Raw genomic sequence first — 115,343 nt, 5'->3', positions numbered from 1 at the left:
GACCTTAGTAGAATTTAAGGCTAATGCTGCCGATGCAGCTTCTCTTATCTCTACGAGTACCCAGTCTACCGCATTGGCTGGGATAGTAGCACTTGTTGTTTGGCTATGACTATTTACACCATTGTATGGTTGTTGTGCTGGTATGCTGCTATTGATTGCTGTGTTTAGGTTGGTACCGTTATAAGCGCCTTCTAGAAATACTGTGGCTGCTACTGTGAGGGTTGAAGGTGCGGTTACTGGGTCTGGTAATGCTGTACCCGATATAGTAGCACTGTAACTGGTTAGACTCGCAATAGTCTTAAAGGTAATATCGAATGTGTAGAACTTGGATGCATCTAATGTTGCCCCCACACCACTAGCCAATGAAATTGGAGTAGGTGCGGTATTCCTTGCTGATGTGTTGTATTCTCTCACATTTATGACTACATCGTCGCTCCAAGTAACAATAAAAGACCCACTTGAACCGTCAGTTATAATCCAATGATCAACAGGATCTGTACTAGGACATCCAGCACCCAAACAGACTTGTCCAGTTATTACGCCATTGGTACTTACTGTCTGGGTGCCACTCTGACTAATGGTACCATTAGGTTCCGTCTCCGCTGTTTGTGCTAAACCAAATTGGATTGAAAAAATGAATAGTAGGCTGAGAAGTATTGGCTTTAATTTCATAGATAGTTATTTCCTACCTAGTTAATCAAGCGCTATTGTCCCCCAAAACTTTCTGTGTGGCCTTGGTGTGGACAGGCTCAATACTTCATTAAAAACGACGATATTTTCTCTGGGGAATCTGTAAGCCTAAGCTTCTTTCTTATCCTATATCTTGCCTTTTTCACCCCTTCTTGAGAAATACCCAAGACATTAGACATTTCCTTAATTGACAAGTCTAGTTTAAGCAAAGCACAAAGCTTCAGTTCATGTGGTGTTAGCTCACCAAAATCTGCTTTCAATGAACCAAAGAAGCTCTCATAAACACCTTCAAAAGATGACCGAAATGCCTTCCAATCTTTGTCAAGATTTACTTTGCCATCTAGTGATTGTATCGTCCTTCTTAGCGTATCATTAGGTCGTTCTTGTACCTCCTCTATTAGCTTGTCTTTGAGGTCAAGGATAGCCTCGTTTTTCTGCGCTAACTGGAGTGCTTGACTCAAAACTTCCTTATGTTTAAGCTCTAACTCGCTCTTCAGTTCTTGGCTTTTCAGCCTTTCATTTTCGCTTATTAGGCTCAGTCTTTCTGTTTCTTTTGTTAAGGCGAGTCTTTTACTCTTTGCTATTTGAAAGCGCCAAATGAGTATGATTAAAAACAAAAATCCTATACCAATTAAACTAGAAATAAGCGTTCTTCTATTTGCTTGGAGTGTATGCACCTGAGCTTCAGCCAATGCTGTTCTTTCTTGGCTTAATTCTAATTCAAGTTCCTTTCTTTCCGTGTCAAACTCAATTGCGCTTCGGATTATGGCATTTGCTTTTTCTTTGTTTATGAGTGTATCTCTAAATGAATCATGAAACTGTTGATATTCGAAAGCTTTTCGATAATCGTTTCTAGCGCTAGTCAGTTTGGCCAAATAACCATAAGCGTAAGTTAGTACATCTGGAAAAACAGCTATTTTTTGAATCTCCAAATTGCGCCGAAACAGTTTTTCAGCCTGGTCAAAGTCCATCTTCTCAAAATATATGGTTCCTAAAACATTATTGATGATTGACTCGGTTTGTAATTGATCTTCTTGCAAAACCGAAAGGCCTTTATTCAATAGATTGATAGATTTCTCCACATCACCCAGCTTTTTAGAAGATTGCCCCGCGATATAGTACGATTTGGCTATGTTATATTTTATTTCTGCACTTTCCTTGAGTTCTATAGCCTGAAATGCGTAATCATAGGCCTTATCGTATTGTTCGCTATCTAAATAAGCAGCAGATAGGTTGGACATCAAAGAAACTTTGCTCAGCTGGTTATCAATTGTCTTGTTTTCCTCTAGAAGCTTCAAATACCATTCGATGGCTTTTTCATGCAAACCAATGGTGGAATAAACGATAGCTATATTCTCTGATGACATCGATCTGGTTCTGGCATTACCTGAACTTAGTGCTAATTGATAGGAGGCTTTGAAGTGCCTAAGAGCTTTCTGGTGTTGGGAACGTCGAAAATATATAGTGCCGATATTATTCTCTACCAGTGACATTTCTGATTTGTTATTGATTTCTCTATTGATTTCTAAAGACCTTTGATTGAAATACAATGCAGAGTCAAACCTATTTATTCGACTATAATAAATGGCAATATTGTTGTTGATTTCAGCCTGACGACCCTTAATATCATTCTCTTTGGCCACTTCTAGCGCTGCAAACAACATATCTTTAGATTTCTCATACTCCGCAAGGTTCTGATAGAAGACAGCTTTGTTATTCATTACCAATAGCTCCCCTGTAACATCACCAATCTTTTTTCTATAGATAAGTGAGCTATCCAACCAAATTATACCATTCCTTAAATTTCCACGTATGTATTGAACAACTCCTTTTTGATTATATGTAATGGCTAAACCTCTTTCGTAATTAATTTCCTTAGCCAAGGCTAGACCTTTGTCCACAAAATATTCCGAAGAATCAGCATTAATGAAGTTGTAGGCTGTAGAAAGATCATTCAATGCATTTACATGAAGTCGAGGAGTACTTACAGTATCCAAAACGCTTCTAATACTATCTATTCGCTTATTTTGAGCATAAACTTGGTGGACGAGCAACCCCAAGAATAAAGAAGCGATAATTCTTAGCGTGTAAGAGAGTTTTGGCCTATTCATGGGGACAATATTACCCCAAATACGTTAGATAATAATCGGCCTACTTGTGGACTGGTTGTGGACTTTAAGTTTAATTCAAAAGTATAATCTCATTCAAAGCCTTTTTCGGACGATATTTTTTCCATCATCTATCTTTAAAAACTTGAGACCATATAGTATTTGGGGCAACGGATAACTTTTTCCGGAGTCTATGTTTTGCCTTCTTTGCGCTGTCCGGTGTGATATTGAGCAGCGTTGCAATTTCTTTAGTCGATAAATTAGCTTTCAAGTAAGTACAAAGTCGGAGGTCGTAGGGTGTTAATCTCGGGTGCCTTGCCCGAAGCTCTTTTATGAAACTAGACGATGAGTTTTGTAATTCCTTAATAAGGTGATGCATTATACGCTGTTCTAGTACTGTCACGATTCTAGTTTGAAGGGACTTGTCTGCTCTTACTCGTGTTTTTCTGTTGGAAGTCATTGCGATCTACCGCATTGATCTCTCCATCTAAGTTGAAGTCTGCACTGCCATTGCCTGAGTAGTTGTAGACTGCTCCATTGTTGGTGCGTCATGTGCTTAGGTCTGTGCTGTTGATACTGCCATCTTGATTCACATCTCCTGATGGCATCCCAAACTTGTTGTTGGTTAGGCTTGCTAGGGCGGTCGTCGTCTGGTAGGTGTTTGCTGAGTTGCTTGTGAAGTCTATCGTCAGTGTGCCTCCTGATCCATCTATAGCAGCGGCTGACATGATTGGTAGGTGGTTTCGGTGGTAGATCACCACATAGTAGTCGGTCCCTGTGTTTCCGGTCAGGTTGATCGTTAGGTTGCTCGTACCATCTGTCGCCTTGATTGTCCCATCATTCATCAGAAAGCCTGCCGTCGAGCCTTTTCTGGTTGCGTTGGTTGCCGTAGCTGCTGACCCTGCTTCTCTTAGTTCTACTAATACCCAGTCTACTGCATTGGCTGGGATACTAGCACTCGTTGTTTGGCTATGACTGTTTACTCCATTGTATGGTTGTTGGGCTGGTATACTGCTATTGATTGCTGTGTTTAGGTTGGTGCCGTTATAAGCCCCTTCTAGGAATACTGTGGCTGCTACTGTGACTGATGATGGGGCAGTAACTGGAACTTGAGGTCCATCAAATTTTTGAATTCTATGGTTATTTCGATCTACTACCCAAACGTCTCCTGCTGCATCAAAAGCAATATCGACAGCTCCTGCATTACTTGAAAACTGACCATTTCCCGTACCGAGGGACCCAAAGGTTGATTGAAATGAAAAAGAGTTATCAAAAACCTGAACCCTTTCATTATTTCTATCTGCTATCCATATCGACCCGTCTGGATGTATTTCAATGGCGTCAGGTGTATCAAACTGACCATTTCCAGTACCAAGGCCTCCAAACTGATCTAGATAATTGCCGTTGCCATCGAATTTTTGAATTCGATCATTATTTCTATCAACGATGTATGCATTTCCCGTTTTGTCAAATGCAATATCAACAGGGCCTGAATTCGCGGCAAACTGACTATTACCAGTACCCACGGAACCAAACTTTGATTTAAATACAAAACTTGATGAGAAGATTTGTACACGTTCATTATTCCTGTCTCCAACCCATATATCTCCATTGACTGGATTTATACCTATTCCTTCAGGGTTATCGAATTGACCATCAGCTGTTCCCTCTGAACCATATGCTTGAATAAACGTTCCGTCATCACTAAATTTTTGAATTCTGTCATTACCACGGTCGACAACCCAAAGGTCATTATTAGAATCAAATACGAAGTTTTCAACAGCATTTGAAGCAAATTGACCATTTCCTGAACCAATACTTCCAAATTGAGAGACATAGACACCACTACTATTGAAAATCTGTATTCTCTCGTTGGTCCTATCAATTACATACAGATTTCCATTGACTGGGTGAACCGCGACGGCAGTCGGATTGGCTATTTCACCATCCCCAGACCCATTTGAACCAAATTGGGTGATATAAGTAGGTGTTTGTGCTAATAAGTAGGTACTACAACTAACGAGAATTAAGAAATAACAAGCTTTTAACATTGAGTTTGATCATGTGTTGATATTGATCAAAACTCATTAAAACAGCCGAATGAGCGGTATAATTCTACCAGACTTACATTGGACTAAGTCGGACTTAGCATGGACTAGATCTTTGAAATATAGTTTTCCAGCGCTGCAAAATGGTCAAAACCCATTTTTTGCCTTAATCTATACTTTGCTTTTGCCACGCTATCTGATGAAATATTGAGCACTTGGGCTATTTCCTTATTCGATAAATTGACTTTAATCAAGGTTGCTAACCTTTGATCATTTGCGCTTAATGCTTCACTTCTGTCGAGAAGTTTATCTAGGAACTTTGGGTATGCTTTCTCAAACTGGATTTTAAAACTTATCCAATTCTTTTCTTCAAATAGGTTTGACACAATACTTTCCGCCATTCGATCAACATCAGCCCTTTCCGTCCCAGTTTTAGTATCTGCTTTTTCATTTAAACGCCCCCTCAACTCCTCCAACAATTCAGTCTTATGGGAGAGTTGGCTCGTATAATTGGCCATTTCATCTTGCTTGAGCGAAAGTTCTTTCATGGTTAGCGCAGACTGTTTTTCGGCAAGGAGTTTTTCTTTTTCAGATAGGGCTATGTTTCGTTTGTATCTAAGTCTAAGTAGATAAAATACGATTATTGCAAGCAGTAAAAAGCCTCCAAAACTTAAAAGCAACACATTGCGCTGAGCTGTTTTCAACTCAATTTCCTTTTCGGCCAATTGTGCATCCTTCTCTAATTGTGCCGTTTGAAATTCTTTTTCTAGCGCTAATATTTCTTTTTTCTTGTTGATTTCTAGTAACGAATCGTTCATAATTCGCCACTCCGACAGATACTTATAAGCAGAATCAATTTGCTTTGTTCGTTCAAAGGCATCTGCAAGTTCAAAAAGTAAATCGCGCTCGGTAATCAATGAGCCTATTCCTTTGATCTCATTTAGTCCATTTCGGTAACTGTTAATGGCTTTGTCGTACCTCCCCTGACCAGCATACAATAACCCTATGTTATAATAGCCATCCGAGATATTTCTTTTGTTGCCAAGTTGTAACCTCACCTCTAAAGCCGATTCAAAACCTACGATTGCCTCCTCGACATTCCCTTGTTGATAAGCAACAATGGCTAGGTTGTTAAACCCATGAGCAACTCCGCGAAGATCTCCATTCTCTTTATGCTTTTTCATGCCCTTGCGATAGTAAAAGGCCGCAGAATCAAGTTGAGTCAGTTGGGAATAGTAGGTGCCAAAAGCGGCCCAAAGCCTAGCCTGTGCCGATGGTAAAAGCTCCTTATATTGCCCCCTAGCTTTTGTCAAATATTCATAGGCTAGATCGAACTCTTTCATCAACAAATGCAATAATCCTATATTATAATCAACACTATATGTCGTTTCCTCTCGGCCAACCCTATCCGTCTCCTTTTTAACCTGTTGGTAATAATAGAGTGCATTTTTGTAATCGCTCTTTTGATAATAAGAGTTTCCAAGAATTAGCATTACGCGAGAATAAAGTAAAGAAGAATCCCTTTCCTCTTTAGAAATGTCATCTAAAACTCTAGTCAATACATTAACAGATGAATCTGTGAGTTCCATTTGCAATAGTGCTACTCCGCGAAAAAATCTGGAATAAAGAAGGCCTCTTGTATTTGACTGTTCTTTAGATAATTTTTCTAATTGATCAGTAAGAACACTGATAGAGTCTGGGCTAGAAAGCTCTTTTTTAACTAGCTCATTAAGCTTTTTAATAGTTTGTTCAGCTCCAGAAAATTCCTGCCCTTTGACACTGATAGACACTTGAAACAACAGCGCAAATAGGATAAAGAGAGCTCTTAAAGACATCATGGTCAAATGCCTCTCAAGATAGAAAGTTCAATTTTTATTTCCCAAAAGCTGTCCCCCAAGTAGTAGTTGCGTCAATAGACAACTTCTTCCTCAATCTGTGTTTAGCTTTCTTTACGCTATCTGGAGTAATGTTAAGCAATGTGGCAATTTCCTTTGTAGAAAGATTGGCCTTGAGGTAGGTACACAGTCGAAGATCGTAAGCCGTAAGACAGGGATATGTCTTCTTTAGCTGCTGTTGAAAAGTCAAAGTCGGTGCTTGCAACTCACTCATCAGCCTATCCATGATTTGCCTTTCTAAAATAGTCATGGCCTAGTTACTTGGTACTTGTCTGGTCTTACTTGTGTTTTTCTGTTGGAAGTCATTGCGATCTACCGCATTGATCTCTCCATCCAGATTAAAATCAACGACCCCATTACTGCTATAGTTAAAGGTGACCCCATTGTTTGATTGCCAAGTAGCCAGATCATCGGTGTCTATGTCACCATCACCATCGGTGTCTCCTGCCACCATTCCAAACTTACTGCCTGAAAGACTCACAAGGGCTGTTGTGTTCTGGTAGGTGTTGGCTGCACTACTTGTAAAGTCAATACTATAACTACCACTGCTTTCAGATATGCTTGCGGAAGACATGATCGGCAAATGATTTCGATGATAAATCACTATGAAAAATTCAGAACCCGTATTCCCTGTTAGTGAGACCGTGAGATTACTCGTGCCATCTGTGGATTTGATACTACCATCGGTCATTAAAAAACCTGCAGCAGAGCCAATCTTTGTCGAGTTCAAAGCTGCTGAAGCTGAAGCTGCTTCTCGTAGTTCCACTAAAACCCAGTCTACAGCATCCGAAGGAACACTACCTGTACTTCCACCGGTATGACCATTAATGGTGTAAGGCTGATTTGTAGGTATATCGGCATTGATTCCTTTACTGAGGTTGGTACCATTATAAGCTCCTTCAAGGAAGACAGTTGCGGCGATGGTTGCTGTATTAGGTAAGGTGCTAAAACTGATGTTACTACCATAAGCTGTTCCTTGTGAATTTATCGCATATGCCCGGTAAAAAATGGTAGTTGCTGGAGGCAACGAACCTATTGTTGCACTGAAAGGACCACTTCCCGAGCCATTTGTAATTTGGTTATCCGCAGTGGTGGGGTTAGTACTCGTGCTCCAAACAATACCTCTTTCTGTCACAAAAGCGCCACCATTATCAGTTATATTTCCTCCAAGCACTGCAGTCGTGGCGGTAATAGAAGTTGCGTTCGCTGAGGTTAATGTGGGTGCGCTTGCTGATGTAATCATAGTAGCTGCTATACCAGTAAAGGCACCATTAGCAATCACGGCTGTATAAGGACCAGCATTGAAAGTTTGAGCTGCACCATAATTTCCAGGGCTTGCTTGAATAACTGTGCCGACCGGAATGGTTAGTGTCTCACCACTATTAATCGTAGTATTCGCAGCGAGTGAGAAGACAACGACCTCGTCAGTCGTGTGAATGAAAGGGCCAAATGTAATACCATAGGTGCCCATGCTTGTACCGTTTCCAGATTTTCCTCCTGATGTAGTATAGCCAAGTCCAGAAGCGGTGGCGAACCCTCCCGGAGAAGGTGTGGCGTTATACACGTTCTTAATGATTACGCTAAAAGCATTCTGAGTAGACGCATATGATTCTGAAAATTGGAAGGTCGCCGACTGATTTAAAACCATCTTTAGCCTATAATTACCCGATGCTCCAGGCTCCACACTAAAGGTGGCATCCAATTGCTGGGCTTGGAGTGAGTCGTTTATAAAACTAATAAGCACTAATAAGACTAGCCCGATGATTTTTCGAAAAAAAGATAACTCCCTCATGATCTGAAAACATTAAAGATTACCGAGCTACCAAGAAATTTTGTGCTCGTTAAACATTAGTGCTAAGAACATAAACAAGTAGAGTTTCGCCCTAATCTAGCAGGCGGACAATTTACGGATCAAACAACCGGACAATTTACGGACTACGCCAATTCAGACAGGAATACCAACATTTCTTTGGTTTCAACAAACCCTAGTTTTTGTTTTAACCGATACTTTGCTCTGATCACGCTATCACTTGAAATGTTGAGTAATGCGGCAATTTCTTTATTGGACAAGTTAATCTTCAAAAGGGCAAGTAGTCTTTGTTCACTATTCGTTAGTTGCACCTGTTTGTTGCTTTCAATCAATGAGAAAAATTGTGGATAAACTGCTTCGAAGTAAAGTACAAATGCCGCCCAGTCTTTATCTCCATTGACCGCAAAATGTATCTTGGCTAACAGTCCATCTAAATCCGCATTGATGCCTTTATCAAGCTCTAGTTTTTCTTCCAATTCTAGCGCTTTCTTTTCCAGCGATTCATTACTCGACAAAAGACCTTTGGCATAAGCCACTAACCCTTCTTTTTCCGTTTCAAACTGATGCTGTTGAAGGACTACTTTCTGATTGGCTATAAGTCTGTCCTTTTCTTTTATGATTAGTTTGGTTTTGAGTTTGTTCCGGTTCCAAACTGCCCAAAAAGTAATCATTAACAAGACCGCTGCCACAATCAGAATTACCTGTCTGCTCTTCACAATCTTAAGGTTCTCTATTTCAATTTGTTGCAACTCTAACTCTTTTTCGGCTTTCATTTTTTGAAATTCGAAACGCTCCGTCATTCCGGTAATATTCTTCTGGTTAGTCCTACTGGTGATAGAGTCTTTCAAACTAACATATTGCTTGTGATAGGTCAAGGCTTTTTTATGGTTGGATATGGACTCATTCGCTTCTGACAGCAGTGAGTAAACTTCGCTGAGGACTTGGTCGTCTAAAAACGCTTCTTTTTTTAATGCTTGCTCTAAAAAATCAATTGCGGGTCGAAATTCACTTATACTCATCATCAATTCACCTCTGTTTTTTTGAATAATCCCAAGACTCCTCTCATTTCTGAGTGCAATCCAAATATCTTCAGCTTGGTCATAGTGCTCATTGGCATTATTCACATCTCCAAGTTGGGCGTAAGAGTACCCCATATTCAACAACAAGTTGGCCGTATGTGCTTGTGAATCTAGTTCTTCAAAAACCTGCAAGGCTTCCTGAAAATAAGTCAACGCACTTCCATAGTCCTTATTGACAGCGCTAAGAATTCCAAGGCTTCCGTTGATTTGACCCCATCTGATTGCGCCAATATTGGCATTCGACTCAGCCAATGCTCTGGCTTCAAGCAAATACTGCTCCGCACTGGCATAGTCTTTCAAAGTCTGTTTGATAGAACCAATATTGATCAGGTTAGATACCTCAAGATCGGCATTTGCAATTTTCTTGGCAGCATCAATACCTGAAAATGAAAGCTCTAGTGCCCTTGCATAGTCATTCCTTCTCATACTGATGGTGACTAAACTCAGGTTTGAATAAGCCAAGCCACGCTGAAAATCAGCCGTCTCAGAAATATCCTTTGCACGGATTAATACTTCTTCAGCTTCATTATAAAGCGATTTACCATTGAAGATCACACCCTGATTGATCAAAGCCATGGCTATACCCTCCTTGTAATTCGTATTTTCAGACAGATCAATCGCTTCGTTTGACAAGGCCATAGCCTCTTCAGGCGTGGAGTACATTAAACCCCTCGTCAGACTATTTAATGCGTCTACTTTTTCTTTTCCTGACAGCAAAGGGATTTGTTTTCTGACGCTATCTATACGCGATTGCTGAGCAATGAGATTTACTGAGAAAAGTAGGAAGGCAAAAAACCAATTTTTAGCTGCTCGCGACATATTGTGACCATGTCGAAAGTAGGCATAAGTCAATTATTGTCCAAAAGAGAGTTTATAGAAGTATCAGGACGTAATTTCAATTTCTTTCTTAATCGATGCTTTGCTTTTTTGACACTATCTGGCGTGATGTTCAATATGACAGCAATCTCCTTAGTAGAAAAATTGGCCTTTAGGTAAGTACACAATCGAATATCATAGGCTGTCAAATTCGGGTATCTACGCTTAAGCAGTTCTTGAAGTCTAAAATTAGTTCCTTCTAATCCTTTCATTAAATGATCAATAATTTGTTCTTCCAGTACAGTCATAACACTCAATTACTCGGTACCCGACGAGTCTTACTCGTGTTCTTCTGTTGGAAGTCATTCCTGTCTACCGCATTGATCTCTCCGTCTAGGTTGAAGTCTGAACTGCCATTGCCTGAGTAGCTGTAGGCTGCTCCGTTGTTGGTGCGCCATGTGCTCAGGTCGGTGCTGTTGATGCTGCCATCTTGATTCACATCTCCTGATGGCATCCCAAACTTGTTGTTGGTTAGGCTTGCTAAGGCTGTCGTTGTCTGGTAGGTGTTCGCTGAGTTGCTGGTGAAGTCTATGGTCAGTGTGCCTCCTGATCCATCTATAGCTATGGCTGACATGATTGGTAGGTGGTTTCTATGGTAAATCACCACATAGTAATCTGTCCCAGTGTTGCCTGTCAGATTGATCGTTAGGTTACTGGTACCATCTGTCGCTTTGATTGTCCCATCATTCATCAGAAAGCCTGCCGTCGAGCCTTTTCTTGTTGCGTTGGTTGCCGTGGCTGCTGTACTTGCTTCTCTTAGTTCTACTAATACCCAGTCTACTGCACTTGCTGGTATACTCACACTCGTTGTTTGGCTATGGCTATTTACGCCATTGTAGGGTTGTTGGGCTGGTATGCTGCTATTGATTGCTGTGTTTAGGTTGGTACCGTTATATGCTCCTTCTAGGAATACTGTGGCTGCTACTGTGACTGAAGCAGGCACACTGGAACCGCCCACCGCCTGTATACTGAATATATATTCAGGCTCGTGAATGTCATCGCTGTTGATGTGGATTTCTGCAGTTCGGATTGAGGCTATAGTTGAACTAAAATCAATAATGAAAGTAGTGCTGCTATTACCTGAAACAGAAGTTGCAGGTTGTGTATTGACACTAAAGTCAGCAGCGTTAGTTCCGGTAATGGTCACCGAGCTGCTACCAAGCGTCAGAATACCTGAACCCTGATTTTGGATAGTGAAAGTTCTTGACAACGAGCCTCCTGTTCCAAAATCAGTGTGATCAGTAACGGAGGGGCTTCCATCTCCAGAAATAATGTCAACACTGTTCCCCAGAACATTAATTTCTGGATTAGTCGTAGCTGTGAGCGTAAGCACCATTGCATCACCTCTATCCACAGTCGGCGTACCCACGGCGTTGTCATTTGTAAATGCCAGCACTACTCTATCCGAAGTCAACGCAGAAACAGTAATGTCATCGGCTTGCCCCACATAAATATTAGAAGGACTGGTAAGAGTTATGTTATTTGAGACTACTACTCCCGTATAAAAAGGCGAGGCATCACCACTCCCTCCATCTATGGCCACTATAAATTCGGTAGCTGAGATAGCATCGACGTCCAAATCATCTACTCCCTCAGCCGTGTAAAAGGTGACCACGTTCCCCGGAAAAGTGGGGGTAGTTCCACTAATAGTTCCGTAGGTCACTCCTGCATAGTCATTGGTTACATTGTATTCCCACGCTACAATTATTTCCGTTTCGCTCAGGGCAGTGACTTGTACGACGTCAACAACTTCATCAGAAGCAAAAGATACTTCCGTACCCAGATTAATTGTAGTTCCTGAAAGTTCCCCGATACGAATCAAACCTTCATTTAGGTTAACAGTTCCTTCGTTACCTTCGTAGACTAGAGCAAATTTGGTATCACTGAGTCTGGTCATATCAAAATAGCTTACGCTAAAAGCGGCTCTCACTGTGGCTCCCCAATTAATAGTTGTGCCATTCAGTGTACCAGCTACAATACTCAATTCTTTGTCGTTACCAGAACCAGTATCTTTTTCATACGCTACCACTACTTTATCGTTAGTCAACGTTGTCGCGCGCATCATCCTAAATGAAACTTGATCACCATCACCAAGCGTTTGTTCAGAACCGGCTGTTATGGCATCCCCATTTATGTCTAGTAGCACATATCTGTTCTGATCGGTTGACAACCGAGACTCAAAAATGACAATGGCTTTTGATGAAGAAAAAGCTGCTACGTCAGTTCTTGTGTAGATCATACTAGTCACTTCCACCGATGCGCCATAGCTAATATCCGAACCTGAAATGGTGCCGACGACGGCCATAATTTTAGAAGTAGCAGAAGAAACAGTTGTGCTGTAAATGATCAATACTTTATCATCGCTCAATCGAGTAGACCTTACCTGAGAAGAAAATCCATCTACAAATGGGTCAATACTTCCTGCTGAAGCTGATCTTTGGGCATAACTTTTCACTCCTAAATTTGATAAAATCAGCAACAGGGTAATTCTAAAAATGATACTTCTGGTCATTTAAATTTTAAGGAGTCTTTTAGATTCCTTTTTTTGGTTCAGACCAAAAATTCAAAATCAGGCACCAACGGATGGGTATTTAGGGTGCCGATTTTAATTTGAAATGAAAATATAGTAGCTCTTTAGGGACATAGAGTGCTTTGGAATGTCAAGATCATATCTTTAGTATATAAACTCGCAATTCTTCAGGAGAATTCAGGTTTATCTTCTTGTACATTCTTTGAATTGATTTTTTCACTGCATCATAACTAATATTCAGAATCTGGGCTATTTCCTTATTAGCCAAATTAATCTTGATAAGCATGCTAATGTCAATCTCATTCGGAGTTAATGATGGAACCAGTTCTATAAGCGTTGAAGTAAAACGAGGGAAACTCTCTTCAAATTTGAGCCTAAATTGCTGCCAAGTCATGTAATCTTCGGAGCGTCTTTCTAGATAGTTAACGATCTCTTCTATTCGCTTTGAAGGTATCAGATTTTCTCTTCTTTCTCCTAATTCTGCTAACTGCTCTTTGAAGCTCATAATAAGGCTACTTTGGTTTACGAGCAGATCGGCGTGTGACTTGAGCTCTTCATTCTTTAATGCCAACTCATGACCCAGTTGTTTTTTATACATTGCCTCATCCAGTCTTGCCCGTTTAACCTTACCTCTTTGATAAAGCCAAAGCAAAGTCATCATTAGAATCAATACCACTACAACGGTTGCTAACAGAAACTGTCTTGTAGTCAAAAGCTCCTCTTTCTGCTCTAAAAGGGCTACTTCCTGTCTAGTTGTACTTAGCTCATTTTCTTTCCTTTCTAAGTCAAATTGTGCTGAAAGCTCGGCTACCTTTTGTTGATTGGCTTTTTTGTCAACAACCTCTTTTAATTGGTTGTAAGTCCGAAGGGCATCCAATGCTTCCTCCAATTTCCCTTCCTTTTCATAAATGGTGACCATAAAATGGAGTACTTCCATCTCTCTTTTGGTGTCTTTGATCTCACGGGCAATGGTAAGGGCTCGTTTGTTAAGACGCCAGGCTGTAGAAAAATCCCCCTGTTCAAAACTAATTCGAGCTTTGTTTAACCAAATTCTTGAAACGCCTAGGAGGTCATTGAGCTGAGTTCTGTTTTTTAGCGATTTGTCATAGAAGTCATTAGCCCTAGAAAAGTCTTTTTTCAAGTAATAAGCGTATCCCAAGTTATTCAAAACTGTTCCTGCCGATCTTAGATCTTCTTCTGCTATAAATACAGGCAAGGCCTTTTCATAATTGAGAATACAACTTTCTAGGTCGCCTCGCTGATAGGCAGAAACCCCAAGGGCTAGGTATACTTGCCCTATCCTCAGTTTCAGATCAAAATTCTGAGCTATTTTCAACGATTCTAAAAAATAGCGATCGGCCTCCTCTGGTAAGCCTAAGCGGCTTTTTATATGGCCAATATTCATAGTATGAGTTTGCATGAGATCACCATCCCCTATTAATTCCGCAATCGCCAACCCCTCAATATGATTTTGAATAGCTTCGTCATATTTACCCTTTCTAATATTCAGGACTCCCTTTGCCAATAAAGCGGAAGTCAACCCATGGCGATCATCTTCTTCATTAGCCAAACTCATAGAGAGGTTTATCAAACTATCTGTTTTTGTAAAATTATTCTGCCTACTGGCAATAGTTGCTAGTATGAGCCAAGACTTTACTTTTCCTTGGTTATAGTGGAGTGAATCCGATAGTTTTAATGACTGCCGTATCAAAGACTCGGCCTCTTTAATATCGACATCCTTTCTAAAACCCGCTAGGGTGATTATCGCATCTATCCGACTGCTTCCATTACCTTCTTTCACCACATTTCTTAGACTGTCAACGGGTCTTTGAGCGCGTATTGGGAATGAAATTAGCTGAAGCAAGCTTAGAGTGTAGATGAAAAAAATGAATATTCTGATTTGACTAGCGCGCATTCTTGGGACGTTCGGGACATTGAATTTAAACAATGTCCCAAGACCGTCTCCCAATTAGCAAAATACTAATGAATAGCGTGGGTATATAGAGTGCCGACTGTTCTTAAATCATCGTATTTTGGTATGAAAGATTGACTTAGTTAAGATTTGTAGGTTTTTGAAAGCTACCTTAAAAACTGATCCCATTTCGTCAACGGCCCTAGCTCTACTTTTCGCCGAAGTCTGTGTTTGGCTTTCTTTACGCTGTCTGGTGTAATATTCAGTATCGATGCTATCTCCTTTGTAGAAAGATTTGCCTTTAAGTAGGTGCATAGCCTCAAGTCATAAGCTGTCAGGTGAGGATAGTGTTGTTTAAGATCTTCCTGAAATTTAAAGCTCGCCCCCTGTAATTCTTCAATCAGATGATCAAGTATTCTTTGCTCTAAAACGGTCATGTTCGTATCAGTTACTTGGTACTTGTCTAGTCTTACTCGTGTTCTTCTGTTGGAAGTCATTGCGGTCTACTGCATTGATCTCTCCATCTAGATTGAAGTCTGCACTGCCATTGCCTGAATAGTTGTAAGCTGCTCCGTTGTTGGTGCGCCATGTGCTCAGGTCGGTGCTGTTGATACTGCCATCTTGATTCAAATCTCCTGATGGCATCCCAAACTTGTTGTTGGTTAGGCTTGCTAAGGCGGTCGTCGTCTGGTAGGTGTTCGCTGAGTTGCTGGTGAAGTCTATGGTCAGTGTGCCTCCTGAGCCATCTATCGATGCGGCTGACATGATCGGTAGGTGGTTTCGGTGGTAGATCACCACATAGTAGTCTGTCCCTGTGTTTCCTGTCAGGTTGATCGTTAGGTTGCTGGTACCATCTGTCGCTTTGATCGTCCCATCATTCATCAGAAAGCCTGCTGCTGAGCCTTTCCGTGTTGCGTTGGTTGCCGTAGCTGCTGTACTTGCTTCTCTTAGTTCTACTAATACCCAGTCTACTGCACTTGCTGGTATACTCACGCTCGTTGTTTGGCTATGGCTATTTACGCCATTGTAGGGTTGTTGGGCTGGTATGCTACTATTAATTGCTGTGTTTAGGTTGGTACCGTTATAAGCTCCTTCTAAGAATACTGTAGCTGCTATTTGTAGTGAACTCGGGGCTAGGGTTGTCACATCTACTTTAGTGACTGTTGCTTGGACATTTGGGGTGCTTTCATCATCTCTGGCGATAAAGTATACATCATAGGCTGTGCCTGCCGTAAGGCTTGTTACTGCTGAGCTAAGGGTGAAAGGGTCTGTTAGGTTAGTGCCACTGCCTGAAGCGATTGGAGAGCCTCCTCCATTAGCCTGGCCTGCAATCACATTAGTTGGGGTTGGGGATGTAGCGCCATCGGCTACTACTACATAGTAAATGTCTCCTCCTTCATCGATGCTAGCCCCTGCTGTAAAACCTGTAGTGGAGACTGAACTAGCTGAAGGAGTTACATCGAAGGCTGGCGGGTCAGTGTCGGAGGCAGCAACATCTCCTGTCAATCTCATATTATCGATTATAAACGTTTCATCACCTCCGTTAGACTTCATCACTACACGAATGGAAACATTGGTGCCTGTACCAGCTATGTCAAAACTCATGTCAGCAAGCGTAATATCATTTCCTGAAAGAGTACCAAAGGGTAAGATCGTAGTGCCATCTCCTAAACCATTATTATCGGCATCCAAGGATGCATTAGTACCGCTTCCAGAACCCCGAAAAGAGGCTAGTAAAGTATAACTGCCTTGAGTAAAATTAGTGTTGACGTCGGGGTGATTGTCAATATCACTATCAAGCGCATAATATATTTGTAAATAGTCATCAGCCTCAAACCTATTGGCCCTGTCTACGCCTAATAGGAACTTGACCTTTAAGTCTGTCGCACCAGAAACATTGACATTATTGAATGTAATAATACTAAGGTCATCCACTCTTGGGTTTTCACTATCGTCCAAGTCATCTACAGCATAAAAATGTCTGTTCCCTGTCCCGTCATCATGAATGTTATCAGGGTAACCGGAAGAAATATGATAAGTAACAGTAGAACCTGTACCTGCATTAGCCTCATTCATCACACTCGAATAGTCGCTAAATCCACGTCTCCAGTCGTCACTCGTATACCCTAACTCTTGGGCTGTACCTTCAAAGCTCTCATAAGCGATGACTGTTTCAACTCGTCTGCCATCCAAATTTGAGTCATAATTAGGAAGGGTGAACATGCCTAATAAAAAAAATAATAGACTGGAATATCTGATCATGCTTGTCTTGGTCTTAAGGAAACCTAAATACCACCACAGGCATACACCGGGTAGTACTTTTCTCGCATGAATTAATAGTATGACCTGTTAGCTTTAAAAATTATCGCTTAAGCTGTCATACATCTGATATGAAATGCTATTCTGATTTATTTAACGGCGTTTTAAGGGATTGAAGCTGTAAGCTGTTCTAGCAAGTTCTTCTTTTTGCGTCGGCTAACTTCGAGTCGTTTACCATCAATCATTTTAACAAAGCCCCCATTACCGTGTTCATAATTGACTATGCAATTCAAGTTGACCAGATGAGACTTATGAATTCTTGAAAATCGAGTGTCGGGAAGTTGTTTTTCGAAGTACCCAAGGTTCTTGGATGAAAAAATGGACTGGTTCCCGTCAATGAAAATTCGGGCATAATTCTCATCAGCCAGCACATATTTGATCTCTGAATGGTCGATAAATTCAAACCCTTCTTTCGTTGGTATTACCAGCTTCTTTACAGTTATGGCTTCCTCAAAAGCCTCTTTAATTTGATTGAGTTGACCTGATGAAGTGAAGTTTGCCCTGTGCCTAAACCGTTCAATGGCATGGTTTAAGTCCTCCATATCCACTGGTTTTAACAAATAATCAACCGCCGCACTTTTTATAGCTTTTAAAGCATACTGACTATAGGCAGTGACAAAAATGACATGATAATCTTGAAACACAGTCTTTTCTAATACATCAAAGCCTGTTGACTTTCCAAGACGAATATCTAGGAATATCAGATCAGGTTTCTCCACATCAATCCGATGAATGGCTTCATCCAAATCAAAAGCTGATGGCACTAGACTAATTTCCGGGTGTTTTAACTTAATAAGCTTGGAAAGTAATTGCTCTCCAGACTCTTCATCATCAATTATTAGTGCCTTGATCATATGCTCAGTTTTGGTATGAGTTGTACAATTACTTTGGTACCGATACTTTGGCCTTTTTCATAAAGATCTAAAATTTCAACCTCTCCTGAATGGTCCCCTTTGTGTTTCCTTACAAGTTCATTCACAATTCGAGTGCCCAAACCTTCCCTCTTATTATTTTCTGATGGCCGTCCAACACCATTATCTATTACTTCAAAACCAAGGCCCTGCGCCGTTCTACTAACTTGAATAGTTACTAGCCCTCTTCTTCTATTTTTTAGCGGTGTAATACCATGCCAAATGGCATTTTCAACATAAGGCTGAATAACCATACTAGGCACTTTAATCTCTCGATCCACATCATCTGCCACCTTTACTTCGAAATCAAATTTATTGTTCAACCTCAAGTTTTCGAGCTCCATATATAGTCTGAGCGTTTCTAGTTCTTCTGTCAGAGAAATCATTGAAATATCAGAGAATTCAAGGACTCTTCTAATCAATTTTCCAAATTTTGCTAAGTACTGATAAACGCCTTCTGTGTCATTATCCAACACCATATTTTGAATTGAATTGAGGGAGTTGAATATAAAATGTGGATTTAGTTGAGATTGTAAGGCTTTGCGTTCAGCAGCTGCAATTTTCAACTGAATATCGAACTTACGTTTCTCTTTGATTCTATTACGCCTAACTACGAATTGAATCAATAGAAAGACAATGATGGAGAAAACTAATATTGAAACTGCTATGAACCACCATGTAGCCCAGAATGGTGTGGCAATAGTAAATGGTCGATTCGAAATTTCACTTTCGTCTCCAAATGCACTAATTGCTTTTACTTGAAAGTTGTAGATTCCGGACCTTAAGCCATTAAAATCGACCGTATTCTGGCTCGTCGTTCTCCATGTACTATCGAATCCCTCAAGCCTATATTCGTAAGTCAATCGATTTAGACTTTGAAAATGAAGCCCGTCAAATTCGAACTTAATATTCTTAATATTCGGTGCTAAGGGTGCCATTGACATAACAGGAAGATCATCAACAATCATTGACCGCATGTTGAGCTTCGGGATAAGCTTTGGCGATTCCCAATCTGCTAGACTAATTTTTGAAATCCCTTTGCTTGTGGCTGCCCAAAGTTCTCCTTCTTTAATCATAAGGTCGTTCACATCCTCACTTATTAGCCCATCCATCAACTTGATCGAAGACACTTTGTGACTTGAATTTAAAATCTCAAACTTGTCAATACCAGAATTTGTAGCAAGCCAATAAACAGAACGGTCGTCTATAAAAACTCTTCTTATGATGTTAGAAGATAAACCATCTTCAGTCGTAATATTTGTTAAACTATCACCGGAAGCTAGCAATAAACCATACCCGCCGGAAGCTAGTATGTAGGTTGAATCATTTATGCTAATGATATCATTGATGACAGAGTTCATGGCAGGATGAGCATCCATTTTTGAGACTTCTAAATCATCATTCAAAAAATAGAGCCCTCTTGCACTTGCGATTAGCATTCCTTTTCCATGTGGTTCTATATCAAGTACAGAACCAAACTTGAATGACTTTATCGCGAATGACCTATCGCTATACCTCCAATTTTTAAAAATTGTATTAGGCCCGATCTCATCAAACTCCTTATATAGCTTATCAATATCAACTACTACCAGTCCCCAAGTTATACCAATAGCATATAGTCGGTTTGTCCATTTGTTGATTGTCTTGATTGAACCTGGCATTCTAGAAAAGGAACCATTAGATCGTTTCAAAAGAAGTCCTTCCTCGAGCACTATCAGAAGATCGCCTTCATCACGGCCTTTCATAATTTTTTTTGTACGAGACCTTCCGTTGGACAAGTAAAGTGAATTGATATCTAGTTTTTCCTCCTTTATTTGACCAAACCTTGCCAAATTAGCTCCAACCCATATTTTGTCGTCCAAATCAGCAACTGTCAACACGTTCCCTATTGGCGCATTTTTAATTTTTGAGATTGATTTATTCTCAAGTGAGGGCACAAAGTATACTCCATTTCCCAACGTTGTAAACCAATAACCATCCTCTCGATCCTTTAACACATGAGTGATCTGCTTATTGGGGAAAAACAGCCTGGAATTGCCAGTTTTTTTGCTTATCCTTAGTCCACCTCCGAAAGTACAAACCCAGACATTTCCATCTTTGTAGTCATGCATTTTCGAAAAATCTTTGAGCATTGAGATATCTCTATTGCTCAGTCTCTTTATATATTCTTTATCTCCATTCTTACTAGAGACCATTAAATAGGAGCTGTTACTTGATATATATTCATCATTATCTACTGTTCCTTTTACAGAGATTAAATGTGCTTTTGTTTGTGCAGCTAGGCTTAAGTTATAGGTAGTATTATTAGCGATCGCCTTACCCCAGACCTCGCCATTTTTTTCAATAAAAGAGCCAATACGTACTTTTTGGTTTAAAGGATTTTCGCTGAAATTTGTGACCACTCCTTCACGGTCGATCATCACTAAATGTATTTTACTCGCTAGCCAAATATTTTGCCTAGAGTCTTCAAAAAGAGAGACATAATAGTTATCCATGGTGACTTTCGCCAGAGTGGTGTCATTTGTAGCATTGTAGAAAGTGCCGTCTTTGAAATAGCTTAACTTTCCATTAAACGCCGAAAACCATATTCTACCCTGACTATCTTGGTCGATTCGAAAAATTTCATTGTCGCCGAGTCCGTCAGTCATATAAAAATTTTCGAAAGACTTCCCGTTATATCGACTTACTCCTGTTTCCGTTCCAAACCAAATATATCCCTTGTCATCCTGTAGCGCACAATATACATTATCACCTACAAGCCCATTTTCGACTGTCAAATTGATAGAGGTCAACTCAAAGTCTTGGGCAATAAGTCCATTGAAAAAGAAACACACGACTAACGAATAAAGAATCCTCATCTCTACCAATTACGGTTGATTATGCTTTTTAAACAAGCTTAGAAATTACCTTTAAAATTTTAGACAATGACTTTTTTTACGTTATCTCGATCGAAAAATCAAAGATTGACTTCAAATTAAATCCTATCAAATACCCTTCTCAACTTTAAAATTCGAATTCAAATCGAAGTTCTGAATAGCTTTCTTACTGAAGGGAAGCAACCTTTTCAATCAGTATTAAGTCTTCTAATCGATTTTAATCTTTACAAGGGATAATAACGACTATATTAAAACTTCAATTAGTATAATATATAATTCATCTTTATATTTACTTCAATTAGTATAAAATCAAAATGAAGAAAAATAAACTCGGCGAATTCCAAGAGCTGGTCTTGATGAGTGTGGTCATCTTACAAGAGAATGCCTATGGAAACGAAATTGAACGGTACCTAGAAAAATGTCTTCAGGAACGGCAAAGTATGGGCGCTATTCAAACTGCACTTAAAAGGATGGAAGAGAAAGGATATCTCACTTCTAAATGGGGTGAGGTTACCCAAAAACGAGGGGGAAAACGAAAGAGAATTTACACGGCGACTCCTATGGGTGTTAAGGTACTTCGAGATATGAGGGACCTTAGAACTCAAATGTGGAGTGCTATGCCTGATATGGCTATTGGAGGGGAATGGTAAACGTTAAAAACGATCTCCCTCCAAGGTGGCCAATTTGGCTACTTCGTAAGTTTCTTCGGCCGCAATATGTCGAAGAAATTGAAGGTGACTTAGAGGAAAGGTTTGTAGACGATACTGAACGCTATTCACTAAATAAGGCCAAAAGACAATTTATTTGGCAGTCGCTCAAATTGATGCGACCCGCCTTGATAAGGATGATTGGCGGAACTCAAAATCTAAACAACATAGGCATGTTCAAAAATAACTTTAAAACGATCTTAAGAATTATTGGCCGTGAAAAAATGTACACCGCCATCAATGTCATCGGGCTAACTGCTGGAATTTCAGTAGCACTCTTAATGCTATCATACGTTCACTTTGAGCTGAGCTACGAAAGTTCTAATCCAAAATCCGATCGTATGACCCGAATCACGATCGACTATATGGACGGAAGCTCCCTAATCGATCAGGATGCGGAATCTTATCATTTATTGGGGCCTATGATGAAGGCTGAGTTTCCTGAAGTAGAAGAATTTACTCGGGCCTACCGTATGTCAGAAGCTGTCTTAAAAGTCGATGAGTCTAGCTTCAGAGCGGCAAGGGTTTTCGCAGTAGACCACAGCTTTTTATCCCTCTTTAGTTACTCCTTAATGCAGGGAAATGAAAAAACGGCTTTGACTAATCCGAATGAAATGATTCTAACGGAATCTGCTGCTCAAAGATACTTTGGGACAACGGATATCGTAGGAAAAACCATTTGGACATCCGTAACTAACAGTGAATTGAAAGTAGTGGGTGTAACGACCGATAGCCCTGCCAATTCACACTTAAAGTTTGATATACTGTTTTCTTACAGTACCATGAAGCAAAAACTCGAAGAACGCGAAAGCCCATGGAACAGCAATGATACTTTCACTTATGTACTACTCACAGAAGCCGATAAATACGATACGTTTTCAGCATCGATTGACAAGCTCAGTAAACGTTTAGAAGCCGAAGAAAAGATTGAGAATGAACGCGTTATCGGTCAAAAAATGCAAGACATTCATCTTTATTCTCATAAATCATATGAAGCAGAGGCTGGTGGAAATGCCACCATCGTTTATTTCTTGTTTTTAGTGGCACTTCTAGTCATTATCATCGCGATAGTAAATTATATCAATCTGGCCACAGCCAAGTCAATGGATAGGGCAAAAGAAGTCGGAATTCGAAAGGTCATAGGTTCCACAAACAATCAATTAAAGGTTCGATTTTTCATTGAATCACTGGTGATCAACGGAATGGCCTCATCTTTTTCACTCATTACGATTTATCTATTATTACCTGGCTTCAAAGCAATGGCAGGCCTACCAAAAGACTTCACACTTTTCGACAAAGGGCTGTTTTGGCTGGTTTTTAGTGGGGCAATCGTTATTAGTACATTGGTAGGTGGTAGCTTCCCAGCATTTATTCTAAGCTCTTTTAAGCCCGTCGCTGTTCTGAAAGGAAAGTTCGCGCATTCAAGTGGCGGCATCCTTTTAAGAAAGTCACTGGTCGTATTTCAATTCTCCATTGCTATTTTCTTATTGATTCAAACCTTCACCTCGTCAAAACAATTGGAGTATATGCAAGCTAAAGACCTCGGGCTCAATTCTGAACAAGTAGTGGTAGTCCATGCCCCACCGACTAGATCGGAGATGGTGAATTTTAAGTTGTTTAGAGACGAGTTACTCAATAATAGTTCGTTTAAATCAGTAGCCTTGTCCACTACAGTTCCTGGTCAACCGACGAGCATGATGGGAAGTACAACGGGTATTAATCTTATCAATGCTGTGGAAGAACATAATTTTAACTTCTTCATTTACTTTACGGACGATCGCTACATACCAGCGATGCAATTGGAACTTTTAGCAGGTCAGAACTTTGGAAAAGGTGTCTACGAACAGGATGTTATTGTAAACGAAGAAGCGATCAAACTTTGGGGTTTTACAGACCCAAGCGAGGCGATTAATCAAAAAATAAACTTCTGGGGAGACGATCGCACGATCATTGGGGTATTAAAGAACTTCCACCAAACCGGTGTCAAAGAAGGCTATATACCGATGATCTTCCGCTACGGCAATTTTGGAGATTATGTGAGTATTAGAACTGGTGCTGGTGATATCATAAGTCAACTCAGCCAAATAGAATCACTTTACAATGAGCATTTCGATAGTCCATTCGAGTTTTTCTTTCTAGATCAAAAATTTGATGAGCATTTCAAATCAGACCAACAATTTCAAACGGTTTTCAGTGCTTTGAGCATTTTTGCTTTACTGATCACCTGTTTAGGGTTACTTGGATTATCTTCTTACACGGTAGCCAAGCGTAAAAAGGAAATAGGTGTCCGTAAAGTTCTTGGTGCGAGTGTGAGCCAAGTCATAGCGCTCATCTCTAAAGATTTTCTCTGGCTCATTGGTATAGCTACACTTATCGCTTTACCGATAACCTACTATATCGTGGGCAATTGGTTGAACAGCTATAGTTATAGAATTGATATTAGTTTTTGGCTTTTCGCTGGGCCAGCAATTGTGGTGTTTCTAGTGGCACTTACCACTATTTCTTCACGAACATTAAGTATATCGAAAATGAATCCAGTCAATTCTCTGAGGGATGAATAACCAGAGTTTTAGAAACAAAAAAAGCCCCTTTTTCAAGGGGCTTTTATGTACCAGAGATGGGACTTGAACCCATACGCTCAGAAGAGCACAAGATTTTAAGTCTTGCGTGTCTACCAATTCCACCACTCCGGCATTGACTACTAGGTAGTCATGAAATTGTGAATGACTCTAAATTAAAAAAGCGTGATTAAATCGCGCTTCTTTAATTATTGAGCGGGAGACGGGATTCGAACCCGCGACCCCGACCTTGGCAAGGTCGTGCTCTACCAGCTGAGCTACTCTCGCTTATTTCAATACAAAAATTTCGCACTTGCTGCAAAACGGAATGCAAATTTAGTGAAGGGGTTTTAATATGCAACGACTACATTAAAAAAATTGCAGTAACTAAATCTAAAGCCAGAACATTAGTCCTTCAGCTTCCCTTTAATCTCATTCAGCTTTAATAAAGCCTCCACGGGCGAAATCGTATTAATGTCGATCTTTTCAAGCAACTCCTTAATCTCATTAAATGTGGGGTCAGCCTCGAACATACTCAATTGATAGTTGTTCTTCGGAATGCTTTTCACTTTATCATCAGTCTGATTTCGGATTTTGTCCTGTTCTAAATGCCCCATAATCTCGGCCGCACGAATCACAACCGGATTGGGCATCCCCGCCATTTGTGCCACATGAATACCAAAGCTATGCTCACTACCGCCTTCTTTTAGCTTTCGCATGAAGATGACCTTGTTTTCAACCTCTTTCACCGAAACATTGAAGTTTTTGATCGCAGGGAAATCTTCTTCCAATTGATTCAATTCATGATAATGTGTCGCGAAGAGTGTTTTAGCCTTAAACTTATCATGGTTATGCAAGTACTCCACTATCGACCAAGCAATAGAAATACCGTCATAAGTACTCGTACCACGACCAATTTCATCCATCAAGACCAAACTACGTTCCGAAAGGTTATTAAGGATACTAGCCGTTTCAGTCATTTCGACCATAAAGGTAGATTCGCCTTTCGAAAGGTTATCGGAGGCCCCTACACGCGTAAATACTTTGTCTGTAATGCCCAAGGAAGCGCTAGACGCGGGTACATAACTACCCATTTGTGCCATCAACACGATTAATGCCGTTTGACGAAGCAAAGCTGACTTACCCGCCATATTTGGCCCGGTAATAATTAAGATTTGATGCGTATGATCGTCTAGTAACACATCATTCGGTACATAAGATTCACCAACTGGCAGTTGCTGCTCGATTACAGGGTGCCTACCATCTTGAATATCGATGAGCATCTTATCATCTAAGTCAGGTCGGCAATAATTGTTAGCTTTTGCAATTACTGAAAATGAGATAAGGCAGTCCAAGGTGGCAATCACCTTGGCATTCTTTTGAATTTTAGACGTATAATCAGCAGCAAAAGCGACGAGCTCTTGGAAAAGTCGCTGCTCAATGACCTTATATAGGTCTTCCGCATTAATAATTTTTTCCTCGTAGGTCTTAAGCTCTTCCGTGATGTATCGCTCTGCATTGACTAAGGTTTGCTTGCGAATCCACTCCTCTGGCACTTTGTCCTTGTGGGCGTTGCTTACTTCAAGGTAGTATCCGAAAACCTTGTTATAGGCAATTTTTAAAGAAGTAATACCCGTTCGCTCACTCTCCCGCTGCTGTATTTGTACCAAATAGTCCTTTCCGCTAAAGGCTATGCCGCGCAATTCATCCAACTCTTCGTCAACACCTTTTGCAATGATACCCCCTTGATGCACAAGCATAGGTGCATCTGGCTGAAGCTCACTTTGTATTTTTTCTAACAGCGGCCCACAGGTATCAAGTTGTGCAGCAAGTGCTTGAAGCGACTTATTTTTAGCTGCGGTCAAAGATTCCTTCATCGGCCCAATACTCAGCAGCGCCTTTTTTAATTGGTTTAACTCGCGTGGATTAATCCTGCCGACAGCGACTTTAGAAATTAATCTTTCCAAGTCGCCGATATCTTTCATGGCCTCGGCCATCTCCTCACTTAATGCCCCGTTTTCGTGAAAAGCATCAACGATCGAAAGCCTTTCTTGAATCTTATCTAGTTCTTTTAACGGCAATACCATCCAGCGCTTGAGCATTCTAGCACCCATAGGGGTCTGTGTTTTATCTAGAATTTGGATCAATGGAATACCACCTTCGTGCTGTGGGTAAACCAATTCAAGATTTCGGATAGTGAATTTGTCTAACCAGACGTATTTATCTTCCTCTATCCTACTGATTGCAGCGATATGACCGATCTCTTTGTGTTCTGTATGCTCCAGATAGTAAAGTACCGCCCCGGCTGCGGTAATCGCCAGATTCATTTCTTCTATCCCGAAGCCTTTTAAAGAACTCGTAGAAAAGTGGTTAGTGAGCTTTTCATACGCATAATCGAAGGCATAAACCCAATCATCAATCTGATAAGTATTGAAATCGTCGCTGTAATGAGTTTCAAATGCTTCTCTTTGTGTTCTTGAGTAAATGAATTCGGATGGATTCAACCCTTGGATGAGCTTATCGATATAGCTTGGTTTTCCTTGCGCCGTGAGAAATTCCCCGGTCGATAGGTCCAAAAATGCTGCGCCAATTTCGTCCTTCCCAAAACTTAAAGAGGCTAAGTAGTTATTCCTTTTCTGGTCTAATACATTATCGTTAAACGACAAGCCTGGCGTCACCAATTCCGTTACCCCGCGCTTTACAATTCCCTTTACACTTTTAGGATCTTCTAACTGATCGCAAATAGCGACTCTATTTCCGGCTCTTACCAGTTTAGGCAAATAAGTATCTAAAGAATGGTGTGGAAAACCGGCCAACTCAATATGGCTTGCGGCACCGTTGGCACGTTTTGTCAAGACAATATTTAGCACTTTGCTAGCAGTGATGGCATCTTCTCCGAAGGTTTCATAGAAATCTCCAACTCGGAAAAGTAGAAGTGCCCCCGGATGACTGGCCTTGATGGCATTGTACTGCTTCATCAATGGGGTTTCCTTCGCCTCTTTCTTCTTAGCCATACTAAATATTGATCGGTATTAGATTGATAATAAAGGTCAAAAATAAAGATTATTGGTTCGAAAAATATGGTGCCGATATAAGTTTTAGAAATCAACGATCTAGGGGCCATTATTCCGCTAAACCTTTCCCTCATTTGGCAAGTTTTATGAGCTGAGTCAAATTAATGATGACCTTTTCGATAAGAGTATTAATTTTGCCTTAATTTTAATCAGTCTAAATAAGAATAGTTGTGAAAAAGGCAGCCATTTATGACCCACAGTTTCTCTCCAGTACTGGAATAAAGATTATTCTAGAAAACTATCGTGGCATAAATGAGGTGGTCGTCTTTAATACCGATCGCAACCTATCCGATCAAGTCCAAAGACACACGCCTGAACTTCTGATTCTTGAATATTTGGGTGACTATATTCTACAAGATACGGTGACCAAACAACTAAAAGAGTCTTACCCTAACTTAAAAGTTCTGGTTATTTCTGAAGACGATGATGCCGTTTCAATTAACAAACAATTGAGAGCCGGCGTTGAAGGCTTTTTGACTAAAAACTGCTCAGTAGAAGAAATCAACTCGGCACTAGATGTAATTGATAAAGGTGGAAGTTTCTACTGTCAAGAAGTAATGAATTTGGTCAACAACTCAGACATTGCCATTGATGGTGATTTATCTGAGCGAGAGATGCAAATCATTAAATCGATCGGTAGAGGTTTACCTTCGTCAGAAATCGCCAATAACCTTGGTATAAGTATTCATACAGTCAATTCACACCGTAAAAACATCCTCAAAAAATTGGGGCTCAAATCTCCAACGGAACTTATTATCTACGCCGTTGATCGTGGTTGGTTAAAGCCAAAAAAGGCGGGGCTTTAATCCTCCGAAAAATTTTATAACTATTTTTTTCGTTACATCACACAATTTCAACTAATTCTTTCGTTATACTAGCGAGAATCATCACAAACCTATTCTCAAAACCCACCAACCCAAACCCAACAGTGCATCACAGCCAACAGGCTAGACGAGTCTGAATTAGTGCTTCTTCTGAAGCATTCGCAGAATTATTTAATCTATCATTTAACAATTAAAACCTAAGAAGATGAAACAAACGATGAAAATCGGCATGGTATTGCTGGGTGCACTTACCATCGCTATGTGGTTTACTGTATCCGCTACCTCCAAAAAAAAAGAAGTACTAGAAGAGAGGTATGTCAACCTGGAAAAGGAGATTGTCAAAAAAGAATCGGCCTTTGAAGAAGTGATGTCATTGATTATTGAAGTCGAGGAGCAAATCACGAGTATCGTTGAAAAGGAAAACCTTGTATTCGGGCAACGCCAAGAGCCTTTCAATGAAGGAAAAAAAGAGAGCATTATGCGCGAAATAGCGATGATTGATGACTTGATCGTTCGCTCTAACGAAAACGTAAAAACACTCACCGACAAAATTAAAAGTGCCGAAATCAAGCAGGGAGTCTTCCAAAAGCGACTTCAGACTTTACAAGCAGATTTGAAAGCGCGTCAAACCACAATTATTGATCTGAAATCAGAGCTTGTTGCCCGCGAGGCGGTAATTACTGGACTAAATTCGCAAAAAGACTCGCTAAATGTGACCGTCTTGGCCCAAGCCGATGCCATAGAACAAAAGGACTTAGAGGTATCTCAACTTACTGCTTTAAATGACGAATTGAATAAAGGCTACTTGGCCATTGGCACCTTCCAAGATTTGAAGGCCAAAGGCGTTGTTGACAAAGAAGGCGGTTTTCTAGGTCTTATTGGGCGAAAAGTAATGTTACAAGAAGATGCCGACAAAGCTGAATTCTTGGAGCTAGATAAAAGAAGTGTCAATCAATTGAAGATTGAGGCTGCTTCCTTATCGCTTGTCAGCGACCATCCAAGTAGTTCATACGCTATTCTACCAGGTGAGTCAGATGGGATAAAAATTCTAGAGATTACAGATCCTGAATCTTTCTGGCAAATTTCTAAGTACTTGGTAATTTCTAAAAACAGCAGAGCCTCTCGTTAGGCAGAAATCGGCCTAAACGCGAATAAAGATAGTTTTTGATTGGTGTTGTTAAAGTGTCTACCCAGATGGGGCAGGCACTTTCTTTTTATGGGCCTTGTAAAATCCACCCAAGCTGGTAAAATTGCAGCGATGCGAAAATTAAAAAACGAGGAGCTCAACCGGCCAGATATTGAAGCATTTAAGGCTACTGATAAATTACCTGTCGTGGTAGTGATGGACAATGTTAGGAGTATGCATAATGTAGGTTCTGCCTTCAGATCTGCTGATGCTTTTGGAATTACAAGCATCGCACTTTGTGGAATTACCGCCCAGCCACCGCATCGTGAAATTCATAAAACTGCCCTTGGCGCAACCGAATCTGTAGACTGGAAATATTATGAAAATACACGATCGGCATGCGAAGTTTTAAAGGCTGAGGGATATACAATTATGGCCGTGGAACAAGCTGAGGGCTCTATTCCGCTTCAAGATTTCAAGCCTATCGAAAATCAAAAAGTAGCCATCGTTTTGGGCAACGAAGTTTTCGGTGTCGAGGATGAAATTGTTGAGCTAGCCGATGGTTGTCTGGAAATCCCTCAATTCGGTACCAAGCATTCGCTCAATGTATCTGTCACAGCGGGCATTGTGCTTTGGGATTTGGTCTCTAAAATGAAGCTCGCTTAATTCCCTCAAATCCATTAAATTCAACCCCCAAAGCTGGTCAAATGAAAGATATAAACAACAAAGGCAAAGTCAATCGGTTTAAGTTCTTGCTCTTTTTTTATGGGATATTCGTGGTATTTATCTTCGTTTATAAATACATCATTTCCCCAGAGTTGCCGAGCATAATCTTGTTAGCTGCATTTGCCCCTCTTTTCGGTTTTATGTCTTCTTTTATCAATTGGCCAATTTACATCCATGCATCAGAGGCTGAGGGTGGCATGGTAATCAATTCTCAAAAGTTATTTTCTAAAAAACAGAGCTCACTCCTCATCACTAAGTATAATTTCGACAGTTATTTTGAAACGGATCATTTGCACATAGGCCTCAACATTCTGGATGCCGATGATAAAATGCAACAGCATAAAATAAAAGTGAGCTGGATGCGCCTAAAAGATTTAAGGGCACTAGAGGAAAAATTGAGGGAAATAAACCCTTATGCCCCTGTAAAATAGGTGCCATAAAGCTGGCTTTCTGATCAATGGATTGAACCGTAAGTAGGAACTCCCTAACTTCACACAAAATTTGATCCTATGAAAACCAAGTATCTAGCTATTCTTTTCTCGGCAATCATTATCGGTTTTGCCGCTTGTAATCCTCAAGCCGAAAACACGAATGAACCTTACGGAAACCCACCTGCAGAAGGCTTCAATTTAGCTGGCTCAGATGCTAAAGCTATGGCCATTGCCGATGAGGTTATGGAAGCCATGGGCGGCCGAGAAGCCTGGGATAATACACGTCATATTTGCTGGAACTTCTTTGGACGGCGTGAACTCATTTGGGATAAATGGACTGGCGATGTGAGAATTGATATGGGCACAAGCACTTACCTGCTGAACATCAATGACGACACAGGAAAAATATTTCAAGATGGCACCGAGTTAACCCTCCAAGGCGATTCGCTACAGACCATGGTGAATAGAGGTAAGAGTATTTGGATTAATGACTCCTACTGGCTGGTGATGCCTTACAAACTGAAGGATTCTGGCGTGACGCTAACTTATGCTGGTGAAGAGGCGACGGAGGATGGCAGAATGGCCGACAAACTGAACTTGACCTTTGAAGGCGTGGGACGAACACCTCAAAATATGTATTACGTATGGGTTGATAAGGAATCAAGATTGGTGACTCAATGGGCGTACTATCCGACCACCGATGCCGAAGAGCCACGCTTTACGAACCCGTGGAAAGACTATCAGAAAATGGGGAATATTATGCTTTCGGGCGAAAGAGAAATGGCCCAACTTTCTAATATCATGGTCTTCGACGAACTTCCGGAAAGTGTCTATAATTCTGCTGACAAACCTTCCTTGAAACCAGCTGCCGATTCAGAATGAGACAGTTTCTAGGCTTAGCATTAGTAGTCCTTTTATTTGGCTGTGGATCTCCGAAGGAGACGGAAGAAGCCAAAACAAGCCTTCCTGAACCTATTTGGGTACCTCAAACCACGGGCAGCACAGCAAGTTTGCGCGGTGTTTCTGCCGTCTCCGATCAGGTAGCTTGGGCAAGTGGAAGCGGTGGTACAGTTTTAAAAACAATTGACGGTGGTACTACTTGGGAAAATGTAAGCATTCCAGATAATGAAAAAATTGACTTTCGAGACGTAGAGGGTTTTGATGAGAATACTGCCATCGTTTTAAGCGCTGGTTTACCTGCCCTGATCTATAAAACCGTTGATGGGGGTACCACTTGGGAAAGAAAATATTTCAGTGATGCTGAAGGCACTTTTTATGATGCCATGGATTTCTGGAATGACCAAGAAGGGATTGCTTTTGGTGATGCGATTGATGGTAGATTGTTGATTCTAAAAACATCCGATGGCGGAGAAACTTGGAATGAATTACCCTTTACGCAAAGGCCTCAGGCAAAAGATGGTCAGGGTGGTTTTGCCGCCAGCGGTACCTGTCTTCGGGTAAATGGCGATAGCCATGTTTACATTGGCCTCGGTGGAGAGGAAGCGAGTCTTTTCTATTCTTCTGATAAAGGTGAAACTTGGAATAAAACGATCACGCCACTTCAGTCTGGCGAATCTACACAAGGCATTTTCTCGATTGACTTTAAGAACGACCTAGAAGGTTTAATGGTCGGTGGAGATTATCGTGGTGATTCACTGACGAGAATTAACGCAGCGTATACCACCGATGGAGGGGCCAGCTGGTTTCCAATGATGGCCGGGATGAACCCGGGTGGTTATCGGTCGGGCGTTGCTATTTTCGATAAAGATTTAGTGCTGGCAGTGGGTCGTGAAAGCTGTGACTTTTACCGCACCGGCGATAATGCTTATACACCGATGGAAGGTCAATATTATGCTGTTTCTGTTTCAAAAACAGGAAAATCCGCTTGGGCTTCTGGCTCAGGAGGTAGAGTAGCTACCCTCGCCTTTAAAAAAGAAAGTTCTCAATAATTAAAGGCGCTTATAATCCAGCGCCTTTAATTATATCATCTACCACTTCTGGATTCAATAGCGTAGATGTGTCTCCTAAATTGGAGATATCTTTACTTGCCACTTTTCTAAGAATCCTTCTCATAATTTTTCCAGATCTAGTTTTAGGCAACCCTGGTACAATTTGCACCATATCTGGCTTAGCGATCGGCCCGATAATCTTTCTCACTGTGTCTTTGATTTCGGCTTTTAGACTGTCTTCGGTTCTTCCCGTCATATCGCAAATCACATAGGCGTAAATACCTTGGCCTTTCACATCGTGAGGGTAACCGACAACAGCAGATTCTACCACTTTAGGATGCTCGTTGATGGCATTTTCAACCTCCGCTGTTCCCATTCTATGTCCAGAAACATTAATTACATCATCTACCCGCCCTAAAATTCTCAAATATCCATCGTGATCTCTTTTGGCACCGTCACCGGTAAAATACATGTTTTTGTAGGCGGAGAAATAAACGTTTTTACACTTTTCATGATCGCCATAAGTAGTTCTGATCATAGAAGGCCAAGGGAATTTTATGCAGAGATTCCCTTCCACATTATTGCCTTTTAATTCGTTGCCTTCAGCATCGACTATTATGGGTTGAATACCCGGTAATGGTAGTGACGCATGCGCTGGTTTGTTCGGAGTAATTCCCGCCAACGCAGAAATCATAATACCTCCTGTTTCAGTTTGCCACCAAGTATCGACCAAAGGACAATTTCCCTTCCCAATATGATCGTGGTACCAGTGCCAAGCCTCCTCGTTAATTGGTTCACCTACCGAACCGATCACCTTCAGGGAATTCAATGAATAAGGCTGAATTGGTTCCAAGCCGTGTACTTGAAGGGCGCGAATAGCCGTAGGGGCGGTGTAGAATTGATTGACTTTATACTTGTCGACAATTTCCCAAAATCTTCCCGCATGCGGGAAAGTAGGCACGCCTTCGAACATTAGCGTGGTGCCCCCGGCTAATAAAGGCCCATAAACTATATAGGAGTGGCCGGTAATCCAGCCGATATCTGCCGTACACCAATAAATATCGCCTGGTGTGTACTGGAAAACATTTGAAAAGGAGTATTCTGCATACACCATATAGCCTCCTGTGGTATGTACCACGCCTTTTGGTTTTCCGGTAGATCCTGAGGTGTAAAGAATAAAAAGCAAGTCTTCAGAATCCATTTCAGTGGCGGCAAAATCGGTGGATTGATTAGCAATCGCATCATGCCACCAAATGTCTCGCCCTTCCTTCATGGTCACTTCTTCACCTGTTCTATTCAGCACGATCACTTTTTCGATACTCGGCGTACTTTCAACGGCTTCATCTACCACTGCTTTTACAGGAATTTGCTTTGCGCCTCGGTAATTACCGTCTGATGTCAAGACCATTTTTGCTTCGCAGTCATTTATTCTGTCCGCTAAGGCAGAAGATGAAAATCCTGCAAACACCACAGAGTGAATAGCGCCTAAACGTGCACACGCCAGCATGGCCACCGCTGCTTCTGGTACCATTGGCATGTAGATAATCACACGATCGCCCTTCTCTATGCCCTGTGCTTTAAGCGCATTGCAGAATTGGTTGGTCATTTCGAACAACTCACGATATGTGACTATTCTATTGGCTTCATTTGGGTCATTCGGTTCCCAAATAATGGCCGGTGTATCGCCTTTTGTGTGTAAATATCTTTCAAAGATGTTTTCGGTGATATTCAGTTTTCCATTGACAAACCATTTAACATCTGGTTTTTCAAAATCCCAAGAGACAGTTTCATCCCATTGCTTTCTCCAATAAAAGGATTCGCCTATTCTAGCCCAAAAGGTTTCTGGGTCAAGTACACTTTTTTGGTATTCATGAAAATATCCTGACAGGGTTTGAATCTTGTTGCTCATGGCGGAATGTTTATAATAAAAATCTTTTGTCTACTGTATTGCTTCTATTTGCTTCACCAATGTTCTGGTAGAAAACGGTTTTGTTAGGTATAAATCTGCCCCTAAATCGTACCCTTTTTGAATATCCTCCTCTTTCGATTTAGCACTTAAAAAAACGACCTTAATGTGTTTAAAAGCTGGACTGTTTTTAATAAACTGACACACCTCGTATCCGTCCACATTGGGCATCATTACATCCAGAATAGTAAAATCAGGTTTTTGTAGTTGAAGAATTTCTATAGCCTCAGCTCCATCTCTGGCTACGAATACCTCATAGTTCGATTTTCGAAGCAGGAACTCCAACGAAATCAAAATATTCGGTTCATCATCTACTATTAAGACCTTCTTCATAACACCGGCTCTTTTTTACTTTTTGTACCTGATATTGGGAATTTGACGGTAAAAATGGATCCTTCTTGCCAGGTACTTTCTACGAAAATATCCCCGTCATGTAATTCTACAATTTTTTTCGTTATCGATAATCCAAGACCCGAGCCTTTAGGCTTTTTGCTCGTCTGATCTCTTGCTTGAAAGAACTTTTCGAAAATTCGATCTATATTTTCTGGATGAATTCCTTTGCCATTATCCTTGATAGCAATGACTAATTCATTCCCATTGAATTCACTCTTGACTTCTATTTTTGCCCCTTCTTCTTTCGAATATTTCACAGCGTTCGAAAAGAGGTTTATAAACACCTGCTTTAACCGATCGGTATCACCATTTATGATCGTTTCTCTGGTGGTTTGTGGAAAGTCTTTTAAGAGTTCAATATTCTTTGTCTTCAGCAGGTGTTGCATACTGGCTAACGAATCTTCTACAATCTGATGCGGTATTACCTGCTTTTTCACGATCGTGGTAGCACCAGAATCGAGTTTTTCCATGTCCAGCACTTGATTGATCAGTCGGGTCATTCTTTCTATCTCATCATCGATGGTTTGGAAGAACCGGTGTTTATCATTTGAATCTAAATCGGGGTTGTCCTGAAGGATTTCTACAAAGGCTTTGATTGAAGTCAGTGGGGTTCTTAACTCGTGAGTAACCGTACTGATGAAGTCATCCTTTTCCTTATCCATATTCAGCAAGCGACTATTGGCTTTTTGTAGGGCGAAGGTTTTGCGTTCTAATTCTTGAGATTTTAGACGCAGCTCTTTGTTCAGTCTGACTGTTTCTGTGGTTTCTTTGAGCATACCCATGACATCTTTCAAGACGATTTCCTCTTCTCTTGAAATAGATGCTATAAGCAGTCTGGCAGAAGCAGCACCTACCGCCCCGGTGAGTAAACGTTCGTTATATGCCACAAATTCAGATGTAACTTGGCCCGACTCATTGACATTTGGCCCGTAAACGGTCTTGTAGTCGGCCAACGCCTGATCCATTCGATGTTTGCCCAAAAGGTTTTCGCAAACGCGCATTAAATCATGGAGCTCCAGTTCGCCCTTCCAAACTATATCTTGTCTGCCTTTGGCCCCCTTCTTGAAAATATTCACATATAATTCGGCCAAATTGCGTTCACTCGCTGCCTGCTTGCCTACTAGCGTACCTATGAAAAAGAAGATGACGTTAAACAGTAAACTCCAAAATGTACCATGCGCAATAGATGACATGGACAAACCAAAAAGGGCCTCTGGCTTAAGCCAATTAATACCTAAAGGACCTTCGGTCAACAAGCTTTCTGGCATTAAGCCCACTTGAACGGCTGTGGGGATAACTAAGGTATACGCCCAAAGGATAAAGCCTGCCGAAAGACCCCAAATGACACCCTTCTTATTCGCGTCTTTCCAGTAAAGGGCGCTAAGCACTGTAGGCGCGAATTGGATCATAGCGGCAAATGATATTAAGCCGATGGATACCAGTGGAAATGCATCTGCGATGTAACGGTAATAGAGATAGGCGAGCAGAAAGATAATAAATACCGCTCCCCGCCTTGCCAAGATCGGTAACCTAGAAGAGATGTCGCTTCTTACTCTTTTGACCAGAATAGGCACTATCACATTATTACTCAGCATTAAGCTGAGAGAGATCGTCGATACGATGATCATGCCAGTAGCCGCAGAAAATCCACCCACAAAAGTGAGCAGGGCCAAGCCTTCTTGGCCTGTTAAAAGTGGTAAGGCTAAAACGAAAGTATCGGGGTTGGTTCCCGCGGGCAGTAGGTTTAATCCACCGATGGCAATCGGCACTACAAAAATATTGATCAATAAAAGGTAAATGGGGAAAAGCCACATGGCTGATTTCAAATGCCCTTCTTTCTGGTTTTCAGCCACCATCACCTGAAACTGTCTTGGTAGCAAAAGGATGGCCGACATGGAGAGCAATAGCAAAAAGAACCACTCATATCCGGAATTATTATCTATTGTAGATAAGGTCGATAAATAGTCAGCATCAGCTTTTGAAAATACATCTCTAAAGCCATCAAAAAGATAAAAGGTTACAAAGATGCCTACGGCCATAAATGCCACAAGCTTTACAATTGAATCCAGCGCAATGGCTGTCATCATTCCCTTGTGCTTATCGGTCGTTTCAATAGACTTAAAGACAAAAAAGACGATAAAAACACCCAGCAAGATGGACAAGTAAAGGGCAGCATCGTTCCAGATAAAGCCACGCGAAATTTCCGATACCTCTTGCTGCACCAAGAACTCGTAGGCATTTGAAATTGACTTAAGCTGAATGGAAATGTAAGGGATAATGCCCACGACAATCAACGAACTAGTCATGATACTGAGCGTCATGCTCTTGTCGAATCTTGTAGAAATGAAATCCGCAAGGGTTGATATTCTTTGGACTTCGCAAATCCGGATGATTTTGCGTACTACGAACCACCAAATTGGTAACGTCAAAATCGGGCCGAGATAGATAGTAAGGAATTCCCAACCATCATTAACCGCTTTTCCTACACTTCCATAGTAGGTCCAAGCAGTACAATAAACTGGAATAGCTAGGGCATAAATCCATCGGTTGCCAACTTTAAATCTAGCTGGAATTTTATCTCTGTCTACCCGATCGGCAACAAAGAAAAGTAAGGCCAAATACAAGGCCGAAATCAGTATGATTACCCATCCACTAATCATCTGTCTTACTGCTCTTTAGGGAAAAGATAATCATGGTGATAATGATCACTAACCAAACGATCAGCAAGTAAATCATCACATTGGGTAAGCCACCCTTAATCGCGTTGGGAATGGCGATTAAGGGCTTGTTTAAAAGCAACAAGAAGAGAACAAATGAGAGTACTAATCCGGTTTTTTGCTTTCTATTCATGATATCCAATTTAAAAATATCAGAGGCTATTTCAATGCTGAATCATCATTCAATTAATGCGAGGAAGCTTCTCCTGCCCCTCGTGGGAACCGAATATTCTCTACCAGTTCCTTGATGTGATTCGGGGTAGGTTTGGTAAATCTAGACACCGTAACCGCCACCACAAAGTTGATGAGCATGCCTAGCGTACCGATTCCTTCTGGAGAAATACCAAACCAATAACCATCTGGTGTACCCGGCCCTCCCAGTTGCGGTTTAAAGTAGAATATATAGATGGCCGTAAACAGGATGCCGACAACCATCCCAGCCACTGCTCCTTCTTTATTCATTTTCTTATCGAAAATACCGAGGATAATTGCTGGAAAAAATGATGATGCCGCCAATCCAAATGCCAATGCCACTACCTGTGCCACAAACCCTGGAGGGTTTAACCCTGCAAGCCCTGCCGCTACGACCGCCACAGCAATACTAATTCTGGCTGCTCTCAGCTCTCCTTTTTCAGAAATATTTGGTCGAAGTGATTTCTTCAATAAATCATGTGAAATAGACGAAGAAATAACCAATAACAGGCCTGCTGCTGTGGAAAGTGCTGCTGCTAAACCACCCGCAACGACTAGGCCAACAACCCAAGCTGGAAGTTTAGCAATTTCAGGGTTTGCCAATACAATGATATCATTATCGATTTTTAATTCATTGGCTTCCGCATCCGCCACATATTGGATTTTACCATCCGCATTTTTATCATCGAATACCAATAAACCTGTTTCTTCCCAGTTAGTGAACCACTCTGGCACATCACTGTATGGCTGTTCCGAAACGGTGTTAATCAGATTGATTTTAGCAAATGCAGCTACTGCTGGCGCTGTAGTGTACAGAATAGCGATAAAGGCCAAGGCCCAACCTGCTGAAATCCTAGCATCTCGAACTTTCGGTACTGTGAAAAAGCGAACAATTACGTGGGGCAGACCCGCTGTTCCGAACATGAGCGCCGCAGTAATGAAGAACATATTCGTCAGGTTGCCCTGATTGACTTTGGTATACTCTGCAAAGCCCAGATCGACCGATAGCTCGTTCAGTTTTTGTAGTAAATACGTGCCATCTTTTACCTGACCACCAAAACCAAGTTGCGGGATTGGGTTTCCTGTCATTTGGAATGAAATAAAGATGGCTGGAACTGTAAATGCGAAGATTAAGACGCAAAATTGTACCACCTGGGTATAGGTTATCCCTTTCATTCCTCCCAAAACAGCATAGAAAAATACGATCCCGATGCCTATGATTACACCAGTATCATAACTCACATTGAAAAATCGAGAGAAGGCTACGCCAACACCTTTCATTTGACCTACCACGTAAGTAAACGACACGAAAAGTGCACAAACAAGCGCCACAATTCTAGCACTTTTTGAATAGTAACGATCACCTATAAAATCAGGCACCGTAAACTTGCCAAACTTGCGTAGATAAGGTGCCAAAAGAAGGGCAAGCAATACATAACCACCAGTCCAACCCATTAAATACTGAGCGCCTCCATAGCCCATAAAGGATATAATTCCCGCCATGGAAAGAAATGAAGCGGCAGACATCCAATCGGCCGCGGTTGCCATGCCGTTGGCAATTGGATTAATACCTCCACCTGCTACATAAAATTCTTTTGTAGATCCGGCCTTAGCCCAAACGGCTACGCCTATATAGATGAGAAAAGTAACTCCCACCATAATGTATGTCCATACCTGTGCATCCATAATTTCTCTGTTTTAAATTATTTTTCGTCTACATCAAATTTGTGGTCGAGGCGGTTCATGAGGTAGACATACACAAAAATCAGAGCCACGAAAAAGTAAATTGAACCTTGCTGGGCAAACCAGAAACCAAGGGGGAAACCGCCAATGGAATAGGCGTTCAGGGCGTCTGCGAAAAGTATTCCCAGCCCGTAAGAAACCAAGAACCAGATGGACAATAGAATGGCCAAATAACTGAGGTTCTTCTTCCAATATTTTTTCAAATCTTTAGACATAATAGGTTGATTTAAAGGAAAATGTGAGTTTGAAATACAAGACCATTCACTCGATCAGGTTTTGCTCCAGTATAATTCGAAAGTGTAGAGATATACTCAACAGATATCTTAGCATTGTGGCCGTTGATAAACCAGTTCGCTCCAATCTGCAATCGATTGCCTGATTCGGCAAAAGCTTCAAAATCTCTGCTGCTGTAAGCTAAATAGGGCATCAATCTTTGGCCCTCTGCAAATTCAAAAGGCAGCACATAGCCTACTTGGCCGTAAATAGAACTACCCGTTCCATAAGTAGTACCCAGCGCATAATTATCGCCATAATCGAATTGATGAAAGGCACCATAAAAGTTTATTGCACCACTACCAGCCGATACAGGGGCGTCGTAGAATACATCTGCTGAAAAATGCTGAACATCTTGACCCAACGGAGCACCATTTTCAATAAGAACTGTTCCGTTAGCGTGACTAAAGAAGCCCGCCCCGATGTTGAGGACAGTTTTCTTACCTAAGTAACTTCCTACGCGGTAAGGCAATTTATTAGACTCTTGATCCTTGAACTGATAATCGAAATAACCGGTAAAAACGGTACCAGCATCCTTACCCAGTACTCTTCGGCCCGAGTAAGTAATACTGCCTTCGGCCAGTTGATTCAGATCATTAGAACTTAGGGCATTTGAAATTGGGTTGTTCAAAGCCAACGTATACCTGAGTTTGCCAAGTCGGCCTTTGGCGTAAACTCCCAAATGACGTGCAAACTGATCGCTTAGCCCTAGTTGTGCCCAAGCTTGACGATAATTATCTAAGGTCATAAAGTTCAGTGTACTCCCGCTGGTTAAGCGTGAAAGGCCATTCCAGTAATGCAAACCCGCTCCAATGTAGAGTTTTTCATCCTTAGTCACACGAAATTCATTCCATGCCCCATGTAAAAATAATTGAGGGGCATCACTGGCTCTACCATCCCCTATGGGGTCCATATTGGCTCCGGTCAACGAGTTTAAACCGAAATGTGTGACAATTAGAAATCGAGGTGAAATTTGAGCATAAGCGAGAAAACGAGAACGTCTTACTCGAAAGGTAGCTCCTTGATCGCTTTGGCTACTTAGGTTCTGGTTTTCGAGCCAAATCTGATGCCAAGAGATAAATCTGATATACTTCTGACCGCTTTCGTCGAGGTGAAGTGTCAAAGGCTTATAACTATTGTCGAGTTGAGCATAAATAGTCTTCGACCCAAGCAGCAACAGTACAATAAGTACCAAAAAATTAGTGCGCTTCATGATTAAAAAAAATTGAATTAATAAAAGACTCTATTCAAAAAAATTACTTTTAGGCCTTTTGAAATTTCAATGATTTCTACGCGAACTACCCAAACAGGTGTATATTTTTGCTAAGACTATACTATTCTCTGAAGCGCTCCCATTTAATCATCATATACTTATCCCCCAGTTCTGTTAAGATCATACCTGCACCTTTCAAAAAATCTGGAGAAGTCACCATATTATTTAATTCATTGTGATTCAATACTTTATAAGTAGGGCGATAATCAGCGCTCAACGGTGGTTTTACGTTGTATTTTTTGACCCAGTTCATGACCGAAACATGGCTCACTCCTAAAATCCGCTCGATCTCTCGATAACTTACACCCTCTATATATAGCTGTAATGCCTTAACCACAAGATAGCTATCAATCTGTTTTCCAAGCTTGGCCACCGTAAAGTAATAGCTACATTGCTTACATTTAAAACGCTGTCTACCATTAATAACACCGCTTTTTGAAGCATTTTCTGATTTACAGCGTGGGCAGATCGGGTATTTCATGGTCTATTTTTGATTTAGCTATATTTATTTAGCATAAATATATCAATTTAGCAAATTTACATTCTTTATGATGAGATGACCGATGTAGAGATTACCTGACATTTTATCAATCGGGGCGTGGCTATCTGAATTTTGGTTTGCCGATTTTAGCGGTTCATTCCTAGAAAATTGTCGTTCACCAAAAGGCTACCTTTTTGCTAAAATTATTCATTAAGTTGATGCTGTATTTCGAGTATTTAACTAAACAGAATTGATATGACAGCGCTTAAAAAAACTGAATCAAGTCAGATCATCGGGGGTGATCGATGCAGCCGATTACACAGACGCCGAAGAAGGTTAAACCCATTATCGAAAAGGTATTACCGTATTCTTGTCAAGTGTAGAAACTTTTGCTAGTAGCCTCTACAACCGTTCAATAGCATCCATGAGAACGGTATAACATCGCGAGAATCCTCGCCATAGATACCCGGTCCTCGAGTATCGTTCTTTCGACCTACTTCTTTATCTATTACAAAATAGCGCCTGTGATTTTACAGTCATCGGCTTACTTGTTAGCGTCGAAAATTGAGAAAAGAAGTCCTTTTAAAGAAAGCTTTAGTGCGCCAGCACGATCAAAAAGATTGTGGTGTTGCGTGCTTGTATACTTTGGTAAGGTACTTAGGCTATAAGTCCTCGATGGAACAATTGAAGTTAATAAGCGGTACTACCAAAGAGGGCACCTCCCTTTTAGGGCTCGAACAAGCTGCAAATGAACTCGGCTTTCAGGCGGCTTCCATAAGACTCTCATATGCCGAACTCGCAAGTATGCGTGGGAGTTTTATACTTCATATCATAAAACACAGCAACCTAAATCATTTTGTTCTTTGCTTAGGTAAAATCGGTGAAACCTGGCTCATTGCAGACCCTGACGATGGCATTCAGCGATTAACGGATGTAGAGTTTCAATCACTATGGACTTCAGGAATAGCACTCAACATTAAGTATTCAGGGGATTTACAACTACCGCAAAAAAAAGCCTCCCATGGGCTCAGCTGGTTAATTCCTTTAATCAAACCCCATCAAAAAAGGCTCACTAACATCCTGGTTCTAGGTATTATCCATGCTATCCTACTTTTTGCAACGGCAGTTTTTACCGAAAAACTCGTTGATAACTTACTTCCTTCAGGCGATAGAAACCTTATCATTGCTGGCCTTGTTATTTGGTCGCTCATATTGGTACTTTCTACCTTTTTGACTTATGTAAGAAACCACCGTATGGCTAGTTTTAGTAGGGACTTTAATACCGACTTACTCAGCAATTTCTTTAGCCAACTGCTTTTTCAACCAAAACGCTTCTTCGATAGCAAAAAAATGGGAGACCTGATTACTCGATTGGAGGACACCGAGGGCATAGAAGAAAACACGACTAAATGGATCGAAGATGGGCTGATTAGCATATTTACTGTGGTGGTGGCTTTTGTGCTACTATTCAGTTATGAACCGTATTTAGGAGTTATTAACTTGATTTGCTCGATACTCATTTTTGGTCTCATTATCTATTTGAGGAAAGCCGTTATTGAAGCCCAAAAAGAGGCAATGGTCTATCATGCGGAAAACAATGCCAATTTTGTGGATACCATTTCAGGTGTAGACGAATTAAAACGCAAGCATTTAGAGTCCAAATTAAGTCTAAACGCCATGAATCTTTATCGTGCATTTCGCTCGAAGGTGTTTACAGCAGACAAAGCAACAATCCGATTTGGTTTATGGATACAGTTATTTACAGTTTTAACCACTGTCGCTATCATTGCGATTTCCTCACTCAAAGTGATGTCAGGCACCTTAGAAATTGGCAATATGCTGGCCATCGTATCGATAACTTCCATCACTTCCGGTCATATAGCAAGCTTGGCTTTTACTTATGTAGATTTTGAGGAGGGCAAAATAGCCTTTGAGCGAATGGACGAGTTGCTGACTCAAAAAACTGAGGAATCTACTCAAACCTCCTCGATAGAAATGGCAGAGAAAAACATACTGTCAATTCAGGATTTATCTTTTTCATTTCCAGGCCAAATCGAGTTATTAAACAATATCTCATTGCAAGTTGAACAAGGAAAAATCACGACTCTATTTGGGCCAAGTGGGAGCGGTAAATCGACCTTACTGCATGTCATTAGCACCCTTTATAAACCTCTTTCTGGTCGTGTACTCTTCAATGATCACAGTGTATTTAAAAACCCAGTAGACTGGCGGAAGCGAATTGGTGTAGTACCGCAAGAAATTAAGGTATTTAACGCGAGCCTATGGGAAAATATTGACCTGAATTCTCTAGGAACATCAAACAAACGGCATAGAGTAAAAGTCCAAAGCCTTATCAAAAATTACGGTCTGGAAAATTTTCTAAAAGACCTCCCCTTGGGGATCGATACGCAATTAGGTGAAAATGGCGTACAATTATCAGGTGGACAAAAAAAGATTCTCGGCTTATTGAGGGCTTTAATCGATGACCCTTTGGTTCTTCTATTAGATGAGGTGACCAGTTCTTTAGACCAGGAAAATGTCGAGCGCATCTTATCGATTTTAGACCAACTGAAGGAAAATATGCCTGTATTACAGATAACTCACAACACATTATGCGCGGGCCGCTCAGACATAGTCTACTTCATAGAAGGAGGTAAAATTGTGGCTTCTGGCAGCCCAGAAATGGTTGATATTAGCCAGAGACCAGTCGGTTTCAAAGAATATTTTGAGGTTGTGAATCAAGCTTAATAAAAAGGCCCCAAGCAATGAATACTTGAGGCCTTGATATCTATTTTATTTTCGTTTTACTCGTATTTAAGGCTGTTTACAGGATTAGCATGAACCGCCTTCAAAGAGTGATAGCTTACAGTTAACACCGTAATGATGAGAGATGCCAAGCCCGCTATGATGAAAACTGAAGGCCCTATATCCACTCTATATTCAAAAGCATTCAACCAGTTATCCATGAAATAGTATCCGATTGGCGCGGCAATGAGAAAACCCAAACCGACCAGCACCATAAAGCCTTTGGTCATGAGCATCAAAAGGTTTCCAATACTTGCACCGAGCACTTTTCTCACACCAATTTCTTTGATGCGCTGTTCAGCAGCAAAACTAGCCAAACCGAAAAGCCCCAATAGCGAAATGAATATGGCAATTAATGAGAAGTAATCGGCTAGGGTACCAATCGTGTTTTCGCTTCTGTATAATCGTTCGAAACTTTCGTCCAAAAAGCTATACTCAAACGGGTAATTTGGATTGATTTCTTTTACCGTCTTTTCCAAAAATGCTACGTTCTCTTTCACATTTTGGCCTGTCATTTTTACACTAAATACTTGGCTATCTTCAGGCCTTAGGCCTATAACAAGCGGTTCTATGCTTTGATGCAACGAACTAAAGTGAAAGTCTTTTACGATACCGACGACTCTACCCGTACGGTTCCAAAAAGTGATGGGTACGCCCAGTGGGTCTTCCACATTCATCAATTTTGCTGTTTGCTCATTGATCAGCACGTTCATAGTGTCGGTGGACAAGGCTTTGTCAAACGACCTGCCTTGGATAACATCTAGACCATAAGTTTCCACAAAATCGTGACCCGCTCGAATGATATAAAAATTGGTTTGGTTTTGATCGACCTTGCCTTCCCAAGAAAACCCACCTGATGTTGATGAACCAACACTTAATGGAGATCCATTTGAATAAGTTGCCGATAAAAAGTTCGGATTATCAAGAATTCTCTGTTTGAGCATTTCTCGTGTATTTAAATCCGAAAGCGCTCCCTCCACGCTAAAATAGACGACGTTTTCTTTATTATAACCCAGGTTCTTATTTCTAATAAAGGTCATTTGATTATGAATCACCAGGGTAGAAATAATCAGAATGGTAGAAATAACAAACTGAAAAACTACCAGCCCCTTTCTGAGTCCATTTGACCAACCAGAAGTTTTAAATGTGCCTTTTAACACACTTAGGGCATTAAATCCTGATAATACAAATGATGGATATAGACCTGATAAAAACCCGATACCGACTCCAATGCTTAGTAGCAGTCCAACATGATTTAGTTGGGTAAATGAGAAAGTCATCGATCTATCTACGAGCGTATTAAGCGGTGGTAAAACCAACATGATTAATAGGCCCGCAATAATCGTTGAAACCGTCGCCAGAAGTATGGATTCGGCCATAAACTGGAGCAATAGATAAAATTTAGATGAACCAACGACCTTTTTAATCCCAACTTCTTTCGCACGCTTTGTAGACCTGGCCGTGGCTAAATTCATGAAATTAATGGCTGCAATCATCAAGATAAAAAATGCAACTACTGTGAGTAACCGAACATAACTTATCCTCCCGCCTGCTAGCTTTCCATCTTCATAATTATTGTATAAATACCGATCGCCAAAGGGTTGTACAAAGAGTGTTACTACCGACTCCTCACCATCTTGTTTCTCTGACACATAGTTCTCGATTTTCTTATTGAAGGCCTCGAAATCAACGCCAGCCTGTAATTTGGCAATCCCTCTAATTCCATTGTTACTCCAGTCCAGGAGCCAATCATTACGGGCTTTCCATGGTTCATATGGCATTATAAAGTTAAAGTTGATGGTGGTTTCTTCCGGAACATCTTCGAAAACACCTGCCACTTGATACTCTCCCCATCCATCGACTTGTAGCGTTTTTGCCAAGGCTGGTTCGTCTCCAAAAATTCGTTCTTTGGTACTTCTAGAAAGGTAAAGCTTCGTTGGGTCTGTTAGCGAACCTTCTTTTACCCCTTCGATGAATTTGACATCAAAAATTTTGAAAAAGTCTTCGCTCGCCATGCGACCTCCCTCTTTATAACTTTGACCATTTATTCTAAACAGGCGCTCTTCTACCCAAGTAAACGCGGCCATGTATTCTACCTCGGCCATATCTTGTTTGAAATGGTCGCTTAAAGGGCCCGGGTTCGACTCGTAAGTGTAACTATAGCCAGAGTAAGTCTGGTGTTCCATCACTTGATAGATGTTATCTATATCGGTATGGAACTGATTTATGGATCTTTCCGATTGAACAAAAAGTAACAAAAGCATACTGGCTGTTATGCCAATAGTGAGCCCTAAAATGTTGAGTGCAGCATATCCCCTTTGTTTCCAGAATACACGAAATGCTGTTTTAAAAATGTTTTTGACCATGGGTATATTGATTAATTGTTGACTAAACCATTTATCTCTGAGAAGAGAGAGCCTGAAGAGTAATAGCGCATCCAAAAAGAACTTTCTATTGGCATAGCGAATTCCTCTCTCCTTACTATGGAGTTCATAGTATTCTTCTAAATCGCCGATGATATCTTCTTGATAATCTGGATGACAGTAGAAACCGATAAGCTTTTGACCAACTTTTTTTAGCATAGATCGATTTCTAGTGATTTCACCTGACTTATTATCTCTGACGCGATATGTTGAATCCCTTTCTGCACGCTACTCTATTCAGACCTTAAACTTTGAATTGGATTGGTGTAAGCTGCTTTGAGCGCATGGTAGCTAACCGCTAAAAGTGTTATAAACATTGAAATAAAGGCGGAAAGGATAAAAACAGTGACTCCAATTTGCGTCCTATACTCGAAAGTCTGGAGCCAATTATTCATGAAACCATAACCAAGTGGAGCAGCAAGCACAAAGCCGACACCCACCAAGACTAAAAAGCCTTTAGATATCTGAAAGGTAATATCAGATACTCTTGCGCCAAGGACCTTTCTAATCCCAATCTCTTTACTTCGCTGATCAGCTGAAAAACTGGACAGGCCGAACAGTCCAAGCAGGGAAATAAAAATAGCGATGGCTGAGAAGTAATTAGCCAAAGTGCCAATTGTAGCTTCGTTTTGATAGAGTTGCTCGTATTCTACATCGACAAAACTGTATTCAAACGGATAGCTTGGGTTAATGTCAGCCATTACTTTTTCTAAATAGGCTATACTCTCTACCACATTTTGGCCCGTCATTTTAATCGTAAGATCCGTTGGGTAGTTTGGTCGATAAGGCATTACCATAGGCCCTATTTTTTCATGTAAAGAACTATAATGAAAGTCTTTTACGACGCCTATAATGCGACCTGGGCTACCCCATAGGGAAACTGGCAGCAAAATAGGGTCTTCCACATTCATTGCTTCAGCCGCTTGCTCATTGATAATATAATTCAGAGTATCTGTGGCTAGTTCTGGGTCAAAACCCCTTCCTTTTACAATCTCAATTCCATAGGTATCGAAGAAGTCAACATCAGTATTGATGATGCGGAATTTATTACTAAGTTCTCCTACTTTTCCTTCCCAAGAAAAGCCTGCATCGGTCGAAGAGAAAAAGCTGAGGGGTGTTCCTCCAGAAAAGCTTACATTTTTGAAATTGCTATTTGAAAGCACTGTGGACTTGAATTGCGCTTGAACTACTTGATCGCGAAGTGCTCCTTCAACAGGAATCGTCACCAAGTGCTCTTTATTATAACCCAAATTCTTACTCTTAATGTAGTCCATCTGGTTTCGAACTACTAGCGTTGAAATAATCAGTAGCGTTGAAATAGTGAATTGAAATACGACTAAGCCTTTACGAATACCATTAGACCAACCGGAAGACTTAAAAGACCCTTTTACCACGCTTAGGGGCTTAAAGCTTGAAAGGATAAGAGCTGGGTATATGCCCGCCAATAGCCCAACACCCAGCCCAATAATCAAAAGCTTTGACATTTGATCTATGGATGAAACGGAGAAGCTCATACTCTTCCCGACTAGCATATTCAGCGGTGTAATCACACTCATGATAATCAGCCCTGCCAAAGCCGTGGAAATTAGGGCTAACAATAAAGACTCCGTCATAAATTGAGCCCGAAGTAACCCTCTTGTAGAACCAACTATCTTCTTTACGCCTACTTCCTTGGCCCGTTTAGTAGATCTAGCCGTGGCCAGATTTACAAAGTTGATGATGGCGATGAGTAAGATAAAATAGGCTACTGCCGTAAGTAGTTTAGCGTAAGTAATTCGGCCGCCTGAAATAAAGCCGTTTTCGAAATTGTTATAAAGATACCTGTCCTTGAGCGGTTGTAAGAATATGGTTACGTTGTGATCTCGGCCTGGAATCTTTTCATTTATATATCCAGCAATCTTTTGGTTAAAAGCATCGACGTCCGTTCCTGGAGAAAGTTTTGCAAGACCTTTTACGCCACTATTGTCCCATGACTCCACCCATGTAAATACTTCTCGCCAGACTTGGTATGGTAGAATAAAATCGAAATCGATAGTCGTAGCACTAGGGACATCTTCAAATACACCTGCAACTTGATAATCACCCCAGCCATCAAAATTTATCGTTTTTGTAAGGGCGGTTTCCGATCCAAAAATTCTTTCCTTGACACTTCTTGAAATATAAACCATCGATGGGTCGGTCAACGAGTTTTCCTTTTGACCTTCGATGAAATCAACATCGAATATTTCGAAGAAATCTTCACTCGCCCACATTCCGGTCTCCTTATAGCCTTTATCGTCTATGCTGAGCAGAATTTCCTGAGACCTTGTAAAAGCAGCCATATATTCTACCTCGGGCATTTCATCACTAAAAACTGTGACTAAAGGCCCTGGATTATCATCAAAAGTCCGCACACTGTTCGGGTAAGTTTGATGCTCCATGACTTGAAAAATATTATCAATATCTCGATGGAATTGGTTAACTGATTTTTCTGATTCGACATATAGTAATAAGAGCATACTGGCTGCTATGCCTACGGTAAGCCCAAAAATGTTCATCAGGGAATACCCCTTTTCTCTCCAGAATACTCGAAATGCTGTTTTAAATATGTTTTTGACCATTGGAATGTTGATTAGTTGTTGTGAAAACCACTTGTCCTTGAGTAGTGAGAGTCTGAAGAGCAATAGTGCGTCCCAAAAGAATTTTCGATTTGCATACTGAAACCCTCTTTCTTGGCTGTGAACCTCGAAATACTCTTCCAAATCCCCGATAATATCTTCTTGATAATCGGGGTGGCAGTAAAAGCGGATAAGTTTTTGACCAAACTTTTTTAGCATAATTTAAATTGAAAGGCTACATCTGGGATCTGATTCCATAATTCTAGCCTCGTCTGAATATTATGATCTAGCGCATTTTTACCGTGTGCCGTGATTTTGAAATAGCGTTTTCTTTTACCGCCACGTGCCTTAGTGGCTTCTCCAAATTCAGACTCTAGAAAACCCTTATCCTCCATTCGGCGCAAAGCAGATTGCAATGCTCCCACGGAGACTTTACGGTTATGGCGCTGCTCTATTTCTTCTTTTATGGCCACACCATAAGCCTCTCCGTAAAGTACACCCACCGTAAGAAGAACCAGTTCTTCAAACTCTCCTAGCTGATATTTCTTCATACAAATAAGATTTAATTCCTAAATGTAGTTTTTAATAATTGAAAGTCAAATTAAAAATTCCTAAATGTAGTTTTAATACATCGCAGTGTAGACGATCTCAAATTGAAATCATTACACTGCGATTAAAAATTTTAGAATAACACTAGAGCAGGGGATCTATGGCACCGATTTAACAGGGGATCAGCAAACCTTGGGGTTTGATATGTTTGAGATATTACCCTATTCGATTCTTAGCGCGTCAGCAGGATTGCTCCTTACTGTTCTTAGTGAGATTGCACTAATCGTTATAAATATCAATACCAATGCACACATGCCTGTAAGCAAGTATACCATTGGGTTTATGGCATGCTGATAAGTAAAATTTTCCATCCAGCTATTCATCGATAGATAAGATACTGGAAGTGCAAGTGCTAAGGCCATCAGTGTGATGATGACATATCGACCGTTGATCAACATGAGAATTTCCTTCACTGATGCCCCTAGGATTTTTCGTATGCCGATCTCCTTGACGCGTTGCTTAATCGCTATCGACACAATGCCAACTAATCCAGCGATTGCTAAAAAAATCGAAATACCGGAAAGAATTGAAGTGAGTAAGAGCGTTCTAGACTCTTCTTTATAGAGTTCGGCGATTTGCTCATCTAAGAAGGTCAGCCTGAAATCATCTTCTGGATAAATCTCTCCAAAAGTTTGCTCCATTTGTGGAATCAACGTTGATAAGGCTTTGGTATCGGCCTGAGCGATTAAGTAATTCAAACGACGAGGTTGAACCATCATGATGATCGGCCTGATCGGGACATGTAAAGATTTATAATGAAAGTCTTTCACTAGCCCAACAATTCGGCCCTTTACCAGATTCTCATTGTCTTCCCAGAAAAGGGTTTCTCCCACAGGATCCGATAAATTCAGTTGTTTCGCAGCGGTTTCGTTGATCAGAAAGGATGTTCCAGAGGAGTCTGAGGCAATAGTTTCGTCCAACATTCGACCTTCTAGAAGTTCTATGCCCAAAACCGAAAGTGCATCATCATCTATAAAAGCCTCCGCTGCATCAGTTCTTACAGAAGGGTCTTTTTCGGCATAAATACTGTGCTGATTGAACTGCCCTCCTGGAACGTTAGAAACGGTCGCTACTGACGCTATACCTGAAAGTTTACTGAATGCTTCTTTAATTAATTCGGACTTATTGACGTAGTTACTAAGTTCAACAACCATCAGATTATCTTGCTGAAATCCAAGATCTTTATTTTTCAAAAATGAGATCTGTCCATTGATGATAAGACTTCCTGTGACCATCAGAATGGCCGCAATCAGTTGTACGGATAGTAGTGTATTTCTCACAAAAGCACCACCAATTTTCTTCTGAGTAGTTCCTTTCAAAATTTGACCAGGATGCAATGCATTCAAATAGATGGCGGGGTAGGCTGCCGCAAAAATTGCCGTGATCACCGTAACGCCAAGCATGAATAATAGGGAATTGGTTTCCCAAATGTCTTGGGCTAAGATTTGGCCATTAACAAGTTGGTTAAAAGCATCTTGGAGCGCATACATGGCAAATATGCCCATGGCCAAAGCAAGTAATGATGAGAACAGTGATTCGAAAACAAACTGAGATAGCAATTGGCCTCGGTAAGCCCCTAATGTCTTTTTTACACCGACTTCCTTGAGCCTTTCTGCAGATCTGGCCGTACTGAGATTGACAAAATTTATAATTGAAATCAATAAGATAAATAGTCCAGATACGCCATAAATAATTAAGTAGGAGAAGCTCGAATTTGACTCCAATTCCCATCGAATATTGGAGTGCAGATGAATATCTTCAATAGGCTGTAATTCGAATTTATATTCTCCAGCGATTAGTGACTCGATACCTTCATCAGACCAATCTAAATAATTTTGAACCCATGTAGGAATCTTGTTTTCCAAGGCTTTTGGATCAGAACCTGCTTTAAGTTTTACATAGTTAAAGTGTCCAAAATCATCCCAAGACATCCAAGGATCGTTGAAATTGAGTGATTTTAATGTCACATATGAGATAAGGAAATTGTAATGAAAATGGGACGTCTTTGGCGCATCTTCTACCACACCGACAACTTCCAACATATCGGTATTGACGTCAAAAGATAGCCTGCTCCCCACAGCAGGTTTATCACCGAAATAGCGTTTGGCTGTGGACTTTGATAGCAGCACCCCGAACGGACTTTTCAAGGCAGTTTCAGGGTTTCCTTCTAGAAATTTAAAATCAAAAACATCGAAGAAGGTGCTGTCAACAAAGTAACCATTGGGCTCAGCAAAGCTGATATTCTCCTTTTCCAGTGTTAGTGTAACTGACTGTTTGGTGAGACCAGCACCATAGATCGGAGAAAGACTTACCGCGGATTCAACCTCTGGCAGGTCATTGACCATTGCCTGGGCCAAAGGATGCGGCGTTCGTGTTTGAGGATTATCATTCATCCATGCCACTCGATACATGTCTTCTGAGTTTGCATGAAACTTGTCAAAAGACAATTCTTGCTGTAAATGCAGGTAAATAAAACCGCAAACCATAAAGGCCAACACTAAGCCAATTAGGTTAAAGCTTGTACTTAATTTTTTACGCCACATGTGACGTAGGGTGAATTTAAAATAGCTTCTGTACATAATAATTGTTGATGAGTTTTGACCGATTTTTTTCAGCGCAAAGGGTCTCAGAAAATTGACCATATGAAACCAATAGGCTAAATCTGCCCGCCATTTTGGATGCATTTCCCGAATGACTTGATAGTGCTCAAATAAGTCCCCTTCAATTTCCTCAAGCAGGTTGCCTTTACAGACTTGCCTCAGAAACCAATCGGCGAATTTGGGCGGGTGATATAGTTGATTATATGCCACTAAGGTTCAGTCTATTCCGTTCTTAAATTATCTATTGGGTTAGTATTTGCTACTTTGAGCGATTGAAAGCTTACCGTTATCCAAGACAGCACTAGCATTATCAAGCAAGCCATGACATAGATCATTGGGCTTATTTCTATGCGATACGCATAATCACTTAACCATTGGCTACTTACCCAATTTGCCACAGGTATAGCGATTAAACAGGCTATGCCGACTAATACCGTAAAACCTGCAATCATTTTTCTAAAAAGCTGAATGGACTTAGCTCCGAGTACCTTTCTAATACCCATTTCTTTTTGGCGTTGCTCCGCCATGAAAGATGCCAAACCAACTAGTCCTAAAATGGCCACGAGAACTGCTAATGTAGAGAAGGCATTGACTAACCCTTTCAGTTGACCCTCTTTTTGATATAGCATTCTATAATCCTCGCTGGCTAGTCGTGCTATAAATGGTTGCCCTCCAGAGTGGTCGCTCCATATGCCTTCCAATGTTGACAAGGCTTCAGAAGGGCTTCCAGAAAATTTTACTGATAAGGTCCATGGATCATAACCTTTATAGAACATGAGTGGCTTGATGGTCTCTTTCATAGAACCGTAATGGAAATCCTTCACAACCCCCACCACACTCATATTATATACTTTACCGTTGACCTTCCATTGTAAGCTTTGACCAATTGGGTCTTCCATTTGTAAGGCCTGGGCCATACTTTGATTAATGATCACTGCGTTGCTATCCGAAGCCAGTTCATTTTCATAATTTCTTCCTCTGATGACTTCCATGCCCATGGTAGGAATGTAAGCTTCATTAATTGGCCAGCTTTGCGCATTCACCGTTTGTATTTCTCCTTGTTCGTCAATCTTGTCGACATAATATTCCCCTCTGGAACCATTAATTGGAATGTAGTCTGTTCGGCTATAGCTAATGATATTTGGACTTGATTCTAGCTCATTTATTATGGCAGTTTCTCCTCGGTCGTACCGATTTAAATCCATAACCTCTAAAATGATCAAATCATCCTGTTCAAAACCTAATGATTTGTCCAAAACGTAATCCAATTGATTGTTGATCACAATGGTACAGATGGCCAGAAACGTTGAAACGGAGAACTGTAAAATAACGAGCCCACTTCTTAACCAAGCTTTACCACCGCTTCTAACTTCTTGTCCTTTTAAACTCTTGACAGGATTAAATGAAGAAAGAACAATGGCTGGGTAAAAACCCGCGACTATGCCGATTACCAGGGCACCTATTAGCATGACAAGCCAGAGTGGTGTCGTACCTCCCAGGCTAAACGTCATATCGGTACCTGCTAAATGGTTAAAGTATGGTAATGTGACAAAGGCCAGCAGACCAGAAAGCACAAATGCAACAAAGCTGTAGAGACTTGATTCAAACAAGAATTGTGTAACAAGCTGTCGGCGTTCTGAGCCCATCACCTTTCTAACACCTACTTCTTTTGCTCTGAGCGCTGCACGCGCGGTACTAAGGTTAATAAAGTTGATGCTTGCGATAAGCAAAATGATGATGCCAATCAGTGAGATTGTTCTTACATTTTCGATACTTCCATTGGCCTGAAACTCTCGGGGCAGGTTAGATTTTAAGTGAATATCAACCAGAGGTTGAAGATAAAATCGTGCGTGGTTACCCTCAGAATTGATCTCATCGGCAGGTACCTGAAACCAACCTTCCATCAGGGGCTTCATATGCGTTTCGAGGGCTGCATTTAATTTTGACTCTATTTGCAGTGGGTCTGTTCCAGGCTTTAGCTTCAAATAGGTATAGGAATTAAGGTTGTTCCATCCATAATCATATCTACTTGTCTGGTAAGCATGAGACATAATGAGATCAAACTTGAAATGTGCGTTATCACTCATGTCTTTGTAAACCCCTTTTACGATAAAGTCAGCACTGTTATAAGTAACTATTTTCCCAAAGGCATCTTCTCCTGGGAAAAGGTGTTCAGACATAGTTTCAGACATGACCATTGTCTTGGGTTCGTCTAAAGCACCTTCTGGATTTCCTGACACAAAAGAGAAGGAAAATAGATCGAGTAATTCACTGGTAGCATAGGTCACATTAAAAACCCGCATCTGCTTTTCTTCTAGGTCGACCACCGTATTAAATTGACCAAGCATCAGACGAGCTGCATTTTCTACCTCAGGCACAGTTTTTATCATATGCTCCGCTAATACTACAGGAGCAGTAGGAGTGTGAATCTCTCTGTCTCCCAATTTCATGTCGGTAACGACTCTGTAGATATTTTCAGCATTAGGAAAATTCCTATCTACATTGTATTCCTGTCTGACATAAAGAAAAATAAGTAGGCAAGAAGTGATCCCCACCACTAGACCAGAAAGGTTGAGGAACGAATAGAGAGAATACTTTTTAAAGTTTCTCAGGGCGATTGTTAAATAGTTTTTGAACATCATTGTGTTGTTAGATATTTGAGCGACCCTTTTTAAAGCAAAGGGTCTTAAAAAATGTATTATATGGAACCAATAGAGGACATTGGACCTCCATTTTGGATAATCTTGTCGCAGCACTTGATAGTGCTCGAATAAGTCACCCTCAATTTCCTCAAGCAGGTTACCTTTACAGACTCGCCTCAGAATCCAATCAGCGAATTTTGGAGGGTGGTATAGTTTACTAGATGCCACCGAAGTTGAGTCCTTTTAATGCGATCTTTGGAATTTGATTAAATAGCTCATTGCGCAACTCATGGTTTCGTTCTAGCGCTCGTTTACCATTGGCGGTGATGGTAAAAAGACGTTTTCTTCGACCTCCTCTTTCATGGGTAGCTTCCGCGAGTTCTGATTTCAAAAAACCCTTTTCTTGAAGCCGACTTAGCGATGAATGTACCGCACCAATAGCTACTTTTCTTTTAGTCTGCGAGATAATCTCTTCACGAATACTTAGGCCATAGGCTTCGGGAAAGAGCACACCTACAATCAATAGGACTAGCTCTTCAAATTCTCCTAATTGTGTTCCTTTCATTATCTATCAATTTTCGTATTTGTAGAACAAACATATAAACAAAAACTACAAATATGAAATTTGTTTATAAAAAAACGTCGCTACAGGCCAAAAAGACCTTATAGCGACGTTTCAATACGTTCGATTAAAAGAGGCTACCTGTAAACTGGCGGCTTAATTCCCTTCATTCTTAGGTAAGTAACTAATTGTCCTCTATGATGCGAATTATGATCCAGATAGTACATAATACCTGCTGTTAGCTGGTCATTAGCGTCAGCTGCTAAGATGAATGTGTGCATTTCGTCAAATTTAGTTTCCGCCCACTTAATCAGTTCTTCTCTTGATTTTGAATTCTCATCTCCTGGCTGCCAAGCTGCATTTGGTTGTGAAAATGCTTTCTGAAAATATTCTACGCTATAGGCAATATGGTAAGCTTGTGCTGCAAAGGTTCTTTGCTCATCGTTTGGCTTGAAGTCATAATCATCTTCTGGCATTGCCTTCAATACCTCAATTGTGAAAGCCTTGGCAGCATCGAGCCGGCCTTTCATCCAATCATATCCGCCCTTATCCTCAACAGGCTTCATGGAGGTCAAAAAAGTTACGGAAGCTAGTAGTAGCACTGCTCCAGCCACCGAAAATTTCGTGCTAATTCTCATATAAGTAGTTTTGTTGGTTTAACAGAGTCTATTACGGGGTAAATCTTCTTTAGTTGTCGCCTATGACCAATTAAACATTCCAAAGAGGGTTAAAATTACTGGACCAATTATTGGTTAGCACTTCGTTTTCTAAGCAGATTAAAAACCTATTGACTAGTGGTCAATCAGACTTCCACCTGTTTATATTGTAGAACCTTTAATTAAAACATGATTTCAACCAAGCCAATTTTTCTTCTCATTATCGCCCTTTTCGTACCGATGATTGGCTGGGCTCAGGCTGAAAAGAATGATACTCTCTGGCAAGAAGTTTATCGTTTCGAAAAAGAAGGTTTGACGAAATCTGCTCAAGAAAAAGTCCTTGAAATACTGAATAATGCAGCGGAAGAATCCGACGCCGAAGAATTGCTGAAAGCGACAATTTATCAAAGTAAGTTTTGGTTATTGCTTGAAGAAAATGCCCGATTGAAGGTTATGGACAACCTGCAGAAGCGAATAAGTGCTGCAAGTGCTCCTGAAAAAAGTATTTATCAACTGGTTGCGGCTAAATCTCTTTTTGACTTCTACCTGAGGAACAGCTACGATATCAACCAAAGAGATGAAGCGAAAGTTGATACTGTTGATTTCAACTTTTGGAATAAAACTAGATTTCAAAGCGAAATCCATCGATACTATCAAAATGCCTTGGCCGACTATGATAAAGTCGATACGCTAAGACTCGATACCTACAGAGGATTTTTCCGAAGGGTCGGTGTGGAAGAGCCGAAAATTGAATTGGTTTCTGACTTTATCGCTGAACAGGCTTTTCGTTTTTACTTCTACAACTTACAACTCAGCGACTTTAAATCAAGATCATGGCTTCCGACTTTGGAAAATTATTGGAACTCGATCGCCTTTCTAAATCTAAAAATCGATCCCCCGGTAGGTCAGTCTTTCATTGACCACGGTTTTAAACAACTCCAAAAAATACTGTTGCGCCAAAAGGCAAATGGAAACACAAAAAGGTATGTCAATTGGGAGCTTTTTAGGCTTAAGCTCCTTAAAAATAGAGCTAATAATGATCTTTCGGCCTATTTAGAAGCTTTGGACAGGTTGATGGAGGACTTGGATGACGCCACCAAAGTCACAGTCCTATTCGAAAAAGCGCAAACGCTGAATATGCTTGGTTCTAGGTATAATTTCCAGCGCAAGGGTGATCAGTTTAGATGGGCAAAGAAATCTGCTCACGACATTTGCGATGATATCATTAGACTCAAGCCGAATTCATTTGAAGCAAAACAGGCAGATGTCTTAAAAGAATCAATTGAGCAGTCGAGTCTTATGCTAACCCATGAAGACTTCATTATACCTTCAAACTATTCAAGAGTACTGGTAGAATTTGCCAACCTAAAGTCCTTAGAACTTTCGATATATAAGGGCAATATGGACAAGCTGAAACAGCTTATTGTCCCCACTAAAACTCCGTTCTCTAAAAAGTTCGAAGCCTTAGAGCTTATCAGAAAGTGGGCTATTGACCTACCACAAGTCTCAGACTATCAAAGACATGCCACAGAAGTCTTAATAGACCCTTTGGCGGAAAATGGACAATACTTATTAGTTGTAAAACAGGAAGGTAGCGAAGAGCCACTACATTTTGGAATCTTTCAGGTAAGCAATCTTACATTCATCAGTTTACCGACAACTTCAACTAATGAATTTCTCATTTCAGATCGCGAAACAGGCCAACCTGAACCGAACGCAGACATAATTATTCAGTCGACCAATAATAGTTACCAAAAGCCATTCCATCGACGATTCAAATCCAACAACAATGGTAGAATCAGGTACAATTCTAATGATTATCGCTATGGCTTAACGGCCAAAGTAATGACGGCTTTGGATACCGCCTACTTCCAAAATATAAGGCTTTCAAGGGTTTCGAAACCGCAGAAAAGCGGTAGAATTACTGTTTCTGCTCATCTATTTACAGACCGGGCCATTTATAGGCCTGGGCAAATGATGTACTTTAAAGGCATCCTTTACAAAACCGAAAGTGAAAAGCAGGCGACAGTAACAAATGAGGAAGTCTTAGTTACTGTTTATGATGAAAATTATGACGAAATCTATGAAAAATACCTTCGATCGAATGAGTTTGGGTCCTTTACTGACTCATTGAGGATTCCAAAGTCCGTTTTAACTGGTGACTTTTCTATAGAGGTGGAAGAGCCAGATAATGAGAGTGAATTCTTCGACCAACCCAACGTTTATTTAAATGCCGCAGATAAATATTTCCGTGTTGAGAATTATAAAAGACCAAAGTTCGAATTACGAAGTGATCCTATAAAGGAGGCCTATGTGTTAGGTGATTCGGTAGAATTTACTGGAAGTGCAGTTGCCCTAGCGGGTAGCAATGTTTCTAACGCAACAGTAAAGTATACTATTACAAGGACCGGGTATAGACTTGGCCTTAATGAAGGTTTTTTCGGTTATTCTTATCCTAGTCAGGAAGAATATCTACTTGCCGAAGGCGAAACTAAAACTGATAACAAGGGCCAGTTCAAAATCAAATTTAAGGCTAGTGGCAATGCCTCAGAAGACCGCGAAAAGCTTCCTATTTTCTCGTATGATCTGCGTGCTAGTGTGACAGATATCAATGGTGAAACGCGAAACCTTGAGGAATCTCTGTACATAGGTTATCATGAGGGCCGTTCCAGCATATCGGCACCAGTCGAAGTGGAAGAGGGTAAAGAAATCTCTCTTAAGGTATCAGTAACCAACTTAAATGGTCAACAAATTTCGAGACCTGGAATTCTATCTGTCTATAAGTTGGATGACGAAGAGAAATACCTCAAAGAACGGCTCTGGAAAGCTCCAGATTTGCCAATAATCAGTAAAGAGGACTTTGCCAAACGCTTCCCATATGAGCCTTATGAACAAATAGATCCAGAGGTAAATCAGAAATTGATCTCAAAAATCATTTTGTCAAGTATAGACGACATTTATAAAATCGAAGAAAGTAAGCAATGGGGCAAAGGATCATATAAAATTATCTTCGAAACTACAGACCAAAGTATCCAAAAATCCTCTCTTAGCTTATTTATTAAATCTAAAGAGCCTGAAAAGGATCGTCATTCAGTTTTCGAAATCAATCAGAACAAAAATACTTATCAACATAAGGATAATTTGGTGATTAGCCTGTATTCAAGCCTCGATTTCCTAACAGTTACCCTGTTTTTAGACCAAGGAGGGGAGATTAACAAAGAGTATATTTTTAACCTTAGTAAAGGTGAACGATTACTTTCTTTACCCATAAAGCCAAGAGATGTTGGAGGTTATACAATCCACTATTTAGCACAAGCTGAAGGCATGGCCAAGTATGGAAAACTCGATATCAATGTCCCTGATGAAGAACATACTATCAAAATTGAAACGACATCTTTTCGAAGCAAACTAGAGCCCGGGCAAAAGGAAGAGTGGAGTTTTAAAATAAAGGGTGATGAAAGTGAGCGAATCGAAGCTGAACTCTTAGCCTCTATGTACGATGCCTCACTTGATCAATTTGTCACACATGATTGGTATTTGCCATCCAGCCCGACAAGGACTAACTATAGTAGCGCCAATATTGATTTGAATCAAAGTTATTCTAAAAACATACTTCAATCCTTATTATCTCGCCGTTACCAACCATACCGAATACCCAACAAATCATTCTATAAGCTTGAGCTTTTTGGATACAATTTTGTTAACCCTAGGGAAGGTCAAAATAACTACCAGAATATTTCATTTAGTCCACAAAACAAAGAAATAATAAGTGTTGCCGATGACGAAGAGTTTGAAACATTAATGGAGGTTCCTGTAACCAATCAAGCATTAGCCGGCAAGGTGGCAGGAGTACAAGTTCAACCAAGCAATCAAATTGGCTTTAGATCGCCAATTCAAATAAGAGGAGCATCAACGCTGGCTGGCTCGGATAGTCCACTCATTATTGTAGATGGTGTAATTGTAGAAGGCGGCTTAAGCCAAGTTAATCTTCAGGAGGCGGCAAGCTATGAAGTGCTTAAAGGAGCTTCAGCGGCCTCACTTTATGGTTCAAGAGCAGCCAATGGAGTCATTGTCATTAGCACCAAAGGGGGTATGGCCGCAGCACAACAAGATAATGAAGCCTTACTCGGCCAAGTAAAAAGTAGGACAAACTTCAAAGAAACCGCCTTTTTCTATCCACAGCTTAGAACTAGTAAAAATGGCGAACTCAGCTTTAGTTTTACTACGCCTGAGTCACTTACCAAATGGAATTTACAGTTACTGGCTCACACAAAATCAATGCTAACGGATAAATTGGTTAGCACTGTCCAAACGCAGAAAAAACTGATGGTTTTGCCTAATTTTCCTCGCTTTGTGAGAGAAAAAGACACACTAATAGTCTCTGTAAAAGTGGCTAGCCTTTTTTCAAAAAAAGCGAGTGGTGTATCAAGAATAGAATGGCTCAACCCTGAAAATAACGAACCAATTGACCTTCTGATCAAAGGTGATCGAATGGATAAGGCTTTCGAGATAGCACCTAATGGAAATGCTGCAATGGAATGGAAAATTAGCGTACCAGCGGGGCTTAGTGGTATAAAATATCGTGTTTTAGCTACTGCTGGCGGCTTCAGCGATGGCGAAGAAAACTACCTTCCTGTACTATCTAACAAAGTCATGATCACTGAAAGTTTGCCGATGTGGGTAAACGCTAACGAAGAAAAAGCATTCAAACTCGATGCTCTTGAAAAAGCCTCAGAAACTAAAGAGAATTACAGCTTAAGCCTAGGTTTCACCAATAACTCCTTATGGAATGTGGTGCAATCTCTGCCCTACATGATCGAATTTCCTTACGAATGCAGTGAACAGACTTTCTCTCGAATCTTTGCAAATGCAATAGGCAGAAAACTCGTAGAGCAGCATCCAACGCTATCGGAATTAATATCCAAGTGGTCGAAGGACGAAAAACAAGGGCCTTTGTTTGCTAATGAAAATCTTAAATCAATTGCATTAAAGGAAACACCATGGCTTTTAAACGCCAAAAACAAAGATGATCGGCTTAAAAACCTATCAAGACTTTTGAATAAAGCGTCCGTTGATGAGGGACTTAACATTGCCATAAATAAGCTATCCCAAATGCAAATGGTTAGTGGCGCTTTCCCTTGGTTTAGTGGAAGTAGTTACCCGAATAAAACCATAACCATGCATGTAGTGGCTGGATTTGGGCAGATGAAAAAACTAAGCGTTGACATCGACAATTATAAAGTTGAAGATATCATAGGTTCAGCACTAGGTTATTTAGACAGAGTATTGGTGAGTGACTACAAACAGCTGGCCAATGACACTAGTAGGCAAGCAGACCTACAAACAGCTCAAATTCACTTACTGTATGCAAAAAGTTTCTATGACAGCTTGAAGACAAACGTGGACATTAAAAACGCCGAGGCTTATTTCTTGAAGATGGGTGAAGATCAGTGGCTACAGCAAAACTTGCAATCTAAAGCCATGCTTGCACTCGTTTATTACCGCGCTGGAAATATTGTAATGGCTAAAAAGATCATGAACTCTTTAGAAGAGAATGCTACTAAAAATGATCGCGGCATGTACTGGCTCGAAAATGAATCGAGTTTTGACTGGTACCAAATGCCAATTGAAACACACGCCAGAATAATGGAAGCTTTTGCGGAAATCTTGCCTGATGAAAAAAGACATCAAAAATTAATGCAATGGTTGATTCAAAATAAAAGAGCCAATGCCTGGGCGAGCACAAAAGCTACAGCCGATGCGATCTACACACTGTTGAACTCGAAAGGCGCTGTAGTCAATGAGCAAAATGCCGTGTTTATCGAGGTAGGGAATGATAAAATAAGTACTGCCACAGATGAAAAAACCGATCTATTCACCCAGAAAGACTGGAAGGCTGAGGAGATTCAACCAGATTTAGCCCAAATTCAAGTAAAAAATGAAGGAGCAAACCCGTCTTGGGGTGCTATGCACTACCAATATTTCGAATCCTTAGAAAATGTAGCTCAGCGTGGTGGATCGCTTCAAGTTCGAAAAGAGGTATTTAAAATTGGTGCTAACGAACCTTATCAGGAACAAACAAATCACACCTATAAAGTAGGAGATCGTGTTAAAGTTAGATTATCGTTATCGGCAGATCAGGACATGGAATTTTTACATTTAAAAGACCTCCGTGCAGCTGGTTTCGAGCCAATGGATGTTTTATCTGGCTATAAACGCTTTGGAAATGCTTATGCCTATCAGGCGATTGACGATACGAGCATCCACTTCTTCTTTGATGAACTGAAGAAAGGAAAATACGTTGTGGAATACGAGCTTATCGTAAATAACGCCGGGAGCTTTTCGACGGGAATCGCGACAATAGAAAGTATGTATGCCCCTGAATTTAATGCTAAGGCAAAAGCAATTGCCGTTAAGTTAGAGAAGAATTAGAGGGTTCAGCCCATCTGCTCAACCTGCCCTGATTCTATTGCAAACATCTTCACTTCCTGATCCATTTTCTCGAAGATTCCCAAAGTTCGTTCTGGTCGGGCATCGGTGACAAAAATCTGCCCAAATGTTTCTGAAGCAACCATTTCGACGAGTTTCGTAATTCTAAAATCATCCAGCTTATCGAAAATATCGTCTAACAGCAGTAGTGGCTTAACCTCTTTTTCTTGATACAGATAATCAAAATTGGCAAGTTTCAGCGCGATCAAATATGACTTCTGCTGACCTTGCGATCCAAACTTTTTGATTGGTTTATCTTCCATTAAAAAAGGAAACTCATCTTTATGAATCCCGACATTTGTCCTTTTCAGAATCAGATCTTTCCGTTCACTTTCCTGGAAAGCCGATCGTATATCACCAGCAAATTGAGACTCATATTGCAAGTCTACCGCCTCACTTGCTTCCGAGAGGTTTTGGTAGTGATCATTGACCAACACTCGAAATGACTCCAAAAATTTTTGTCGCACTTGAAAAATTTGCTGTCCCAGATCAATCAGTTTATCTGTGAAAGCATCCAATAAATCTCTGTCAAAAAAGTCCCTTTCGGCAAATTGCTTTAAAAGGCTATTGCGCTGTTTTAAGGTATGATTGTACTGAATTAAATTTTGTAAGTAGATTTGATCCACTTGAGCAATAATTGCATCGAAGAACTTCCGCCGATCTTCACTTGACCCCCGTATAACATCCGTGTCGTTCGGGGCAATCATCACCACAGGAAATTTACCCACATGCTCGCTCGCTTTTTTGTACGGTTTGTCGTCGAGTTTCACCAACTTCTTCTTGCCTGTCTGCAAACCACAAAGCACCATTTTTTGCTTTTCTTCTTGCCTAAAAGCCCCTTTTATAGAGAAAAACTGCTCTTCGTGCCGAATGCATTGACCGTCGAGCGATGGACCAGCACTCTTTGTGAATGACAGGTAAAAAATCGCATCTAAGAGGTTGGTTTTACCCGAACCATTCTTCCCCAAAAAGCAATTGATTTCCTGAGAAAACTCAAGGTTTGCCTCAGGGTAATTTTTGAAATTGGCGAGCCGAATGGATTCGAGGTGCATTAATTTCAAAGTTGGGGGTTTTTGTCTTATTTTCGCAGTCCTGATTTAATAAATGAATATCGAGGGTTTACCCTTTCAAATTATAGGCTATGGCTGCAACAAAAACGACGCGCAAAACTAAGGCTACCAAGAAACCTAAATTCGGTAAAGACGATTACATGTTCTGGTTTGAGAATATGTTGTTACAGAGAAGGTTCGAAGAAAAAGCTGGACAACTTTATGGCCAGCAAAAAATCAAAGGCTTTTGCCACCTATACATCGGGCAAGAAGCTTGTTCAAGCGGATCGGTAAGTGCTTTGAAAGAAGGTGACAAATGGATCACCGCTTATCGTGATCACGGTCAGCCGCTGGCACTAGGAACCGACCCGAACGCTGTAATGGCTGAACTTATGGCTAAAGCCACTGGTGTTTCTAAAGGAAAAGGTGGTTCAATGCATATGTTCGACAAAGAAAAAGGCTTCTTTGGTGGACATGGTATCGTCGGTGGCCAAGTACCATTGGGAGCAGGAATTGCCTTTGCTGAAAAATTCAACAAAACCGATAACCTATGCATCTGTATGATGGGTGACGGTGCGGTAAGACAGGGTGCCTTCCACGAAGCACTAAACATGGCCATGACTTGGAAACTTCCAGTAATCTTTGTGATTGAAAACAATGGTTACGCCATGGGAACTTCGGTTGAAAGAACCTCTAACGTGAGAGAGCTTTATACCTTAGCTGAAGCTTTTGATATGCCTTCAGCACCAGTAGATGCCATGCATCCAGAAAATGTGCATGTTGCCGTTGAGGAAGCTGCTGAAAGAGCACGAAGAGGCGATGGCCCTACGCTTCTTGAGTTTAGAACTTATAGATTTAAAGGACATTCAATGTCTGACCCTGCGAAATATAGAAGTAAGGAAGAAGTTGCTGAATACAAAGGCAAAGACCCTATTGAGCAGGTAAGAGAAAAGATTTTGAGTAGCAAATGGGCTACTGAAGATGAGCTAAAAGCGATCGATACACGTATCAAATCTGAGGTAGAAGCTACGGTGAAATTTGCAGAGGAGTCTCCTTACCCAGACCCTTCTGAGGCTTTCAAAGATGTATACGTTCAAGAAGACTATCCTTATATAACAGAATAGGTTTTAACGCATTGTTTTTCAACATTTTCCTTATATTTGCGACCTAATTTTCAAGAGATGACGAAGAACACTTCTTCAGAGGAAACAAAATCAAGCAATTCTGAGCCGAATACCCTTCAAAGGTTCAAGAATGAGGCGGGGCCAGTTGGCTATATCGGCGCTATCATTGGTGTAGCTATTCTTTTAGGTACTAGTTTATACTTCTATTTAGATATTCAGAAACAAAAGAAGAACGCTACTGCCCAAAACGAGATTTTTCAGGCTCAATACTATTACGAAAAAGACAGTATTGATGCAGGTCTTTTAGGTGATGGCCGAAACCTAGGTTTTATCGATATCATCGATATTTATAGCGGTACTGAAGTGGCAAACTTAGCGCACTTTTACGCTGGTGCTTCTTACCTAAAGAAAAGAGAATATCAAAAAGCGGTCGATTACCTTCAAAAGTTCAGTACTTCTGAAGAGATCGTAATGGCAAGAGCTGAAAAACTGCTCGGTGATGCCTACATGGAGCTAGGTAACTTTACTGATGCTTCTAAAAACTACATGAAGGCAGCCAAAACAGTTAATGATCAGTTCTTTTCACCTGGTTATTTAATGAAAGCAGCACTTGCGTTTGAGCGAGCTTCTGATTTAACAGCTGCGATTGATGCAATCGATCAGGTGATCAATAAATATGAAGATTCAGCAGAGTACAATGATGCTCGAAAACATAAAGCAAGGCTAGAAGCCCTTGCCGGAAATTAAATTTTGAAAAAATTGAATTTAAAAGGTAAGGCGATCGTCTTACCTTTTTTTGTTTAAACCGAGACAGACCACTGGCTCATTTACTTAAGAAATCGAATAATAGAACTATGGCTTCAAGTATTAAAAACCTCAGCGATTATAGCAGCAAGAATGTAAAGGATATCAAAGACAGCACTTTTGCCATTGTTGTTTCCGAATGGAATGAGGAAGTAACCGAAGCTCTTTATGAGGGCGCAATGGAAACATTAATCAGCCATGGTGCAGATAAGAAAAACATTGTTCGAAAAAATGTACCCGGTAGCTTCGAGCTATCTCTAGCGGCCCAGTGGATGGCCCAAGAAGAAGCTATTGACGCTGTTATTTGTATCGGCTGTGTGGTTCAGGGTGAAACCAAGCACTTCGACTTTATCTGCGACGCTGTGGCGCATGGTATTACGAATGTATCGCTGAAGTATAATAAGCCGGTGATTTTTGGTGTACTTACCCCAAACACGCAAAAGCAGGCTTTAGACAGAGCAGGAGGAAAACACGGAAACAAAGGAGACGAAGCCGCCATTACGGCCATCAAAATGTTGGGCTTCTAATTATACAAAACCATGCAAGTATTAAAATTTGGAGGAACTTCGGTTGGTAAACCGGAGCGCATGAAAGCGGTTGCTGAAATCATTACGAGAAATGATGAACCGAAAATTGTGGTACTCTCCGCCCTTTCAGGTACCACCAACGCACTAGTGAGTATTGGAGAGGCATTAGCTAAGGATAAAAAGGAAGCAGCAAGCGAGCAAATTGCAGCATTGAAGGCCCATTATGAGGTGTTTATTGAGGCGCTTCTTGCTAGTGATGAAAAACGCTCGGAAGCTTTAGCGATTATCAAGGAACATTTCGAGTTCTTCAGTATCACTTTAAAAATCTCCTTTAATGAAGCCCTGAATAGAGATATTCTGGCCCAAGGAGAACTCATGTCTACCAAACTCTTTACGCTTTACTTGCAAGAAGCAGGAATCAACGCTGCGCTATTGCCTGCTTTAGATTTTATGCGAACCAATGAAGAGGGCGAGCCAGACCTTGAGCGCATATCAGCCGATATCACGGAAAAACTAAAACATTTTGAAAATGTACCCTTGCTGATAACGCAAGGCTTCATCTGTAAAAACCATAGGGGAGAAATTGACAATTTGCAGCGAGGAGGAAGCGACTATACCGCCTCACTTATTGGAGCCGCAATCAATGCCTCGGAAATCCAAATTTGGACGGATATTGATGGAATGCATAACAACGACCCGCGCGTAGTAGATAAAACCTTCCCAATCGCGGAGTTGTCGTTCGATGAAGCTGCCGAGTTAGCCTATTTCGGAGCGAAAATCCTTCACCCTGCTTCTATTTGGCCAGCGCAGAAATACAGCATCCCCGTAAAACTATTGAATACCATGCAACCCGAGGCAAAGGGCACAGTGATCAGCAAGTCGACAAATTCAGATGATGTGAAAGCCCTAGCGGCAAAAGATGGCATTATTGCCATCAAAGTGAAGTCTTCTCGAATGCTTTTAGCCTATGGTTTCCTAAGAAAGATTTTCGAGATTTTCGAGAAATATAAAACGCCAATTGATATGATTACCACTTCAGAGGTGGCGGTTTCGGTGACCATAGATGAAGCGGAGCATTTGGAGAAAATCGTATCCGAATTGAGCCAATTTGGTCAGGTAGAAGTGGACAATGGTCAGACGATTATCTGCGTTGTAGGTAATTTTGTAGCTGAACGAAAAGGTATCGTCAATAAGATATTTGAAGCCCTAGAAGAAGTGCCGATTCGTATGATATCTTACGGTGGAAGTCGCCATAATATTTCCTTATTGACGGATAGCGCCAATAAAGAACATTCTTTAAGACGGCTAAACGAGCACCTCTTCGGCTTATAAGAATTCCTGAACGGCATAAAAAAGGCGTATTGAATGGTTTTCACCTCAATACGCCTTTGATTTTTTATGAGAGCCTATTTCTCGTCAAAAAGCTCAGTCCAAGCCGCGTTTACAGGTCTTGTTTGTCTGCCTTTCCATTCTGGTGCACCAGGAATTTCTGTTGCCGCAGCCAGCTCTTCTTTTGTTTTACCAGCGGCTGCACCTTTCTTCACAAACTCCATCACCTTAGCCAAATAGTTCTGAAAAGCCCTTAAATCGTCTCGCGTACCAGTCACTTCGTATCCACTTCCTGAGTGACCAAAAACGAAGAGTGTATCCTTATCGAAAGCCTTATATCCTCTTTCCATTACACGTTGCCAATTTTCCATATTAGCCCCAGCGGACTTATCGACAAACGGCGCCCTTCTATTAAAAACTAAGTCGCCACAGTGAACAATATTTGCATTTTCAAAGTGCACAAAAGAGTCACCATCGGTGTGCGCTGCACCGAAATAGTGTAAGGAAACCTTCTCTTTACCGACCTTTTCACTGAATTTCCCCTTTTTGTAAGTGGTATCAGGAAATAGTTGTTTATCTACAGAATTAGCCCTTTCCGCATTAGCTTTTTGATTCTTCAAGGAGTTTTCATGCGCCATCACCTTTTCTACTATTCCTTTAAAGGCTATGTTTCCAGCGCTATGATCTCCATGGTGATGCGTATTCACCAACAAATCAATTTTTCGATCCGATTGTTTTCGAATTTCCTGCACCATATGCTCGGCTTGCGGTGGAAACTGCGAGTCGACAACCACTAATCCATCATCCGAAATCATCCAACCAATAGTTCCTCCTCTTTCACTAAAAATGCCCACATTGTTTCTCAACGCCTGCATTTTGTAGCCATTTTGGAAAAGGGATTCATAAAGAAAAGATGATGGTAAAAGTGAAAGCGCACTAAGTGCGGTGCTTTGTTTGATAAAGGATCTGCGGTTAGTCATAATGTATATTTTAATGAAAGTTAAGTGGCTTGCTAAAAAACTACTAACCAATCATGTAATTGAAAGTTCATTCTACCTCCTTTATATCGGCTTTTTGTAATTTGGTCGACAAAGTTTTATGTCATGAAAAGGTATACCTTCTTAGCAGTCTTCTGCATTTTATCCGCACAATTATTCGGTCAAGCTGTAGATCGAGAATTATTGATTACGCCGGAAAAAACCAATTACACCCAAACGTCTACTTATCAAGATGTGATCGACTTCACAACATTGGTTACTAAAAATAGCCCTTACGTGACTAAAATTAGCTTGGGCACCAGTTTGGAAGGGCGAGATATTCCTGTCTTTGTTCTGGCCAATCCAAAAATTGAGACTGCCGAAGAAGCAAAGGCGAGTGGTAAACCGATCATTTACGTGCAGGGTAATATTCACTCTGGTGAGGTAGAAGGAAAAGAAGCGGTACAAATTCTCATGCGCGATATTTTGACGGGCAATAAAAAACACCTCATAGACAACCAAATCATCTTGTTCGTTCCCATTTACAATACCGATAGTAATGATAAAATGGACGAAGAGGTAAGGCGATCGCAGGAGGGAAGCCCACTAAAAACAGGTAAAAGATCAAATAGCCAAGGCTGGGATCTAAATCGTGATGGTATGAAAATGGAAACCTTAGAAACTAATGGCCTTATTCAGAACATCATTGTGCCTTGGGACCCGACATTATTCGTTGACCTACACACTACAAATGGTACATGGCATGGTTATTCTCTGACTTGGGCACCGAGTTATCATACGGCAGGTGAAAAAGCGCCTTATGACTTTACTTGGGATAAACTTCTGCCAGAAGTAACCGAAAACGTGCTTGAAAAGAACGATGTACACCTTGGGCCATACGGTTATTACTATACCAGACAAGAAGGCTGGCCCATCAAGTCAATTTCCACTTATAATCACCATCCAAGATACCTTGTGAATCAATTTGGGCTTAGAAATAGAATGGCCATTTTAAGTGAAGCATTCGCGCACGAACGCCTTTACCAAAGGATTAATTCAACGCATTCATTTGTAGCCGAGATACTTGAGTTTACCAACAAGAATGGTCAGGAAATGCTAAAAATCAATGCGAAGGCAGAAGCAGACGCCATAGCTCTGGTAAAAAACGAAGGAGGAAAAGTTCAAAAAGGTGTGAGATTCAAAAAAGTGCCATTGGATAAACCTATCCCGTCTTATAGAACCTACAATCACATGGAAACTACCAATCAACGGGGACAAAAAACCTACCTCAGAAAACCAGAGATCGTAGAATTAAAGAACATTATCAACTACAGCGCCTTTGAAGCTACGCAAACAGCTACTTTACCCAAAGGATACATCATTCCGAAGGAGTTTGCGGACATTGCCCAACACTTAAAAAACCATGGAGTGGAAGTGGTAGAATTAACAAAGAATACCCGCGCGAAAGGCGAAGTATACACCGCTACTAAATTAAACCGAGCGGCGCGTCCATTTGAAAAACACAAGATGGCAACAATTGAAGGTTCTTTTCAGGCAGCGAACAAGAAATTTGGAAAAGGAGACTATTGGATTGACTTGGCCCAACCCCTGGCCAACCTAATCTTTTACCTCCTAGAACCAGAATCTGATGATGGTTTAGTAACTTGGAACTTCTTTGACCAATACTTCGACGATGCTGGCATTGCTAGCAAAGTCGTCGAGTATCCTATTTTTAAATACTTTGAAGTTAAGTAAGATGAAAAAATTTATTAAGTCATTAAGCCTTATCGGGCTCATCATTGTTTCTGCCTGCACAGAAAAGACTGACATGGAAAAAATGATGGATACGGTAAATCAGCAAACCATAAAAGATCATATCTACTTCATTGCCTCAGATGAGTTGAAAGGACGTAACACTGGTTCTCCAGAAATACTCGAAGCGGCAGATTATATTGCTACGCAACTGGAAACTTATGGTGCCAAACCTGTCGAAGGTGCCGATGGTTATTTCCAATCTGTACCCTTACGGAAGAAAAGCCCTGCAACATCGGGTAGCTTCTCATATGCAGGAAAAAACTTTAACCTAAACGATGATTTCCTAATCGTTGATGGTAAAAGCGGTACTTATGAAGGCGAAGTTGTCTACTTAGAGTATGGGCAAGCCGAAGATTATGAAGGAGCTGACGTAAAAGGTAAAATCGTTTTCGCTAAAGCTGGAGATGGCAATACTTCGGACCGAAGAGCAATCTTAAGGTTGAGTAGGGCGAAATACGAATTGGCCAGACAAAATGGCGCTGCAGGTTTAGTAGAATTCTATAATTCTCCTGCCACTCCTTGGGCACAATTAGGCTTTACTTTTAATAGAGTGAACATAACGCTTGACCCTGAAGGAGACGATAAAGAGATAATCCCACATTTATGGCTAAAAGACCTCAACAATGCCAATCAGAGGTTTATGATGACTAGAAGTCTAAAGCGTGCTAGCCTAACAATTGAAGGAATGGTAAACGAAATGACCAAAGACAAGAACATTTTGGCTATGGTTGAAGGTACAGATCCTGAATTGAAAAAAGAGGTCATAATGTTCTCGGCGCATTACGATCACATTGGTGTTGGAAGACCAAATGCCGAAGGTGATTCCATTTACAATGGTACCAGAGACAATGCTATTGGTACAGTAACCGTTTTATCAGCAGCAGAAAATATTGCCAAATATCCAATGAAAAGATCTGCACTATTTGTGCTTTTCACTGGCGAAGAAAAGGGCCTTTTGGGTAGTAGATATTTAGCCGATAACCCAATTGTCCCAAATGAAGAGATTGTTTTTTGCTGGAATAGCGACAATGGTGGCTATAACGACACGACCATTTCTACAATTGTCGGTTTAGAGCGTACAACCGCGTCACAATTCATCAAAGATGCGAATGAAGCCGTCGGTTTAGAGGCCATTGATGATCCAGCCGGAGAGCAAGGACTTTTTGATCGATCGGATAATGTGAGTTTTGCCAGAAAAGGAATCCCAGCGCCTACTTATAGTTTAGGTTTCAGGGCTTTCGACGCAGAAATCATGAAGTATTATCATCAGGCTGGAGATAATCCTGAAACTGTAGATTACGATTACTTGGAGAAATTCTTCAAAAGCTATGTTTTAGCTTCTAGAATGATCGGTAATGCTCCAGAAAGACCTTTCTGGGTTGAAGGAGACAAGTACTACGACACAGGTAAGAAACTTTATGGGATGAATTAAAAGCTAATAAAAAAGCCTGGAAAGTTCCCGGCTTTTTATTATTAGATGTAATTGACTTAAATTGTCAACGTTTTCCTAGTGTGAATTATCACTAGTACCAATACAAGAAAAAGTAATAGGCCTGATCCCGCAGGCCTTTTTTTATTGCTTTTTCACTCTACCAATCAGCGCTGCGAGTATTATTGCTCCAGCAGTTAAAAGGCTACCTACGATTGGCCAAGGCACCTCAATTACTAAACTTCCCTGCATGTCATCTTCACTTTAGTTATATGAAGATATGGAATAATTTCACGAAACAAAATTTTGCTTTCAGCAAACAAGGCAGTTGTTATTGTTGTTGTTGTTGTTGTTAAATAGACGAAACAAAATATTATTTTGAATTTTCTAGTTAGGTTCTTGATCCTTTAAGAACAATTTGAATCAAAATTCTAAATTGGCAGAATTAAATTTTGTTGGCCAAAAAATAAATTTTCTGAAAAAAATAAGCCTTGAGTAAACTGAGGTATTAATTGGTTAGTCATCCGAATCCTTTTTGCCCTTATTCATCCTTTTCGGAAGGACTTTAAAGCGATAATAGCCCCAAAGAATACCTGCAGGGAAGGCAAAAAGCAATTCCATTAAATGCTTTTCGGGTTCTACAACTTCGCCTTCACTAAAGCGAGGGAATACCACATACACCATTACCCACATTAGGAGACCAAAAATTAGGCCTTTAATTAACCATCCGTAGTTTTTCATACCTCTTTAGTTACTGCTTTATGAATAAAACGAAGGCCCTCTAAAGTGAGGTGCCTGTTGACTTGATCGAACCGCTCGTGCAAAGGGTGCAAAATAGCCGATAGCCCACCTGTTGCTACTACTTTGATATCCTTTTTCAGTTCAGTTTGAATACGATCGAGCATACCCTCCACCATCGCTACATACCCCCACAAAACTCCGTTTTGAATGGCGGTAGTGGTATTTGTGCCAATTACAGAGTCAGGAAGTTCTAAGGGTACTTCAGGTAACTGTGCCGTATTGCCAACTAGTGCTTTTATGGCAGTCTTTAAGCCAGGCGCAATGTTTACCCCTTTGATATTTCCTTCACTATCGACCACGGTAAAAGTAAGTGCCGTACCGAAATCTACTATCACTATATCTTGTTGATAAAGCGTGTAACCCGCCATGGCGTTCGCAATTAAATCCGTACCGATTTCATACGGGTTTTGCGTACTTATCGGCAGCTGGTTATAAATTTTGGGGCCTACAAAAACTGGCTTTTCGCTAATCAAACCTAGGGTAAACTGAGAGAGGATGTCGTTTAACTCAGGCACCACTGAAGAAATAACAACCCCTTTTACCTGTTGAACTTTAAGGTTTGCCTCTAGAAAGTTAAGCCTTAAAAACATCTCATATTCTATTTGGTTCTTGACAGGGAAGGTTTCAAACCGCCATTCATGAATCCATGAATTTCCATCATGAATACCAAAAACAATATTCGTATTCCCGGTATCGATCGCTAAGAGCATGAGCTAATTCATCAAGTTAATTGGATCAAAATTTCAAATTCAAGTACGTTTGAAAATCAGGTCCGTTAGTTTTTCATAGATTTGAAAATCGAAAAAACTTTTTCGTTAATCATATAGTCCGATAAGTTATGAATTCCCCCCAGACACCGCAAAACATATTTCCTAATTGGATACGTGGGTTGCTCTTAGCCGCGACTGCTTACAACATACTATGGGGTATTTTGATTGGGTGGTTTCCAGAGACTTTCTACCAATGGGTGACAGAAACAAAAAATGCCGCTCCTAGTATTATCGAATGGCAAGGCAAGGCGGTTTTAGCCATGGCGGCGGCCTATCTGGCCTGTGCAATACACCCTGGAAAATTCTGGTATCTGGCTTTCTTTGGAGCGCTCACCAAACTTGGTGGAGGCATCTGGTTCTATTATACTATTCTGGAACAAGAAGTAGGCAAAAAGGGCATTTTTCACTTATTAATGAATGATGCCATCTGGATTCCGTTCTTTGTATTCATCGGGTTCAGGGCTTTAGCGTATAAAAAAGCTAAGCGTGAAATGCCCCCTGAAGAGCCCGCTTAGAAGAAGAGAAATCTTTTCCTTTTATAAAGTGGCGTACGTTGTGTCCTTGTAAAACCACTGCCTGTGGTTGACCGACCAAAACAGTATGGCTTCTTAGAATTAGCTTTTAACTTATTTATGCTAACACTAAAATATACGCCACCAGACTTTTTCTGCTTGGAAACAAACGATCCAAAACTTGGTGTTCCCACGGTAAAAGCCCCATACCTGAGAGCCATTCCAAGATCCGTATCCCCAGAAAAGTTATAGAAGATCGGCATATAAAAGCCATAATTGCCTGTTTCATAACGAGGGTTTAAAGTGATGCTATTTGGATATGCCACTCTAAAATCTGCAGGTAACAAACCAGTCAAATCTATTCGCGCCGAAGCACCGAAGTATAAGTTGTTACCAACATTGTAATCATAGCTCAAATTTAGAGATGTGGGCAAACTAACAGAATAGGTTCCGTCTATACCCTCTATTTGTAGAAACGTATCCAGCGAATCCCTTAATTCTTGAAAGCTATTGATGTTATCAAGAATGTCGCCCGGGGTTGGTACTCCTGGGTTAACCCCTAATGTAGCAAAAGCGGCACTTCCTTGATCAAAATTCATTATACCCAAATCAGTAATGGAGGCGGCTAGCTTAAACTCATAAGTAATATCTCTTTCTAAAGCCGTTCTGTTTGCTGCCCTTGGGTCTCGTCGATAAGCAACACGTTCGTAAACTACCCCAAAATCTACAGCAGGCCGAAAACCTGTACCTTTCGGCAAGCCATTAAAGGCATCAGTGCCATCAAATTGTTGGTAGCGATCCAGATTGGCAGAATAACCAAAACGGCTTCTAAACTCGGTAAAATTCACGATACCCACATTGTCCACAGAATAGTCTATGTCTTGCATATCCAACCAAACGCTTCCCATGGGGTTGACAAATTTTAGAGTACCTCCCACTTTCCAACGGTGGAAACCGTCATCCTTTTGCACGAATGCATAGGTCAATGCTAGTTCTTGCCAAGCAGCGAAGGCAAATTCACCGGTTTGGTTGGTTACATTACTATCAATGAACCTTTGGTCGCTAAAACGATTAATTTGTGTGATAAAATCCGCCGTTAAATCTTGAGTAGAGCCCGCGGCACGCAGTTGAAATTGTATAGCGAGCCCTTGCTTTCGCGGCAGAGAGAAAAGAACTGACATCCCGCCCAAGCCAAGATTAGTTTGAAGGAACCGCGGATCTCGATCCAAAAAGCGGATCAACTCCGTTCCTTCTGCCCCCCTCTGAGTAAATCCAATATTATTGGTGAGGTAGTAATTGCCATTTACTAAGTTGAAATCAAACTTATAGGGAGAGTCCGCAATTGCTGCGGGCTGAACCCTACTACTTAGCACGCCTGAAAAGTCAGAATCTATAAAGCCATTGAACTGCTGACCTTGTGCGGCAAGGCTATAGGTAATGGCAAAAATGAGTATGAGATTGCGGCTATAAATGACTTAGTTCGATTAATTCTTATTAAAAATACGTCCATAAATCAAGAATATTTTAATATCCAACATGATTTCCCTAATACTACGACTCGCCCAGAAAAGCAGCCTCCCAATCGATTAAAGACAAAATATTAGATGGCAAAACCTGTATTTCTCAAAATTTCCCCTTATGCAAAGAGCCTAAAAATATGTGTGAGCCACACATTATTGTATGTCAAACGACAGTAAAATTGTGATAAACGACTTTTTTTTGTATGTTTGTGTCACTTTCCCACGAACACCAACAGTTTCTATTCTATTTATTACTCCACTCAGGTACTTTAACCAAACAACCTGTATCGAACTTAACTGATACGTTTTATAACGTACTCATAATTCCTATGCCCTGATTTCAGGGTGGAGATGAAGTGATTTGCCGATCGAACTACGCAAATTACCCAATTTCTGAACTAGGTATTGACCTGATATATCAGGCAAAACTTAGCTGGATCTTGTCACTATGTTCAATGAATATAGTGGAATGAGTCATCGCCCTGAATACCAATCAACAGGGTTATGACATCGGAATTAAAAAGTACAATCAACAGGATAGTTGTTTTCAGTGCCTTGGCACTGTCGATGACCGTCTCCCTTTTTGCTAACAACAGCAATCGAACTATTACCCGCCAAGAGGCGGCCAATGATCTGGAGGTATACTTTAAGATTATTGACCAACAACATGGCAACCCATACCAATACATTAGCCGGGAAGCGTTTCAAAACTTTGTAAATGATCAAATTGAAGCGCTTCCTGAAGCTATTTCCCTGAAACAGTTTGAAGTAATCCTTTCAGAACTTAACAATCAACTGCTTTGTGGCCATACCGTGGTTAAAATGGAGTCGAAACTCCTCAAATCCACAATCTCTCAAACACAATTCTTTCCTCTTCCCATCAAAATCATCAACGATCAGTTATTTGTTGATTTTGAAAAATCAATTATCCCCCACGGTGCCCAACTCCTTTCTATCAATAAGGTCAGTACAGAAAATTTAGTGGCTGAGCTATCCAAGATTACCGTGACCGATGGCTTTAGCCCTACCAAACCTTTGAGGGAAATCGAAAGTAAGTTCGGTTACTACTTCTTTCTTAAATACGGTGCTGCTAACCGTTTTGATGTACAATTCAAAACAGCAGAAGGCCAGATAAAAGATATTCAAATTGAAGCAACTGCTGGCAACAGCATGCTGGCCAACAACTACTACAGACCGATTAACCTCTCTCACGAGCGGTATAATCGATTTACACACCTTGATGCGATCGACTCTCTTCAGACTCTCATTTTGACTTTGAATACGTTCCGGGCAAACCCTGACTGGTTCCATGAAAAAGTTACGTCACGTTATGATGAGGAAACCAAAGAGTTCGACTTTGAAAATCTCGTTATCGATCTGAGAATCAATGAAGGGGGCGATCGCAGATTATTAAACATTCTCTATCAATTCTTGACTGGAGATAAGCTCAACGACCCTTCCAAAACCTACACTAGGGCACAGCAAATTCAGATGGAAGAATATGTATCTTCTATTAATGGTCGTCTAAAATCAGATGAAGCGTTTTCTCATGCAAATGACTATTTGCAGAAGTACTTTAAAACAGAAAAAGAAGACCACTTTGAAGCACCTGTATTGAACTGGTATGACGAATTCGAAGGTGGGGAAGCGAAAAATTGGAATGGCGCTAAATTCGGTGGGAAAATCTACGTGCTGATCTCTGGGAAAACATTTTCTGCTGCCGCCGACTTAGCCAGAATCCTAGGTCAGATGGCTAATGTAGTGCTTGTGGGAGAAGAAACGGGTGGAGCACACGTAGGCCGAGCTGCTAATATGATTGTGAACTACAGCCTACCGCACACACAAACGTCCCTTCAGGTACCTGTTATTTATGAAGAGTTTATCAATGTATCGGACGGAAATGTTGGCCGTGGGACTTTCCCAGACTATCTAGTTCAGCCAAATCTAGATGATTTAATGGCGAAGAAAGATGCCGTTTTAGAGTATACGCTAGACTTAATTAGTCAGAACTCTAATTACGGTTCTAATTAACAAAATTCCTCTTTTCGAATTTTCGGGAATACTTACCTTTATAGTATGAGTAAACCGGAAAAATCTCTTTTTCTTCTTGACGCAATGGCGCTGATTTATCGTGCGCATTTTGCCTTTAGTAAAAACCCAAGAATCAATTCAAAAGGACTTAATACTGGTGCCCCGTTTGGGTTTACCAATAGTCTTTATGAAATCATAGATAAGAAAAAGCCAACGCATATTGCCGTAGCCTTTGATACAAGTGCGCCAACATTTAGGCATGAGCAATACGAACCCTATAAAGCCAATCGAGAAGAGACGCCGGAAGACATTAAAATTGGGACACCGATCATCAAAGACATTGTTCGCGCCTTTAACATTCCTGTTTTAGAACTCGACGGCTACGAAGCCGATGACGTGATCGGTACGTTTGCTAAAAAAGCAGCAAGACAAGGGTTTGAGGTTTTTATGATGACCCCAGATAAGGATTATGGTCAATTAGTAGAAGAGAACATCTACCTATACAAACCAGCGTTTATGGGTAATTCTGTAGATGTAATGGGCGTACCGGAAATTCTGGCCAAATGGGACATCGAACGAATAGACCAAGTGGTTGATATGCTTGGATTACAAGGCGATTCCGTCGATAATATCCCCGGCATACCGAGCGTAGGGCCAAAAACCGCTTCCAAGTTGCTAAAGCAATATGGAACAGTTGAAAATATAGTGGCCCACGCGCACGAACTAAAAGGTAAAATGGGCGAGAAAGTGGCCGAATTCGGTGCTCAAGGCATTTTATCGAAAGAATTAGCGCGAATAGAAATCAACGTACCGCTCGAATTTGTCGAAGAAGACATGAAATATACAGGTCCGGATGTAGAAAAACTGACCGCTATCTTCGAGGAGCTAGAATTTAGAACCACCTTAAAAAGAATTCTAGGCCAAGCGAGTGCTCCAGCAACGACTCCTAAGCCCAAAGCCGTGGCCTCAGAGCAAATGGGTCTTTTTGGAGATAACCCCGCAACGATCGCCCCGAGCGATACTCAAGAAAACGCAGTAGAAGAGAGAAAAACGATCACTAATACGGAGCACAGTTACCATTTAACAGATTCACCTGCACTAAGAAAACGACTTATAAAGTTCCTTTTAAGGCAAGATGAAATCTGCTTTGATACAGAAACGGATAGCTTAGAACCTATTGAGGCAAATCTTGTCGGTCTCTCTTTTTCCTACCAAAGCGGTGAAGCTTATTACGTGCCAACACCACCCGATGATAAGGAAGAGACCTTAAGAATAGTAGAGGAATTTAGGCCGGTTTTTGAAAGTGAAACCATTACAAAAATTGCTCAGAACGCGAAATACGATGTCCAGATTCTTAAGAACTATCAGGTAGAAGTCCGCGGCCCAATTTTCGATACCATGCTCGCCCATTATCTGATTGATCCAGATACAAGGCATAATATGGACGTTCTGGCCGAAAACTATCTGAATTATACTCCCGTCTCGATTACTGAACTCATCGGTAAAAAAGGAAGCAAACAGGGAAATATGAGAGATGTGCCCGTACATCAAGTTGTGGAATATGCAGGAGAGGATGCCGACATCACGCTACAACTCAAGAAGAGTTTAGCGCCGCTTTTAACAGAAGGGGACTTAAAGAAACTTTTCAATGAGGTGGAGATTCCTTTGATGCATGTGCTCGCCGATGTAGAATATAATGGTGTAAAAATAGATACCGAAGTGCTTGCCGCTATGTCGAAGGAGCTAGAGGAGGAAAGCCGAGTGGCACGAGACGAAATATTCTCAATGGCTGGTGAAGAATTTAATGTAGCCTCACCAAAGCAGCTTGGGGTGATACTTTTTGAAAAGTTGAAGCTGGTTGATAAACCTAAAAAGACAAAAACGGGTCAGTACGCAACAGGAGAAGAAATTCTTTCAAAACTGGCCTTAGAACACGATATCGCTAAGAGAATACTGGAGTTTAGAGAATACCAGAAGCTCAAGTCTACTTATGTAGATGCTCTGCCAACTATGATCAGCCCTATAGACGGCCTAGTGCATACAGATTACAGACAGGCAGTAGCTGCTACAGGTCGTTTAAGCTCCAATAATCCCAACTTGCAAAACATTCCGATTAGAACGAGCAAGGGAAGGGAAATCCGAAAAGCATTCATACCCCGAACGGAAGATCATGTTTTAATGGCCGCGGATTACTCTCAAATAGAATTGAGGATCGTAGCCGCACTGGCAGAAGATGAAAGTATGATGGATGCCTTCCGATCCGGTCGAGATATTCACTCCACTACTGCTTCAAAAGTCTTTGGCGTGCCTTTAGAAGAAGTCGATCGAGATATGAGGAGAAAGGCTAAAGAGGTAAACTTTGGTTTAATCTATGGTATTTCGGCATTTGGACTTGCTCAAAACATCGGTATCTCAAGAACTGAAGCGCAGCAAATGATAACGGCTTACTTCAACGAATTCCCAGGAGTAAAACGGTATATGGATAGCCAAGTGAACAAAGCACGCGAATTCACTTATGTGGAGACAATTTTAGGCCGAAGGAGGTACTTAAGAGATATCCACTCTAAAAACATGACAGTGCGCGGGCATGCAGAAAGAAATGCCATTAACGCACCAATCCAAGGTAGTGCTGCGGATATGATTAAAGTCGCTATGATTAATATTCATAGCTGGATGAAGGCAGAGAAGCTTAAGTCTAAAATGATTATGCAAGTTCATGATGAACTGGTTTTCGATGTACATAAAACGGAGTTGGATTTAATGAAATCAGAGATTCCAGAATTGATGAGAAATGCCATCCCAATGGATATTCCAATGGATGTAGAAGTAGGAATAGGTGAAAACTGGCTAATTGCTCACTAAAAATGAATTTGCCCCTTTCGTTTCAAGACATTCAAGCTGCGCACGATTTAATCTCGCCATTTGTTCACAGAACACCCGTATTAACTTCGGAAAGTGTCAATGAAATCGCGGGAGCCGAGCTTTATTTCAAGTGCGAAAACTTTCAAAAAATCGGTGCTTTCAAAGCGCGTGGCGGTGTAAATGCCGTCATGTCACTGCCGAAAGAACAGCAGAAAAACGGAGTAGTCACCCACAGCTCTGGAAATCATGCGCAAGCCATCGCTTTAGCGGCAAAAATGGCTGGAGTGCCAGCTTATATTGTGATGCCAAAAACAGCACCTGAGGTAAAAAAGAAAGCTGTAGCAGGCTATGGAGCACAAATCACTTTTTGTGAGCCAACTCAACAATCTCGGGAAGAAAATGCAGCAAGAATACAGCAAGAAACCGGGGCTACATTTATTTCACCATATAATGACTATACCGTAATCGCAGGCCAAGCGACTTGTGCTAAAGAGTTGTTGGAAGATCACCCTAACCTAGATATTGTCATTGCACCTGTAGGTGGTGGGGGGCTTTTGGCTGGTACAGCCTTAAGTTGCCATTATATGAATCCTACTCTTGAGGTCTACGCGGGCGAACCAGAGGGCGCCAAAGACACCTATCTTTCAATGCAGGCAGGAGAAATTACGAAAGTGGATAAGCCCTCATCTATTGCCGATGGCCTTTTGGCCAGCATGGGATACAAAAACTTCGGGATCATAAAACCACTTGTTAAAGACATTTTAGTGGTTACCGACGAAGAGATCGTCGAAGCCATGCGCTTGATTTGGGAGCGTATGAAAATCATAATAGAGCCTTCCTGTGCCGTTCCTGTTGCTGCATTACTCAAATACAGAGCCCCTTTTCAGGGCAAAAAGGTGGGGGTAATACTCACCGGAGGAAACGTAGATCTAGCGAAATTGCCCTTCTAGCTTTTAGTCGAAAAACAGAAACTAACAGACTTTCTACAGTTCAGTCCAGAAACCTGACAGTTCATTGCACAATGGTTTTTTGTTGTTTGTAATCTTATGATCATTGTATTGTAGATCTGTCAAAACAACAAAGCAGATTTATCAAAGATCAAAAACTCAAGTGTTCCTGTAGCGGGTTGGTCGCCCGCTCAGCAGGAAAACACTAAACAAAAGAATGACATTATGAAAGCTCAGAAAATAAAAAACAGAAGCATTATTATGGGAATTGCCATCGCATTTTTGGCCCTTTTCATGATTGCACAAGAGGCGAAGGCACAGCGTAACTCAACAACCGTTTCGGTCAAAAACGGATCATCAAGCTATACTTACAAGTCTGGCTCACAAAGCCTCAATGTTGAATATGAAGGTGATATAGAGTTTACGGATGACGATAAAGCCATTAAGTCTATTTCCAGAAGAGGTTATATGTTTTTTAGAAAGACTTCTTTCGGAAAACGAAGAGAAATTCTTGCTGAGCCAAATTCTGATGGTACCATTTCTTACGAGTACCGCGTAGGCCGTAGAGTTCAAGAGTGGGACAAAGAAGCTGAAGAGTTCCTGGCTGATATGTTAATTCAAGTAATCAGAACGACTGCTATCGGTGCTGATGCTAGAATTGATAGATTCTACAAAAAAGGTGGGCTAAACGCTGTTTTGGACGAAATAAGTGAAATCAAAAATGATCACGTAAGCCATATATACCTCAAATTATTAATTGGGAACAGAGATTTAACTGACAGCGAGCTTGAAAAAGTAGCGGCGTATGTTCCAAGAGAATTGAGCAACGATCACTACATCTCTGAAGTTTTCAAAGATCACAGTGACAAATTCTTGAAGACAGAAAAGTCTACAGAAGCCTTTTTGGCAGCCACTAGACGAATGAAAAACGATCATTACATCTCACAGATTCTAAAAGAAGCCATGAGAGAAGACCTTAGTGAAACTGCTACTATCAGAGTTTTACAGGCAGCCGATCAAATGGGCAACGATCATTACAAGGTAAGTGTGTACAAAGACCTTTTAGATAGAAGAGATTTGAACGACAACTTGATCAATGAGATTGTGAAGTCGGCAGCTGACATCAGAAATGATCACTACGCTACTACAGTTCTAAAAGAAGCTTTGGATCGTCCAAACTTGTCAGATAAGGCCTTCGAAAATTTAATGGGTGCTGTTTCTAACATTGGAAATGACCACTACGTAACAGAGACTTTCCGTTCTATGTTAAACAACAGAGAAGTTTCCGACAAAGTGGTGGAGGCGATCATGGAAAAATTAAAGTACATGAATAACGATCACTACAAGAACATGATCGTGAAAGACTTATTCGAAAACCGAGACGTTTCTGAAAAGTATTTCGATTCAATTTTAGGTACGGTTGAAGACATGAAGTCGGACAACTATGCCAGCCAAATCTTAACAGAAATTTTAAGAGGCCAAGATTTAAGTGATTCCGATTATGCAAAAGTGCTAGATCGTGTAGCAGATATTGACTCTGACCACTACAAAGTGAATATCCTTAAAAAGATTCTCGATCAGCGAGAGTTGAAAAAAGTACACTTGATTAGTGCCCTAAAAACTACGGCTTCAATCGGAAACGATTACTACAAATCTGAAGTGCTAAAACGTGCCTGCGACGCTGTAGCTGATGGCGATGAAGAGGTTAAAAAAGAATTTAAAAAAGTAGCGAGACAAATTAAGAATGACACGTACTACGGAAGAGTAGCACGTTGCATAGACTAATGTTTTCTATCCAGAAGTGATGCCTATGTCCATGGGCATCACTTTTTTCTTATCTTCATACAAACTCGCTAATCCATGTCGAAGTTGCTGAGGTTACCCCTGTTTATTATAGTCGGGCTCCTTTTCTTATTCTATCTGTACTATGCAGAATTTGATTCGCTTCCGAACTTAATTCAGGATTTTAATCTATACGCCTTTACCATTATAATTTCTATTATTTCAGGCTTCGGTATTTATGCTATTAACCGTTGGCTCAATCAGAAACTCCCTTGGCGAAAAAGTATTCTAAGCCGATTTTCAACAGGCCTATTTCTTGACTTCCTCTTTCTTGGCAGCTTATTGATTTTAATGGGTTGGCTTGCCAACATTACTGGCGTTATCAATTATGAAATGTTCCCTGAGGACATGTTCATCAGGCAAATTGAAATCAAACTAATTGTGCTGTCATTCTTAACCATGTTCGTGCTCACGCTGGTAGAATTTAACACCTTCAGCTACAATGAATATTCGGTAGGCCAAATAAGAAAGTTGAGATCCGAAAGGAAACAACTCGAACTGCAATTCGAGGCCTTAAAAAGTCAATTAAGTCCACATTATTTGTTCAACAGTATGAACACGATCTCTTCGCTAGTCTATCGCGATCCCCATGTGGCCGAAAACTTTATCAGAAACCTAGCCGATACCTTCAATTATGTCTTGTATACCAAGGAAACAACGGTGGTCAGTCTGAGTGAGGAGATCGAAGCTTTGAAAGATTACGGTTACTTACTGAATATTCGTTACGCAACGGCTGTTGATCTGAAAATCGAAATTAATCACGAGTATTTAGATAGAAGTATTCCACCACTGACCTTACAGCTATTGGTTGAAAATGCCGTAAAACACAACATTGTCAGTAACGACAACCCCTTAAAGATTAATATCAGGGCGACCGATGAAGAGATCATCGTCCTTAACAATAAAACCGGAACCCCATCAAAAACAGCAAGCCACAGAGTAGGTTTGGACAATATAAGGAAGCGTTATTCCTTCTTTACAGCGCAAGAAGTGCAGCTGATAGACAATGATTATTTCGAAGTAAAACTCCCAATGATCAACGCATGAAGAAGAACCTCCTCAACCAGCCACTCTTTAGACTCTTAGTCCCTTCGGTTTATGGGATTATGATGTATTTTCTGATCCTATTGATCAACAATAGCTTAGGGCAATTAAGCGAAACGGTATTGACCAATGAGTTGCTTTTATGCATCGTTTTGGCCTATATGGTAGCAGAGTCCGTTCGATTACTTATCGTAATTTTTGAAAGAAGAGTTCAGGAAAACCTTCGAAAAACTGTCAACATTATTTATCTATTCGTCGGCAGTTTAGTGATAGGGTCGGTAGTAACCTACTTGATCGTTTACGGTTATTATCGGGAAATCGAAGAAGCAGAATACTTTTCTACCTTCTCCTCCATACTCTACAAAATCACGACGATATACGGCATAAATGCCATGTTTTATACCCTCTTCTTTTTAAGTATTCACTTACTCTCGATTAAAAATGAATCTGAATTAAAGAAGGAAGACTTAAAGCGGCAAAACCTTGAGCACCAGTTAGAAATTTTCAACAACGAGATTAACCCAGACCTCTTATTTCAGAGTTTAGAAACACTGATTTCCTTAGTCCACCATAACCTGAATTCTGCCGAAGATTTTGTCGATCGCTTGGCCCTAGTCTATCGGTATATTCTAGATAATAGAAAGAAAGAAGTCGTTGCCTTGGAGGACGAACTTAGGGCCGCAAAAAATCTCGTTTACTTATTCAAAGAAAAATTCCCTGATCAAGTCACACTTACTATCAAAAACGAGGTTCAAACGTCTAGTAAATACCTGGTGCCAAACACCATTCCTATGGTTTTGGACTGCATGATCAATGGTAGTATTATTTCACCTTGGCAACCCATGAACATCATCATCGACTGTGCCGGAGAAGACGATTATGTGGTGGTTCAACACAAAGGGAATGACAAACTGAGCAATAATAAGTACATTAAAAACCGTTTTCAGAACCTGCATGAAACCTTCGCCTTTTTTACAGATAAACCTGTAATACAGATTAAAGCTTATGGCGATGTATTTATAAAGATGCCAATACTTGAGATTAACGATAACCTATGAGAGTCTTTATTATAGAAGATGAAATCCCTGCTGCTGAAAAAATAGAGCGTTTTTTACATCGATACGATGAAAATATTACCATCGTTGGGCGTGCTATGAGTGTAAAGGAAACCGTGAATTGGGTTCAAACAGATGGAAACGCTGACCTTCTTTTGATGGATATCCAGCTTACCGATGGCCTTAGCTTTGACATCTTTAAAGAAGTCTCTCTGGATATTCCAGTCATATTTACAACCGCCTTTAACGAATACGCCATTGAAGCCTTCAAGGCTAACGGTATAGATTACCTCCTGAAACCAATCACTTTTGAGGCCCTCACCGATAGTTTAGATAAGTTTAAGAACCTAAAAACGAAACTCTCAGAACCTGGACAATCTGAGGCAAGTTCAGTGATTGATTTGCAAAGCGCCTTACAAATGCTGAGTAAAAGAGAGTATAAGACTCGTTTTATGGTGAAAATTGGCGAACACATAAAGTCAGTGACGACCGATCAGATTGAACTATTTTATGCAGAAGGTCGAAATGCTTACATAGTAACCGATCAAAAGAGAAGGCTGATTATTGACTACAAATTGGAGACTTTGGAGGAAATGCTCGACCCTAAAAAGTTCTTTCGCGTCAATAGAACCTTTATCATTGAAATAAATGCGATCAAAGACGTACTCGTCTATTCAAACAGTCGCTTAAAGATCATCTTAAACCAAGATTTCGATCGCGAGATTATTGTAAGTCGTGAAAAGGTAAACGCCTTCAAGCAGTGGTTCGACGGGGAGTAATTTGCCCAATCAATTTGAGATAAAGGTTTCCATGGCCTTTTGGAAAACTTTCGCCTGAGGATAGTTCTTTTCTATCTGCTCTAACGCCGTTTTAGAAGGTGCCTTAGGGTAATGAATACCGATTAGCTGTTTGGCTTTGATAGAATTATTGATGATATCAATTCCTGCATCGCTGGTCATATACCAATAAGGCACCAAAGCCACATCAATTTCATATTTCGCTAAATCGACTTCTTTAAACCGATCAGGATTCATATCCGAGTCTCCTAAATGCAATACCCTTTTATCTCCTACCTCCACAATGAACCCCATGTTTTCAATGCTTCTTGTTCTTTCGCCACCAGCATGATAAATGAAGAAGGAATAAACAGTAACCCCATTAATTTCATCTTTTAAAGTATGAACACCTCTAACATAGGCTTTTACTCTACCCTGAATACTCGAAAAATCCACGTACTTAGCCTTAAGCTCGTCCCGAACCTGATTTGAACTTAAGAATCTCGATTCTTGATGCTCCTTTAAGAACTCACCAGTAATGTTTGCCTCAAAGTGATCTCGATGCATATGCGTTGTCAAAACCACTTTGACTTGCTCAAATGGGTTTTCTGATGCCATCATACTGGTCACTACTTTCTCACTTGGGCTGGAGTATTGTTTATAGAAATCGTCGAATAACGCATCGATAAGCACCTTTTGATTGTTATTGGCGATCAGCACTCCTTCATTTGCTATGTAAGTAATCTCTAAATTTTGACCTACTAGTGCTAAAGGCAAAAACAATGATAAAACGATAAATAGGTGCTTCATAGACATATGCTTTTCAAGGAAATAAAGATAAACACATTTCTAAAGGAGAGAATTATGACTGCCCTAAACGAAATATATAAGTGGTTACCTTTTTTCATTTCATAAAGTTAATTTTACCTAAATTTTTAGAGGTTGAAGCAATACTCAAAACTCTTCCTTTCGGCGATCATGATACTTTTCTCGCTGTCTGGATACGCTCAGGTCAAATCATTTAATACCGACGAAGCACCGATCATTGATGGCATTCTGGACGACGATGTTTGGAAAAACAGCCCATCAGTTACCGGGTTTAAAACATTCGTTCCTGACTTTAGTCAAGATATCCCATTCAAAACTATAGCGTATGTGGCACACGATGAGGAAAACCTGTACTTCGCCATTAAGTGCTTTGACGAACCTGATAAAATAAAAACTTCTATCGCTGCGCGAGATCGAATTAGGGCAGATGACTGGATATGCATAAACCTCGATACTTTTAATGGCGGGCAGTCACTTTTGGGGCTATATGTAAACCCAAGTGGCATTCAAATGGACACGCAATTTGCCGCTGGCGCGGAAGACATTGGTGTGGACCTTATTTGGTATAGTGCTGCCAAAATCGATGAGGAAGGATATAGCGTGGAAATGAAGATTCCGTTTAAAAGTATTCGCTATAGTGATGACGATGGAGATGTAGAAATGGGCGTGATTTTCGAGCGCCGAATTTCCAGACTTTCTACGCAAGTTTCCTACCCAGCACTAGACCCTGAAAAGGGTTTTGCTTTTCTCACGCAAATGATGCCACTAAACTATTCTGGCGTTAGAAAATATACCCTATTAGAGCTTTTACCTGCGATTACCTACAGTAATAGCACCACGCAAGAAAACGGACAGGATGTAAGGAGCGATAATTTTGAGCCTAGTCTTACGGCTAAAGTCGGCATTACTTCCGAGCTGGTTTTAGATGCTACGCTGAACCCCGACTTCAGTCAAATAGAGTCCGATGCTCAACAAGTGGAGGTAAACCAACGTTTTGCGGTCAATTACCCTGAACGTAGGCCGTTTTTCCTTGAAGGAAGTCAGAACTTCAATTTTGCAGGAACGTCCATGTTTTCTCCTGTCAGACAAGTCGTTAATACCAGGACAATTGTATCGCCCAGAACAGCCACTAAACTGACTGGGAAAATCGGTGATAAGAATATCATTTCCACCATATATGCCCTTGACAGAGCAGATCAATCTTTAGCAGACTATGCAGAAGATGAAACTGCAGATGTAGGGATTTTGCGTTATATGCGTTCATTTAAACAAGACAGTTATCTGGGCATGATCGGCACGCATAGAGCTAGAAACGGAGGGTACAATACCGTTATGGGCGTCGATGGACAATATAGATTTAATGAAGCGAATGTAGTCAGTGGAAATTTTCTGAACTCAGTTACAAAAGCGGATAAAAACAGTGCGTCCAACAGCAACAACTCCATGTCGCTAAGGATTTCGAGAAATACGCGAACGTTTAACGGAAACTTTACGATCGAAGACATAGCCGAAGATTTTCAGTCTCAGGTAGGATTCGTTACCCGAACGGGAATTTCTAGAATATCTGGATCAGTGAACCCGAAGCTGTTTCCAAAAAAAGAAAACCTTGTTCAACGCTGGGATTTTACCCTTTATGGGTCATTGACGAAAGACAAACCAAGTGGGTTAAATGAAAGTGTACTATACGGATCGATTGCTGCAAACCTACCCAAGAATACTAGGCTTAGTATTTCCGCGGACAGATCTACCGAAATTTTCCAAGGTGTAGAGTTTAAAGACGGCTCCATCAGCCTATCGGCGAGGTCACAATTGAACAAGAGGCTTCGGATCAGCACAAGTTACGATTGGGATAATGGCATCTTTTACCAATCAGCAGAGCAGGGTTATGGAAAGCGCATTAGAAATTCCGTAGATTATCAGGCTTCGGACAAATTAAACGTTCAAGTCGCTCACAATTTCGTTTCACTATTCAGTGAAAACACCGATGCCAAATATTATGACTTACATATTGTTCGTGGGCGTTTAGTATATCAGGCCAATCAGTATTTATTCTTTAGGGCCATTGGCCAATACAATAGCTTATCGAAAGTCTGGAGCCCTAATTTCTTGGCTTCATTTACCTATATCCCTGGCACTGTAGTGCATTTAGGCTATAGTACGGTACTGGAAAGAACGGAATGGGACGGACAGTCTTATGTGCCATCGGATAACTATCTACAGACGTTTAGTGGATTCTTTTTCAAGGCTTCTTACCTCTGGAGGTTCTAGGGAACCTCTATGAAATTCTACCCCAGTTCACCGTAGTTTTTCTTAGAGATTGAATGTGCCTTTGAATATTTGCATTCTCAGGGTTTGTCAATTCTGGGTCTTCATCTAGCAAATCACTCGCTGCATTTCTGGCAATTTGGAGAATTTTACTATCAGCAGCTATATCAGCGATCAGTAGGTCTAAAACACCACTTTGCTGGGTACCCGTTATATCGCCGGGGCCCCTAAGTTTTAAGTCCACATCGGCAATTTCAAAGCCATTATTGGTTTTGACCATAGTTTCAATCCTCGTTCTAGCCTCTTTACTCAGTTTATAATCCGTCATAAGTACACAATATGACTGATCTGCCCCACGACCAACTCGACCCCTAAGCTGATGGAGTTGGGCTAAGCCGAAACGTTCTGCATTTTCGATCACCATAACAGAGGCATTTGGCACATTTACCCCGACTTCAATCACAGTAGTAGCCACCATTAATTGCGTTTCGTGATTTACAAAGCGCTGCATCTCAAAATCTTTGTCCTTCGGCTTCATTTTGCCATGCACTATACTAATATGGTTTTCTGGGAAAGCCCTTGCTATGCTTTCATAGCCGTCCATTAGGTCTTTCAAGTCCAGTTTCGACGATTCTTCAATTAACGGGTATACCACATAGATCTGTCGGCCTTTGGCAATTTCTCGCTTCATAAAACCGAATACTTCCAGTCGTTTTGCATCGTACTGATGCATTGTTTTGATCGGTTTTCGGCCTGCAGGCATTTCATCGATCACTGAAACATCCAAATCCCCATAGAGCGTCATGGCTAGAGTTCTTGGAATCGGTGTTGCGGTCATCACCAGAATGTGCGGATAAACCGACGTATTCTTATTCCAAAGTTTGGCGCGTTGTGCGACACCAAATCGGTGTTGCTCATCAATTATCGCTAGGCCTAAATTCTTGAATTGGACTGTGTCTTCAATCAAAGCGTGCGTACCGACAAGAATTTTGATCTCGCCCGAACGAAGGCCTTCGTGAATAATCCGGCGTTCTTTCGTTTTAGTCGAACCAGTCAGTTTGGCAATGCCCAAGCCAAGCTTATCAGCGTATTCTTTCAGTCCTTCGTAGTGTTGCGCTGCCAAAATCTCCGTAGGTGCCATCATAGAAGCTTGGCTACCAGAACCTACCACCAAAAGCATACAAATGAACCCAACTATCGTTTTTCCCGAACCAACATCTCCTTGCAATAAGCGATTCATTTGTTTTCCTGACTTCATATCGAAGTAGATTTCCTTAATGACTCGCTTTTGGGCATTCGTTAGATCAAAGGGCAAATGATCGTTATAAAAAGAGGTAAGTAGGGCCGAGTCATTGAAAATTTGACCTCGAAACTTATCGATTCTCGAGATTTTAAGCTTCAATAACCTGAGCTGAATGAAGAAAAGCTCCTCAAACTTCAGTCTGAATTGTGCTTTTTGAAGTAATTCCGTGTTTGAGGGAAAATGTATATGCCATAAGGCAAACTTCTTTTCGATGAGGCTAAACTGATCGGTCAGTTTTTGTGGAAGTGTTTCATTGATGTGGCGCTCCGCGAGCACCATGACTTGCCTGATTAACTTGGACATAGCTCGACTATCCAAGAATTTAGCCTTCATTTTTTCAGAGGTATGATAAACTGGTTGAAGAAAAGCTGCCTTATCATTTTGAGTTGTCAATACCTCAATTTCAGGGTGGGCAATATTAACTTTTCTCCCAAAAGCAGCCGGCTTCCCGTAGACAACATAATCTACCCCAAGTTTCAATTTTTTACTCACCCAGGGAATTCCTTTAAACCAAACAAGCTCTATATGGCCGGTATCATCAGAAAACCGAGCAACCAAACGTTTTTTTCTCAGTTCTCCGATGGTATCTAACTTGGTGATTCGGCCTTTAATTTGAACAAAAGGGAGGTCGCCAGTGACTTCCGTCGCTTTATAGAATTTGGTCCTGTCCTCATACCTAAAAGGGTAGTGCTGCACTAAGTCTCCGTAGGTAAAAAGGGACAATTCAGCCCCAATAAGTGCCGCTTTCTGCGGCCCTACACCTTTCAAAAACTCAATACTGGTGTTGAAGAATGAGGACATGCTTAAAACTAATTGAAAAAAGAGAAATTCGCCGATTTAGCACTCGATATAGTGCCAATTAAAGGCTAGAAGAGTTACTTTAATACCTCCACTCAAAAGAGTTGAGCATGTATAGGACATCTTCGGTGATAAAATCAATTATCGGTTGAAGCGAGTCATTTTTAGTGGCTGTATTAAAGTATAGTGCTCCTCTAAAGAAATGTCGGGTAGAATCGGAGGTAAAAAACTGCAATTGCGTTGGTACTTCCCCTTCCAATTTTGTGACACTGGCTACTTGATTATTGGGTATTTTTATCAGGCTCTCATCAATGCCATAAGCCCTTTGGTCGTGTTTCATTGTTAAGGCAAATGACTCATTTAAAAGCTTACCCACATCATTTTCGTCTTGCGTGAGGTCTTTGTAAGTTATCTGAACTAACGCATCAAAATCGGGATAATAAAGATTGGACCAATACCGATCTGCACGTTTGTTGGAGTCACCCAAGAGTTCAGCGTAGGTAGAATAATCGAATTGATAAGGAAATGTATCAGGCAACGCTTGATAAGCAGGGTTTGGCAAATCGATGCGATTGTATCCCTTTGGTTTTGGTAAGTAAACTTCTTCGCAAGATGACAATACAACAAGCGTCAAAATCAAGCATTGCAGAATGTATACGCTTCTTTTTCTCAAATCAACTGAGGGGTTTAATCAATACCCTAATTCTTTTGATACGCCTTGGATCAACGGCAACGATCGTAAAAAGAAAGTTCTCAAAAGTGATCTTTTCACCTGCTCTTGGCAGCTTTTCATTTATTTCGAGCAAGAGCCCTCCGAGGGATTCACTCTCACCTTTTACCTCATCGAATAAAACCGGTTCTACACCAACAATCTTACAGAAGTCGTTCAAAGACGTTTTTCCTTCGAATATATACGTGGAGTTATCTAGTTTATTGTAGGCGACATCTTCATCGTCGAACTCATCATTGATTTCTCCTACGATTTCCTCAATAATATCTTCCATGGTAATGAGTCCGGAAGTGCCCCCATATTCATCCACCACAATAGCCATGTGTACCCGCTGTGCTTGAAAATCCTTCAGTAAAGAATCGGCCTTTTTATTTTCTGGAACAAACATGCCAGGGCGTACTAGCTCTTGCCATGCAAAGTCTTCCTCTTTCTCGATATGCGATATTAAGTCCTTGATGTAGAGAATTCCTTCGATCTTATCGATCGTTTCTTTATAGACTGGTATGCGCGAAAATCCGCACTTATTAATCTTATCCATCAATTCATGGAAGTCTAGGTCATTTTCAACCGCCGTAATATCCATGCGGGATTTCATGACTTGCTTGACCGTTAACGTGCTGAAATTCACTATCCCTTTGAGAATACCTTTTTCTTCTTCAGAGGTATTTTCGTCAGTCGTCATTTCCAACGCTTGATTCAGTCCATCGACGGTAATATCATGTCCCTTTCGTTCTACATTTTTTTCTATCACGTTGGTGACTGATATCAATAGAAACGAAAATGGCCTAAGGAGCCTTTCAAGTAATAGTAAGACGCGTGCAGTTGCTCGAGCAAACTTAATATTATGCTGATTTGCGAAGTTTTTTGGAACGACTTCCCCAAAAAACAGAATAATAAATGTGACGATAATGGATAGGGTAACGATTACTTTACCCTCTGTACTCTTGGTACCCACGAGGCTCCATGTAAAGAAAGTGGAAAGGGTTACTATGGCGATATTAATCAAGTTATTCATGATTAATATGGTGGCCAAAAGGTATCTCTTTCGCTGTAAAAGCCTGATTATCGCATTTCCTGAAGCAGAACCATCTTTATCAAACTCCTTCATTTGCTCACGATCCAAAGAGAAGAAAGCGACTTCTGAACCGGAAATAAGCGCCGAGGCCAAAATCAGTAAGACAAAGGCAATACTATTGACTAACCAATATGAAAAGGGTAGTTCTACGAATTGAGAAAGGAGCGCTAAACTAGGCTCGGGGTCGTCTGAGGGTAAGTCCAAATTGTACGCTTTAATCCAACATTAGAATGGTAAGTCGTCTGTATCGTCTTCCGGTATAGTTGATACGGGACTTTCGGCTGGTGTGTTTGCCATTCCACTATTTTGTGGTGCTCCACCGCCACCTTCTGCTCTTCCAAGCAGCGTCAATTCACGACCAACTACTTCCGTAGTATATCGTTTATTGCCTTCTTGGTCATCCCAAGATCGAGTGGTAAGTTTTCCTTCGATATATACTTGACCACCTTTTTTCAAAAACCTTTCAGCAATTTCTGCAAGCGGCGTCCACAGCACCACATTGTGCCATTCCGTATTTGTTACTTTCTCTCCCGCTTTATTCTTGTAGGTTTCGCTGGTAGCCAGAGAAAAATTCGCTACCGCTCTACCATTATCTAAGTGACGAACCTCTGGGTCTTTGCCCAAGTTACCTACTAAGATCACTTTATTTACTCCTGCCATACTTTGCGCTTAAAATGCTGATTAGTGCAATGAATCTAACTAAAAAAACTCTTGCTTCAAATAGTTTTGAATGAGAATCGGCTTCGGTAATTCTTGAACTTCTTCCAATTGATAAGGCCTCAAATTTCTACTCTCTGCTAAGGCCTCAAAGTTACCCAAATCATTGACCTGAACCCTAAGGAATCTTGTGAAAATTCTCTGATGCGTTAAGACATGTTTCACCTCTTCCGAATAATCTACAACTGTAAACGAATCACGGGCTGAAATAGCCGAAAAGACCTCTTCTTGCTCTTTTGGGTTGCTTGACTCTATCATTTCGAAGTCGAATAACCCTTGCCAAATATCTTTTGGCCCACGTTCCCTCATCAAAACGCGATCGGCATGCTCATAGACGAAATAGTAGAAATAGCGATTTCTAACCTTTACCTTTTTTGATTTCACAGGTAGCGCATCTTGTTTTCCCTGATTGAAAGCATAGCAATACGCTGTCATCGGACAAATGGCACACGATGGGCTTCTTGGGGTACACTGAATTGCGCCAAAATCCATAATTGCCTGATTAAACTCACCAGGTTTTTGTCCTTGGATGAGTTGATTGGCCTTCTTTTCAAAAATTCTTAGTGTTTTCGAATCGGCGATATCATCCGAAATACCGAAAACACGGCTCAAAACACGGTAAACATTGCCGTCTACTACGGCATTCGGTTGATCAAAGGCGATAGAAGCAATAGCGGCAGCAGTATACCTACCAATACCTTTCAATTTTAATAATTCCTCAAAAGTGCTAGGAAACTTTCCTTCATAATCCGACGCGACAGTCTTCGCGCAGGCGTGAAGGTTTCTCGCCCTGGAATAATAGCCCAAACCTTGCCACAATCGTAATACTTCTGCCTCCGAAGCATTGGCTAAATCTTCAACCGAAGGATACTTTTCTACAAACCGCAGGTAGTAAGGCATGCCCTGTGCTACACGTGTTTGCTGGAGTATTATTTCCGAAAGCCAAATCTTGTATGGGTCTTTAGAATGTCGCCATGGTAAATCACGTTTTTGATGACGATACCAGTCAATTAATTGATTTACAAATATTTCGCTTTCCAATGCGTTTTGTGTTGAATCTTTAAAGTGTTGTAGGCTTGCCCTTTAACTTTTTTATTGAATACGTTTTTTAATTAGGGCCGAACGCTTAATTTTGCAGGCCAAAATAACTGGGAATTAGTTTTTTACACAATATTATCAACCTAAAAATATAAGATACAGTGACTAAAGCAGATGTTATCAATCAGATAGCCGACAAAACAGGCATTGACAGGTCTGATGTTACTACAACTGTTGAGACTCTTTTTGCAGTAGTGAAAGACTCAATGGCAGAAGGAGAAAACATTTACGTGAGGGGATTTGGAAGCTTCGTTAATAAGAAGAGAGCTAAGAAAATTGCGAGAAATATATCTAAGAACACAGCGATCGTGATCGACGAACACTATGTTCCTAGTTTTAAACCTTCAAAGGTTTTCATCGAACAAGTAAAAAGCAGCGATAAAGTAAAAACTGCTAATAGTTAAACTTAAGCCTGTTTGGCTTTATGAATAAATCTCAGGTAATACTTACTGCTGTTGCCATTCTATTGACTGTAGGCCTTTATAGCCTACCGAAAGTAGTGATCAACAATAGTAAACTTGAGGAGTCAGCGTTCATTGACGATAGTGTTCCAGGAGGTATCGTGGATCACAGTACTGAAATTCCAGAAGCATTTGCTGATCGTATCAGTTTTTGGAAAGACAGGTTATTTGAAAATAATGAAATACAGCTAGAACCGGCGTCTCTAGACTCGTTGATGGCTGTGTTTATGGAAATCAATAAATACGATAGTGCTGCACATTACGCAGAACTATACGCTATAAAATTTGATGAAATTGATCACTGGCAGAAGGCTGGTGAAGCTTATTACGAAGCCTTTAGTTTTGCTTTGGATGAGCAAAAAATCCGTTTGCTGGGACAAAAGACCAGAAAGGTTTACGAGAAAGTTTTAGCTCAGAGACCTGACGATCTAGATGCACAACATGACATTGGTATGACCTATGTCATTGGTTCATCGAACCCGATGCAAGGAATCATGATGTTGAGAGGAATTTTGGATAAAGACCCAAAGAACCTCAAAACACTTCTGAGCATGGGATTTATGTCCATCAATACCAGTCAGTTTGAAAATGCAGCTGATCGGTTTGAGACACTGGTAGAAAACTACCCTCAGCATATTGAAGGAAATTTCTTTTTGGGTGTGGCTTATTATGAAACTGGCCAAATGGTCAAAGCAAAGACACAGTTCAATAAAGTAAAAGAATTAGGTGCAAATGAGCAGACTTTAACGGCTGCTGACGAGTACCTCGAAAGAATTAATTAGAACATTAAAAAATTATTGTTATGCCTTGCGGTAAAAAAAGAAAAAGACATAAGATCTCTACTCACAAGAGAAAGAAAAGACTAAGAAAGAACAGACATAAGAAGAAGTAATTTTAGCTTCTTCTTATGTGCTATACACATTTTTTAGTTCTTTTTTCACATAAAATATTATCCCATTGAGTAATGAATTAATTATCAATTCAACTCAAAGTGGATGTCGTATAGCCCTTCTTAAAAACAAGAACTTAGTCGAATTTCATCACGACAATGATGAAAGTAAGTTCAAAGTCGGTGACATATATCTTGGTACAGTAAAGAAAATTGTACCTGGCTTAAATGCCGCGTTCGTTGATATTGGATACGAAAAAGATGCTTTTCTGCATTATTTGGACCTTGGTCCGCAGATAAAGTCGCTTAACAAGTATACCAAGCAGGCGCTAACCAACAAACACAATACTGGTGGCCTAGGTAAATTCAAGAACGAGAATGACATTAATAAGCTTGGCAAAATGAGCCAAGTCTTGACAAAGGGACAAAAGATACTTGTTCAGGTTGTCAAAGAACCGATTTCTACAAAAGGGCCGCGACTCACTTGTGAGTTATCAATAGCGGGGCGCTACATGGTTTTAGTGCCTTTTTCAAATGCTATTAACGTTTCGAAAAAAATAACGGATGGTGAAGAGCGCAAAAGATTATTGCGTCTTATATCGTCTATCAAGCCAGAGAATTTTGGCGTAATTATCAGAACGGTTGCGAAAACAAAAAACGTAGGCGAACTCGATAAAGACCTCCGGAACCTTCACGACACTTGGATCGATGGAATGAAAAGACTCCATCAACTAAACCCAAGAGATAAGGTAATCGGTGAGGTAAGCAGAGCTTCTTCCTTGTTAAGAGATATCTTAAATGAGTCTTTCGACAGTGTTGTATCAGACGACAAGGAAATCCATGAAGAGATAAAAAGCTTCATTCAGAAAATCGCTCCAGAAAAGGAGAAAATAGCCAAACTCTACAATGGTAAGGCTAAGATCTTCGAATCATTCGGCATAGAAAAGCAGATGAAGTCATTATTTGGCAAATCTGTCAGTTTACCGAAAGGTGGCTATTTGATCATTGAGCATACTGAAGCGCTTCACGTAATTGACGTCAACAGTGGAAACAAATCCAATGCTGGCGAAGATCAAGAAGCCACAGCGATGATGGTCAATATGGAGGCTGCCAAAGAAGTAGCTCGTCAACTCAGGTTGCGAGATATGGGCGGTATCATCGTCATTGATTTCATAGATATGAGAAAAGCTGAAAACAAAAAGCAGCTTTATCAATTCATGCGTGAAATCATGTCTGAAGATCGTGCTAAAAACACGATACTCCCACTTACAAAATTCGGTTTAATGCAAATCACGCGTCAGCGTGTCAGGCCTGAATTGAGTATCGCTACACGAGAGGTTTGCCCTACTTGTGGAGGTACTGGTAAAGTAAGTGCAACAATCCTTGTTTCTGATCAAATCGAGAAGAACATGGAATACATTTTAAGTACTCAAAATGAGAAAGGAGTAACCATTGCTGTTCACCCTTTCTTACAAGCATATTTTACACAAGGCATCTTCTCAAAAAGGTGGCAGTGGTATAGAAAATTCCATACCTGGGTAAAAATTGAAAAAGACAGTTCCCTCGGGCTCTCTGATTATACATTCTATAATAAGCAGGGTGAGGAAATAGAACTGAAAGCATAGAGAAAAAGGGCTGTTTCGGCTAAGTGTCTCGTAATTACCTGAATAGGTAATTTTTAGATTGTTGAACCAATCTAAACTTCTCATAAATGAGAAGAGACGAGTCACAAAAATTCGAAATTGGCCCTTTTTTTATGGCCATTGACGGAAGACGATTACTCAATCTCTAGTATTTGATTTATATTCCTTCGTCAAAAAGAAAAGCCATGAAAAAACACTATTCCCTCTTCCTTTCCCTCCTTATGATTTTATCTCTATTTGGTCATGAGGCATCGGCACAGCGAAAGAAAAACAAAAAGCAAGACAAGACTGAAGTAGTAGACCCTCTAAAAGGTATCTCCCTTGGTAGCTTAAAGTTTAGAAGCATTGGACCAGCCTTAACGTCGGGCCGAATCGCTGATATCGCTGTAAACCCGAATAATTCAAGCGAATTTTATGTAGCAGCAGCAGCTGGTGGTGTTTGGAAAACTACAAATGCCGGAACCACTTTCAAGCCTATTTTTGATAATTATGGAAGCTATTCCATCGGTTCTCTAGCGATGGACCCAAATAACTCGAATGTCATTTGGGTAGGAACAGGAGAAAATAACAACCAAAGATCTGTCTCCTATGGCGATGGCCTCTATAAATCCGTTAACGGAGGTGCCTCTTTCAAAAAAGTTGGCTTAGAAAAGTCAGAGCATATCGGTATGATTAAGATAGACCCAAGAAACTCCGATGTCGTTTATGTGGCTGCCACAGGACCTCTATGGAGTGCCGGTGGAGACAGAGGCCTTTATAAAACTACTGATGGGGGTAAAACATGGGATAAAGTATTAGAAATTAGCGAACACACTGGTGTCAATGAAGTTCATATTGATCCAAGAAACCCTGACGTCCTTTATGCCACTGCGCATCAAAGAAGAAGAAGACAATGGACCTACCTTGGCGGCGGGCCAGAGTCAGGTATTTATAAGTCTAAAGACGCTGGAGCCACTTGGGAAAAGGCAAATAGCGGTTTACCAGGTGTTGACAAAGGGAGAATTGGTATGGCGATCTCTCCTGCCAACCCAGAAATCATTTACGCTGTTGTAGAAGCACAAAACGGACAAGGGGGTTTCTACAAGAGCACCAATCGTGCAGCATCATGGCAAAAAATGAGTGGTACCTCCTCTAGCGGTAACTACTACCAAGAGATTGTGGCAGACCCAGTAGATGAAAACAGAGTTTACCTTCTCAATACTTTCACATCTTTCACAGTAGATGGTGGAAAAACTTTCAACAACCTTGGAGAGCAAAGCAAACACTGGGATAACCACGCCTTGTGGATTGACCCAAATAATAATCACCACATATTACAAGGCTGCGACGGTGGCGTTTATGAATCGTTTGACCAGGGAAAAACATGGAAGTTCTTTACAAACCTTCCTGTTACTCAATTTTACAAAGTGTCTGTGGATAATGCCGAGCCTTTTTACAATGTAATGGGCGGAACACAGGACAATTATAGTTTACACGGTCCATCTCAAACAGTGAGCCAACATGGTATTGTCAGCAGCGATTGGATTGTAACCCAGGGAGGCGACGGTTTTGAATCAGTTCCTGATCCTGTGGACGATAACATAGTTTATGCTCAGTATCAAAATGGTGGACTTACACGTTTCGATCGACAAAGTGGTGAAGGTGTAGCGATCATACCAAGGCCTAGAAAAGGAGAAAAAGCCTATAATTTCAACTGGGATGCACCATTAATGGTTAGTCCTCATGATCATAAAACCTTATACTATGCGGCAAATAAGCTCTTTAAAAGTACAGACCGAGGAGATTCTTGGGAAGTGATCAGTGGTGAGTTAGATCAGGATATTGACCGAAACCTACTACCCGTTATGGGTAAAATTTGGCCAATGGATGCCGTGGCAAAAAATGGTTCTACGTCAAGATATGGCGCAGCTGTTTCACTAGATGAATCTAGACTTCAAGCAGGACTAATCTATGTCGGTTCAGATGATGGACAAATTAGCATTACAGAAGACGATGGTAAAAACTGGCGCCAGATTAATCGATTTCCAGAGGTGCCTGAAAACACTTACGTCTATGACTTGATTGCTTCCAAATATGACGTTAACACTGTTTATGCAGCCTTCAATAACCACAAAAGTGGTGATTTTACCCCTTATGTTTATGTGAGTAATGATAAGGGACAAAGTTGGAAAAACATCAGCAATAACTTGCCAGAAGGGGCGGTATACGCCTTAGAACAAGATCATAAAAATGCAGATATCCTATTTGCAGGAACAGAGTATGGTGTTCATGTTTCCATTAATGGTGGGGACAGCTGGACAGCTTTGAAATCGGGTATACCAACGATCAATGTAAGGGATCTGGCTATTCAAGAACGCGAAAATGATTTGGCCGTCGCTTCTTTTGGCAGAGGATTTTACATACTGGACAATTACAGTGCTTTGAGAGAACTAGCTGAAAAAGTCACTGAAAAAGAGGCTCATATATTTGATATCAAGAAGGCTTATATGTTTAATACTTGGACTCCTCTAGGAAGTCTTGGTTCTCCGCAGAAAGGGTTTCAAGGTGAAATGTTTCACACCTCCCCTAACCCTCAAAAAGGAGCCGTTATCAAATACTGGCTCAAAGAAGGAACCACGTCTTTAAAATCAGAAAGACAGAAAAAAGAAAGAGAAGCCTTCAAGAATAATGACGCCATCCCTTACCCAACAGTCGAGGCATATAAGGCAGAACAAGATGAGCTTCCCTCGTTCTTGCTATTTACGATTAAGGATCAGGCAGGTGACGTTGTAAGTGAGTTGAGAACAGGCTTAAACAAGGGCATGAACCAAGTCGTATGGGATATGACTTACATGAGTTTTGGGCAGGTAAATGAAAGACAAGCCAATCAAAGTCAGAGCTTATCTTCTTCTAATATTTTCGTGGTGCCGGGCACCTATACTGTCACCATGAGCAAAAACGTGAAAGGAGAATTAAGCCAAATTCATCCACCCGTGGAATTCGAAGTGAGTGAACTTAATAATCGAACTATTCCTGCCGAGAATTGGGGAGAAATGGCCGCTTTCAAAAAGAAAGCCATCAAGCTTGTCAATGCCATCAATGCTACACAGAGTGTCTTGCGTAATTTGAACACCAAGATTCAACAGTACAAAGCAGCATCCAAGACTTATCCCGCTGAAACAGCTAATAGTCTTTTCAAGGAAATCTTGGCGCTTGAAAGGCAACTGAATTCTGTGAGAATGGATATCAATGGAGACCCAGTGCTGGGTAGGCTTGACATTGATGCTGAGTACAGCACTGCACAAAGAGCACAAAATGCGATATTCGATACTTTTGGTTCAACTTCTAATGTACCAGGTACATCAAAAAGAAATTATGATGTTGCTGCCGATGAGTTTACGCCGATCCTTGCTAAAGTCAAGTCACTGCGACAAGATTTTGAGAAAATGGATGAAAAATTCAAAGGCAATCTAGCGCTCCAAATGCCGGGTAACTTGCCTAATTGGAGGAAATAAAGGGTTCTTGAAGGGGACTATTGACTAGCCCCCTTCAAAAATTATCCACAACAGTTCTCAACGTATAAAGCTGCCGATTGGAAGATATTCAGTAATCTTTCATAAAAATTATCAATGGCCACATTGGTTTTTTGTGACGTTCCACAAAAAAATGTATGTAAAAGTTACATTTTCTGTGGTATATTTAATCCTCATTCTTTATCGGACTGTTTACAAAGTAGGTCAAAAAGACTAACTTTGCACGTTACTGGCTGCTGGATCATTGAAACACTTACTTTCTATATTCATCTATCTACTCTCTGCGAATAGCTATTCGCAAGATTTGATATCTGTGGCCACGACGATGCTGAATGATAAAAACTACGTCGAAGCCAAAGCAGCGATCGATGAGGCTTTTGAACAGCCAGGCATCAGCGACAATCCGAGAGCTTGGTTTATGAAAGCTCGCGTTTATCATGAAATCTTTGAATCCAAAGATCCGCAACTCAACAAATTCAAAGAAAACCCGAGCGAACTCATCAACACTATTGTCGATTCCTACAATAATACCCTATCGCTCACGACCCGAAAGAGTAACCTTCAAGTATTGGCCAAGAACCAAATTGAAATCCTGTGGGCTAATGGGATCAATGAGGGTACACGGCTATTTCAAGCACAAAAGTTTAACGACGCAATAGACGCCTTTTTAGTGTCCAAAATCTCTAAACCGACCGAAACACGTGCCTTTATTTTTACTGCATTGTGCGCAGTATATGCTGGTAAATACGAACTGGCGGTGGAAAACTACCTAGCTGCCAAAGACTTAGACGTGCTCAGCAAACAGGCCTACGACGGCTTAATCATTGCCAAAAGGAACTTAAGAGTGAGCCCTGAAGAATTGCTGGATGTGGTTGAAGATGCAAGATTCAACTATCCAGACCATATCCCATATGTGATTGAAGAAGTCAGAACATTGATTCGAATCGGAAAGCTAGAAGAGGCGGAATCTGTTCTCAACACAGCCGTAAAAAGAAACCCAAGTAATATGGAGTTGGTCCTTAGACAGGCCGATTTATTTGATATAATCTTTAAAACCGCCTATGCCGAAGGTAGGCCTGAAAGATCCGAAAGCTATTTTGAGCAGGCTTCCATGAACTACGAACGTTTCTTGGCCAATTCACCTGATAACTTTACGGCGAATTATAACTACGCTGTAATGATTAACGAACAAGCCAATAGAATTTATACTCGGATTAACCTGATGAGCAACGAGGAATATGAAATCGTTGGTAAAGAGACTGAGGAAATCGGCCATGATTGGACCAGAAAAGCCTTGCCATACATGGAGAAAGCGTGGGAAGTAAAACAGGGCGACAAAAAAGTACAAGAAGCGTTAACTGTATTTTATAGTAGACTTAAAATGGATGAGAAACTCATTGCCCTCAACCGAAATTAAAGTCATAGTCGGTTCTAAAAACCCAGTCAAATTAAAGTGTACCCAAGACGCTTTTCAGCAAGTATTTCCAGATAACAAAATCACTGTAGAAGGTGCCGCTGTTCCTTCCGACGTCAGCGATCAGCCCATGACTGATGAAGAGACTTGGATTGGTGCTAAAAACCGAAGCCATCACGCACGAAACAGTTACCCTGAATCGGATTATTGGGTCGGAATTGAAGGTGGGATCACAGATAGCCCCCAGAAAATGGAAGCCTTCGCTTGGGTATACATCCTTTCTCGAGACGCTAACGGAGATGCTAGAACATCGGCTTTTCAGCTTCCCCCTAAAATTCAAGAACTCGTTCGGCAAGGTATTGAACTCGGTGAGGCCGATGACATTGTCTTTAATAGAAGTAATTCAAAACAGTCAAACGGGGCCGTCGGAATTCTGACAAAGGATTTAATCAATCGTGCCGATTATTATCAACCAGCGGTTGTTTTGGCACTCATACCATTTATCAACCCCGATTTATACTAAAAAAGCACCATGACTAAACATGGTGCTTTCCAAAATCATTCGATTAATTTCTGAGCCTATCTGCTTCTATTAAGGCTTTCAAACACCTTAGGTTTTCTAGGCATTTTCTCGTCCATATTAGCAGTTTGCATAACCATTGTAGCTATGATTACTGCATTTTTTCTTAAGTCAGCCGCTTGCAAACGCTCAAATACATCCATATTCGAGTGGTGCGTTCTAGTACCATAATCAATTGGGTCTTGAATAAACTGAAACCCTGGTAAGCCAATTCCATCAAAAGCTTGGTGGTCAGTTCCACCAGTATTTCTAATGGTTACAGTGCTTGCACCCATGTCTTCAAAAGCTTTAAACCACTCTTGGAAAATTGGTCTTACAGCCTCGTTACTTTGTAAGTAAATTCCTCTGACAGCACCAGTACCATTATCCATATTGTAATAAGCAGAAAACTTCTCATGTGCTGAGTTTGGCTTTCCATTTTTCATAAATGTGTTCTGCACGTAGTTTCTTGAACCATAAAGACCTTGCTCTTCACCACTCCAAAGCGCGACTCTAACCGTTCTTTTTAAAGGAATTTTAGACTCCTTTAGAATTCGCATTACTTCCATCATTACCGCAGAACCTGCCGCATTATCGGTAGCACCTGTACCTGCAAACCAAGAATCCAAGTGAGCCCCTAGCATCACTACTTCATCCTTCAGTTTTGGATCAGAACCTGGTATTTCGCCCAAAACATTATAGCCTTTCAAATCTTCTCTTTGGAAAACAGTTTTAGTATCTGCTTCAATTCTGATTGGCTCACCTTTTACAGCAAGTCGGACTAGTCTATTATAGTGTTCTGGAGAAATTTCCATTTCAGGAAGTGCATTAGGGTCTCTTCTTGCTCCATTTGAAGTAAAGAAAGTACCCTGACCTCCTCGGTTGGTTGCTAGTACCATTTTTACGCCTTCGTCTTTAAAGAGCTGGTAAGCTGCGTTTCGCAATTGCGCCCTTCTTCTAAAATCAGATACTCTCCTTGCTGAAAATTGTCTGTTGGCATTGCTCACACGAGCACTCATCATACCGTCCAATTGCTCATCGGTAAGTCTGCGCGCATCCGCTTCAAAGGTTGTTTCTGCACTAGCTGTGGTTGGTAACATTACGACCTTACCGGCCAATTTACCTTTGTATTTAGCTAAATCTGATTCGTTTTGAATATTTACATAAACTACTTCAGCCTCAATTTCACCATCAGTGCCAGGTGTCCAAGCCTTCGGTATACCAATCAACGCTTGGTAATAAGGAGCTGTCATTGCTAAGTAAGACTTCTTGACGCCCCATCCAGGACCAAATTCACCCCAAGCTTCTACTTTTACATTGGAGAGGCCCCATTCTTTCATTTCTGCTGAAGTCCAATCATAGGCTCTTTTAAGTCCTTCCGAACCTGTAAGCCGTGGACCAATACGATCGGTCAAATTCCAAGCAATATCCATTACTTGGCTATTATTTAACCCTTCGTCTTTAATCTTATATATAGCGTCATAGTCGATTTCTGTGTTCTGAAAACCAAATACGCTAACGCCTGTCATAAAGAGACAGACAAAAAATACAGTAATCTTTTTCATGTTGTTATCATCAGTTTAGACACAATATAGGCAGACTGAATAACTGACGATAATGAAATTAGACGTATGGAGAATAGAGGGGATTAGTTCGCGTTTTCTTGTATAACCTGCTGTATTTGGCCTAAAAAGTTTTGTAAGGCAGCTTCCCAGTCCAATGCGGCATCCCAATTCTTACCTACATAAATGTTATTATTGCGTAGGTCACTCAAGTAAAATTTATGAACTAGAGCTTTTCGTGGTTTCTTGCGGTCGGGAAAAGAAATCCAATCATATAGCAAGTTTTCAGGTGCAGAAACGTATCGAAGCTCATACTGAAAACCATCTTTCCGCAACTGTTGGTTTGTCTGCTTTTCCTCTTTGTAATAGAAATTGTTAGTCGTATCGGAGTGGAGCGAATTTAACCACCGTTCCCTACCTGTGATTTCGCTGTCATAACGCACTTGATTGTAGAAATTAGCATATCTAAATGCAGCCGGCCCTTGATCTGCCAAAAGAGCTTTATCTATCCTTTCGATGGCCACTTTAAAATCAGCAATTTTCGGCGGAACACTCTTTGCTACTACACCCAAATCTACTTCAGGATAAAAGAATTCTGCATTTTCGTTCACCAATAAGTTTCCTCTGTAAATCGCCCCTGTTTTAAAATAGGCGCTCAGTTCATCTTTAATCCCATCTAGGTTTGCTCCTTCTCGTGCCCAAAAAGTAGCTCCTTTGTCAAAGAAATTTTCTTCCCCATTATAAGGTCCTATCGCTAAGAAAACTGGCCCCTTTTTACCTCCCGCTGCGAACAGAATTAGGTTGTTAATTCCCCTTTTACGTAGAAATTCAGGTATGGTCAAGCGATCATTAGGTTGAGAAAACAAAACCTCTGTTTCTATGTAAGCCACTGCGTCAATACCTTCTTCGGCAAAGAACTGCTGCAACTCATCTACCGATTCCATCCACTCATTTCTATCTGCATCCTCTGGCACTGAAATTAGGACAATCGACTTGGTACTGAGAATATCTTTAGGCGGATAAAGTGCTTGACTTATTTCCAATTTACTAAGTAGTAAGTCGGTGCTATTTTGGCCAAATACAGTCATTGTATAGCCCAAAAGAAGCATAGTGAGAAACAACTTATCTATGAATGGTCGCAAGACTTTATTTCGTATTGATTATGTTTATGAAAGTTAAATTGAACCAGAACTGAAGTAGTAAATAGCTTTCAACAACGATTATAACGATGCAAAGATATTCAAATTTCATTGTCCTATTTATATTCTCATTGTGCGTAACATTATCCGCTACGGCACAACTAAATCGCCTGGATACAGAGCTAATGCTTGATGACTTAAGGCGACTTTCGCATGATGCGGCTCAAGGTAGAAAAACAGGAACTCCTGGTGCTGAAGCTGCTCGAAGGTTTATCATTGGGCAATTCAAAGATGTTAGTGCAAAAAGCTATAAAAAGGGCTATCGTCACCCGTTTACCTTCAAAAACCGCAATGGTGAAGAAATAGAAGGCGTTAATGTAATCGGCGTCATCAAAGGAAAAGAGAGTTCTGCTTTTGCCATCACCGCACATTACGATCATTTAGGAGTAAGAGATAGCCTGATCTACAATGGGGCTGATGATAATGCCTCGGGAGTTGCCGCTCTTTTAGGTTTAATGGAATATTTCCGAGCCAACAAACCAAGACATACCTTGATCTTTGCAGCTTTGGATGGTGAAGAAATGGGTTTAAGAGGAGCTACTGCCTTTTTAGAAGATCAAAAGATTCCCGTAGAAGATGTTGTCTTAAATATTAACATGGATATGATCAGCATCAACGATAAAAATGAGCTTTATGTGGCTGGAACGCACCATTACCCAAACCTCAAGCCTATCGTGGAAAAAATAGACCCGGCGCCATTACAGCTTAAACTAGGACACGATACGCCAGATTTGGGGTATAACGATTGGACCAACCAATCTGATCATGGTGCTTTTCACAAGAAGGGAATTCCTTTCCTCTACTTTGGTGTAGAAGACCATGCCCATTATCACAAACCCACAGATACATTCGAAAATGTAAATCAGGAATTCTATATAAAGGCGACTCATGCCATACTCGATTGTATTTTAGCCTTAGATATAAATTTAAACTAGCACTATGATTCAAGCCCTTTTAAGTCACTCTTGGAAAGAGCAATTCAGGTCGGCAGTTTGGGCCAAAAACCTCGTAGCCAACATTTTCCTTGGCTTGGCAGCCATTATGATCACAGCCTATGCGCTCTTGATAGGCATTTTCCTGAAAGAAATCGTTGGGGCAATTTTGCCTGATACTGATCCGCTAAGCATTATTAATAGTGTAGTTATCTATTATGTGGCCTTTGAGTTTTTTATCAGGTTCTTTTTGCAAAATGTGCCCGTACTGTCTATACAACCTTATTTGCATCTGCCCATTAGAAAGGCTAAAATGATCAACTACATGTTGGGCAAAAGCTTGCTTAGCCCTTTCAATGTATTGAGTCTACTATTCTTTGCTCCTTTCGCCATTCGGGTGGTCAATAGTGCTAATAGTACTGGCCAAGCTGTGGGTTGGCTTCTATTCATTGTCGGTTTAGCCTTTATGCTACACTATGCAATCATTCTATTTAAGAAAAAACTAAGTGAGCATCCTAACCTAATTTTCTATGCTTTTATCGTAATCGCAGGCATTGCTGCATTGGACTTTTACGGAATTGTAAGCTTGTCTTCTATATCGTCAGAAATGATGAGTACTGTGCTCGCTACACCATATTTAGGTGCTATTCCATGGCTAGCAACGGTTCTCTTTTACTTCCTAAATTTTAACTTCTTAGTAAACAACACTTACCCAGAAGAAATATCAATTAAAAAGAAGGAAGCAAGCGTTTCAGGCGATTTTGCCTTCCTTAAGCGGTTTGGTCATAAAGGAGAACTTATGGCCACGGAGATTAAGTTGATTTTAAGACATAAGCGACCAAGAAATACGGTCATGTTTAGTGCTATTTTTCTTTTTTACGGACTGATCTTTTACCCTAACCCTCAATATCAAGAAATGGAGTTCATTTTCGTATTTGTGGGGGTATTCATTACTGGAATTTTCTTTATCCAGTATGGTCAATTCCTGTTAAGCTGGGATAGTAGCTTCTTTGATTTTGTACTGGTAAGGAAATCGACTTTTAAAGAGTATATAGAAGCGAAATATTATCTATTCGTGCTAATCTCAACTATTGGGTTCGTGGTATCCTTGGGTTACGGCTATTTTGGTTGGAAAATCGTGCTGATCAATTTCTGTGCGTACCTGTTCAACATCGGCATAAATGTTTTTGCGGTCATGAGAATCGCGATGTTTAACCCGAAGAAGATTGATTTGAATAAACGAGCAGCGTTTAACTATGAAGGTGTCGGAGCGGCTCAATTCCTGATTGCTATTCCTATAATGATCCTTCCTTACCTTATTTATGCGCCTTTAGCCATTTTTGGCTATGCCGATCTAGGAATTATCCTTACAGGAGGAGCAGGTTTGGTTGGCTTCATCCTCAGAGAAAAATCTTTGAAAATTATTACTGATTACTTTGTCCAAAACAAACACAAAATCGCTGCTGGTTTTCGTGCACAATAAATAGTTCTATCATGATTGACGTAAAAGAATTATCAAAAACCTATAAGGGAGTTGAAGTAGTTAACATCCCCGAATTATCCATCGGAAAAGGCCAGAGTTTTGGTCTGGTCGGCAATAACGGGGCTGGTAAAACAACGTTTTTCCGCATGATTCTCGACCTTATTAGACCTACTACGGGTTATGTGACTTCTAAGGAAGTAGATGTGAGAAAAACGGAAGATTGGAAGTACTATACGGGTTCATTTTTAGATGAATCTTTCCTGATCGATTACTTAACACCAGACGAATACTTCGATTTTGTAGGTTCTCTTCATAATTACTCCCCTGGTGATATGAAAGAGTTTTTAGAGCAGTTTGAGCAGCTATTTAATGGAGAAATAATCGGCAAGAAAAAGTACATCAGAGATCTGTCGAAGGGTAACCAAAAGAAGGTCGGCATAGTAGCCGCTTTAATGGGAAACCCAGAAGTAATACTGCTAGATGAGCCATTTGCCAACCTTGATCCAACAACTCAAATTAGATTAAAGAACATTCTTAAAGATTGGAAAGAGAACCATCAGTTGACCATGTTAATTTCAAGCCATGACCTAAACCATGTGACAGAAGTTTGCGAAAGAATCGTACTGATGGAAAAAGGCGATGTTAAAATGGACGTAGAAACTAATGAGTCTACACTGAAAGAACTTGAAAACTATTTCTCTGACTATTAAGTCAACCTAAATCGTATCAATTCATCACTGAAAAGGGCCTGCAAATCAACTTGCTGGCCTTTTTTAATATCGATTGGCTTTTCAAAAAAGTAAACCGCTTGCTGCCAATGAACTAACTCTCCATCGGGCCCAGAAGAGTATGAGGCCTCATCACCCATGTGCATGTCGAACCAAAAAGCCACGGCTTGTAACTGGCCAGAGGCGGTACATTTTACCTTATAACTTTCTACTTCAGGGTTATCAAAAGGAATTTCGGCGGGTAGATTGCGAAAATCGTAGGTTCTTAGTGGAAAAACATCACTAAGTTTTTCATGAGGCTCATCTTTGAGGTTGATCGGCTTATAAGTATCACTCATGCTAAAATCCTGGAAAGCAGAAAGGTCAAATCCTGAAATTTCATGAATTGGATTTACTTTTTGTAGCCTCTTGGCTTCAACTAATACAGCGTTTAAAGAAATCCCTGAAGGAAGAATAATTGCATTTGGCTTTGCCAAATGCTCAGTCGCATGCCTCAAGGAAGGTAAAACCCCTTCTCCCAAACCACCTGTGTCTAAAACCTCAGCGAGAATAACATCGAACTTTTCTTCAAAGTCAACCCCCATTTCAATTTGATTTGAGTGCTTTCCTACAATGTTAACCCGGTCGTGGTAACCGTTCATAACCACTACTTTTTGAGCCACTTGGGCAATATCTGGATTTACCTCACAACCCAACACCGACTTTGCGCCTGCACGTGCCGCCATTAGCGCCAAAAGACTCGATCCAGTACCTAAATCGAGCACATTTGAGTCATTACTCACAAATTTTTCAATGGCTCTTTGAAAAGCAAAGTTCCTGTTCTCATCTGCCAACATATCGAAGTGCCATTGAGGTATACTTAGAGAAACGAGAGCCTCAAGTCCCTTTTTTGCCTGAAAATTATCGGGGTCGACCTCTAAAACTTCAAGGAATAAAGCCTCAGCTTCCATTTTCTTATGCTGCCTAGCGAAAGCGGTGGCCTTTTTCAATAAGAAACCAATATCGGCCCCTGATTTACTCATATGATAAGTTATGGCTTTATATGCTTCACTTGATCTACATCCCAATCGATTACTAGGCCTTTACCCACACCGATCGCTGCTTTCTGGCCGTAGAGGTATTCTACAAGGTACAAAGCAGGGTCATAGGACTTGGCGCCACCAGCCGATGTGATGGCTTTACCGTCATGAACGAAGCTAATATCTTCATACACATCTAGCGCGGGAAATGTCTCTCGAAATTTTCCGATATCACTGGGAAATGTCGTGCATTTAAGGCCTTCTAAGAGGCCGGCTTGTGCCAAAATAAAGGCACCATCGCAGAGCGACATTACGAATTGGGCTTTTCCACCTTTCTCTTTTACGAATGAGATGAGGTGTTCGTCTTCCAAATCAGTATCCATATTGTGTTCTGCACTCGGCACTATCAATACATCGATATCTGGTACATTTTCAAAGTTGTAGTGAGGGGTAACCGTAATACCTTCGAAGGTGGTAATAGGGTTCATCGTCGGTGAAACAATAAAAGTTTTCATTCCAGGGTTGGTATGAAAAATCGTGTGTTGAAAAATATCGTAGGGTGCGATTAACTCAGAGTTATAAACCCCGTCAATGGCCAAAAAAGCTACGTTTAAAGTGTCTGAGGGTTTGTTCTTAACTTCATGGAAGCTTTTAGTTGCACGGACAACTTCATTAGTTACTTTTTCTTGGCTGCAAGCTGAAAAAAGGATAGCGAGAGTTAATAACAATACTTTTATTGATAGACTTCGTCCTAGAAATGTCTCCAAACTTCTCATAGATTGTTTCATTTAGCGAAGATTTGAGATGGGTCTTTAAATGACTTGAATTCAAGGGCATTACCACTTGGGTCTAGAAAAAACATCGTGGCCTGTTCCCCGACCTCTCCCTCAAATCGAATATAAGGTTCGATGATAAACTCGGTCTTTACACCTTTCAGCTTGTCGGCCAATGTATGCCAATCCTCCCATTCTAAAACTGCTCCAAAATGACGAACAGGTACGTTCTTACCATCTACAGCATTAGTACTCGCTTGTGCTAACTCTTCTGGTTTAACATGAGCACTGAGTTGATTCCCAAAAAAGTTAAAATCTATCCATTTCTCTGTTGAGCGGCCGATCTCACATCCCAGTAAGTCACCGTAAAAAGTACGGGTAGTTTCAATATCTTTAATAGGAAAGGCTAAATGAAAAGGGGCATTCATACTGACTAATTTTCGAACAAATTCGCGATTTAAAAGCAGGGGCACAACCCATTTTTTGATTCCACCACATTCTGCAGGTATTTGGTCACATTTAATTGAGTGAAAGCATTGCAGCCGCTAACATTGGGTATGAAAAAGATAACAATTACATTCTGGGCCTTTCTCGTAGCATTGGTTCTATTCTTTGTTCAAAAATATTTTAGTCTTACTGGACATAACGGTGAATTGTGGGTAATGAATGCAACCGAATTTTTCGGTACCGAGGAAATTGCCAGAGCTAAACTTAAATACTTTGTTTGGCATAAGTTAATTAATTACTCTGCCTATATTCTAATAGTCCCTATCAGTTACGTATTCCTGTTCAAGAGACTAGACAAGCACCAGAAGTGGTGGCTAGCTTTTCCAATAGCAATTCTAGTAAGTGTATTGCTAGGGATAGCTCTAGGATACCTCGATCAGGCAATCAATAGTACCTATTTTATAAGCCCAAGGAATGGTAAAATTTCTGCATCATCGATTTCTCTTTTCGAACACTTAATCATCAGAAATAGTATTGGATTTTTAAATGCTTTCGGGATAAGTGTATTGATTTTTAAAATACAAAAGCTCGAAACCACTTGGAAAAACGATACTCAAAGGCTCAATAACTCATTTTGGTTCATCTCTTTTTTAATCTACTTCACCATAATAATAGGTCTCTTTACCTATATCTTTATTGGCTTAGGCCAGGTGATTATGCTAATACCTCAGTCTTTGGTTGCAGCATCATTTATGACACTTTCATCAGCAATTTTCTTCTCTGCATTCCTAAATAAAGGCCGTATTTCTTCTACAGGCATTGGAAACAAATTTTCACAGTTTCTATTTCCTTCTTTGGGACTTTTGGGAATAGTGATGTTGTTCATTGATGATAGTTTAACCTTTGGCGATAGGTGGCTTAACCCAGATTGGATAATTGCTCTTGGTATTACATTCTTTTTAACTGTAATTGTCGCTGTTGTTTCTGTAATTACTTTTAGGTTAAACTTAGCAAACGCTCGTAATAGCATTCGCCTTCAGAAAAACCTGAAAGAAAGTGAATCACAATTATCGTTTCTTAAGTCCCAAATTAACCCGCATTTTCTCTTCAACTCGTTAAATACTGTTTATGGTTTGGCTTTGGAAGAAGAGAGCCCCAAATCAGCTGAAGGAGTCCAGAAACTTAGCGACATGATGCGCTTTATGCTTCAGGAAAATACTACGGATAAAATTCCGCTAGATCGAGAAATCAAATACATTCATGACTACATTGATTTTCAACTTTTAAGAATTGATAACAAAGAAAATATAGACCTAAGCATTGATATAGCGGATGGTTGTAACGGGCAAATCGCCCCTATGCTACTGATTCCAATGATAGAAAATGCCTTCAAACATGGGATTAGTATGAACGCTTCTTCTTGGGCAAAAATAAAATTAACGTGTGATGGAAATGACGTTACCCTCAACGTGAAGAATAGTATGCACCCAAAAACTAATCGTAAAGAAGAGGAAAGTGGTATAGGTTTAGAGAACGTCAGAAAACGATTGGCCATTCTTTATCCCGAAAAGCATCTTTTTCAACTTTTCGAAAATGAGGAGCAATTTGAGGCTAATATTAAAGTGACACTATCATGATCAGCGCCATTGCCATAGACGACGAACCGATAGCACTTTCAATTGTCGAAAAACATGCAGCTAAAATTCCATATTTAAAGTTAGAAGCAGTTTTTACAAATGCTTTGGAAGGGCTCAATTACCTAAATGCAAACCAAGTCGACCTCATTTTTCTTGATATAAATATGCCCGACATTTCAGGCTTAGAATTTGTAAAAAGCCTAACGAATAAGCCACACATTATATTCACCACAGCCTATTCAGAATACGCTGTAGAAAGTTATGAACTGGAGGCGGCGGATTACTTACTCAAGCCATTCGAGTTTGGAAGGTTCTTAAAGGCAGTCAACAAATTGGCAGAGCAAACAGAAAAATCAAGCCAAAACTACCTATTCCTAAAAAGTGGTTATGAATTTATCCGAATAGAAAAGTCGGATTTAAGATATATAAAAGGTGATGGTAATTATGTTGGTTTTCATACGTCTGAAAGAAAGGTTCTTTGCCGCATGAAAATGGATGAAGCTGAGTCACTTGTTTCAAGCGATGACTTCATCAAAGTACACCGCTCTTATGTTGTGAACAAATCGATGATCCTCAAAGTAGAAAAACACCAATTACACCTTGAAGAAGGCACAATACCAATCAGCCAGACATATTATGATAACTTAGTAACCAATCTATAAATCAGCCACGAAAAGACCGTCGTAGGACTTTCCACCTTCTTCTATATCCAAAGAAATATAAAGCTTTCCATCACGTATGTGCATGGCTCGATGATATCCAATTCCGATACTCACTTCACTAAATGCCATAGGAAGATTAATCCCTAAACGACGAAATTCTCCGCCGCTCAGCCGATAAAGTTTCTCATCATTCTTGAAAACAAGTCGCAAATACAAACGATCAGCTTGTTCATCATAAAGAAGTGCGTTTAATATGGATTCATTGAACTCCTTTGGTAGAACTATGGAGCTCTTTTCGCTTTTATTTTGGTTAGCCGTAACCAATTTACCAGCTACTCCATCTATTAAGACTAGACCTTTGCTGGTCACAGTAGATGGAAATAAGTACTTATATAGGCTCCTTTTGGCATAACTGTAATCTGCTAAGTCTTTAAACTTATAAGACTGAGTCTTGTCATTGATTGTGTAAAAAACTGTTTTTTTTGTGTCTGACCTGATGAAATTTCGGGCATCACGGAAATGTAAAAACATATTTTCACTAGCCTGACCTGAATCTTCATGAAAACCTAGAGACCCAAACCTACCTTCCTCTAAAGGTATACTTAGTGTTAAGGCATCATAAAATACCTTTTTGGTATACTCTTCCAGAAACCCTGTTTTGGGCCGATAAAACAATCTATCTTCACTAACAAGAAGGTTGTTATTAAAGCTTGGTGACACTTGCTGCATAATGAGAGTATCTTGAACTACCATGCTTTGCCTATCGAATAAATAAAAGTAACTACCCGACCTTCCTTTTGTACCCCATTTTGCATCCATTAATACTACGTATCGGTCAGTAATTACAAACTCTTTTATTTGAATATTGTCGTTTAAATAAATCAAAGAAAATTGAGGGTATTCAACTTTTAATTTCTTTAGAAACGACTCCACAATGTCTCTGTCCTGGGCATGTAGCTGGCCAAGAAAGAGAATCAAAAAGAAACTAATAAGTGACCTTATACTTGACATACTTTTCATTATTCTGATCAATTGTAACAAGTTCATCATCCACAAAGCTGATGAAAACAGCCTTTTCTTTTAAGTGCAGTGCACCGAGCACCTGCTCATCGGCATTCAATACATGTATGGTTTTTCTGCTTACCGCCTCTTTTGGTAGGTGTAGATTGGCCAAATCGAGTGTCCTGAGAAAGAATAGCCGGCCATCCTTTGCTGTAAAATCCCAACACTCATATATGTCGATATCGAGCTCATCTCCGTAATCAATAATGTTTTCTTCCTTAGTAAAACTATAGGGGAGTGGATTATCTGATACAATACTTAAAGTGGAATCTACCTTCACTAATTCCCCCAAATCAGGCTTTAGAATAAATAGAAAATCATTTAAAACTAACGCCTTCGTAACTTTGCTCAACTCATCAAGCCTTTCAGGAAACTCTATATCAAAAAGTTTCTTTTGATTATCGAAACCCTTGTCTAAACTGAAATCAAGGGAGAAAACCGAATAAGTGTTTTCTTCATAGAA

The 115,343-nt window shown here is 40.6% G+C and carries 84 protein-coding genes and 2 tRNA genes (2 of these 86 running past the window's edge); 36 read left to right on the top strand and 50 right to left on the bottom strand.

What is annotated here, in order from left to right:
- The 14 genes from BFP71_RS05960 to BFP71_RS05895 form a co-directional block, all read right to left on the bottom strand.
- A protein-coding gene (locus BFP71_RS05960) for a dockerin type I domain-containing protein (protein WP_069834507.1) crosses the window boundary here: on the bottom strand, positions 1-672 show its 5' portion. Its footprint begins 459 nt before the window's first position; the window shows 672 of its 1,131 coding nt (coding positions 1-672); the start codon lies at positions 670-672; the stop codon falls past the left edge of the window.
- Between the two features lie 77 nt (positions 673-749).
- Positions 750-2,801 (bottom strand): tetratricopeptide repeat protein, encoded by a 2,052-nt coding sequence (locus BFP71_RS05955; protein ID WP_069834506.1) that lies wholly within the window; start codon positions 2,799-2,801, stop codon positions 750-752.
- A gap of 545 nt (positions 2,802-3,346) precedes the next feature.
- The gene (locus tag BFP71_RS05950; RefSeq protein ID WP_069834505.1) at positions 3,347-4,849 is read right to left on the bottom strand and encodes a 6-bladed beta-propeller; all 1,503 of its coding nucleotides are present in this window, start codon (positions 4,847-4,849) and stop codon (positions 3,347-3,349) included.
- A 104-nt stretch (positions 4,850-4,953) separates the two neighbouring features.
- Positions 4,954-6,684, bottom strand: a complete 1,731-nt coding sequence (locus BFP71_RS05945; protein WP_088124896.1) for a tetratricopeptide repeat protein — start codon at positions 6,682-6,684, stop codon at positions 4,954-4,956.
- Positions 6,685-6,718: 34 nt separating this feature from the next.
- On the bottom strand, positions 6,719-6,991 hold the full coding sequence (locus BFP71_RS05940; RefSeq protein WP_141719693.1) for a helix-turn-helix transcriptional regulator: 273 nt from the start codon (positions 6,989-6,991) through the stop codon (positions 6,719-6,721).
- Positions 6,992-6,994: 3 nt separating this feature from the next.
- Positions 6,995-8,533 carry a hypothetical protein gene (locus BFP71_RS05935; RefSeq protein WP_069834502.1) on the bottom strand — a complete coding sequence of 513 codons (1,539 nt, stop codon included), beginning with the start codon at positions 8,531-8,533 and terminating at the stop codon, positions 6,995-6,997.
- A 143-nt stretch (positions 8,534-8,676) separates the two neighbouring features.
- Positions 8,677-10,449 (bottom strand): tetratricopeptide repeat protein, encoded by a 1,773-nt coding sequence (locus BFP71_RS05930; protein ID WP_069834501.1) that lies wholly within the window; start codon positions 10,447-10,449, stop codon positions 8,677-8,679.
- 29 nt (positions 10,450-10,478) lie between these two features.
- Positions 10,479-10,754 carry a helix-turn-helix transcriptional regulator gene (locus BFP71_RS05925; protein WP_069834500.1) on the bottom strand — a complete coding sequence of 92 codons (276 nt, stop codon included), beginning with the start codon at positions 10,752-10,754 and terminating at the stop codon, positions 10,479-10,481.
- Positions 10,755-10,759: 5 nt separating this feature from the next.
- Entirely contained in the window at positions 10,760-13,018 is a 2,259-nt protein-coding gene (locus BFP71_RS05920; RefSeq protein ID WP_069834499.1) for a choice-of-anchor D domain-containing protein, read from the bottom strand.
- Positions 13,019-13,172: 154 nt separating this feature from the next.
- A complete protein-coding gene (locus BFP71_RS05915) occupies positions 13,173-14,951 on the bottom strand; it encodes a tetratricopeptide repeat protein (RefSeq protein WP_069834498.1) in 1,779 nt (592 codons plus the stop codon).
- 164 nt (positions 14,952-15,115) lie between these two features.
- On the bottom strand, positions 15,116-15,385 hold the full coding sequence (locus BFP71_RS19245; protein WP_141719692.1) for a helix-turn-helix transcriptional regulator: 270 nt from the start codon (positions 15,383-15,385) through the stop codon (positions 15,116-15,118).
- A 7-nt stretch (positions 15,386-15,392) separates the two neighbouring features.
- Positions 15,393-17,171 (bottom strand): dockerin type I domain-containing protein, encoded by a 1,779-nt coding sequence (locus BFP71_RS05905; RefSeq protein WP_069834496.1) that lies wholly within the window; start codon positions 17,169-17,171, stop codon positions 15,393-15,395.
- A 200-nt stretch (positions 17,172-17,371) separates the two neighbouring features.
- The gene (locus tag BFP71_RS05900) at positions 17,372-18,121 is read right to left on the bottom strand and encodes a LytR/AlgR family response regulator transcription factor (protein ID WP_069834495.1); all 750 of its coding nucleotides are present in this window, start codon (positions 18,119-18,121) and stop codon (positions 17,372-17,374) included.
- Positions 18,118-21,036: a sensor histidine kinase gene (locus BFP71_RS05895; protein ID WP_088124895.1), complete on the bottom strand. Its 2,919-nt coding sequence runs from the start codon at positions 21,034-21,036 to the stop codon at positions 18,118-18,120. The genes BFP71_RS05900 and BFP71_RS05895 overlap by 4 nt, the downstream gene beginning before the upstream one ends.
- A 332-nt stretch (positions 21,037-21,368) precedes the next feature.
- Here BFP71_RS05895 and BFP71_RS05890 point away from each other — a divergent pair, with 332 nt between their 5' ends.
- Both BFP71_RS05890 and BFP71_RS05885 read left to right on the top strand, forming a co-directional pair.
- On the top strand, positions 21,369-21,704 hold the full coding sequence (locus BFP71_RS05890; RefSeq protein WP_069834493.1) for a PadR family transcriptional regulator: 336 nt from the start codon (positions 21,369-21,371) through the stop codon (positions 21,702-21,704).
- Positions 21,698-24,322, top strand: coding sequence for an ABC transporter permease (locus tag BFP71_RS05885; RefSeq protein WP_088124894.1), 2,625 nt, complete (start codon positions 21,698-21,700; stop codon positions 24,320-24,322). The genes BFP71_RS05890 and BFP71_RS05885 overlap by 7 nt, the downstream gene beginning before the upstream one ends.
- A 48-nt stretch (positions 24,323-24,370) precedes the next feature.
- Here BFP71_RS05885 and BFP71_RS05880 read toward each other — a convergent pair.
- The 3 genes from BFP71_RS05880 to mutS form a co-directional block, all read right to left on the bottom strand.
- Positions 24,371-24,454, bottom strand: a tRNA-Leu gene (locus BFP71_RS05880).
- A gap of 80 nt (positions 24,455-24,534) precedes the next feature.
- Positions 24,535-24,607, bottom strand: a tRNA-Gly gene (locus tag BFP71_RS05875).
- Positions 24,608-24,726: 119 nt separating this feature from the next.
- Positions 24,727-27,333 (bottom strand): DNA mismatch repair protein MutS, encoded by a 2,607-nt coding sequence (gene mutS, locus BFP71_RS05870; protein WP_069834492.1) that lies wholly within the window; start codon positions 27,331-27,333, stop codon positions 24,727-24,729.
- 230 nt (positions 27,334-27,563) lie between these two features.
- On the opposite strand from mutS, the gene BFP71_RS05865 reads away from it, so the two are divergent.
- The 6 genes from BFP71_RS05865 (at position 27,564) to BFP71_RS05840 (ending at position 32,449) form a co-directional block, all read left to right on the top strand.
- Entirely contained in the window at positions 27,564-28,199 is a 636-nt protein-coding gene (locus BFP71_RS05865; RefSeq protein WP_069834491.1) for a response regulator transcription factor, read from the top strand.
- A 223-nt stretch (positions 28,200-28,422) separates the two neighbouring features.
- A complete protein-coding gene (locus tag BFP71_RS05860) occupies positions 28,423-29,346 on the top strand; it encodes a Cbp1 family collagen-binding glycoprotein adhesin (RefSeq protein WP_069834490.1) in 924 nt (307 codons plus the stop codon).
- A gap of 129 nt (positions 29,347-29,475) precedes the next feature.
- A complete protein-coding gene (locus BFP71_RS05855; protein ID WP_069834587.1) occupies positions 29,476-30,009 on the top strand; it encodes an RNA methyltransferase in 534 nt (177 codons plus the stop codon).
- A gap of 41 nt (positions 30,010-30,050) precedes the next feature.
- Positions 30,051-30,500 (top strand): hypothetical protein, encoded by a 450-nt coding sequence (locus tag BFP71_RS05850; RefSeq protein ID WP_069834489.1) that lies wholly within the window; start codon positions 30,051-30,053, stop codon positions 30,498-30,500.
- Positions 30,501-30,578: 78 nt separating this feature from the next.
- On the top strand, positions 30,579-31,382 hold the full coding sequence (locus BFP71_RS05845) for a DUF6503 family protein (protein ID WP_069834488.1): 804 nt from the start codon (positions 30,579-30,581) through the stop codon (positions 31,380-31,382).
- Positions 31,379-32,449, top strand: a complete 1,071-nt coding sequence (locus tag BFP71_RS05840; RefSeq protein ID WP_069834487.1) for a WD40/YVTN/BNR-like repeat-containing protein — start codon at positions 31,379-31,381, stop codon at positions 32,447-32,449. Before BFP71_RS05845 ends, BFP71_RS05840 begins: the two co-directional genes overlap by 4 nt.
- Before the next feature lie 10 nt (positions 32,450-32,459).
- Here BFP71_RS05840 and acs read toward each other — a convergent pair whose 3' ends face one another.
- The 8 genes from acs to BFP71_RS05800 all read right to left on the bottom strand — a co-directional run bounded on the left by acs (position 32,460) and on the right by BFP71_RS05800 (position 41,487).
- Positions 32,460-34,358, bottom strand: coding sequence for an acetate--CoA ligase (acs, locus tag BFP71_RS05835; protein WP_069834486.1), 1,899 nt, complete (start codon positions 34,356-34,358; stop codon positions 32,460-32,462).
- Between the two features lie 30 nt (positions 34,359-34,388).
- Positions 34,389-34,748 carry a response regulator transcription factor gene (locus BFP71_RS05830; RefSeq protein ID WP_069834485.1) on the bottom strand — a complete coding sequence of 120 codons (360 nt, stop codon included), beginning with the start codon at positions 34,746-34,748 and terminating at the stop codon, positions 34,389-34,391.
- Positions 34,745-37,468, bottom strand: coding sequence for a sensor histidine kinase (locus BFP71_RS05825; protein WP_088124893.1), 2,724 nt, complete (start codon positions 37,466-37,468; stop codon positions 34,745-34,747). The genes BFP71_RS05830 and BFP71_RS05825 overlap by 4 nt, the downstream gene beginning before the upstream one ends.
- Positions 37,461-37,658: a hypothetical protein gene (locus tag BFP71_RS05820; protein ID WP_069834484.1), complete on the bottom strand. Its 198-nt coding sequence runs from the start codon at positions 37,656-37,658 to the stop codon at positions 37,461-37,463. Before BFP71_RS05820 ends, BFP71_RS05825 begins: the two co-directional genes overlap by 8 nt.
- A gap of 53 nt (positions 37,659-37,711) precedes the next feature.
- The gene (locus tag BFP71_RS05815; protein WP_069834483.1) at positions 37,712-39,403 is read right to left on the bottom strand and encodes a sodium:solute symporter family protein; all 1,692 of its coding nucleotides are present in this window, start codon (positions 39,401-39,403) and stop codon (positions 37,712-37,714) included.
- A gap of 17 nt (positions 39,404-39,420) precedes the next feature.
- A complete protein-coding gene (locus BFP71_RS05810; RefSeq protein WP_069834482.1) occupies positions 39,421-39,675 on the bottom strand; it encodes a DUF4212 domain-containing protein in 255 nt (84 codons plus the stop codon).
- Between the two features lie 11 nt (positions 39,676-39,686).
- Positions 39,687-40,946 carry a hypothetical protein gene (locus tag BFP71_RS05805; RefSeq protein WP_069834481.1) on the bottom strand — a complete coding sequence of 420 codons (1,260 nt, stop codon included), beginning with the start codon at positions 40,944-40,946 and terminating at the stop codon, positions 39,687-39,689.
- 121 nt (positions 40,947-41,067) lie between these two features.
- Positions 41,068-41,487 carry an IS1/IS1595 family N-terminal zinc-binding domain-containing protein gene (locus BFP71_RS05800; RefSeq protein ID WP_069834480.1) on the bottom strand — a complete coding sequence of 140 codons (420 nt, stop codon included), beginning with the start codon at positions 41,485-41,487 and terminating at the stop codon, positions 41,068-41,070.
- 564 nt (positions 41,488-42,051) lie between these two features.
- Between BFP71_RS05800 and BFP71_RS05795 the strand changes: the two genes are divergently transcribed.
- Positions 42,052-44,235: a peptidase domain-containing ABC transporter gene (locus tag BFP71_RS05795; RefSeq protein WP_088124892.1), complete on the top strand. Its 2,184-nt coding sequence runs from the start codon at positions 42,052-42,054 to the stop codon at positions 44,233-44,235.
- A 56-nt stretch (positions 44,236-44,291) separates the two neighbouring features.
- Here the strand turns inward: BFP71_RS05795 and BFP71_RS05790 are convergent, their stop codons facing one another.
- The 7 genes from BFP71_RS05790 to BFP71_RS05760 form a co-directional block, all read right to left on the bottom strand.
- Positions 44,292-46,874, bottom strand: coding sequence for an ABC transporter permease (locus BFP71_RS05790; protein WP_088124891.1), 2,583 nt, complete (start codon positions 46,872-46,874; stop codon positions 44,292-44,294).
- Between the two features lie 74 nt (positions 46,875-46,948).
- Positions 46,949-49,531 carry an ABC transporter permease gene (locus tag BFP71_RS05785; RefSeq protein WP_088124890.1) on the bottom strand — a complete coding sequence of 861 codons (2,583 nt, stop codon included), beginning with the start codon at positions 49,529-49,531 and terminating at the stop codon, positions 46,949-46,951.
- A complete protein-coding gene (locus tag BFP71_RS05780; protein ID WP_069834478.1) occupies positions 49,525-49,863 on the bottom strand; it encodes a PadR family transcriptional regulator in 339 nt (112 codons plus the stop codon). Before BFP71_RS05780 ends, BFP71_RS05785 begins: the two co-directional genes overlap by 7 nt.
- Before the next feature lie 219 nt (positions 49,864-50,082).
- Positions 50,083-52,731, bottom strand: coding sequence for an ABC transporter permease (locus BFP71_RS05775; RefSeq protein ID WP_069834477.1), 2,649 nt, complete (start codon positions 52,729-52,731; stop codon positions 50,083-50,085).
- 11 nt (positions 52,732-52,742) lie between these two features.
- A complete protein-coding gene (locus BFP71_RS05770; RefSeq protein ID WP_141719690.1) occupies positions 52,743-55,391 on the bottom strand; it encodes an ABC transporter permease in 2,649 nt (882 codons plus the stop codon).
- Positions 55,381-55,728: a PadR family transcriptional regulator gene (locus BFP71_RS05765; protein ID WP_069834475.1), complete on the bottom strand. Its 348-nt coding sequence runs from the start codon at positions 55,726-55,728 to the stop codon at positions 55,381-55,383. The genes BFP71_RS05770 and BFP71_RS05765 overlap by 11 nt, the downstream gene beginning before the upstream one ends.
- A gap of 134 nt (positions 55,729-55,862) precedes the next feature.
- Complete coding sequence (locus BFP71_RS05760) at positions 55,863-56,363, bottom strand: DinB family protein (RefSeq protein ID WP_069834474.1); 501 nt, start codon at positions 56,361-56,363, stop codon at positions 55,863-55,865.
- A 207-nt stretch (positions 56,364-56,570) separates the two neighbouring features.
- Between BFP71_RS05760 and BFP71_RS05755 the strand changes: the two genes are divergently transcribed.
- Positions 56,571-62,813, top strand: coding sequence for an alpha-2-macroglobulin family protein (locus BFP71_RS05755; protein ID WP_069834473.1), 6,243 nt, complete (start codon positions 56,571-56,573; stop codon positions 62,811-62,813).
- Between the two features lie 5 nt (positions 62,814-62,818).
- On the opposite strand, the gene recF is transcribed toward BFP71_RS05755, so the two are convergent.
- Positions 62,819-63,922 carry a DNA replication/repair protein RecF gene (gene recF / locus BFP71_RS05750; protein ID WP_069834472.1) on the bottom strand — a complete coding sequence of 368 codons (1,104 nt, stop codon included), beginning with the start codon at positions 63,920-63,922 and terminating at the stop codon, positions 62,819-62,821.
- 89 nt (positions 63,923-64,011) lie between these two features.
- Between recF and pdhA the strand changes: the two genes are divergently transcribed.
- The 4 genes from pdhA (at position 64,012) to BFP71_RS05730 (ending at position 67,706) form a co-directional block, all read left to right on the top strand.
- Positions 64,012-65,043, top strand: a complete 1,032-nt coding sequence (gene pdhA / locus BFP71_RS05745; RefSeq protein WP_069834471.1) for a pyruvate dehydrogenase (acetyl-transferring) E1 component subunit alpha — start codon at positions 64,012-64,014, stop codon at positions 65,041-65,043.
- 57 nt (positions 65,044-65,100) lie between these two features.
- A complete protein-coding gene (locus BFP71_RS05740) occupies positions 65,101-65,790 on the top strand; it encodes a tetratricopeptide repeat protein (protein WP_069834470.1) in 690 nt (229 codons plus the stop codon).
- 107 nt (positions 65,791-65,897) lie between these two features.
- Complete coding sequence (ribH, locus tag BFP71_RS05735; protein WP_069834469.1) at positions 65,898-66,374, top strand: 6,7-dimethyl-8-ribityllumazine synthase; 477 nt, start codon at positions 65,898-65,900, stop codon at positions 66,372-66,374.
- A 12-nt stretch (positions 66,375-66,386) separates the two neighbouring features.
- Positions 66,387-67,706, top strand: a complete 1,320-nt coding sequence (locus tag BFP71_RS05730) for an aspartate kinase (protein ID WP_069834468.1) — start codon at positions 66,387-66,389, stop codon at positions 67,704-67,706.
- A gap of 74 nt (positions 67,707-67,780) precedes the next feature.
- Here the strand turns inward: BFP71_RS05730 and BFP71_RS05725 are convergent, their stop codons facing one another.
- Positions 67,781-68,683, bottom strand: a complete 903-nt coding sequence (locus BFP71_RS05725) for an MBL fold metallo-hydrolase (RefSeq protein ID WP_069834467.1) — start codon at positions 68,681-68,683, stop codon at positions 67,781-67,783.
- 123 nt (positions 68,684-68,806) lie between these two features.
- Here BFP71_RS05725 and BFP71_RS05720 point away from each other — a divergent pair, with 123 nt between their 5' ends.
- Together BFP71_RS05720 and BFP71_RS05715 are read left to right on the top strand one after the other, a co-directional pair.
- Positions 68,807-70,435, top strand: coding sequence for a M14 family metallopeptidase (locus BFP71_RS05720; protein WP_069834466.1), 1,629 nt, complete (start codon positions 68,807-68,809; stop codon positions 70,433-70,435).
- Position 70,436: 1 nt separating this feature from the next.
- Complete coding sequence (locus tag BFP71_RS05715) at positions 70,437-71,927, top strand: M28 family peptidase (protein WP_069834465.1); 1,491 nt, start codon at positions 70,437-70,439, stop codon at positions 71,925-71,927.
- A gap of 513 nt (positions 71,928-72,440) precedes the next feature.
- Here the strand turns inward: BFP71_RS05715 and BFP71_RS05710 are convergent.
- On the bottom strand, positions 72,441-72,665 hold the full coding sequence (locus BFP71_RS05710; RefSeq protein WP_069834464.1) for a hypothetical protein: 225 nt from the start codon (positions 72,663-72,665) through the stop codon (positions 72,441-72,443).
- The gene (locus tag BFP71_RS05705; protein ID WP_069834463.1) at positions 72,662-73,435 is read right to left on the bottom strand and encodes a type III pantothenate kinase; all 774 of its coding nucleotides are present in this window, start codon (positions 73,433-73,435) and stop codon (positions 72,662-72,664) included. Before BFP71_RS05705 ends, BFP71_RS05710 begins: the two co-directional genes overlap by 4 nt.
- 128 nt (positions 73,436-73,563) lie before the next feature.
- Here BFP71_RS05705 and BFP71_RS05700 point away from each other — a divergent pair, with 128 nt between their 5' ends.
- Complete coding sequence (locus BFP71_RS05700) at positions 73,564-74,010, top strand: hypothetical protein (RefSeq protein WP_069834462.1); 447 nt, start codon at positions 73,564-73,566, stop codon at positions 74,008-74,010.
- Here BFP71_RS05700 and BFP71_RS05695 read toward each other — a convergent pair.
- Complete coding sequence (locus BFP71_RS05695; protein ID WP_069834461.1) at positions 74,007-75,380, bottom strand: DUF5723 family protein; 1,374 nt, start codon at positions 75,378-75,380, stop codon at positions 74,007-74,009. The genes BFP71_RS05700 and BFP71_RS05695 overlap by 4 nt on opposite strands.
- Before the next feature lie 651 nt (positions 75,381-76,031).
- Between BFP71_RS05695 and BFP71_RS05690 the strand changes: the two genes are divergently transcribed.
- The 7 genes from BFP71_RS05690 (at position 76,032) to BFP71_RS05660 (ending at position 86,087) form a co-directional block, all read left to right on the top strand.
- The gene (locus tag BFP71_RS05690) at positions 76,032-77,558 is read left to right on the top strand and encodes a S41 family peptidase (protein WP_088124889.1); all 1,527 of its coding nucleotides are present in this window, start codon (positions 76,032-76,034) and stop codon (positions 77,556-77,558) included.
- Positions 77,559-77,603: 45 nt separating this feature from the next.
- On the top strand, positions 77,604-80,420 hold the full coding sequence (gene polA, locus BFP71_RS05685) for a DNA polymerase I (RefSeq protein ID WP_069834459.1): 2,817 nt from the start codon (positions 77,604-77,606) through the stop codon (positions 80,418-80,420).
- A gap of 2 nt (positions 80,421-80,422) precedes the next feature.
- Positions 80,423-81,370, top strand: a complete 948-nt coding sequence (locus BFP71_RS05680) for a pyridoxal-phosphate dependent enzyme (RefSeq protein ID WP_069834458.1) — start codon at positions 80,423-80,425, stop codon at positions 81,368-81,370.
- Between the two features lie 222 nt (positions 81,371-81,592).
- Positions 81,593-83,152 (top strand): Tim44 domain-containing protein, encoded by a 1,560-nt coding sequence (locus BFP71_RS05675; protein ID WP_141719689.1) that lies wholly within the window; start codon positions 81,593-81,595, stop codon positions 83,150-83,152.
- Positions 83,153-83,227: 75 nt separating this feature from the next.
- A complete protein-coding gene (locus BFP71_RS05670; protein ID WP_069834456.1) occupies positions 83,228-84,256 on the top strand; it encodes a sensor histidine kinase in 1,029 nt (342 codons plus the stop codon).
- On the top strand, positions 84,253-85,311 hold the full coding sequence (locus tag BFP71_RS05665) for a histidine kinase (RefSeq protein WP_069834455.1): 1,059 nt from the start codon (positions 84,253-84,255) through the stop codon (positions 85,309-85,311). The genes BFP71_RS05670 and BFP71_RS05665 overlap by 4 nt, the downstream gene beginning before the upstream one ends.
- On the top strand, positions 85,308-86,087 hold the full coding sequence (locus tag BFP71_RS05660) for a LytR/AlgR family response regulator transcription factor (RefSeq protein ID WP_069834454.1): 780 nt from the start codon (positions 85,308-85,310) through the stop codon (positions 86,085-86,087). Before BFP71_RS05665 ends, BFP71_RS05660 begins: the two co-directional genes overlap by 4 nt.
- Positions 86,088-86,096: 9 nt before the next feature.
- Here the strand turns inward: BFP71_RS05660 and BFP71_RS05655 are convergent, their stop codons facing one another.
- Positions 86,097-86,894, bottom strand: coding sequence for an MBL fold metallo-hydrolase (locus BFP71_RS05655; RefSeq protein ID WP_069834453.1), 798 nt, complete (start codon positions 86,892-86,894; stop codon positions 86,097-86,099).
- Between the two features lie 132 nt (positions 86,895-87,026).
- Here BFP71_RS05655 and BFP71_RS05650 point away from each other — a divergent pair, with 132 nt between their 5' ends.
- Entirely contained in the window at positions 87,027-89,180 is a 2,154-nt protein-coding gene (locus tag BFP71_RS05650) for a DUF5916 domain-containing protein (protein WP_069834452.1), read from the top strand.
- 7 nt (positions 89,181-89,187) lie between these two features.
- Here BFP71_RS05650 and recG read toward each other — a convergent pair whose 3' ends face one another.
- From recG to mutY, 5 genes are all read right to left on the bottom strand, one after another.
- On the bottom strand, positions 89,188-91,281 hold the full coding sequence (recG, locus tag BFP71_RS05645) for an ATP-dependent DNA helicase RecG (RefSeq protein WP_069834451.1): 2,094 nt from the start codon (positions 91,279-91,281) through the stop codon (positions 89,188-89,190).
- 79 nt (positions 91,282-91,360) lie between these two features.
- Entirely contained in the window at positions 91,361-91,951 is a 591-nt protein-coding gene (gldD, locus tag BFP71_RS05640; protein WP_245701818.1) for a gliding motility lipoprotein GldD, read from the bottom strand.
- A gap of 1 nt (position 91,952) precedes the next feature.
- A complete protein-coding gene (gene gldE, locus BFP71_RS05635) occupies positions 91,953-93,287 on the bottom strand; it encodes a gliding motility-associated protein GldE (protein WP_069834450.1) in 1,335 nt (444 codons plus the stop codon).
- 21 nt (positions 93,288-93,308) lie between these two features.
- Positions 93,309-93,743, bottom strand: a complete 435-nt coding sequence (locus BFP71_RS05630; protein WP_069834449.1) for a single-stranded DNA-binding protein — start codon at positions 93,741-93,743, stop codon at positions 93,309-93,311.
- A gap of 39 nt (positions 93,744-93,782) precedes the next feature.
- Complete coding sequence (gene mutY, locus BFP71_RS05625) at positions 93,783-94,841, bottom strand: A/G-specific adenine glycosylase (protein ID WP_069834448.1); 1,059 nt, start codon at positions 94,839-94,841, stop codon at positions 93,783-93,785.
- A gap of 158 nt (positions 94,842-94,999) precedes the next feature.
- Here mutY and BFP71_RS05620 point away from each other — a divergent pair, with 158 nt between their 5' ends.
- The 6 genes from BFP71_RS05620 to yjjX all read left to right on the top strand — a co-directional run bounded on the left by BFP71_RS05620 (position 95,000) and on the right by yjjX (position 103,340).
- The gene (locus BFP71_RS05620; protein WP_069834447.1) at positions 95,000-95,302 is read left to right on the top strand and encodes an HU family DNA-binding protein; all 303 of its coding nucleotides are present in this window, start codon (positions 95,000-95,002) and stop codon (positions 95,300-95,302) included.
- Positions 95,303-95,322: 20 nt separating this feature from the next.
- Positions 95,323-96,141: a tetratricopeptide repeat protein gene (locus tag BFP71_RS05615; protein WP_069834446.1), complete on the top strand. Its 819-nt coding sequence runs from the start codon at positions 95,323-95,325 to the stop codon at positions 96,139-96,141.
- Between the two features lie 175 nt (positions 96,142-96,316).
- Positions 96,317-97,873 (top strand): Rne/Rng family ribonuclease, encoded by a 1,557-nt coding sequence (locus BFP71_RS05610; protein ID WP_069834445.1) that lies wholly within the window; start codon positions 96,317-96,319, stop codon positions 97,871-97,873.
- 203 nt (positions 97,874-98,076) lie between these two features.
- On the top strand, positions 98,077-101,385 hold the full coding sequence (locus BFP71_RS05605; RefSeq protein ID WP_069834444.1) for a WD40/YVTN/BNR-like repeat-containing protein: 3,309 nt from the start codon (positions 98,077-98,079) through the stop codon (positions 101,383-101,385).
- Positions 101,386-101,647: 262 nt separating this feature from the next.
- Positions 101,648-102,820 (top strand): tetratricopeptide repeat protein, encoded by a 1,173-nt coding sequence (locus BFP71_RS05600; RefSeq protein WP_141719688.1) that lies wholly within the window; start codon positions 101,648-101,650, stop codon positions 102,818-102,820.
- Positions 102,789-103,340 carry an inosine/xanthosine triphosphatase gene (gene yjjX, locus BFP71_RS05595; RefSeq protein ID WP_069834442.1) on the top strand — a complete coding sequence of 184 codons (552 nt, stop codon included), beginning with the start codon at positions 102,789-102,791 and terminating at the stop codon, positions 103,338-103,340. Before BFP71_RS05600 ends, yjjX begins: the two co-directional genes overlap by 32 nt.
- Before the next feature lie 56 nt (positions 103,341-103,396).
- On the opposite strand, the gene BFP71_RS05590 is transcribed toward yjjX, so the two are convergent.
- Positions 103,397-104,941: a M20/M25/M40 family metallo-hydrolase gene (locus BFP71_RS05590; protein ID WP_069834441.1), complete on the bottom strand. Its 1,545-nt coding sequence runs from the start codon at positions 104,939-104,941 to the stop codon at positions 103,397-103,399.
- Positions 104,942-105,024: 83 nt separating this feature from the next.
- Positions 105,025-106,080 (bottom strand): hypothetical protein, encoded by a 1,056-nt coding sequence (locus BFP71_RS05585; RefSeq protein WP_141719687.1) that lies wholly within the window; start codon positions 106,078-106,080, stop codon positions 105,025-105,027.
- Between the two features lie 86 nt (positions 106,081-106,166).
- On the opposite strand from BFP71_RS05585, the gene BFP71_RS05580 reads away from it, so the two are divergent.
- From BFP71_RS05580 to BFP71_RS05570, 3 genes are read left to right on the top strand one after another with little or no spacing between them, the layout of a single operon-like run.
- On the top strand, positions 106,167-107,072 hold the full coding sequence (locus BFP71_RS05580; RefSeq protein ID WP_069834439.1) for a M28 family peptidase: 906 nt from the start codon (positions 106,167-106,169) through the stop codon (positions 107,070-107,072).
- A 4-nt stretch (positions 107,073-107,076) separates the two neighbouring features.
- Positions 107,077-108,552, top strand: coding sequence for a DUF5687 family protein (locus tag BFP71_RS05575; protein WP_069834438.1), 1,476 nt, complete (start codon positions 107,077-107,079; stop codon positions 108,550-108,552).
- An 11-nt stretch (positions 108,553-108,563) separates the two neighbouring features.
- On the top strand, positions 108,564-109,262 hold the full coding sequence (locus BFP71_RS05570; RefSeq protein WP_069834437.1) for an ABC transporter ATP-binding protein: 699 nt from the start codon (positions 108,564-108,566) through the stop codon (positions 109,260-109,262).
- Here BFP71_RS05570 and BFP71_RS05565 read toward each other — a convergent pair.
- From BFP71_RS05565 to BFP71_RS05555, 3 genes are read right to left on the bottom strand one after another with little or no spacing between them, the layout of a single operon-like run.
- The gene (locus BFP71_RS05565; protein WP_069834436.1) at positions 109,259-110,302 is read right to left on the bottom strand and encodes a 50S ribosomal protein L11 methyltransferase; all 1,044 of its coding nucleotides are present in this window, start codon (positions 110,300-110,302) and stop codon (positions 109,259-109,261) included. The two genes, BFP71_RS05570 and BFP71_RS05565, sit on opposite strands and share 4 nt — an antisense overlap.
- Before the next feature lie 8 nt (positions 110,303-110,310).
- Positions 110,311-111,087, bottom strand: coding sequence for a DJ-1/PfpI family protein (locus BFP71_RS05560; RefSeq protein WP_222843463.1), 777 nt, complete (start codon positions 111,085-111,087; stop codon positions 110,311-110,313).
- Positions 111,084-111,500: a VOC family protein gene (locus BFP71_RS05555; RefSeq protein ID WP_069834435.1), complete on the bottom strand. Its 417-nt coding sequence runs from the start codon at positions 111,498-111,500 to the stop codon at positions 111,084-111,086. The genes BFP71_RS05560 and BFP71_RS05555 overlap by 4 nt, the downstream gene beginning before the upstream one ends.
- 129 nt (positions 111,501-111,629) lie before the next feature.
- Here BFP71_RS05555 and BFP71_RS05550 point away from each other — a divergent pair, with 129 nt between their 5' ends.
- Both BFP71_RS05550 and BFP71_RS05545 read left to right on the top strand, forming a co-directional pair.
- Positions 111,630-113,156, top strand: coding sequence for a histidine kinase (locus tag BFP71_RS05550; protein WP_069834434.1), 1,527 nt, complete (start codon positions 111,630-111,632; stop codon positions 113,154-113,156).
- Positions 113,153-113,818, top strand: coding sequence for a LytR/AlgR family response regulator transcription factor (locus tag BFP71_RS05545; protein WP_069834433.1), 666 nt, complete (start codon positions 113,153-113,155; stop codon positions 113,816-113,818). Before BFP71_RS05550 ends, BFP71_RS05545 begins: the two co-directional genes overlap by 4 nt.
- On the opposite strand, the gene BFP71_RS05540 is transcribed toward BFP71_RS05545, so the two are convergent.
- Positions 113,813-114,829, bottom strand: coding sequence for a hypothetical protein (locus tag BFP71_RS05540; protein WP_141719686.1), 1,017 nt, complete (start codon positions 114,827-114,829; stop codon positions 113,813-113,815). The genes BFP71_RS05545 and BFP71_RS05540 overlap by 6 nt on opposite strands.
- Positions 114,804-115,343: the 3' portion of a hypothetical protein gene (locus BFP71_RS05535; RefSeq protein ID WP_069834431.1), read on the bottom strand. The gene runs 444 nt beyond the window's last position; 540 of the gene's 984 nt are visible here — the last part of the coding sequence; the start codon falls outside the window, past its right edge — the gene reads right to left on this strand; the stop codon is at positions 114,804-114,806. Before BFP71_RS05535 ends, BFP71_RS05540 begins: the two co-directional genes overlap by 26 nt.

It is taken from the genome of Roseivirga misakiensis (assembly GCF_001747105.1).
Classification (GTDB): domain Bacteria; phylum Bacteroidota; class Bacteroidia; order Cytophagales; family Cyclobacteriaceae; genus Roseivirga; species Roseivirga misakiensis.
Note: the sequence above shows the minus strand (reverse complement) of the source record. Positions and strands in the feature narration are given on the sequence as shown.

What these genes read in the sequence shown, in the direction of transcription:
- BFP71_RS05955 (WP_069834506.1), bottom strand. Translation starts at nt 2,801, where the DNA reads ATGAATAGGCCAAAACTCTCTTACACGCTAAGAATTATCGCTTCTTTA.
- BFP71_RS05950 (WP_069834505.1), bottom strand. Translation starts at nt 4,849, where the DNA reads ATGTTAAAAGCTTGTTATTTCTTAATTCTCGTTAGTTGTAGTACCTAC.
- BFP71_RS05945 (WP_088124896.1), bottom strand. Translation starts at nt 6,684, where the DNA reads ATGATGTCTTTAAGAGCTCTCTTTATCCTATTTGCGCTGTTGTTTCAA.
- BFP71_RS05940 (WP_141719693.1), bottom strand. Translation starts at nt 6,991, where the DNA reads ATGACTATTTTAGAAAGGCAAATCATGGATAGGCTGATGAGTGAGTTG.
- BFP71_RS05935 (WP_069834502.1), bottom strand. Translation starts at nt 8,533, where the DNA reads ATGAGGGAGTTATCTTTTTTTCGAAAAATCATCGGGCTAGTCTTATTA.
- BFP71_RS05930 (WP_069834501.1), bottom strand. Translation starts at nt 10,449, where the DNA reads ATGTCGCGAGCAGCTAAAAATTGGTTTTTTGCCTTCCTACTTTTCTCA.
- BFP71_RS05925 (WP_069834500.1), bottom strand. Translation starts at nt 10,754, where the DNA reads ATGACTGTACTGGAAGAACAAATTATTGATCATTTAATGAAAGGATTA.
- BFP71_RS05920 (WP_069834499.1), bottom strand. Translation starts at nt 13,018, where the DNA reads ATGACCAGAAGTATCATTTTTAGAATTACCCTGTTGCTGATTTTATCA.
- BFP71_RS05915 (WP_069834498.1), bottom strand. Translation starts at nt 14,951, where the DNA reads ATGCGCGCTAGTCAAATCAGAATATTCATTTTTTTCATCTACACTCTA.
- BFP71_RS19245 (WP_141719692.1), bottom strand. Translation starts at nt 15,385, where the DNA reads ATGACCGTTTTAGAGCAAAGAATACTTGATCATCTGATTGAAGAATTA.
- BFP71_RS05905 (WP_069834496.1), bottom strand. Translation starts at nt 17,171, where the DNA reads ATGTTCACCCTTCCTAATTATGACTCAAATTTGGATGGCAGACGAGTT.
- BFP71_RS05900 (WP_069834495.1), bottom strand. Translation starts at nt 18,121, where the DNA reads ATGATCAAGGCACTAATAATTGATGATGAAGAGTCTGGAGAGCAATTA.
- BFP71_RS05895 (WP_088124895.1), bottom strand. Translation starts at nt 21,036, where the DNA reads ATGAGGATTCTTTATTCGTTAGTCGTGTGTTTCTTTTTCAATGGACTT.
- BFP71_RS05890 (WP_069834493.1), top strand. Translation starts at nt 21,369, where the DNA reads ATGAAGAAAAATAAACTCGGCGAATTCCAAGAGCTGGTCTTGATGAGT.
- BFP71_RS05885 (WP_088124894.1), top strand. Translation starts at nt 21,698, where the DNA reads ATGGTAAACGTTAAAAACGATCTCCCTCCAAGGTGGCCAATTTGGCTA.
- mutS (WP_069834492.1), bottom strand. Translation starts at nt 27,333, where the DNA reads ATGGCTAAGAAGAAAGAGGCGAAGGAAACCCCATTGATGAAGCAGTAC.
- BFP71_RS05860 (WP_069834490.1), top strand. Translation starts at nt 28,423, where the DNA reads ATGAAACAAACGATGAAAATCGGCATGGTATTGCTGGGTGCACTTACC.
- BFP71_RS05855 (WP_069834587.1), top strand. Translation starts at nt 29,476, where the DNA reads ATGCGAAAATTAAAAAACGAGGAGCTCAACCGGCCAGATATTGAAGCA.
- BFP71_RS05850 (WP_069834489.1), top strand. Translation starts at nt 30,051, where the DNA reads ATGAAAGATATAAACAACAAAGGCAAAGTCAATCGGTTTAAGTTCTTG.
- BFP71_RS05845 (WP_069834488.1), top strand. Translation starts at nt 30,579, where the DNA reads ATGAAAACCAAGTATCTAGCTATTCTTTTCTCGGCAATCATTATCGGT.
- BFP71_RS05840 (WP_069834487.1), top strand. Translation starts at nt 31,379, where the DNA reads ATGAGACAGTTTCTAGGCTTAGCATTAGTAGTCCTTTTATTTGGCTGT.
- acs (WP_069834486.1), bottom strand. Translation starts at nt 34,358, where the DNA reads ATGAGCAACAAGATTCAAACCCTGTCAGGATATTTTCATGAATACCAA.
- BFP71_RS05830 (WP_069834485.1), bottom strand. Translation starts at nt 34,748, where the DNA reads ATGAAGAAGGTCTTAATAGTAGATGATGAACCGAATATTTTGATTTCG.
- BFP71_RS05825 (WP_088124893.1), bottom strand. Translation starts at nt 37,468, where the DNA reads ATGATTAGTGGATGGGTAATCATACTGATTTCGGCCTTGTATTTGGCC.
- BFP71_RS05820 (WP_069834484.1), bottom strand. Translation starts at nt 37,658, where the DNA reads ATGAATAGAAAGCAAAAAACCGGATTAGTACTCTCATTTGTTCTCTTC.
- BFP71_RS05815 (WP_069834483.1), bottom strand. Translation starts at nt 39,403, where the DNA reads ATGGATGCACAGGTATGGACATACATTATGGTGGGAGTTACTTTTCTC.
- BFP71_RS05810 (WP_069834482.1), bottom strand. Translation starts at nt 39,675, where the DNA reads ATGTCTAAAGATTTGAAAAAATATTGGAAGAAGAACCTCAGTTATTTG.
- BFP71_RS05805 (WP_069834481.1), bottom strand. Translation starts at nt 40,946, where the DNA reads ATGAAGCGCACTAATTTTTTGGTACTTATTGTACTGTTGCTGCTTGGG.
- BFP71_RS05800 (WP_069834480.1), bottom strand. Translation starts at nt 41,487, where the DNA reads ATGAAATACCCGATCTGCCCACGCTGTAAATCAGAAAATGCTTCAAAA.
- BFP71_RS05790 (WP_088124891.1), bottom strand. Translation starts at nt 46,874, where the DNA reads ATGCTAAAAAAAGTTGGTCAAAAGCTTATCGGTTTCTACTGTCATCCA.
- BFP71_RS05785 (WP_088124890.1), bottom strand. Translation starts at nt 49,531, where the DNA reads ATGCTAAAAAAGTTTGGTCAAAAACTTATCCGCTTTTACTGCCACCCC.
- BFP71_RS05780 (WP_069834478.1), bottom strand. Translation starts at nt 49,863, where the DNA reads ATGAAGAAATATCAGCTAGGAGAGTTTGAAGAACTGGTTCTTCTTACG.
- BFP71_RS05765 (WP_069834475.1), bottom strand. Translation starts at nt 55,728, where the DNA reads ATGAAAGGAACACAATTAGGAGAATTTGAAGAGCTAGTCCTATTGATT.
- BFP71_RS05760 (WP_069834474.1), bottom strand. Translation starts at nt 56,363, where the DNA reads ATGAGAATTAGCACGAAATTTTCGGTGGCTGGAGCAGTGCTACTACTA.
- BFP71_RS05755 (WP_069834473.1), top strand. Translation starts at nt 56,571, where the DNA reads ATGATTTCAACCAAGCCAATTTTTCTTCTCATTATCGCCCTTTTCGTA.
- recF (WP_069834472.1), bottom strand. Translation starts at nt 63,922, where the DNA reads ATGCACCTCGAATCCATTCGGCTCGCCAATTTCAAAAATTACCCTGAG.
- pdhA (WP_069834471.1), top strand. Translation starts at nt 64,012, where the DNA reads ATGGCTGCAACAAAAACGACGCGCAAAACTAAGGCTACCAAGAAACCT.
- BFP71_RS05740 (WP_069834470.1), top strand. Translation starts at nt 65,101, where the DNA reads ATGACGAAGAACACTTCTTCAGAGGAAACAAAATCAAGCAATTCTGAG.
- ribH (WP_069834469.1), top strand. Translation starts at nt 65,898, where the DNA reads ATGGCTTCAAGTATTAAAAACCTCAGCGATTATAGCAGCAAGAATGTA.
- BFP71_RS05730 (WP_069834468.1), top strand. Translation starts at nt 66,387, where the DNA reads ATGCAAGTATTAAAATTTGGAGGAACTTCGGTTGGTAAACCGGAGCGC.
- BFP71_RS05725 (WP_069834467.1), bottom strand. Translation starts at nt 68,683, where the DNA reads ATGACTAACCGCAGATCCTTTATCAAACAAAGCACCGCACTTAGTGCG.
- BFP71_RS05720 (WP_069834466.1), top strand. Translation starts at nt 68,807, where the DNA reads ATGAAAAGGTATACCTTCTTAGCAGTCTTCTGCATTTTATCCGCACAA.
- BFP71_RS05715 (WP_069834465.1), top strand. Translation starts at nt 70,437, where the DNA reads ATGAAAAAATTTATTAAGTCATTAAGCCTTATCGGGCTCATCATTGTT.
- BFP71_RS05710 (WP_069834464.1), bottom strand. Translation starts at nt 72,665, where the DNA reads ATGAAAAACTACGGATGGTTAATTAAAGGCCTAATTTTTGGTCTCCTA.
- BFP71_RS05705 (WP_069834463.1), bottom strand. Translation starts at nt 73,435, where the DNA reads ATGCTCTTAGCGATCGATACCGGGAATACGAATATTGTTTTTGGTATT.
- BFP71_RS05700 (WP_069834462.1), top strand. Translation starts at nt 73,564, where the DNA reads ATGAATTCCCCCCAGACACCGCAAAACATATTTCCTAATTGGATACGT.
- BFP71_RS05690 (WP_088124889.1), top strand. Translation starts at nt 76,032, where the DNA reads ATGACATCGGAATTAAAAAGTACAATCAACAGGATAGTTGTTTTCAGT.
- polA (WP_069834459.1), top strand. Translation starts at nt 77,604, where the DNA reads ATGAGTAAACCGGAAAAATCTCTTTTTCTTCTTGACGCAATGGCGCTG.
- BFP71_RS05680 (WP_069834458.1), top strand. Translation starts at nt 80,423, where the DNA reads ATGAATTTGCCCCTTTCGTTTCAAGACATTCAAGCTGCGCACGATTTA.
- BFP71_RS05675 (WP_141719689.1), top strand. Translation starts at nt 81,593, where the DNA reads ATGAAAGCTCAGAAAATAAAAAACAGAAGCATTATTATGGGAATTGCC.
- BFP71_RS05670 (WP_069834456.1), top strand. Translation starts at nt 83,228, where the DNA reads ATGTCGAAGTTGCTGAGGTTACCCCTGTTTATTATAGTCGGGCTCCTT.
- BFP71_RS05665 (WP_069834455.1), top strand. Translation starts at nt 84,253, where the DNA reads ATGAAGAAGAACCTCCTCAACCAGCCACTCTTTAGACTCTTAGTCCCT.
- BFP71_RS05660 (WP_069834454.1), top strand. Translation starts at nt 85,308, where the DNA reads ATGAGAGTCTTTATTATAGAAGATGAAATCCCTGCTGCTGAAAAAATA.
- BFP71_RS05655 (WP_069834453.1), bottom strand. Translation starts at nt 86,894, where the DNA reads ATGAAGCACCTATTTATCGTTTTATCATTGTTTTTGCCTTTAGCACTA.
- recG (WP_069834451.1), bottom strand. Translation starts at nt 91,281, where the DNA reads ATGTCCTCATTCTTCAACACCAGTATTGAGTTTTTGAAAGGTGTAGGG.
- BFP71_RS05630 (WP_069834449.1), bottom strand. Translation starts at nt 93,743, where the DNA reads ATGGCAGGAGTAAATAAAGTGATCTTAGTAGGTAACTTGGGCAAAGAC.
- BFP71_RS05615 (WP_069834446.1), top strand. Translation starts at nt 95,323, where the DNA reads ATGAATAAATCTCAGGTAATACTTACTGCTGTTGCCATTCTATTGACT.
- BFP71_RS05605 (WP_069834444.1), top strand. Translation starts at nt 98,077, where the DNA reads ATGAAAAAACACTATTCCCTCTTCCTTTCCCTCCTTATGATTTTATCT.
- yjjX (WP_069834442.1), top strand. Translation starts at nt 102,789, where the DNA reads ATGAGAAACTCATTGCCCTCAACCGAAATTAAAGTCATAGTCGGTTCT.
- BFP71_RS05590 (WP_069834441.1), bottom strand. Translation starts at nt 104,941, where the DNA reads ATGAAAAAGATTACTGTATTTTTTGTCTGTCTCTTTATGACAGGCGTT.
- BFP71_RS05580 (WP_069834439.1), top strand. Translation starts at nt 106,167, where the DNA reads ATGCAAAGATATTCAAATTTCATTGTCCTATTTATATTCTCATTGTGC.
- BFP71_RS05575 (WP_069834438.1), top strand. Translation starts at nt 107,077, where the DNA reads ATGATTCAAGCCCTTTTAAGTCACTCTTGGAAAGAGCAATTCAGGTCG.
- BFP71_RS05570 (WP_069834437.1), top strand. Translation starts at nt 108,564, where the DNA reads ATGATTGACGTAAAAGAATTATCAAAAACCTATAAGGGAGTTGAAGTA.
- BFP71_RS05565 (WP_069834436.1), bottom strand. Translation starts at nt 110,302, where the DNA reads ATGAGTAAATCAGGGGCCGATATTGGTTTCTTATTGAAAAAGGCCACC.
- BFP71_RS05560 (WP_222843463.1), bottom strand. Translation starts at nt 111,087, where the DNA reads ATGAAACAATCTATGAGAAGTTTGGAGACATTTCTAGGACGAAGTCTA.
- BFP71_RS05555 (WP_069834435.1), bottom strand. Translation starts at nt 111,500, where the DNA reads ATGAATGCCCCTTTTCATTTAGCCTTTCCTATTAAAGATATTGAAACT.
- BFP71_RS05550 (WP_069834434.1), top strand. Translation starts at nt 111,630, where the DNA reads ATGAAAAAGATAACAATTACATTCTGGGCCTTTCTCGTAGCATTGGTT.
- BFP71_RS05545 (WP_069834433.1), top strand. Translation starts at nt 113,153, where the DNA reads ATGATCAGCGCCATTGCCATAGACGACGAACCGATAGCACTTTCAATT.
- BFP71_RS05540 (WP_141719686.1), bottom strand. Translation starts at nt 114,829, where the DNA reads ATGTCAAGTATAAGGTCACTTATTAGTTTCTTTTTGATTCTCTTTCTT.